This window comes from Sphaerothrix gracilis Ecp01 (genome assembly GCF_030405905.1).
Classification (GTDB): domain Bacteria; phylum Cyanobacteriota; class Cyanobacteriia; order Phormidesmidales; family Phormidesmidaceae; genus Sphaerothrix; species Sphaerothrix gracilis.
Genome location: NZ_JASATW010000012.1, coordinates 1 through 108,333 on the forward strand (window position 1 = coordinate 1; position 108,333 = coordinate 108,333).

Below are 108,333 nucleotides of genomic sequence, written 5' to 3' on the forward strand. Positions count from 1 at the left end.
CAGAGATTAATCGTATTGCGACTAATGCGGAACAATTCACTAGCCTCACTTTTCTTGAGACCATCCAACTCGATCGCCTCAATCACTTTTTGCCGGAAGTCTTCGCTGTAGGGTCGAGCCATTGTCAAGTAACCGTATCAACTTATTCCAGTCTATGTCCTAACCTGATTGGCTACAGCTATAAAACAGCAGCTACAGGTCACGATGGCGGAAAGGCTTAGCATTTTCGCCGGCGTACTCAGCCGCAATGTGGCCGTTCCCCACCACCTGATACTTGTAGGTAACTAACCCCTCTAGCCCCACCGGGCCGCGTGGCGGCATCTGCTGGGTGCTGATGCCCACCTCTGCGCCAAAGCCATAGCGGAAACCATCGGCAAAGCGAGTGGAGCAGTTGTGATAAACCCCAGCCGCATCCACCTGGGACATAAACTGGGCGGCAGTGGCTGCGTCTTCAGTGACGATGGCGTCGGTGTGGCGAGAGCCGTAGGTGTTGATGTGGGCGATCGCGGCGGCTGAAGAATCCACCACTCTAATTGCCAAAACCAGGTCGCTGTATTCCGTTGACCAGTCCGCCTCGGTCGCAGGCTTAATTAGCGGCAGCCACTGACGGGTCAGCTCATCGCCGCGCAGCTTCACCTGCAGCGCTTCTAGAGCCTGAGCTACAGCGGGTAAGAACTGCGGCGCGATCGCCTGATGCACCAGCAGCGTTTCAATCGTGTTGCAGGCAGAGGGATAGTCGGTTTTGGCATCAACGGCAATTTTCACTGCCTTTTCCACTTCGGCAGCGGCATCTACATAGAGGTGACAAACCCCATCGGCATGGCCGAGTACCGGAATGCGGGTATTTTCCTGCACGTAGCGCACGAAGGCATTAGAGCCACGCGGAATAATCAGGTCGATATAGCTGTCTAGGGCTAGCAACGCCTGGGTTTCTTCGCGGGTGGTCAGAAGCTGCACCGCTTCCGGGTTGACTCCGGCCTGTGTCAGCCCCTGGCGAATCGCTTTGACCAGTGCCTGACAGGAGCGCACTGCTTCCTTGCCGCCCTTGAGAATGACGCCGTTGCCAGACTTGATCGCCAGGGACGAAATCTGCATCACCGCGTCAGGACGGGACTCAAAAATAATGCCTAAAACGCCTAACGGACAAGTAATGCGCTTGAGAGTCAAACCGTCATCTAGCTGGCGGTGAATTTGTACCTGTCCCACCGGATCATCAAGCTGCGCTACGCTGCGCACTCCGGCGATCGCCCCTTTAAGCTTGGTTTCATCTAGCTTGAGGCGACCGTAGAGGGGTTTTGCCAGGTTATCGGCTAGGGCCGCTTCACAGTCAGCCTGGTTAGCGGCGACAATTTCAGGGGCAGCCGCTTCTAGAGCCTGAGCGATCGCCTCAATCGCTTGGTTCCGCTCAGCCGTCGCTAGCCCTGCTAGCTGCTGGGCCGCCTGACGGGTTTTCTGAGCGATCGCGGTTAGAGAAGCAGCCCGATCCGCTGAAACTTGAGATGCAGTCATAACCAAAACCCTCGGCACAGACTGTAAGTTTAGCAAAAAAGGCTCTGGGCTTTATTGCGGGGACAAACCGACCGAGCGATGATGCTGCCCGCAACTTTTTAATTTTCAGCGGCAACTTTTCCGGAACCTGCTGCGTCTCTAAGAATAAGTGAATGGTAGATGCACCCTGATTCCATAACCCCGGCCTTTGGTTGGGGTTTTTTCCTTTCTAGGGATCCTGCCATTCCCCCAGCTCTGCTTGCGTATTGATCACAACGCCTTCGCGCGTGACTTCCTGTACCGCGCTGACCTCAAACACCAGCGTAAAGCGGCGCTCTAAGCGACGAGCCAGAAAGTTTTCCAGCAGTCGAACCTGTTTGGGAGAAACGGGCTGAGCCGCGTAGACGGTGAGCCGCACTTCGGGCGGACTAACCAGCCAATTCGTGCGAGTTTCGACTAAGCGCAGTCCCTTAAACGTTTCAGTTTCTTGCAGCAATACCTGCTTGACGCCAGCTTCAAGCTGATTTTGCCGCACCAGATCAAACAGGCTAAATCCTAGGGGCAGCAGCAGCACTCCCGTAAGAGCCAGGGTCATACTGATAGGCTTACTGGCCCGGTGTACTGAGGCATATCCCGTCAGCAGAAAGGTCAGCATGCAGGCCAGGGTGATACCAATCAGGTTAGTGATATAGAGCAAAGCTGCCCCCTGACTCAAGGCCCAGTCCTGCAGGGCAAATCCCTGGGCGATGCCAATCCCGACCACGCAGACCGGGGGCATCAGCGCCACGGCGATCGCGGTGCCGGCTAAAGTGCTAGACAGCTTCGGCTCTACTTTGGCATAACCGCTGATGCCGCCAGCAGCAATGGCAATACCCATGTCAAAGATAGTAGGCCGCGATCGCCCCAGCACTTCGGATCCAAATTCAGCCAGTCCGGAAGCCAGCCCTAGCAGCCACGACAGCAAAATAGCGATCGCCGTACCCACCAGCAGCGACCTGAACGCCTCTTTAATCAAATCCCCATCGCCTTCTAAAATGCCAAAGGCAAAGGCCCGAATCGGCTGCATCAGCGGCGCAATTAGCATGGCCCCAATAATCACCGCTGCGCTGTTGGAGAGCAAGCCCAGGGTAGCAATGATGCAGGAGCCAATTATCAAAACGCCATAGTTCAGCGTTAGCTCCGCGTCATCCATCAGGCTATCGCGCAGATGCTTCAGCCCTTGGGGAGAAACCCGCCGACCAATCCCTAAATATTTGCGGCCTATTCCCTGTAGACCCTCTTTAAGTGCGGCGGCTCGTTGCTGAACCTCGTTTTTAGGAGCTTTCATAGCTGTGTCAACCCGCGCCTATGATTGGCAGTTTACTCCCAGACCTCAGCAAATGGTGAAATTTCAACAAGGCTGTAACGCAGCCAGCAGCGCCACAATTTCATCGATCGCCTGCCGTAAAACCCGGCCCGGCTGGTCTACGTTATTGAGCAAAATGCTGAGTACCAGAGGCTCATAGCTAGGCGGATCTAAGTAGCCTGAAAGAGCGGCGTTGCGGCTAATCGACCCCGTTTTACCCTGGAGTCGTCCCGCTGCAGCTGTTCCCTGCAGGCGGTTGCGCAGCGTGCCGTTTACCCCTGCCGTCGCCAGAGAATTGCGGTAAGTCTCAGCTTCGTTGCTGCGGTTCATGACCTGCAGCACCTGCACCAGAGCTGTCGGCGTCGTCAGATTGTGCCGTGACAGGCCCGATCCATCGGCTAAAACATAGGCTGTAGGATCCACCCCCAGCGGCTCTAAAACCGCCTGAAGCGCTGCGATGCCCAACTCTGTAGCCTCATCTCCCTGGCTGGCCCGCATTCCCAACGTTTTTAGCAGCGCTTCCGCATAGAGATTGTTGCTGCTGCGGTTGGTGGGAATTAGCAGCTCGCGCAGCGGCGCGGATTCGACAAAGGCCAGCTCTGGCAGTGAATTGGGGGTCGGCGTTGAAATAGCAGAGGTGCGAGCCACGCTAATCTGCTCGGCCGCTAGCGCAGCTTGCAGGCGATCGAGAAAATACTGGCTGGGGTTGGGAACGGCGATCGCGGCTGTATCGGCTGCTGAACCGGCTACAAGCTGGCCGCGTACCTGCAGTACGGGCTGTCCCAAATCCCGTCCGACCTCGGTGTACTCTGGCTGTCCTGCTGCCACCGTGACAGAGTTGTTTTCAATTTGCCACTGGGCTGCCAGCGGTGGATCGTCCCAGACCACTTGCAAAGGCTGGCCGATCGCCTGCGGGACTAGGCTCAAGCCAAGGGCATTGCGATTGACGATTAAGCTGTTGACCGGCGCACCATAGCCGGCCTGCACATCCTCCCACTCCCAGTTGGGATTCGTCGCCTGCCCTGGGAAGTAGCTGTCATCGGCCACCAGACTGGCTACCCGCTGCACTCCCTGCTGTCGGAGCTGCCGGGCCAGTTCTGCCAGTTGGGTATCGCTGAGGCTGGGGTCGCCCCGTCCAAACACCCGCAGCGTGGTTAAGCCGAGGTCGTTGGTAGAACCGTATATGGAGGTGCGAATACGAAAGTCCGGCCCTAAAAACTGCAGCGTCGCCGCCGTGGTGAACAGCTTGACGTTGGAAGCCGGAACAAAGTAGCGATCGCTGTCCCGCTCATAAACCAGCTCACCCGTCTCCGTTTCTACTCGTACCCCCAGCCGAGCCGGACGCAGGGCAGGCTGAGCCGCGATCGCTTCGACCCGCGCTGTCAAATCAGCTGGACAAACAGCGGCGATCGCGGGCGCACTTGGAAAAACGCTTGCCAGCAGCAATAGTCCTAGCCATCTGTATTTCCGTTCAAGGTTTGGGTGGGCACGCTTGGCTGGACCCATCCTACAGTTCACTGGTTTGGCAATGTTGAAACATGGTGTTAAAGCCTGCTTTGAGGGACATTCTCTGCTTGGCTCATGCTGCAGTTCGCTGTGGTAACAGCAGGAAACTGCATTCAGGCGATCGCCATAGCCAATCTACTGCTCTGCCTGCTCAATTTCGGCTCTAGACTCGTCCCAGTAGGCGCTATATGTCCACTCTTCGTTGCTGCCCTTATCTTCTGTTTCCCAGCGATAAATAGCCGATTTAGGATCTACCCCTACCTCAATCAGCTTGGCCCCCATGTAATATTCCATCTGCTTCAGCGTCCGCTGTTTCAGAAACTCAGACTGCGCCTTGGGAATACTGCGCGACATATGAGCTTGTGTATGCTTTGCCATAACCGTTCAGTCTTAAATGATTTCAGCATAAAAGATTGAAATGTCTTTATACAAGGCATTTCAACCATTTTTAACGCTCACGAACTAGAGCGGCATTGCGCCTAGATAGCTACAGCCCTATACCGGGGTTTTCTCGCTCGGCTGACTGTCGGGCAGGCCAATTTCACTGCAAACTTCGTAAAAGCTGGTCGTGGGTGGCTGCTCAAACAGGTGAGCAATCCGGTTGAGGGCATCTTTGTAGGCTTCGTTTTGGTGAGCGTCCATATCGCCAACATTTTCCCACAGGATGATGGCAATACCGCGATCGCTGTCAGGCTCTTGCAGCAGGTAAGCGCCTTTAAAGCCCTGCTGGTAGGTGGAAACCGCTTTTTCATAGAGCTGCCGCGCCTCAGCAAAGGTACCGGGCTTAAACTCACCAATAGCAACGTAAGCCTGCTTATGTTTGAGAAAGTCTGAAAATTCTGACATCTGTAATTTCACTCATCTACTTGGGTTACTAGTCTGCCGTAGGAAGTGGATCTTGTGAGCGATCCCCAAGGGTGTCTTAAGATACTGAAAACTATTGATGCAGAATTATTGAGAGACATTGCAGAGCAGCACCGCCCGTAAAGCTTTATGAGCACTTGAAGTCTGCTGACGCAATCCAGTAGTCGCAAGACCGAAGTGATCCTCCCAGACCTCAGCAGCCTATTCGGTATGGACTTATCAATGCGGTCAAGCCTTGAAACGCAGCTTCAGGCAACTGTTGAAGCGGCACTCAGCCAGTCGCAAGTTCCTGGTGCCGCGATCGCCATTTGGCTGGACGGTCAGTCCTGCCTAGAAGCAGGCATTGGCTATGGGGACAAACGGCAGCAGGTACCACTCCCCGTAGACGCCAGCTTCTATATCTACAGCATCACTAAAGTCCTCATCGCAACCGCATCGCTTTATCTGGCCGATCAAAAACGGTTAGAACTAGATGCCTCGGTACAAAGCTATTTAGCCAATTTTTCACTAGACCGCACCATTACGCTTCACCATCTGCTAAGTCACACCAGCGGTCTGCCCGACTATGGCGGCACCGCTGCTTACAAGGAGGCAGTTAAGGCTAATCCCCGCCGGCCCTGGTCACTATCCACCTTTTTTGAGTTGGCTCAGGCCCAAGGACTCCAGTTCGCACCGGGAACAGACTGGGCCTACTCCAATATTGGCTACCTGCTCCTCAAGCAAGTGCTAGAGCAGGTGACAGATTTAACCCTAGGACAGCTTTTAGATCAGGTCATTTTTAGGCCACTATCTCTAGCAAAAACCTTTGTCCCCGAGACTCTAGAGCAAGTTGGTGAACTGACACCGGGATATACCGCTTGCTGGAGCCAAGATGAACTGCAAAATATGACTCAGGTTTATCACCCATCTTGGGTAGCTCACAGCGTTGTCATTTCAACAGCGCCTGAATTAGCCAAAATCATCGACGCTTTACTCTCAGGTCAAATCATCAGCCCATCTTTGGTTGAGCAGATGTCTCAGCCCGTTCATACTTTGGGGAAATATCCGCTGTTTACAAGTTTAGGCTACGGGCTAGGGCTTTTTATTGATGACGCCTCTCCCTACGGAATTGTCAGAGGCCACACGGGGGAAGGCCCCGGCTATTCCGTCGCGGCTTTTCACTTGCAAAAGTTGGCGAATGTCAGGGCCACTCTAGTAGTTTTAGCCAACCGGGACAAACCTGATTTTGGCCTGTCTTTGATATATCGCATCGCTCAGACGATCGCTGCAAACAGCTAACCAGCTAGTCCTTCAGCAGGCGATCGCCCCACTGACTCAACTGCCGACCGAGCCAGCGTTTTGCTTGCTTCCAACCTAATGCCAGCTTTTGCCCCTGGCTAGCGATCGCCTCTGGCCAGGTGGATTCTAGCTGAATCTGACGCATCCGCCTTCCTGGGAACGGAGGCTGAGCTTTGGGTAAGGTCAGCACGAGCTGATTGCCCCGCATTTCGCTGCGGACGCGATCGCGGTCAATCTGACAGGGTAAAGAAATGACCTGCTGCATTTGACCATAGCCAAGCATCTGGCTGTAGCGATCGCTTTGCTGCTGGTGCTGACAGGCCGACAAAATCACTCGCTCTGAATCAACCTGAACGCCAATATCGTAAGCGCTAAGACCGGGAAGCCAGGCCGTGAGGATGAGCGCCGCATCAGTCTCAGTCAGCTCCAGGTTCCAGTCGGGCAGAGTGCTGAAACCGTTGTGAAAGAGTCCGGTATCAAAAAATAAATCATCAATTTGCCGCTGCCAGGGATCTATCATCCAGGGGGACGGCCAAGGCGTTATTCGCATAAATACCTCCAACCTCAGCGATCTAATCTTTTACTTTGATTATGCCGCTGAGATATAGGCTAGGGCAGTCGAGATCTCCTCTCGTTTGTGGCGAGATCTCCGATAGGTTAGGCAGGCACGACCACCTGCTTCAGGCCAGCTAGCGCAAAAGCGCTGTGAATCGCCTGCAGAGCCTTGATACCCTCTGCCTGAGCCACCACGCAGCTAATTTTTATTTCTGAAGTGGCAATCATCTGGATATTGATGTTCTCGTCGGCTAGGGCACGAAACATCTTGGCCGCTACGCCTGGCTGATAGACCATTCCCGACCCGACAACGCTGACCTTAGCGATCGCCGTATCCAAAACTACTTCCCCGCAGCCTGAGTCAGACAGGGTTTTCTCTAGCAGCACCTTAGCTGCCTGAGCATCTGCCTGACTTACGGTAAAAGCAATATCGCGGGTGTTTTGTCCGGCTACCGGGCGGCAGCGCTGGGACTGGATAATCATATCGACGCTGATGCCGTTATCCGCCAAAGACTGAAAGATTTTAGCGGCCATGCCGGGGCGATCGGGGACTTGGCGAATGGCGAGACGGGCCTGATGCTGATCGAGAGCAGCTCCCCGCACCGCAGGTGAAGCTGCCTGAATTGGAGCAGTTTGATCGAGGCGAGCAGGGGAACAGTTGAGGCCAAAGCTTTTGCAAAGGGCCGCAATGGCGCGATCGCAGTCCGCTAGCACCACGGTACAGCTTACCTTCACTTCAGAGGTGGAAATCATCTGGATGTTTACGCCTGCTGCCGCCAGGGTTGAGAACATCTGCGCCGCCACGCCAGGACGACCAATCATGCCCGCGCCCACGATGCTCACCTTCGCCATCTGCCGATCGACAATCACCTCGGCTTCATCCGTAGCGGTAGGGCGGTTGCGCAGCGCCGGGGCGATCGCCTCGGCGACGGCCTCCGCCCGGCTGAGATTGTCGCGGGTGACAGTAAAGGCAATATCGTTGGTATTGCCATCGTGGATAGACTGAATGATTAAGTCTACGTTGAGCGCTTGCTGGCCCAGTTCGCCAAACAGCCGCGCCGCAATCCCAGGACAGTCCGGTACCCGCAGCAGCCCCACCTTGGCCTGATCGGTGTCAAACTCAATGGCATCCACCGGATGGGCTAGCTCTAGTCCCTGGAGCGATCGCCCCTGCAGCAGCGGCGACTGCACCGCCGTTCCCGGTTCCTCACTCCAGCTAGAGCGCACCACCATCGGGACGCCATAGTTACGGGCAATCTCCACGGCGCGGGGATGAAGTACCTTCGCTCCCAGGCTGGCTAGCTCCAGCATTTCGTCGCAGGTAATCTCGCTCATGAGCTGGGCTTCTGGTACTAAGCGCGGATCGGTGGTTAAAATGCCGGGAACATCGGTATAGATTTCGCAGCGATCGGCCTTGAGCGCCGCCGCCAGCGCCACCGCCGAGGTATCAGATCCCCCTCGCCCCAACGTGGTAATTTCTAAATCTGGCGTATCACTGATGCCCTGGAACCCAGCCACCACAACTACTTCGCGCTCAGCTAGGTGGCGATCGATTCGGTCAGTCTTGATATTGAGGATGCGGGCGCGGCTGTGTTCGGCCTCAGTGACAATGCCCACCTGAGCGCCCGTCAGGGAGGTAGCGGGTTGTCCTAGCTCGTGCAGAGCCATGCTCAACAGGGCAATAGATACCTGCTCCCCGGTAGAAAGCAGCATGTCCATTTCTCGGCGGCTAGGCTGGGCGGTAATGTCGCTGGCCAGCTTTACTAAACCGTCTGTGGTCTTACCCATCGCGGAGACGACCACCACCACCGTGTTGCCTGCCTGAGCCGTCTGCATTACCCGCCGAGCCACCGCCTGAATCCGCTCAACGGTGCCGACCGAAGTTCCCCCGTATTTCTGGACGATTAACGCCATCCCGCTTACCTAACCTTGTGAATCACCCACTTTAGATTGCTAGACTCTTAACTTAGCAGAGGTTAGGAAAGAGAGGGAAATTCCTCTGGCCCCTCGGCGCCCTGTCCAGCAGCAGGTACCTAAGCCATCTCACTCTGTTCTAGTAAGCCTCGAAGCTTGTACTTGCGGGCATGAACTTGGAGTAGATGGGCGCGGTCGCGTGCTCAGTCAGCCTTCTCAGCTCGCAACCCGGTTTACATAACAATCCACTAGCTCAACTAAATCGGGCTGGATGTCTACCATCGCCTGCACTAAATCCTGAGTTTGCAGAGGATTGAGCTGATCAAGGAGCTGGGCTAAAGTAGGCTTGATTTCAACTCGCTCGGCCTGATGCAGACAAACCAAAGCTGTTGCCACAATATGTTTACACCAGCCGCCCCAGTCGTAAGGACAGCTACAGTGGGCTGCGCGGCCAGGCTCTAGAACAACCTGATAAGGCTCATACTGGCTACCCTGCACCGCAGCATATATCGTTGCCCCTCTTTGAGTCACCTCACTAACAGAGCCTGATGCGTAAAGATCTTCGCCGCGCTCAAAAGACTGAGCAGAAGCATTGTCTAGGATAAGAGCCTCAGTGATTTCAAGAAGAGACATGGTTGATGCAGTATCGTTTGCCTATTTTTGTCGCTCATTAGGCAGCAGGCAGCGCGATCGCCTGTTTCTTTTTAGCTTTCTTGGGTCTTGAAACGCGATCGCTCTCACTAAAAAGCAAGAGCGATCGCGTTTATAGCTGATAATTTAGAAGCTTGATAGACACTGGGGGGAAGTGTGTTCTACCCTTCTTCAAGACGATTTTCAGTGAACATCTAAGCTTTAGCGAGTGGGAGCAGCGGACGCTAAATTTTGCACAGAACGGTGTAGATCTTCTAAGAGAGAAGAAACCTGCTGGCACTTGACGGCTAAAGGATTTAGCGTTGTTTGAATCTGGTTTAACTCTTCAGAAGTCAGATAGCCATTTTGAGGACAAGAGAGCGGAATGGGAATGCGCAACTGATGCAGCCGGGCAACGCCTATCAGCCGATCGGTAATTTCTAAAGGCAGCACAATAATCAAAGCTAGATCCTCCAATGCATTAATTCTTAAGATGTGATTGACATCTAAAAAGTTTCAGCAATGTTATTGAAGCAGTTGCGCCTATAGTTATCATCCTCCCTAAGGGGAAGAAAACCAATTTCGAAATGTTGTATTAACTACCTCTGACTTTAAAATTAAGTGATAGACAGTTCGCCAACATTGACTGAAATCACGCAAATATCTCGTTTTCAGTTCGACAGCAGTAACATCCAATCAAAGTTTCAATTGGTATCATTGATTACTTTGAAGCGGACGATCGCCCTTGGTACTGAACTGACAACCAGGTAAGATTGCCGGTGCCTTAGTCTGTACGTAGCAGCCTCGGTAAATGCACAGCCGAGCCAGAGAAGGTTTCCATTCCCGGAATAGCTACCTGCGTCACCTCAATTTTTAACTGAATGCGAGGCCCCCAAGCCTGCTGCCGCACCCAGCAGCAACTACCCTGGCACTGAATAACCAAAAAGTCAGGCAGATCCTGGGGTTGACCCTTTAGTCTGACGAATTTTCCGGGACCTAGCGTAAGTGCAGGCATAACGCAATCCTCCTGAGAGAGCGCAACAGCCACCACGCCAATAGTACCAATGAACTAAACAATAGTTTAGTTATCAGCAGCACTTATTCACAATTAAATTACAGGCGCAGAACCGCCATAAAGGCCGACTGAGGCACATCTACAGTGCCAATAGACTTCAGGCGTTTTTTACCTTCTTTCTGCTTCTGCAATAGCTTCTTCTTACGGGAAATATCACCGCCGTAGCATTTCGCTAGCACGTCCTTACGCAGGGCGGGAATACTCTCACTGGCAACTACGCGGCTACCAATTGAAGCCTGTAGCGGAATCTTAAACTGGTGACGTGGAATCAGCTCCTTCAGCTTTTCCACCAGGGCACGACCGACATAGTAAGCCTTGTCCCGGTGCACAATCGTGGCTAACGAATCTACCGGATCACCGTTGATCAATACATCCAAGCGCACCAGGGGATTTTCCCGATAGCCCACTATCTGATACTCCATGCTGGCATAGCCACGCGATCGCGACTTCATCTGATCAAAAAAGTCCGAAACCACTTCCGCCAGCGGGAGCTCATAGACCAGGGTTGTCCGCCCTTGAGTAAGATACTGCATATCTTTGAAATCCCCCCGACGAGTTTGAGCCAGCTCCATCAGCGGCCCCACAAACTCCTCTGGCGTAATCATCTCCACCTTGACGTAAGGCTCCTCAATCTTTTCACGCTCCTGCGGCGGCGGCAACACGCTGGGATTGTCAATCTCGACCATTTCGCCGTCTATCTTGGTCACGCGGTAAATTACCGAAGGCGCTGTGGTGATTAAATCCAGACCGTATTCGCGCTCTAGCCGCTCCTGCACAATTTCCATATGCAGCAGTCCCAAAAAGCCGCAGCGAAAGCCGAAGCCCATAGCGCTAGAAGTTTCCGGCTCGTACTGCAAGGCGGCATCATTCAGCCGCAGTTTTTCTAGCGCCTCCCGCAGATCTTCAAACTGATCAGAATCGGTGGGAAACAGGCCGCAAAAGACCATTGGCTTGGCCTCAACGTAGCCGGGCAGAGCTTTTTTAGCCGGCGCCTTGACCAGGGTAATCGTATCGCCGACGCGGGCATCCTCAACCGCCTTGATCGCAGCTGAAAAATATCCTACCTCGCCTGCGTGCAAACTCTCGACTGGCTTCTGGGTGGGAGAAAGCACGCCTAGCTCGTCAATTTCATATTCTTTGCCAGAGGCCATCAGCCGCACGCGATCGCCCTGCCGCACCGTACCGTCCATCACCCGAAAATAGACAATTACGCCCCGGTAGGGATCGTAATAGCTGTCGAAAATCAAGGCCCGCAGCGGCTGCTCCAGCGTATCCTGTGGTGGCGGTACCAGATAGACAATTGATTCTAAAATCTCTTCAATCCCGACCCCTTCTTTAGCAGAAGCCAAAATGGCAGCGCTGCAGTCGAGGCCCACCACTTCTTCAATTTCCTGCTTGATCCGCTCAGGGTCAGCCCCCGGCAGATCAATTTTGTTGAGTACTGGAATAATTTCCAAGTCGTTTTCTAGAGCTAGATAAACGTTGGCTAGCGTTTGTGCTTCTACGCCCTGAGACGCATCTACTACTAAGAGAGCCCCTTCACAGGCCGCCAGCGATCGCGAAACTTCATAAGAAAAGTCAACGTGCCCTGGCGTATCGATCAGGTTTAAGACGTACTCGTTACCGTCGCGGGCCGTATAGCTCATCCGAGCCGCCTGCAGCTTAATGGTGATGCCGCGCTCCCGCTCCAAGTCCATCGTGTCTAGAAACTGCGCTTTCATATCGCGATCGCTGACTGTGCCAGTCTTGTGCAGCAGACAGTCGGCCAGCGTTGACTTACCGTGGTCGATATGAGCAATGATGGAAAAGTTGCGGATACGAGAAATCGGTACGTCAGTCATGTATTAAGACGTCATTCAACTGAAGTTGCTTAAACTATTGTAATGCTTTGTCTCAGGGCTGCTACAGAGAGTTGCTAAAATGATGGCGCTAAGTTTTATGACTCAGCAAGCTCCGTAGCTTGTAGTGCAGTTTAGCGGTCAAAATTGCTCTAAGCTAATTAGGCAATATTGGCTGTTGTGAATTTCACAGCCTTTCATAACTTAGCCAGTCTGCTTCGCCAGCTCTAGAGTATGGCCGTTGTTTGCTGTTGACTGGTTTACTTGAAAAAATATCTCCAGCCAAAAGGAGAGTAGCTGCTTAATGACCGAACACAATGCCGGGGATGTTTCTGCTCAAGCTTCCCAAGCCGACAAAGTTGAAATCGCCGTTCAGCTAGATGCCGAACTGCTTGATCAGATCAATCATCTGACCAGCAATCCCAGTAAGGTGATTGAAGTCGCTGTTCGTCAGTGGCTTAGGGGAGGAGCGCGGCGCGATGATGATCTAGCCCGAACTTTGCCCCGTACGCCGCCCGTACCCCCTCGAGGCGAATGGAACGACTAAAATTGAGGTAGCTTTGATAGTGTTTGCGGGTATTACTTCTTCACAAAATCTCTTAGCTTCAGGAAGTCTTCGTTTAGCCATGAAGAGATGATTAGTAGCTTGGTTAGAAAACAGGGCACTTTAAAGCTGGGCGTAGGTCAAACCGCCTAAGCCAATTGCTGATGGCTGAGCTGCTTATTTAGGGTGTGCAACTATCGTTAGATATGCTGGCTATTCATCATCAGCTCGGTTAGCTAACCCTCCGAACTGCCTGGTTTATGTCTGTTAACTCAACGTCTTCCAAACCTCAGTCATTCTCGCTCATAGATTTGGATACCTCACCCAGGACGACCTCTTTAGTGATGGTTCACGATGCTGCGGGGACTTTGCTTTCGTTTCAGTGGCCTGCAGCAGTCCGCTACGGCTTTAATCCTCTACTGGCAATTGGTAAACCGTTAGCCGCTATCTTTGATTCGGCCCCGCTCAGGGTGTATCAGGGAGCTCTGAACCTAGTATTTGAGCAGCAAAGTGTTCAGCGGGTTTCAGTACCGTTGCGGCTAGGGCAGTACATCCTCCTATTCGACTTTTGCTTAAGCCCAATTGCAGCCCCCACCGCCCTGCCTCAGCAAACTGTCAGCGTGGGCACCCTGGTTTCTCAAAACACGCTGGCCTCTCAAGATACAGACATCACAGCCTTTTCTTCCACCTGTTCCGCCGCTGAGAACTACTATGCTCAGCTCAATCGGATTGCCTGGAATATTCGTCGCACCCTCGATTTAGAGACAATTTGGCAGCAAACGGTGGACGGCTTGGGCGCAATGCTGACAATTGACAACGGCCTAATCTGCTCTTTTCAGGAAGACTATGCCGAAGTCAAGGTAGAAGCTGAATATGCTAAAGAGGGATCTCCTTACTGGCTCAATCAAACCTTTCAGCTAGAACAAGTCCCCTATTTGGGCAAGGTGTTTAAGTGCCTGCATCCTGTTTTAGAGGAGTCAGATTTTTGGCTGCCCGGTCAGGGGCAAACCCAGGGAATTGTCCTAGCGATCGCCACCTGCTATCAGGATCAGCCCAACGGCCTGATTGCCCTGTTTCGCCAGCAGCCGCACCAGTGGACCGCTTTAGAAGTCGAGTCGATCAGTGAACTAGCAGATCAGGTAGGAACCGCGATCGCCCACGCTACCCTGTTTCAGGAAAGCCATACCTTAGCCGTAGAGCTACAGCGGGCCAACAAACATCTATTAGAAAAGCATCATGAACTGGAAGAAGCCCGCAGCCAAGCGGAAGAAGCCCGCGAGCAGGCCGAAGAAATTTCTCGCCTCAAAAGCGAGTTTTTAGCCAATACTTCCCACGAGCTGCGTACGCCCCTCAACGGCATGATTGGCTTTCTCAAACTTGTCCTCGACGGCATGGCAGATGACCCGGCTGAACAGGAAGAGTTTGTTAAAGAGGCTCACAACTCGGCCCTGCACTTGCTGAATCTAATTAACGATGTCCTAGATATTGCCAAGATTGAAGCAGGCAAGATGCAGCTTGATATGGGGCCTGTCAACCTCAAAGAGCTGTTCCAGAACGTCGATAATTTTACCCGTCACCTAGCTGAACAGAAGGGACTGCACTACGAAATTCTGATGCCGGAGACGCGCGACGAGATCGTACTCAACGGCAACTATCAGCGATTGCTGCAGGTCATGCTCAACGTTGTTGGCAATGCGGTCAAGTTCACGCACGAAGGATATATTCGCATCAGTGCCGAAGTCAAACGCCAGAAAGTTAGTTTTCAGAATCAAGAGTGGCCAGGCACCGTCAAAATTAGCGTAGCTGATACAGGCATTGGCGTTTCCCTAGAGAAGCAAGACCGGCTATTTCAGACCTTTAGTCAGGTTGATGGAGAGCGCACCCGCCAGTATGGCGGTACCGGCTTGGGGGTGGCCATTTCGCAGAAGCTGGTGGAAGCGATGGGCGGTGTTGTCCAGTTCATTAGCATGGGAGAGGGTCTTGGCTCGACTGTCACCTTCACGGCTCTACTGTACCAGGAACCCGTTGTGGTTTCACCGGAGCCTGTGACGCCTATTCAGTAAGAGCGACAGGACTCGGTTTTTCAGCAAATGCACCAAAACCTGCAGCTAGGCTGCCACTTCTTCTAGCTGCGCTAAGATACGCTCTCTAAATTCCATATCGCTATTGGCCAGTCCTAGCAGCTGCCAGTACTCTTGCTGAGTGAGTCCAGCCTGCGTCACCAGCGAAAAGGCTTCAGCCTGAATCTCTTGCTGAATTTGCAGTGATTCAGAGGCTGTTTCGGCGCTTTGCAGCTCACTCTCCCGTTGATCAATCAGTTCGACAACCTGTAAATAGGCTTGAACAAACTGATTGACTTTTTCAGAAGAAATATTGTTGACCGTCAAGTTAGGGACTGATACAGCAGAGGTAACTGAGTTTGCTGTATCTGCTGGCGGAGTATCGGCAGCCCAAACTTTTGGTGCTGGCAGCAGTAGCAGGGCTAGACTCAGCACGAGCAGTAAAAATCGCTGAACTAAGGGACGAAGACGCGCTAATAAAACCATGCTGCTTTCTTTCTCAATTTCAAGTTTTGACTGCAAGTTCTGACTGTAAGATAACGCTGCGATGAATATATCTGAAGTCAGACCTGAAAAATAACTTTCCCTAATTTCAACGGCCTGTTTGATTAGATTTGCTGACAAGCTACTAAAAATGCTAGATAACGGCGCAATTAATCGGAAAGATAGCGCTACAATGTCTCAGGAGCGACATCAAGTCACTTCGTGCTATTATGCACAGAGCAGCCTTTGAACTCAATAGATAAAGCTTCAACTCGTTCTATCTGAGAGCTGCTTGCTTCAATAAAGACAGTCTTTGAAAAATTCAGTTATGACTAATACAACCAACCAAGCGGTTGTTCACCCAATGGTGAAGTTTCAGAAAAAAGTAAAATCTTTAGTGGACTCTAGCGTCGTACAGACGTCAGATCGAATCTGGAAAATTGCCTTCCTGTTTGGCGATGACTGGCCTCATTGGAAGCATGAACTCGAAGAATTTGAGTTTTCAATGCAGGATCCAATTGGTGATTTGCTGGCCGTGGAATCTTGGGAAGAAGAGACTTAATCGCATAGCGTCTTCTACACCTCGGCCTTGCTTTGAGGCTAGTCATTATCTCATTATCGGATAACGATGAATATTTAGATAGCGATTAGCCTTATTTAGACTCAAATAACCAGCGGTTTTAGGCGTTGCTGAATCAAGGAATGAATCCGATGTTGGCCGGTCGTGAGCGAGATGCTCACACTCCTCGCCTTTATTGTCAGACAGGTTAGTGCGAGCATCTTGCTCGCGCTTGAATTCATAGCCAAAATCAGCAATACCTAGTTTTATTGCCACTTGCAATCTCTACTCGTTTGCCAATCGCTGAAGCCAACAATTTGCTAAAAGAGAGCGAATTTTTCAGGCTACGAAGACTGCTTGAGTTTGTCTAAATCAGGTTTGACCTTGATGCGAATGGCGATCGCCGTAATATTGTCGTGCCCGTTTTGCTCGTTAGCCAAATCGATAAGATGCCCTAACCCAACCTCTAAATCGGTTTGCTTAGTCAGCAAAGGTTCAATATGGGATGAAACATGCGTATCTAAAAGTTCGTTATCGCTCAGTCCGTCTGAACAGAGCAGCAACAGGGTGTCTTCACTAAACTCCAGAAAGTCAATGCTGGGACGAATATTATGGCTGTCTCTAGGGCCAAGCGCCTGAGTTAGCTGATAGGCGTCAGGACGGGCATAGGCGATCGCTGGCTCGACGCCCCGCTGCATTTCTCGCTGACCGACTTCGTGGTCACAGGTCACCTGCTGCAGTCCTAAACGGCGGCTGTAGCGATAGAGGCGGCTGTCACCGACATGAGCGACCACGGCCTGAGTTCCCTGCAGCAATAGCAGTACTAAGGTCGTCCCCATGCGACCGCTGCCAGAACGCTCATCAGCCTGATTCGTATTGTAAATAACGTCGTTGGTCTGGGCGATCGCCTGACTAATCTCTTTTTCAGTCGGCAAAGTATCTTGCCAATGTTGCTCAAAATAGGACTGCAGCGTTTCAACTGCCAGGGCGCTAGCCACTTCACCGCTTTCGTGACCGCCCATACCATCGCACAGAATATATAGGCCTTTGGCCTGTAGTCGGCGCTCTTGAGGAGTCGCCAGCCTTTGAGACTGAGACTGAATGCAGAAAGTATCTTCATTGTGCTCCCGCTGCTGCCCGACGTGGGTTAGTCCAGCATCTTCCAGTTCTACCAGCATCATAGGCAGAACCATCGTGGGGGAATCGTTCGTTAAGCTTTCTGCTTCTAAACCAAGCGTTTCTTCTAAATCTAAATCTGTTTCTAGTAGGGGGGATAAAGCGGAGATGCTGGCAGCCTCAGCCCCAACTGCCTCATCACCGGATGGCATAGCCGACGCAGCCGCTTCTAAATCTGGGCTTAGATTAGCTGCGGTCGCCTCGTTAGACTGCAGCACGCCGTCAGCGATCGCCACCAAACGCGCTTGCAAAGTTTCAATGGTTTCAAGCTGGCCTGACCCTAGATCGCTGGCCAAAGTCACCAAGTCACTTAGGGCATCTGGAACCTGCTGCAGCATAATCTGCCATAGCAATCCCAAATCTCTCAGCGTGTACCGCATCTCAGCCGACTGGAAGTAAAGCCGCTGCAGGCATAAAACCTGATCTTCATCAATGCGCAGGTTTTCAATATTAAGCAGACTGGGCTGTCCCTGATGCGGTTCTAACACCTGCCACAGCTCCGCCATCTCATAGCACCAGTGAACCTGCTGCAGCGGTTCAGAAGCTTCAGTGCGCCAGTAGTCAAACAGCTTGGGAAGATGGCCTCTGTGCTCAACAATTAGGACAGAATAATCTTGGGTTTGCCAAGCACTGTGTAGCTCTGGTATAGCCGGGAAAAAGCTGCTTTGCAGCAGCAGGTAAGGCTGGGCTGAGGCAGGGAGCGCTGCGGATAGTACTGTGTCTACGGCCTCAGCTTCATCTGTTTCCTCCACCAGTTCTACAAGTTGTTCTTCTGTCTCTGCTAAAGGTCTTGGCTCAGCCGGATGCGCATCAATCACTTCAGCCTCTAGCTCTAAATGGCTAAAAGTTGTGGGGGATAAAGGCTGCTGTACTTGATATCGCTGTTTGCTGTCTAAGTAGGATTTTGTCAGTTCAGGCGGCAGCGTGGGTGTCGGTAAGGATAAAATTGGCTCTAGGGTTTGAGCAGCAGAATCACTGGCTTTACCCATAGGTTCAATCGCCTCTGCAGTCAGGCTATCGGGGGTTGGGCCTTCGGCGAACGAACTTGCCGCCTCTGCCTGGGATAAAGTTGCTGTCTCTAGGGTCGAGTTGAGGCTTGCACCCACTTCATCAGCATGATTGGGCTTTGGCTCGCCAGCGCTAGGCTGCGGGGCATCGGTACTAGCGGGTGGTAACGGTTCGATGGCGGCTGTTAGTGCAGGCGGCTCAGCACATTCTGCAGCATTGTTTCCTGCCTGGGCAGCAGAGAGAGTCACTATTGCCAATAGCAGCGTCAGCGGACTGCCGCAGTTTTGACAAAATTTGTTGCTATAGGGATTCTCAAACTGACAGTAGGAACAGATGAGCATAGTCAAGAGGCTCTGTAAACCTCACATAGTCACTTCAAAACGGTGCAGAACGACAAAAGCAAGACTCTGAAGAAACCTAAAAGCTTCTTCCTAGCCCATCTGGCTTGAACAGGCCGTAGCAGCTACTTACTTTCAAGCGCAATTGTTTTTAACATCTCACGCAATGAGGAAAGGTCTCATTATAGAGGGCTTTCACTCTAGGCTCCAACTACAAGGCAGCAGGAATTAATTTTCCTACCTTACCCTACCCTAGGTTCTGCCGGTATCTCAGGACATTTCGAGAGAATTTTAACAAGGCAAAAGAATAAGAGACCGCGATTAAAGCTCAAGCAAATGTTTGAGTTGGTTCAGCTCCTGGGCAGTCAGATCGCGCCACTCACCTGGAACCAAGGAGCCTAAGCACAAATGGGCGATCGCAACTCGCACCAGCCTTAGTGTTGGATAGCCAACAGCGGCTGTCATCCTCCTGACCTGGCGATTGCGGCCTTCCCTCAGCATGATTTCTAACCAGGCAGTAGGCACTGTTTTCCGAAATCGCACTGGCGGATTGCGCGGCGGCAGGTCAGGTGAAGAGGGCAGACACGTTACCTGAGCTGGCTTAGTTCGATATTGCTGTACGGTCACTCCTTGGCGAAGCTGATTGAGCGCGCTTTCGTCAGGAACTCGCTCTACCTGCACCCAGTAGGTACGCGGATGAGCATAGCGGGGATTGATCAGGCGATGCTGCAATAGGCCGTGGTTAGTCAACAACAGCAAACCTTCGCTATCGCGATCCAAACGACCTACCGGATAGACCTCTGGTATGTCAATAAAGTCCTTTAGAGTTTGGCGCTGGGCTGAGCGATCGCTAAACTGCGTCAAAACCCCATAGGGTTTATAGAATAGTAAGTACCGATAAGCCATGACGGAGCGGGACTAATTTCAGCTTGATGAGCAGCCAGTTGCTTAACATTGCGCAATCTATCGGCTCAAGTATTGCAAAAATGTTTAGAAACGGTTCAGTCAGGAAACTGCCTTTTATCCTGAAATATAACTATAAGGAATTGTCGCGGGAATTCACATGGACAACGCACCGAAGTATCGATTTGTTTGCACGCTGACCTTCGGGGACATTTACGGGCAGATTATTGTCTGGCTAATTGTCTTGTTTGTCAGCCTAGCAGCCGCATTGGCGCTGATGGGTGCTAGCCGTCCCATCTATGCTCTAGCCACCGTCGGCTTGATTCTGGTTCTTTCTCTGCCTTTCCTGCTGTTTGCTTTTGTGACAACGCTGCTCAATCACATTGAGTTTTCAGCCGTTGATCCCCAGTCAGAAGCAGCCGCTAGGTTTGGTAATCCAACTACTGACCAAAGACCGGCCCAAGCTGCCAGCTAATTTTTGCGCCTAGCTATAACTTCTGCACCTGTAGTCCAGCTAACAGGTGCAGAGAAGACAAATTATGTTTGCTTGCCATCCAAAAACTGACTGACACAGTCGGCCTTAGGTAACCCCCAAAAGTGGCTGTGATGATTGAGTCAAACAGGCTTAGCTGAATCCAGCCGCAAATAGTAATACACCACTAATTACAGCCAAAATTAGCAACACTTTTCCGGCATTCCAACTGCCTTTCCAGGAATAGTTCTTATCTTCCGGCATATCTCATACCTCACGCTGGCGGTTCAATCTCTTATCACCTTAAATGTAGGCCGCACCGTCGTCATGGTCAGAGCGATAGATATTTTTGCCCTGCTGCCCTAAGAAGACATCACCGAAGTTTTAGGACGAGCAAAAATCATGCGTCCGGCTGAAGTTTGCAAAGCGCCAGTGACAACCACGGAAAGCTCATCGCCGATATAATCTTTGCCTTCCTCAACCACAACCATAGTGCCATCGTTAAGATAGCCTACGCCCTGGGTTGGCTCCTTGCCTTCTTTTAGAATTTTGATATCAATATCGTCACCCGGCAGGTAGCTCGGTCGAATCGCCTGAGCTAGATCGTTAATGTTAAGGACAGGCACCTGCTGCAGGCTAGCGACTTTATTAAGGTTGTAGTCGTTTGTCAGCAGCGTGGCGTTGAGTTCCTGAGTCAGCTTGACTAGCTTGGCATCGACTGTAGCAATGTCGTCATAGTCGGCCTGGTTAATCAGCACGCGATTGGGATAGGCATCCCGTACGCGGTTGAGGATATCGAGTCCCCGGCGACCTCTAACCCGCTTCTGCTCGTTGGAGGCATCCGCCACCTGCTGCAGTTCTTGCAGAACAAACTGGGGAATGAGGATTTGACCTTCCAAGAAGCCTGTTTCTAAGATATTCTCAATCCGACCATCAATGATGCAGCTAGTGTCTAGGATCTTAGTGGAGGAGGGCTTGAGAGTACCTTCAGCAACCAAGACTGATTCAAAGCTGCTGGGATTAATCAGACGCAGGAGCGTCCGCCCGTGGGTATCGGCTAAGTTTATGCCGGAAACAGCAAATACAATGCTACCCAGCACCGCTGTCAAAGGCTTGATGAAGCCAAACTCGCTGGGAATAGGCAGTAAAAACAGAGGAGCCAGCATCAGGTTAGCGATCAGCAGACCAATGACCAAGCCCACCGCTCGGCTCAGCAAAATGTCAGGGGGCATCTCTCGCACCTGCCGCTCAATGCGTCGGTAGCTGGTCTGAAAAACCAAGCCGACAGCCCCCCCAATCAGAGCACCAAAACCGCCGGTGACAGAGCTTAAGCCCTCTATGCTGGTGACCTGCTGCAGTACGTTCGCTGGCAGCAAATCGACGCCATAAAAGCCAATACCTGCGCCTGCTAGGATAAAGGAAAAAACAATAATGGCGTCAAGCATAGGAATTAAACCGGGGGGCTAACAGTTCAACTGAGCGCTGAGAAACTGGCTCTCTATTTATTAGCATCTATATTGCGCTGATCAGAGTCAACCCAAAGTATACAGCCGTCCTTGAAACATCACAGGTTGAGGCCCAATAGCTGCATCAAAGGAGACTCTGTATTGCATAGCCTCATTATAGTCGGGCGGCTGACGATCGCCGCATTTATACCTAGCCAATCATGCCGTTAACTCGGCGATCGCGTCTATTTGCGCTGGCGTCTCCACTCCGCCGCTTTCATAAGTTCTGTGAATATAACCGTGCCCACTACAACCGCATCTCCTCGCCAATCCTTAGCCACGGCTGCCTACATTCATATTCCCTTCTGTCGGCGGCGCTGCTATTACTGCGACTTTCCGATTTCAGTTTTAGGCGATCGCCGTCGCGGTGAAACTTCAGGCACCCTGCAGCAGTATCTAGCCGCCCTGCATCAGGAAATTGCCGCCACGCGTCCCTACGGCCCACCCCTGGAGACGGTTTTCTTCGGTGGGGGAACTCCCTCCCTGCTGTCAGTTGACCAGCTTCAGCAGCTATTGGCGCACCTAGAGCAGCGCTTTGGCTTAGCCCCCAATGCTGAAATCTCAATGGAAATGGATCCGGGAACCTTTGACTTAGCCCATATGCAAGGCTATCAGGCGGCTGGGGTGAACCGCGTCAGCCTGGGAGTGCAGGCGTTTCAATCCGAAATCTTACAGGCCTGTGGTCGCACCCACACGGCTACAGACATTGGCCAGGCAGTAGACATTTTGCATCGGGGCGGCATTCAGAACTACAGCCTAGATCTAATTTCCGGTCTGCCCCATCAGACGCTGAGCCACTGGCAGGATTCTCTAACCCAGGCGATCGCCCTGCAGCCCCAGCATATTTCGGTCTATGATCTAACGATCGAGCCAGGGACGGCTTTTGACAAATGGTACCAGGCTGGCTCCGCTCCCCTGCCGACTGACGAGCGCACCACAGAAATGTATCGTCTTGCCCAGCGAACCCTTACCCAGGCTGGCTTTGAGCATTATGAAATTTCTAACTACGCTCAACCGGGCTATCTGTGCCGCCACAATCAGGTCTATTGGCAGAATCGGGCTTATTATGGCTTCGGCATGGGGGCGACGAGCTACCTGCAAAAACAGCGCTTTAGCCGTCCTCGCAAGCTGCGCCAGTACTATCAGTGGGTCAGCACCTATCAGCAAACAGGGCAGATAGACTGTCCGCCCACTCCCCCTGCAGAGCAACTGCTCGATCAGCTCATGGTGGAACTACGGCTAGCTGCAGGCATCGACCTGATCGCGTTAGCGCAGCAGTTTGGCTTAGACATCGTAGAGCGCATCCAAAAGCGGCTGCAGCCCTACGTGCAGCAGGGCTGGGTTGAAATAACGGCAGAAGCGGCCTCTTCTCGTTTGCGCCTCAGCGATCCAGAAGGATTTCTTTTTTCCAACGTGGTGCTTGCGGCCCTGTTTGCCGAATTTGACTAGCTCAGCACCCAGGTTACAATCTGCGGGAAGCGAATTAGCAACAGCAGCCCCATTAGCTGAATCAAGATAAAGGGAATAACCCCTTTGTAGATATCGGTGGTTTTGACCTCCGGTGGGGAAACGCCGCGCAGGTAAAACAGGGAGAAGCCAAAGGGCGGCGTCAGAAAAGAGGTTTGTAAATTGACGCCCAGCATGACCCCAAACCAAACCAGGTTGTAGCCGTAGCTCAGCGCAATCGGGGCCATCAGCGGCACGATGATAAAAACAATCTCAAAGTAATCTAGGAAAAATCCCAGGACAAACACCAGCACATTGACAAAAATCAGGAAGCTGACCACGCCCCCAGGCAGGTTGAGCAAGATATCTTCTACCAGGCGATCGCCCCCCAAACCGCGAAACACTAAGCTGAAAATGGTGGCTCCTAGCAGCAGCACAATCACCATCGTCGTCAGCTCAACGGTAGACTCTAGGGCTTTAATCAGCGTCCGCAGCGTCAGCCGTCGGTTCAGCGCCGCCAAAACCAAGGCACCGGCTACGCCCATTGCGCCCGCCTCAGTCGGCGTGGCAACCCCCGCAAAGATACTGCCCAGCACTACCAGAATCAAAAACAGCGGTGGCAGCATGACTAGAAACACCCGCCTTGCCAAGGCGGCCTTAGAAATATCCAGCATTTCCGCAGGCAGAGCCGGGGCAGCTTTGGGCCTAAAAGTCGCGATCGCAGCCGTATAAATCAGGTACATAGTCGCCAGAGACAGTCCGGGCACCAGCGAACCTAAAAACAAATCGCCCACTGATACCCCTAGCTGATCGCCCAGCACAATCAGCACCACGCTGGGCGGAATCACCTGTCCCAATGTGCCAGAGGCAGCAATCACGCCTGTCGCCAAGGCCGGACTATAGCCGTAACGCAGCATAATCGGCAGGGAGATCATCCCCATTGCGACCACGGTTGCCCCCACTACGCCGGTAGCAGCCGCCAGCAGCGTTCCAACTAAGATAACGCCAATCGCTAGCCCCCCCCGCAGCCGCCCAAACAGCAGGCCAAAGGTTTCAAGCAGATCCTCGGCTAACCCCGATCGCTGGAGCAAAGTCCCCATCAAAATAAAGTAGGGAATAGCTAGCAGGACATAGTTGCCCATGATGCCGAAGATCCGCTGGGGCAAAGCCGTAAACAAAATCCAGTCAAACTGCCCCAGGAAGGCGCTCAATATGGCAAACAGAAGTCCGGTTCCGCCCAGGGCAAAGGCAACCGGATAGCCTGTAAAAATGAGGACTAGTGCCCCCAAAAACATCAGCAAGCCTAAAGTCTCACTCATGAATTGGCCTCCTGATGGTTCGGTTCATAGCCGCTGATAATAGCTGCCTGCTTAATTACCTCGGCAATTCCCTGCAGCGTTAGCAGCAGAAAAGCCACAATAATCATTGTTTTGATGGGATAGCGAGGTAAACCGCTTGGATCAGAAGACTGCTCCCAAATCTGCCAGGAGTTGATGACAGAGGGCAGAGAGTATCCCAGCACCAGCAAGCTCATGGGAATCAGCAGCAGCAGTCCTCCTAGCAAATCCACCCAGGCTTTGCCTTTGCGGGAAAGCCGACCATAAAAAATATCGACACGCACGTGGGCACCCCGCTTGAGGACATAGGCAGCCCCCAGCAAAAAAATGAGGCTAAACAAATACCATTGCACTTCAATATAAAGATTGGAGCTAAGATTGACGCCGATATAGCGTCCCAGGTAGCGAGTGATGGCGTTGTAGGCTCCCATCACAACCATCACCAGGGTTAGCAGCAGCGTCAATCGCCCGATCCATTCGCTCAGCTGATCAATCCATGCGGCAATTTTCAGCAGAAATCTCATGCCTCCTCCGATGACGCTCTGTCGATTCAGATACTCAGCTTACTTGCTCAAGGTGTCATTTTGGGCGAAACGGCGAGGTTCACCACGCACAGCTTTTTGAGCCAAAGTCAGTCTTGTTGTTTAAAGCTTTGATGGAATTTTCTAGATTTCACCGTAATTAGCGATCGCCTAGCTGTAGGGTCTGCTGGAATCTTTTATCTGGGGAAGGAATGAATCACTTTGCGGTTTTGATTCGCCTGCTGCGCGATCGCGCCACTGTTTTAGAAGAAATTCGGCAAGACATCAAGCTAGAGCGCAAAATTGTCTCTTTACTCATTTCTAGCGCTGTATTTCTGGCCGTTTATGGCGCAATTATTGGAGCCTCTAGTAGCTGGCTGCAAATGCTGTCTTCAGCCATTAAGCTGCCAGCGTTATATCTAATTACTTTAGTTATTTGCTTGCCGACGCTGTACTTCTTTGACATTCTGTTCGGCTCTGCGCTCAACTTTCGCCAGTACATGGCTATGGTGCTGACAGCGGTTTCTGTGATCAGCGTTCTTCTATTTAGCTTTGCCCCAGTTTCACTCTTCTTTTTAATTTCAATTCAGGACTACGCCTTCTTTCTATTGCTGAACGTGGCGATTATGGGCCTAACAGGCATAGTAGGGATCAAGCTGTTCTACGACGGTATGCGTAGTCTAGCGGGGGTTCAAGCGGCTGAAGATCAGTTGCGCAATCGCCTGCTAAAAGGCTGGCTGATCCTCTATGCCCTGGTGGGAAGCCAGCTAGGATGGACATTAAGACCTTTTTTCGGAGCGCCTAACGAACCGTTTCAGCTCTTTCGACCTGAAATTGACGGCAACTTCTACGGTCAGGTCTTTCGGATGATTTTTCAGCTCTTTGGCATTTAATTTCTCAGTAGCTAAAAAATTCAGTCATCTCACAACCATTCACATTCTCAATACTTCGCGAATGCAGCCCAATCTTTCAGCGCTGAAAATCACTGAGCGGGAGCTAGATACGCTCACGGGCTTAGATATTGGTGAGTTTACGATGGGGCAGGCTTATCGGCCCTCGGCGCTGCGTCAGTCTAATATCCTCTCGCTGTTGCTAAATCAGCTTCTCACCTTCGGCGTCATCATCATTTTTTGCCTGCCGCTCAGTCTGATTGTGGCGCGCAATCAGGGACTGGGGGAAGATCTCAGCAGCGCCGCTCGGTTTGTGCCTGTGGCCTTGGGGGTAGCCGTGGCGATCGCCTGCGGCTGGAATTTTTACCGCTGGTGGCAGGGCCGCTATTTAAAGGGATTAGCCTGTTTGCTAGATGAAATCGATCGCTACCACGAAACCCTAACGGCTGTTAGCATTCTAGACGAACTGAGCCAGGCCAATCCCGCTCAGCCCAAGGTAGAAAATCGGGGTGCTGTTTTGGAGGCTCTGCAGCTCACGCGCAGCAGCCTAATTTGTGCCCTGATGACAGAGCGGATCCTCCGCAAGCATCAGCGCTTCATGGCCCGTCGCCAGGAGCTATTTGCCAATATTGAACAGAACTTAGCTTCTTTGCAGGCTCTCCAGATGAATCAGGCCGCTAATGAATATGGCGATCTGCTCAACGAGGCTTTGCAAATTGGCACAACTGTTCATCAAGAAATTCAAAAATTAAACTCGGTTTCTGCCTAAAGTGCGATCGCTCTGAGCCAAGCAGATTATGCTAGCTCTTAGCAGCACAACAAGCTGGTTGCATCTGCCATCGGGGAAGCTTTCTCATTTTTATTCATGCAAAAGAAAAAGCTACGCAATTCACTCCTATTTCCCCTTCACGATAGCCCATGTCCTCGAAGTTCGTTTTAATGATCTACCCGGTCGGATTTCAAGGCAAAATCTGGCAAACCGTCCTGCGATCGCAAAATATTGCCGTCATTTGGGAATCTGCCGATGTTGGCCTGATCAAAAGCCTGCAGCAGCTTCAGCAAGATGAATCCGCCCTGCCCGACTTAATTCTGATTGATACTCGGCTGCAGTCACTAAAACCCTATGCTATTTGCCGCTGGTGTCAAAAACATTGCCCAGCGCTCAAAATTGTCTTGGTCAACGGCTCTCAGCATGAGATTTTGGCTTCAGAACGGCAGTGGGCTATCTGCCAAGGGGCAGCCGATCTAATGCCCCGTTTCCCTATTCGTAACCTGATTAGCTACACGGCGACCCGCGCAGGCCAGGTTTTAAACCTGTTAGAGCTACCGCCGCTCAATCATAGCGCCTTGGTCACAGCGCTCCTAAAACTGCGGGCTAACTCTCACGGCAAGGCAGTTGTGGCCTTCCCAGGACCAAAATTAGCCTCTCTTCCCCTCAAAATCGCCTCTCAAAAACAAAATTAGCGGCGCGCTGACGGCTGCAGCTATAGGGCCGAGCCTCTACTTGACACGACCGCGAAAGCGAACAAAACCATAAGAGCTAGACGCAGGCGCGGGAGTACCTGATTCAGCGTAGGGCAGCGTACCCAGTTCAACCACAACCGCACCGTTCAAATTGGTGTTGCTGCTGTTGCCATCACCGTCACAGTCTAGACCGGGGAAAGTTCCGGCTGGATCAATGCCGGGAGAAAAATAATAGCCGCGATCGCCATCAGACAGGTTAGTGATGGAGGCCGTCGTAGTTCCTTGGCTGAGGACAATGCCGCGATCGCCAGTTGAAAGTCCACCGGGATCCTGGGCCGGATTGCTATTAAAAGCAGTGGCGACAAAAGCGGTATTGGCAGGCACGTAGTCACAGAGCAGCACGTTTTGAGCGTCAGCTCCCCCATTCGATAGAAAATAAATGGTGTACTCGATCTCATCACCAGGCACCACTAAGCCGCCATCAATACCCCCTACCAGGTAATTTTCGACTGGAGTCGGCCAGGGATTACTAGCATCATCGTTTACATCGCTGCTGTCGTTAATATAGTCGTCTAGGGCATCGCCGCTGAGGGTCACAGCGCTGCCGTTAATAGCGGTAATGCGCTTAACCAAAACAACATTCGGGGTGCCATTGTTGCTGACGCCGACGCTAGCGGTGCGACTGGTAGCTGGGTCTGTGTCTCGCGTGGGTAAAAAGCTTGAGCAGCGACCACTAGCCTCACTGCTGGTTGTCAATTCCCAACAGGTGCTGGTATTGCCGTCTTGTCCATTGGGCGTAAGGCTGATGGATTGTCCGTCCGCTGCGCCAGCTAGATCTCCCTGATAAGTATCTGCCCACAGGTTGAGCCCAGCCGGAGGCGGCTGATTGACGGCGCTGCCTGAGCCATAGGCAATATAGTCAACAATGCGTGTTTGATCATCGTAGAGCCAAACGTCATCGCCAGTGTTATTGAGCTTAGCAGGCTGACCCAGCCAAGTTTGAAAAGCGGCGTCAGGCGCTTGATGAGCGGCGGTATTATCGCCAATCCAGACGATGGCATACTCGCCCGCGGCTAGCGTTGTGCCTGCAGGAAAAACGTAGGCCGGATCAACCGAACTGCCAGTAATAGAGCCAGTCCCATCAGTGTCATTGGCGGCTGAGTTGCCATCAATGAGCTGCCAGTTACTCAGGTCAACGGTTGCATTAGAAGCGTTGTAGAGTTCAATGAATTCATCGTTGGTAGCAGCGCTGACGCCTGTCTCGTTGTAAAGCACTTCATTGATAATAATTTGTCCGGCTGAGGGGGATAGTTCGTAGTTAGCCGCGATCGCAATGGGGTAGTCTTCTACTTCACCATTATTCACGTCACCATTGCTGGTGCTGACGGTAACGCCCGTAGCCGACTCCACGATTTCTTGAATACTGCCTAAACGGAAACGGGCATAGGTATCACCGGGGACAACGTCGGCTGGAATCGTAAAGGTGACGTCGAACGTTCTGGGCGCGCCCGTTGTATCTAAAGTGAGACTGCTGGAGGTCAGGGTTATCAGATCGGACGGAACCGTGACGGTAGCCGATCGCTCACCAGGATCATCAAAATCACCATCCTGGTTGAAGTCAATGTAGCCCACTAGATAAGCATTGAGCAGCGGCACGTTGTTCCTAACGGTGACCGATACGGTGTAGGTCTGACCGGGTGTAGCCGTCAAAGCGGGGAAGCTACTGACGCCATCTTCATCATCAAGGCCAGTAGGGCCACCGCTGAGCAGCGTACCGAGTATGTCAACGTCGGTAGTCTCCGCATCGTCAGCGCTAGCACTGACATCTTGCAGGCTGCCATCATCACCGTCTATATGAGTCCCCAAGCTCAGATGCAGGAGTCCCAAAGGATCTTGGATGACTATATGAGTAGGGCCGTCATCGCTTTCGGTAGTCCGGTAATTGCCTGTACTCGTACCCGTACCCGTATCAGGCGCGTCACCGTAGTCATAAAGCGGCACAGCCACAGAGACGGGATAGTCTTCAACTTCTCCATCACTGGCATTACCCAAAGCCCGCTCATCAATCCCTAGGTTGAGTACATCAAGGGCACCTGTCTTATCGGTCAAAGTGTCGCTAGTCAAACGAAAGCGAGCGTGGGTATCGCCGAGAAAGGTGCTGAGCGGCAGATTCAAAAGATTGAGAAAATTGATAATGCTGTCCATATCCCAGGTCAAATTGACGCTGTCCTGACCGGGATTGACCGTAGCGGCCTGATGCTCATCTGCTTCAAATTTGCCGTTCTGGTTGAAGTCTATCCAGGCGTGGAGAGTTGCGGCGCTGCCGGTAGTATTAGTCACTGGGACAGTGAGGCTATAGTTTCGGCCCAATGAAATCGACGTCAGAGACGGATCTACCAGAGGCACATTGGGTAAAACAAAGAAAGCATCTTCATCGTCATTGCCGTCGTCATCGTCTCCGGCTGAGGCAGCGCTAGTGAGCTGAGTATTGGCCTCACCATCGGGCGCAGTGATTCCCAAATACAACCCCGGAGCACCGGCTAAATCGTGACTGGCATCGCCATACGAACTGGGCGCATCCCCATAATCGGCAGGTTCTGTGTTGCCGCTATTGGTGCCTGCAGCAACTGTAATTTTGTAGTCTTCAATTTCTCCGTTATTGACTTCTCCCGTATTGGTGCTGGCAGTGGCCCCGGTAGCTGATTCCACAATTTCTTGAATACTGCCGAGGCGAAAACGGGCATAGGTATCACCTGGGACGATGCCCGCTGGCGTTGTAAACGTGACGTTAACAGTTCTCAGCTCGCTGGCAGGATTAGACAGCGATCGCAGCGGCGGAACCGTGACCGTGGCCGATCTTTCCCCCGCATCATCAAAATCACCGTCTTGGTTGAAGTCAATGTAGCCAACCAGATAGGCATTGAGCAGCGGAATGTTGTTGCGAACTGTTACTGGGACAGTGTATGTCTGACTTGGGGTTGCGGTCAGGGCAGGCAAACTGCTGATATCAACGCCATCTTCGTCATCAAGCCCCGTATTGCCGCTGCTAATTAAGGTATTCAGCACATCGACGCTCGTACCGTCGAGATCGTCAGCATCGGCATTGCTGTTTTGCAAACTGCCATCATCACCGTCTACGTGGCTGCCCAAGCTCAGGTTTAGACCGATTGTATCCACAACCACATGGCTGGGGCCGCCGTCGCTTTCAGTTGTTTGATAGTCACCGGGTTGAGTACCGCTATTGGCATCAGGTGCATCTCCGTAGTCATAGAGCGGCACGGCGATCGCCACAGGATAGTCTTCTACCTCGCCATCACTGGCGTTGTCAAAGGCCCGTTCATCAATGCCCAGGTTGAGCGGATCAAGCAGACCTGTATTATCGGTTAAAGTATCGCTGGTTATACGAAAGCGAGCGTGGGTATCACCCAGGATAGCTGTCAGCGGTACAGTCCAGTCCAAGCCGACGCTAGTGGCATTATTGCTGACGACGCTAGACTGATATTCTGCCGCCTCAAACTTGCCATCTTGGTCAAAGTCAATCCAGGCATGTAAGGTTGCGCTGCCGCCCGTGGTGTTTGTGACAGGAACCGTTAGCTTATAGTTTCTGCCGATGGAAAGACTCGTGAGATTAGGGTCTACGAAAGGTACGTTGGGCAAAGCGACAAAGGCGTCTTCATCATCATTGCCATCATCGTCATCGCCCGCTGAAGGAGAGCTGGTTAGCTGACTGCCTGCCTCGCCATCGGGCGCAACGCTGCCCAAGTAGAGACTAGGAGACGTCACTAAATTGTGGCTGGCGTCGCGATAAGAAGCGGGAGCATCCCCATAGTCTGCAGAGTTAGTAGATGCGATCGCCGTTATTGTCTGGCTCGTACTGGCTTCACGCTCACCGTTGATCGGATCGTCTGTGCCCGTTGCTGTCGGATCTACAGTTCTAACTTCATTAGCATTCGTACCATCATCACTGTCAGGCTGATTTTGGGTACTGCCGCTGGTATCTGCCGGGGTGTCTCCCATTGCCACCGTCACCAAATCGCCGTCATTCAAGCTGGAATTTAGCGTTACGGGAACTCGAATGGTCAGCTCTGCCCCTGCTGGGATCACGCCGTTATTGACTGCCGCATTGCTGCCTAGCAGCGTGTCTGTCGTAGTACCACCACTTGGCACCGTAATATTATCAGCCGACAGATCAACCACAGAGGTGCCTGTTCCGTCTGGATCATACTGAACGATTTGAATATCACCCGCCAACGTTCCTCCGGTGATTGAGGCCGGAGCCTCTGGCAGGAAAAACAGGGTCTCATCATTGCCCACATTGGTTAAGACAAAGCTGAAATAAACCGTATCACCGGGGTTGGCCTGTCCGTCATCAGCCATGCCACCCGCCGTAACCGTAACGCCTGCCACCTCAGCCACGGTCACTTTAACGGTGTTGGACTGGATTTGAATTTCGCTGCTGTTGAGCGGATTGACAAAGCTACCCGTGGCCTGATTCTCAATAATGCTGCCTGCGGGTGGGCTGGCCGCCTGAGCAGTTAGCCAAAGAGAACTGCCAGCTAGCAGGCCAGTGAGCAGCAAGCTACGTAAAGCCATTAGCGGTGCCGACTGGGAGGAGAAAGGCTGAGACATGGGGGTTTGTCTAGGCAAAAACTGCATAAAAAATCGGCTCACGGAGATGACTTCTCGTAAGCTCAAAACTATTGATTAACCTGAGTGATAAAACCGAAGCCGCAGAAACTGTTAGTTTTTTTCGACTCTGGTAGCCTCTAGCAACGTCGTTTAGCTGAAAAGCTTGACCGGATTTAAGGCGATCGCAAATCCTGACGCTGTTGGCATTATTCCCGCTAACTTTGAACCGAATACTGGTAGATTTGCCTAAGTTTTAAGCCTGAAATTTAAGTCTTGTCGGGGTCAATGCCTAATTCCCGCAGCTTTGCGGCTAGCTGATCTGCCCGTTGCCGCTCTTGTTCTGCCCGCTGACCTTCCTGCTCTACCTTTTCAGAACTCCACAGCAGTAAGTTGCCCGCTTCATCCCACCACCGCAGCCAGTGAGCCACTATTCCTAGCCGCTCGCCCTGCCAAATCCCCAGCCACAGCCTTAAGCCTGGAATCCAGTAGCGCCCTTCTGAGCTAGTAGGTTGCACTACGTATTGAGGCTTAGACTCTGCTTCAGATAGCTGACGCACTCAGGATTATCCGGTAGGACAAAGTCGTTAGGCAGCTTTTCCCACTCAATAGTTGGCGGCGATTGCGTCGAAGATGAAGTTTGTGCAGTCATGGCTTGCGGTATGGGCGCAGGAGCAAAATAGCCCCAAGACGGTGATGGTGTGCGATCGCCGCTCAGCTTAATTCTAGCCTGAGGGCTAATACTGTTCTCCAACGCAGCGGCGGACTGACTAATTGACTCGCGTGGTAAAGCGGAAGAAGCCGTAGGAATCGTTGGGCGTTCCAACACCGGTAGAGGCGGGTAAGGTAGTCAGGCTGGGATTACCAGTGCCATTCGCGCCCGTGATGTCAATGACCAGAGTGCCATCGGTATTACTGCCGCTGATAGAGCAGGTAGCAGGAACCGTATCATTAGCAGCAATTAGCTCAGCCCGATCGCCCGCGTCATTTGCCGCCGTCAGATCTAGCACAGCACTGGTACCAAGCTGGAGCTGAATATCTGCGCCGCTGCCATAGGCATTTGGCTGGAAAGCTTGATTGGGCTGGATGCGATCGCAGATTCTAACGTCATCTGCGTTATTGCCGCCTGCGTTCAGGAAGTAGATGGTGTACTCAATTTCGTCACCGGGTTTAACCAGTCCGGCATTGAATTCACCTAGCAAGTAGCTATTAGGCCAACCCGCCTCATTGTCATCAGCTTGATTCGCCGAAACCGTATCGTCAATAAACTGATTAAGCGGCGTACCGTCATTGGGATTTTGGGTGCGATCGCCATTGATAGCCGTAATTCGTTTGACCAGTAAAACGTTTGGAGCACTGACAACTGGAGCCGTAACCGTTAAAGGCGTTGGGTCTTCAAAAGCTGGAGAAGCAGGGTAATCCGAGGCGATGGCTGCGGGATAGGTCGCTGGCAGATTGGTTAGAAACGCCTGATTAAAATATTGTCCTGGCGTCAGCGTTGTGCTCAATCTAACTTCAGCCGTGATTGTGAGGATTTCCCCGCCTGGCGAAGCCTGAGTTTGCCCAGGCACAGTTAATCCATTAATTTGCAGTGTCTGATCGTCGTTGCTCAAGGCAGCCGAGCCTGAACCATTTGAGACGGTGAAATTGCCAGTGAATTGACTATTAACAGGACTCCCCCCTGTTACTGTTCTCAAATCGTCTTCAAAGGTGACGCTATTTAGATTGCTGACATTACCTGTCGCAATTGTATAAACATACTGCACTAAGCTGCCTGCCGGAGCCTCTGTAATCGGATTACCGTCTAGGTCTTGAACTTCTTTATTGATAGCAGAGCTAAAAAGACAGCTTGCCCCGTCATGGTTGCCACCCGAAGGAGCAGTCGTCACCAAGGTCGCTTTGCCATAGTCAGAACTATTTGGATCGCTCTCAACCTGATAAAGGCTATCGGTAGCGTTGCTGCGGTAATAGAGCGTACCAAAAGAATCAACAAACTGCGAGCCAGTATTATGGGTAAATCCGGTTGGATTAGGTGCTGTACTGGTTATGGTGGGCGGAAAGTTGGCTACGTTGAGAATGGCGAGTCTATTATTGCTTTCGTTAATGCCATAGATGTACTCACCGCTCAGGCTGGCTGGGTCAGTCGGATCAACCGCAAAGTCCGTAAAGCTGAGACCCGAAACTGTTTGCTGTGAATTGATAATTGTGGGCGGAGATGTGGTCAAATCGATAGTGGCAAATTTATTACCGGCTCCGATTACATAAGTTCCATTTGACAGAATCGTCGCCGCATAAAAACTACCTGAGAGCGTACCGCCTACAGGTTTGCCTAGGGAGTGCAAAACACCATCGGTACCAATTTTGAGAATGTTGCCTTGGCTGTAAGGGCCGTCAGTTGCCTGCGAGCTTTGAACATAGGCATAAAGATAGTTGTCTAACGGGTTGTAGGCGAGAGCATTGTATTGAAAATTATTGGGATATCCGTTGGTCTCGGTAGAGCCGGAGCCGATTTGCTCAAAGGTATAGGTTGCTCCAGAGCGATTAACCCGGTAGAGTTTTTGATCGGTTTGCCCCCCAGGGCCAATCGTGATGTAGAAAGTCGAGTCGCAGGTAAACGCGGAACCTAGAGGTCGGTTGCCGCCATCAATTAGGTCGTCGTTATCGGCAATAATAGCGACTGTTGTTGTTCTAGCAGATTCAGCGAAAGTATAAGTATCAATATACTTTTTGTCTCCAAATCCGCCGCCTGTGAAGTCACCCCAAGTATGACGTCCGGCTGCCGTATTGGAAGCTGCTCCATCTGGCAAGTTAGAGGAACCGTTTGCACCGGGAAGCTGAGTCACATCATCCCAATACACCTGTGTCGGCGCGGAGGTGGTCGCCGTATTCATTCTGAAGATAGTTAAACCGTTGTTGGTGCCACCACCACTGGTTTCTGCATCACCTGCTACGAAGTGATACTCCCCAATACGCACCTCTAGCTGAGCGTTATAGGTTTCTGGTGATAGAACATCTCCATTCGCATCTTTTCCGTCCCACTCTACGGAGTTGCTGCCAGGCGTAGTGGTCCCCAACAATAAGCGATCGCCAGTGCCATATACGCCATCTCGGTTCGTGTCTATTATGATGGCATAGTTGCCAGCGACATCAGTTGTGAACTCAAAAAATCCTTTGTCTTGAACGCCTGCCGTATCGCCTGGAGAAATAGAATAGTCAACCCCTTGATCATCGACAAAGCGAAAGTTACTGAGTCCTGGTGGAACATCTGCTGGCAAAACTTGGCCGGCAGGATATGACAAATAAATTGGATATTGGCGGGTAATAGAATTACCGGCTACGGGGGTGCTGTAGCCTGAGTTGGGTGCATCAACACCAATGGCATTTGCAATAATTTCGTAGCGCTGAGGAGCAAACTGATTGAGATCTAGCATCCAGACATATTCTGTTCCGCTCCGTCCACCCGGCACTCTGATAAATAGATCCGCATCTGTTGCCCCAGAGGGATCAAACGTGCTGCCACCATTAAACGCCCAACTCGTGGCCCAAACCCGCCCCTGGGCTTCAGTCGGGTCGGGATTGGTGCTGCTGTCAGGAGTAACGGTAATGTCGTAGCGCTTGAAGACATTGTTTGAACCCGTGTTATCTCGGCTTTCGTTGTATAGCCGTACCTCATAAACACCTGTTCCTGTTGCAGTCGTATCATAACGAACGGGATTAGTTAAAGGATTTTCAAAATTGTCGCTGCAAGATACGTTAGAGGAGCTTAAGGAGCTATTTAATACCTGATTTCCGGACGGATCATAAACTTGAATTCGCAGAGCTTCGCTATCGTCATTACCGCATAGCGAAACGTTAATGACCTCACCTGAGTTGAGAATATTGACATAAATAGGTCGCTCAGAGGGGGCCGTGATGAAGCTATTTGCAGCATCGTATTCAAACAGCCACTGGTTTAGCCCCATTTGGTAGGAACCTTCAGCTTGGGCCGGACTCTGCCAAAGTCCTAAACCTAAAGTTGTCAGCGATGTCAGAGCTGAACAGGCTAAAAAGCTATTAAGTTGCTTACCTCGGTTTAATAGCAAAGCTTTTAGGGATTTTTTAGGTAATAGCGTCATCACGATTCTTCTCGAAGAAAAACTGAGTTAAATAGGTGGTAAGAATAAAACCCTGAGTCATACTTTTAAACGAAGCCTAATGTATTGGAGAATTTGTTGGACTTATTGACGCAGCAGCAGAAGTATCGCTAAGCGTCAGAATTTTGGTATTTCTGGCAGGTTCAGAGGTACCGTATTCGGGATGACTGGCGATCGCACTCACGGTATCTCCCGACTGCAAACTGGTTAGCACCACCTCAAAGTGCCCAGCTTCATCAGCCTGCACTTCAGCTAATGGCTGATTCAGCGGTCCGTACTGACTACTTGTTTCCAGCACCCGGTACAGCGTGATTTGGGCCTTGGGATCCGCTTGTCCCGCGATCGCTACCTGCCCGTTCATTAGAAAAAATTCGCGGCTCAAAAAACGCGGTGCGTCAATCGCGTCATTGGCCGTATCTAAGCGGCGGTTACGCGAATTTCGGGGCGGATTGGGGCCATCGCCGCGCTGAAAGTGGGTTTCTCCCGCTTGGCGGCGAGCGGTCAGGTCAATGCTGAGGCCATTGATTGCCTCAAAGCGGTTATTGAGAATCTGGTTGCGATCGCTCTCTGGATAAGCGGCAACGACGACCCCCGGCCCGTTTTGCTCACGCACCAGGTTGTCAATCACCTGATGCTCATTACCCATCAGGTAAACGGCAGCTTGTTCTAGACCCTGGCCGTTGCCTATGAGCTGATTCGCCGCGATTGTCACCGCGCCGCTAGTTTTAAACAGAAAAATGCCGCTGCCGTAGCTGCGTTCAATTTCGTTTTGGCGAATCTGCGTCCCTGCGACCTCACCCTCTAGCCGAATCGCATCCGGCATTCCCAAAGAACCGTTATCCGTGAATCGATTTTCAGTAATCTCCAGCCCGCTCGCCCGCACCGAGGTGATCACGCCGCTGCCGCTATGCCCCCCAATCCAGTTTTGCCGCACCCTCGTTTCTACACCGTGAAATACATATACGCCAAAGGCTGAAGCGGTTTCAGGCCGTTCTCCAGTAGGCGGCAGCCCCAGCCAGTTTTGCTCAACCACAACGCCGCGCGGCGGGAGGTTCTCGTCATAGAAAGGTGCCGCATCGTTGGGTGGCTGATGCTCCTGAATATTCGGCGGCGGTAGCCGATGAGTAATCAGAATATCGGCGGGCAAAACTGCCTCGTTGCCCCAATTCTGGGTCGTAAACCCGTAGAGGCTCAGGCCGCGAATTGTGACGTTGTCGGCCACGACCGTCAATCCGCGAAACACGCCTGCGTCTGCAGCCGCCGTAATTGCCACGACAGGTGCAGGGGCGATCGCCTCAGATGTCTCAGTTTCGTAGCCTGGTTGGGTAGTGCCGTCAATTAGCAAACCCGGTCGAGCAATTTCCGGTAGCAGTGCGGCCAGCTCAATTGTTTGAGCAGCCGTCAGATTGAAGGCAATTACGGGGCGATCGCTGGCAGCTAGCCTAGCCACTTGGGCCTGCTCTGTAGCGGTGAGCTGGTCTAGGGCTAGGGTGCCATTACTCAGGGCGATCGCCTCCCGCAGCGTCATCTCCCCATCGGCTGCAATCGGGCCATCGGCAGCACTGTTAACGGTGACGCGCAGGACAGGTGGTTCAGCGGCGCTAGGCTCAGCGGCGATCGCCAGCGGTGTCGAGAGGCTAGTGGCTAATCCGGCGAAAAATAGGGCTTTTAGCAATTGGGGCTGTAGGGATTTCATGATCTCACTCCTTTAAGGGATGGGGGCCAGTGCGCCCTAAATCTCTTCGTCACTCGCTTCAGTCTCTACAACCGGCTGAACATCGGGTCGGGAACCAAAACCGTCAAACAGGTTGTTGAGCTTGGCGGTGATGCCGATGTAAGGGCCGCTGGCTGAGCGATCGCTGCCGGAAAAGTCACGGTCATAGGCACCGCCAAAACTGTAGCCGCCGTAGAGCCGCAGATCGGGCGTGACGTAATGGCCTAGCTCTAAAGCCCCGCCAAATTCGCTATAGCTGCCCGTGGTCAGCCAGCGGGCTTCTCCGGTTAGATCCCAGGCATAGCCGAAACGGTAGGTAGCGCGCATTTGGGCCAGATGCACCGTGTTGGTCGAGCTAAATTCATCGACAATCACATCGCCCACCGCGCCACCAATGCTGGTGGAGCTGCTACGGAAAGCATATTTGCCATACAGTTCCCACTGCCAGTTGGGGGCATAAATGGCCTCGGCAGAGAGCAGATGTTCCTCAGAATTGATGTCAGAGCCAAACAGGACGTTAGTGGGCAGGCTGGAGGGATTGATCCGGTGTTCGTAGCGCAGCAGGGCATTGAAGCGATCGTCGTTGGGGTCGCGGTAGGCCAGTCCTAGCTTGAGGGTGCTAGAGCCATCGAGTCCCTCTAGTCCCTGGTTGGCGGCGCTGGCCCATTCATAGTTGAACAGAGCGGTGACGGCGGGCGTGAGGCGGCCCAGAGCTGAAGCGGTAAATACCGTATTGGAGCCTTGGGAAGAGGTGCGGTGCTCCAAGCGAGCATTCGCCTGATAGTCGGGATTGTCGGTGTAGGCGAGGCCGATGCTGAAGCTGTCGCCGCTGGTGAGCTGTAGGGCAGAAGCGCCTGAACCAACCGCAAAAGGCTGAGCAAAGGTAGCTCCGGCAGCGGTGGAGCCATAGAGATTATTAAAGACGTGCTCATAGCCCAAGTCTAAACGCAGCCCTGGCGCAAGGGTGAAGCCCTGATCAAAGCCGATGGCACCGCCAATTTGCTGGCCCTCAATCACCGAGAAGCGACCGTGAATTGTGGTGTCTTCCCCTAGAGCATATTCACCAGAGAGGTCAACGGTGGTAATTGAGTCGCGGTAGTTGAGGCCACCATCGCCAAAAAAGACCTGATTTACCCCCAGGGAGATTCCTGGCATCAGCTGCCAGTTCATGCCAAACAGGGTGCGATTGGGGTAGAGCGGATCGGTGTCAGAGGAAAGATTCAGCTCGTTTTGGGCATAGACGGTGGCATTGTTGCCAATATTGGTGGAAAGGCGGGTTCTGATTTGGTCAGAAGTAGCGGTGAGGCGATCGATCGCGGCTCGGTCTGTGCGATCGCGGTGAATCCAGTCCAGGTCAAAGGTGCTATCGCCTAGCCGCTGGGATAGACCTACCGAGTAGGTGGTGAGCGAGTTATCAACCCGGCTACCGGGTAGAGGCGAGCTGCCGGGGCTGAGCAAATCTGTCAGCGTCAGCAGCGGGCGCGGCGCAATACCTTCGTTATTTTCCTGATCAAACTGCACCCGCAGCGAGGTGTCCGCCGAAATGCGGGCATTGAGCTGGGCGCCGTAGCGGGTTTGACCGGGCGTAAAGCTGGTAGTGGCCTGATTGCTAAAACCTGGATCAGTGTGACGGTAGTAGGCGCGGCCCTGTAGCCAGTCGGTGAGCTGTCCGTCTAGCTCAACTCGGTAGGCAGACCCGCTGACCGGGCTAGATAGGTCAAAGTCACTGGAAGAGTAGGCGTATTCAGCAATTAGCCGCCCGGTTTCCCCCAGGGAGATCTGGGCATCTGCGCCAATCAGCTCGAACTCGCGGTTGCCTTGGTCTTCCCGCAGATAGCTCGCTCCCAGCCAGCTTTCCTGATTAAGGGTGCGATCGAGGTTGTACTGCAGCCGCCCACCGATGATGTTTGTATCTTCGCCCTGGCTTTCATACTGATAGGTCGCCACAATGCGGCGCACAAGCACCTGGCCGAAGTCACCAACAGCGGTGCGTAGAATCGCATCGCGGAAAAGGATGGTGCCGCGATCGTAGTCAATTTCGTAATCACTGCCGCGAAAGACCTGCTGCCGCTCGATCACAGTACCAGGGCGATCGAGTTCTTCTAGCTCGATAAAGACGCTTTCGCTGCCCGGCACAATCAGGCGGCGAGATAAAAAGTAGTTGCCGCTGGTGCCGTCTGGGGCGACAGTGTCTCGCTGAAAGCCTTCAACATTGTTGCCGTAGAAGCCAGTAACCGCTAAATCGCCTAAGTTGTAATTCAGTTTGAAGCCGTGAAGCTGGCGATTAGTAGCCGTGAAAAGCTGAGAAGCGGTGGAAAACTCTTCCGTATTGAAGTCGCCCCACATCACATAGTCAGTGCCTGCTCCTGGAACCGGAGATGTTCGCTCCAGCCGCAGGTAGAGATTATCGATAGAGGGCGCTACGACATCGCGCTGAGAGTCATCGCCATAGACCGGGTACTTGTTATCACAGGAGCTATCCTGGCGGAAAAGGGAAACATTGCCTGCGCAGTCTTCGTTCAGGGGGCGATCGCTGTTGTAAGCGCCGGTAAATAGCCACTCTCCCACGCTGCCTGTGGCAAACACGGCTGCATCTACATCTAGCGCATAGCGGTTGTCTCCGTCTGCGGGCAAAAAGTCGCGGTAGCTGCTGTAGAAATCAGTGCCGCGAGCGCCAAAGCGGAGGTCTACCACACCGCTGATCAGAGTTGGACGCTGCTGGGTCACAAACTGCACCTGGCCAAACGCGGTCAGACCATTGCTGGTCGCTCGTAGCTGTACCAAATGCGCTTCTAAGGAAGACTGGAGTTCTGCTGTGAAGTAGCCATTTTGCGCCTGTACCTGAAAACCGGGCGTATCAGGAGCATAATCAGCCCCGACAAATTCACCATCACTGGTCGTTAGGGTGACCGTCGCATCCCAGCTGGAGCGGTTGCCGTTTTCATCGAGCAGTTCACCTTGTATTGTGACCGTTGAACGTCCATCAGCCGCTACTTCCCCCTCACGGGTACCTACAGTCAGCTCAGTTGGAGTGCCCCGTACCTGCACCGCAACGGCAGCTAAAGCAGTTTCGTCGCCCTGGGCATTGACCGTAATCTGGTTATCACCCGCCTTGAGGGAAACCCCATACCAGGTTTCAGTCACTAGCCCTGACTCAGCATTAGTTTCGGTTCGGCCAATCAGTTCTGGGTTTACCACCGCATCATTCACCCGTAGCTGCACCGCCGCGCCGCTGGGATACTGCAAAATTACGGTTGCTGCGGGCACATCCAAAACGCTGCCGACCGTTGGCGTCAGGATCTGGACCTGCTCTGCATTCACCATCGACGTGGGAATAGACTCGACCGCAGAAGACGACTCGGCTGGCTCAGAGGTTTCAGCCGTGGCAGGCTGAGCTAAATCTGTTGCACTGCTCTGGGCTAAAACGGGGGATTCATTGGCAAATTGGACAGTCGTGGGAGCCGCTTCAACCGCGATCGCCGTCTGCGGTCTAGGAGCAACAGTTGTATTAGCACTTACCTGCGGCTGGCCGAGCCGAGCACCGCTAAACTGAATTCCTGCTTCGCCGCCGAGGGCTGTAGAAATGCTGCTGCCGGGTGAAGCGACTTCCGTTGTGGTGGGAACAGGCTGCTGATTGTTCTGCTGGGACTGCGGCTGCGGCAGTTCGTTGGGGGCATCAGCGAAAGCAGGCTGAAGTGAGGTAAACATGCCGACCCCGCCTGTCACCGTCGCCATCAGGCCAGCCCCTAGCCGTGTGTGTGTGTGTTGCAGGCGTGACATTTATTGAGCCTCCTGTTGAGCAGCGGGTGTAACCGCAAAATTCATTCGCACCATGCCGCCCGGAGCTAGATTGACTAGGCGTGACTCGCTATTGCGCTCCCTGACATACAGGTTGGGCGCGAGGGTGTAGCCAGGCAGGCTGGTGATATCGAGGGTGCCGGAGCGCCGCCCTGGCAGCATGTTGGCAACGGAGAACAGGCCGTCTGCATCGGTGACAATGCGGTTGCCATCGTCAAGAAAAACCACGGCATTGGGAACGCCAGGTTCTCCTGGCTGCTGCTCACCATCGAAGTTTTTGTCCACAAATACGCGGCCAATCAGGGTGCCGCAGTCTGAAAGAATGCCAGCTTCTAGGCGCATGAGATGGCTGACGGGGCCATCTTGCAGCTCGAAGTCGTTGTCTGTACGCTCTGCAGCGGCGATCGCTGAGTTGCGGCCATCACCGCGCCGGGCATCCGGCGTTATTTGTAAGGCGTAGACAATATTGAGAACGCTATTGACGGGAATTTGCGTCGGCGTTGAGAAGATGACGGTGCGACCATCAGCACTAGGAACAGCGTCAATCGGTACAATTTGGCCGTTGATCTCACCGCGTACTGATTCAGATAAGAACTGAAAGCCAAAGGGCAGTTGGTCAGAAGCGCTAACCGCATCTAGCGGGACTTCTGACAGGTTGCGCAGGGAAAGGCGATAAACCGCCGTATCGCCTGGCTGAGCCGCAGCTCGATCGGCTGTTTTGGTAATTTCAAGCTGATTGTTTTTGCACAGCATCATCTCCAGGGCCAGAGAGAAGAGGTTTAGGCCCTGAGTCTCAGCGTTGAGGACTTCCACAACGGTGTCGGTAACCTGAATACCGCCGGTTACCGATAGCGGCTGACCGTCTAAAGCGGTGGCCCGATAGCGAACAATGCTGTTGTTGACGCCACCCGTGCTGCTGAGAATCTCCAGCAGTACGCGCCGCTCTGGCAGTTCAGAACTATCAGAGGGGCTAACCACAAGAATGTATTGCGCCCCAATGCTGGTTTGCTGGAGGCCAGCATTGACGGGACTGGCTAGATTAGCGGTGGGATCAAAGAGAAAGTTGTATTGCCCTGCATCGATGTTTGTTAAAGGAAATGGATTGATGTTATCGACGTTGGGCGCTTTTCCCCCTGAAATACCGTTGTTTTCTATATCGGGAAACTCTGTCGGGGTGAGAGCGAGCAAGTTGCCCAGTTCAATTCCTGAAACATCAGGTTCGTAGAGAGCTACGGAGAAGCCGCCATAGTTGGATAAAGGACTGCCATCACATCCCAAAATTTGACCAAGCGGGTCTACTAAAGCCGTAGAGCTAGAAACCGTTCCGCCGGAGACGCCCGTGAATGCATGTCCGCTGGCTGGATCGCGGTAGCTGTAGGCAGCTTGGTTTTGAATCGGTTTAGGAGCTGAACTGTTCTGGGCTAAACCCGCAGTAGATCCGTGGCATAAGCTGCCGATCGTGACCATAGCCGCTAAGCCTTTCAGCCAAAAAAATTTATGTCGCTTGGAGTCGTATTTGGGGCGTTTCATAGATAGTTTGGGTTCTCCGCAGATTCCCTTAGGCCAGAAAGTCAATGGGCACAAAAATCCCCTGGGGCTGCCGTTTTAGAAGCTGAGTCAGCCCAAGATTAGAAGTGATTAAAAGTAGCTAAAAGCTTGTTAATTAAGGCTGGGGCAGATGCGGAAAGTACGGCTGAAAGTGTTAGGTAGCAGCAGCGGTGTTGTAGAGAGCCAGGTTGAGTAAATCTGTTGGCCCAACCTGGCTTAGATCGCTTTAGTCAACCGTAACTTCGTAGGTCACCTTCACTGTCTCAGCCGCTGCCAGAGTGTCCGTAAAGTCCCACTTAACATGGGTATAGGTTTCAGCCGGAGCAGGCTGCAGCTCTACAGTGCCATCCGGTAAGGTCACTTCAATCATGGGTTCGGCGACAAAGGTTTGGCCGTTATCAATGCTGTAGGTCAGTTCAGCGCCGTTGTTGCCGATGGCAGAGTCTAAAACGTAGGTCGTTTGCGCCGGAACGGGCTGAGTGATGACTAAATTGGCCGCCTCTGCATCACCTGAGTTAGCACCATCCACGCTGTAGCGCAGAACATCACCCGGTTGTACCTTGACTCGACCTTCTAGCTGCTCCCAGCTAACTTTTTCCTGACCGCTTGCATCTAGCTCAAGTATTTGCTTTTCAGCGCTGAGAGTTAGCTGAACTTCGGGGCGACGAATCGCCTCTACGATCGCGTCTGTCACTTCTGCAATTTGAGCGCGAACCGGCTCGCTGCTGATGAAGGGGATGATACCGGCAACCGCAAGCGCACTGAGACCTACAATCCAACGTTTCATAGTCATGTTTTTCCGAATTAAATCAACAAGTACTGAGCAAAGTTATGGACAAATTTGGGTGAAACAGTTGGGGTGAGAAATCACCCCGTTTCTGCGTTTGGACTTAGTTCAGACGGCGCTGAAAGGTGAAGTTACCCGATTGTTGGGGATTCACAATTCCTGAAACCGTATCTATATACTTAGTGATGTCAGTCGTCTGAGTTGTCCCTGACTGGTCAGCCGCAGCAGTAGAGCCGCTGGCTCCGCTAAAGAAGCTAATACCACCGCCTCTAGAGTCATTAGCCGTGTTGGTGACGTTGCTGGTATCAATGACACCGTTGGCGTCTTGGTCAAGCGCCCAGTTGTTGCCATTAGGGTCGGTACCATTCTCGGTAATGACGATGTTGTCAGCCGTCAGAATGACGTTGCCGCTGCCAGACTGCTGCTCCGAGATATTGGTGTAGGTGATGCGGTATTCAATGATGTTGCCGGGCTGAGGCGATCGCGCTACGTCTGCCACCCCTGGATTTGGATCAACTGCGGCGAGCGGTCCTGCACCATCTGGATCCACCGCAGGGGTGGAGTCAAAGTTACCTTGACCGGCACCTACAGCCGGACCATCACCTTGCAGAATGCGAGAGAGCTTCACTAGCTGCAGGAAGCCGGTATAGACGCGATCGATAGTGGTGTTAGTAGAAGAACCACCTGCGTTAGTCAGAGTCGCGGTTACAGGTACAGGGAAACCACGCTCAATATCGGTAGAAAGAGGTGTAGCCGCTGGTAGGTCAACCTCAACACCGTAGTCAACTTCCTGACCGGCTGGGACGTTGGCAATAGTGACGGTGGCATAGCCTGCATCGGTCGGTGCTTTGCCAGTGTCGTCAAGGAAGACAGTGCCGTTCCACGTGTAGGTTTCCGTGCTACCTGTAGGGCCAACAATGGTAACTTGAGTACCGTTAGGTAAGTCCGTTGCTGTTGCCGGTGGTGTCGGCGCTAGGGTAACGCTGCCGGGGTCAGTACCGTTGTTTTGAACGGAGTTGCTGAAGTTGACCGGGCTGGGATTATAGGTACTGCCGGGTATAGAGCTAGCCGAGGGAACAAAAGCAGACTTGTTGGTAAAGTCGTCATTGTTGCTGGTGGGGCCAATAGCGGCAGGCTCGTCTAGAGGGCCATTGATGAGGCTGGCTTGAACCGGATCGTTGATTTGCAAAGTGATCGCTTCACCGCCGTCGCCGCTACCTGTGTTGTTTCTGCCTGTATCTTCGCCGGTAGCGGTGAGATCGGCAGCATCGTCGATGTAGCCATCGCTGGGCGGATCAAAATCGGTAGGTTCAACTCCGTCTTGACCATCCTTGAGGTTGCTGGGCTGCTGGTCACCAGATTCATCTGCCACAACCTTAGTTGGATCAACCGGATTTGCAGGATTAGCAACTTCAGAGTAACCAAAGATCTGAGCGAGGTTAGCCACATTGTCGCCGCTGCTTACACCACTGGTCACAACGGTAAAGCGGAAGGGTTGAACGGTTGTGCCCGGCGCAATTGAAGCGGCCTGTCTGACAAAACCAATACGGGTGATATTGGCTGTTGCGCTAGTACCTGCTAAAGCGGCTGTTGAAGTGGAATACCATCTGGCTTCACGCGCTGAGGTAGAAGTGGCTTCAGCGGTGTAGACAACTTGCCAGCCCGTAGGTGCAGCGGGTGTTCCAGTCAGCTCTGTGCCTGCCGGTAATGCATCGGAAACTAACACATAGTTTGCGGTCGTCCCATTTACGGTCAAAGGTAGGGAGTAGAGCGGACCGGGTGAAACTGAGCTACCTAGAGGAGCCGTATCTTGAACTTCAAAAGACAGCTCGTAGGTAATCTGGTCGTCAGTGATGTTGCTTGGATCGCCAGGAATCTGCTCAGAGATTGCCTTCTCTAACTTCACCAGCGGTACCGTGAGAGACGCGTTACCGACTTCAATTTGCTGAACATCGCTAGCTTCACGGACACCGTTGGCCGGAGCACCATCGACTTCACCCGTAGTGCCGTTAGCCAGATCGACCGTGTAAACATCACCCCCGTCAGTGTTGAAAGGCTGGTTTTGACCATTACCCGGCGTATTACCGAGCTGTACCGTGATGACGTCAGCCGGATTGGCATTAGAATCAACCGTGACCGGAACACGCACCTGCACAGTTCCACCGGGAGGGATGGCACCTGTATCTAACGAACCACCCGTGATAGCCGCGAAGCCTGCTCCCTGGTCAACTTCTACCGCACCGCTAATTACACCGGGGCCAGTAATATCGGCGCTATTAGGAATACGAAAACGGGTCGTATCGTTACCGACGTTGGTGAGAACGTAGGTGTAATAAAGGGTGTCGCCTCTATCAACAGTGCCGTCGTTGACGTCGTCAACGCCTGCAGACTGCACTGTAATACCAGCAATCTCAGCTACCTCGACTGTTACCGTATTGGAGGTTGTAGTTAAGGTTGATCCTGGATTGTTGGGGTCATTGTAAGTAGCGGTTGCTGTGTTGCTGATAGCAGTTCCGGCAGCGGTTCCATCCGCAAATGCCGTGCTTACCATCTGCAGCGTACCGCCCACAATTAAGGCAGCAGCAATTAATGGGCGATATTTTTTCCAGCGAGTTTTAGTCATGTTTTGACTCTCTTTGTGTGTCTTGAAAGCAATAAGCGAAAGAAAGAGAAAAACGGTCTCTTTTTGTCAGGAAGCAAGCTTTGACTAAAAATTCAAACTCAAGGCATATCGCCTTAAAAACTGCTTCTGAAAGGATTAGAGCCATCTACAGAAAACTATTCAACAGAAATCTGACTAAAACAGAAGCTTTTTTCTGGGGATTATTACTGAAATTTTGATCTAAGCAATAATCTCTTTTCGCTCTGATGCAGACTCATTTCCTACGGGCCTATTGTTGCCTTCAAGATTGAAAAATATCTCGTAGATTATGCGTAATCCATATCGCTTTTGGCGGAAATAGATAGTCAAAAACGAATTGAATAATATTGGCTTAAGTTCGGAATAATTACGGAGTTAGATATTTGAATTCCTGGGAGACTAGGCTGTAATTTTAGTCGTTTTGTTTGATCAAACTGTCCCATCTATCAGCCATTTGTCTTAAGTAAGTTCAGCTTCATAGCTGAATCAGATTAGGGGGTGTAAGCTGCGTCAATATAGAAGAGTTAATTTCAAATGATGGAGAAGCCAAGTGTGTTGAGCATTTCGAGCACTACAGCAGCTAGCTTCACTCCTAAAAATTGCTGACAAATCTCTCTCAGTGCTTACAGAAGCACTTGACAAGATCTACATACGTCATTGCTGAAAGTCTCCGAACTTCTACGGCAGTTAATCTACGGTGATTTTTGAGGAGAGCAGGCTGATCTATCAGACAAAACCTTCCTACTAACAGACAAATCGCGCGATAAATTTTGGCGATCGCGCCGCAACTTCAGAAAATCTGGTTAAATAGCTGGCGATCGCGGCGCGAAATCGGGTACCGATATTGTTCAACCTGCTGACATCAGCGAGCAAGGCTTTGTCTGACAGGCACAAGAATTAAGTGGTTGTACTGTTGTTTGAGAACTGAAACCTGCTGCTAATTCTGCGGCTGCGTAGCATAATCGGAGGCATAGCTGTCTTGATTGAGATCCGAGCATGATGTCTGTTTTTCGTTCAGTTGAGTTTTGGGCCTGGCTAGTCTTGGTCACGACTATCCTCGGCATTGGCGCAACCGCCATGATTAATGCCTACGCCCGTCCTAAAATTGGGACAATTTCATTTCCAGAGGCGATCGCTCAGCCTTCGACACCGCTAAATTCTGAGGCGATCGCCTGGTTTGAGCAGGGCTGCAATGTCCACAACACCGGCAGCTACCGCGAATCAAGCGATTTGTTTAGCCAGGTGATTCAGCAAGAGCCTACCTGTGCTGAAGCCTTTCACAATCGCGGCTTAGCTCAGGCCAACCTGGGCAACTACAACTTAGCGGTCAGCGATTTACTTAAAGCCAGCCACCTATACGATCGCCAAGCCACCAAAGCAGGGGTCGATCGCATTAAGCAAGATCTTGAAGTCTTAGCTCAGCGGTAAACACGGTGGCAAAACAGCGATTAGATACGCTTTTAGTAGATTTGGGCTTTTGTGACTCGCGGCAACAGGCACAGCGCTGCATTCGAGCAGGCGAGGTTAAGATCAACCAGCAAATTATCGATAAGCCAGGAACTCAGGTCAATCCTGCCGCCGAGATCCAGCTTAAGCAAAAGTCTCCTTATGTTTCCAGGGGAGGAGAAAAGCTAGTCAAAGCGCTAGACGAGTTTGACATTCAGGTGAGCGATCGCATTTGTTTAGACGGCGGCATTTCCACAGGCGGATTTACGGACTGCTTACTACAGGCTGGCGCTAAAAAGGTATACGGCATCGATGTGGGGTACGGTCAGGTGGCCTGGGAGCTGCGTCAAGATCCGCGCGTAGTCCTGCGTGAACGCACTAATATTCGCTATCTGACTCCTGATGAGCTTTATCAAGCAGAAACGCTTTATCCAGATTTAGGCGTTATGGATGTTTCGTTCATCTCTTTAGTCAAGGTGCTGCCTGCTTTTTGGCAGCTACTCCAGCCCCCTAGAGAAGCCGTTTTGCTAGTTAAACCGCAGTTCGAGGTCGGTCGCGAGAAAATTGGCAAAAAAGGTGTTGTGCGAGATGCCAAAGATCATGCGGCGGCAATGTGGCAGGTAATGGAGTCATCCAGGCAATTGGGCTGGCGCGATCGCGGTTTAACCTGGTCGCCGCTGGTTGGCCCGGCGGGCAATATTGAATACTTACTTTGGCTTAGTCAGGTTGGGGAACTATCAGCAACTAGCTTGACCTTTGAGCAAACTTTGGCGATCGCCCAGCAGGCCCGACAGGCCGTTGATGCCTAAACCTGACCGCCGGCTCTACAAATCTGTTAGCTCTACGCTTTCAAGCGCTGTAGCATCATCGTAAACTTTGGTTTCAGACAGCTTACCTAATAGCAAATCGGGCTATTATTGAGTTGAAGCTAAATAGCTTCCCTGGCAGATTAAACAGCCGATGTTCGCTTTAGTAAAGAGGTAAAAAAGCTGTTAAATACAGATCTGTCTCGTTCAAAACCAACAGCATCCAGTTTGAAAACTGATACTTCTCCGCGTTAGATAAAAGGGAGCCATGCGATTGATTCCTTCATAGAAATTGAAGCTTTCAGTCAGAGCAACTCCAGATAAGATCAAGCATCAGGTAGAAGTCACTCAGGTCGCATTGGGTGCTGTTGTTGTTTTAAATATTTTTAGGGTAAAGTATGCGAGACAGTTGAGGCAGTCGGCTATGGCAATTATTGCCCTTAAAGCTTGGTACTTAGAGCAGTATGAGCCTGCTCGCGAATTGGAAAAGCGTCCCCACGATTTGCGGTTGAGTAAAAATAGCTTACTGAAGTCGGCTTTGCGAGCCGACTTTCTTGACGATGCAGACGAAGTTAAAGAATCAGCCTGGTTCCAGCGCTACCTAGAAGGCGATCGGGTCGAGTTTTATGTTGAAGGCAGCGGCACCTACGGCATTTCCAATATTGACCTGATCAGCCACGAAATTTATTTCACCAAGCAGGACACGCTGGCAAACCTCGATCCTACTGTCTTTTTGTGCTACCAGACGGAATATCCCAAGTCCAGCGACCTGCTGCGGGAGGTGCTACAGGCAACGCTGGAAAAGCTTAACCGGCGATCGCGGATTGAAATTGGCCTAGAAGAGTCCCATCGCCTCAGCGAAGGCCCGATTCGGCTGAATAGCACCCTGATGCGCAAAATTCGCCGCAGCCTGCTTTTCATTGCCGATGGCACACCCATTACTCAGTTAGAGACGACGCCAACTCAGGTAATTCCCAGTCCTAAAGTCTGCGTTGAGATGGGCTATGCGCTACAGTGCAAGCGCACAGAGCAGATTTTACTGGCTCAAATGGAACGCGATGACCTAGCCGGACAGTTTCCCTTTGATCTGCCGGGTCGCAATCGTCTTGTATTTGAGAGTAAATCAGCTCTCAACAAAAGCCTGCCAGAGCTGCTAGAGACACAGCTACAGCGCTTCAACCTATTCAGCTAATCGGCTTCACGATGCAGCAATCGGCTACCTCGATCGAGATCGGTGACTACAGTATTCCACCCGGCAAAAAACAGCAGCTTGACCTACCCGTAGCCCGTCTGCCAACCCAGACCCAGCTCAGCCTCCCCGTGACTGTGATCAACGGCAGCCAGCCGGGGCCACGACTTTGGCTTAGCGCCGCGATCCACGGAGATGAGCTGAACGGGGTCGAGATTATTCGGCAGGTACTCACCCAAGTACAGCCCAAGCAGCTACGAGGCAGCCTAATCGCAGTGCCTATCGTCAATGTTTTCGGCTTTATTGAGCAGTCGCGCTACCTGCCCGATCGCCGCGATCTTAATCGCTCTTTTCCAGGTTCACCCAGGGGCTCTTTAGCTTCTCGGCTGGCCCACCTATTTATGCGGGAGGTAGTCAGCCGCTGCACCCACGGCATTGACTTGCATACGGCGTCTCACCACCGCAGCAACTGGCCCCAGATCCGGGCCAATCTAGCCGACTCAGAAACTTATCGCTGCGCAATGGCCTTCAATGCGCCGCTAATGATTCAGTCTTCAATGCGCGATGGCTCTTTGCGGCAGGCAGCAGCCCAGCAGGGCATCCCCGTGCTGCTTTATGAAGCAGGTGAAGCCCTACGATTTGATGCCGAAGCGATTGAGATTGGGGTAGAAGGCGTTTTGCGCGTGATGAACGCCTTAGAAATGTTCACTGCCGAGCGGCTATCTGCTGAGAGTCAGTCCATCGAAGTGAAATCCAGCCAGTGGGCTAGAGCTTCCCGCAGCGGCATCTTACACATGCAGGTGGCGCTGGGCGAGGTGGTGCAAAAGCGGCAGCTACTGGGGGTAATTCTAGATGCTTTTGGCAACAGAAGCGCTAAGGTTCAGTCTCCCTATGAGGGAATTGTGATTGGCTGTACCCGCAACCCGTTAGTTAATCAGGGAGATGCTATTTTGCACGTGGCGAAGCTGCCTGAAGCGGGCAAGACCGATGTTGAGACATAGTTAAGTAGGCAGACTCATTATTTGTAGGACAGACTCGCAGCAGCAGAACCCAGGCGGGCATTGGGATTCGGGCCGCAACTGCAACCTGCATTGACTCATGTTTGACTGCGCTTACCCACTTAGACAGGAGTTTCAGACAGCCTGCTGTCCAAGCTATCCAACTGAGTAACTGGAATTTCAATATAAAACTGAGTTCCTTCTTCCGCAGAAGAGGCACAGTTCAAATAGCCCCGATGCTTTTCAACCACAATTTGATGGCTGATGGAAAGGCCAAGACCTGTGCCTTTGCCAATCGGCTTAGTGGTGAAGAAAGGATCAAAAATTTCTTGTTTCAGCGTCTCTGGAATGCCCGGCCCGTTATCGCTAATGTAAATTGCGATTCTGTTAGTCTCTAGAGCCTGGGTGCGAATTTCAATATAAGGCCCCTGCTCTGGCTGTCCATCATGGCCTAAAGGCGTATCAGCCCAGCGCCCAGAGGCGATCGCTTCTTCAAGCGCATCAATGGCATTGCTGAGAATATTCATGAAAACCTGATTGAGCTGGCCGGGATAGCACTCTACAATTGGCAACTCCCCATAGTCTCGAACGACCGTAATACCCATTCTTTCTGCCGTTGGCTTGAGACGATGCTGCAGAATGATAACCGTGCTGTCGATGCCCTCATGAATATCAACAGACTTGACGACTGACTCATCTAAGCGGGAGAAGTTTCGCAGTGACAGAACAATTTGACGAATGCGACTGGTCCCCACTTTCAGCGACTGCAGAATCTTATCAATATCCTCAGTCAAAAAGGGAAGATCAATTTCTTCAGTTTTAGCGGCAATCTCGGCAGCGGGTGTGGGGTATTGCTGGCAATAAAGGTCGAGTAGCTCTAGTATGTCTTGAACATACTGCTCTAGATGATTGACGTTCCCGTAGATAAAGTTAACGGGGTTGTTAATTTCGTGGGCCAGCCCGGCAATGAGCTGACCCAAACTAGACATTTTTTCAGTTTGGACTAGCTGAGCCTGTGTCTGCTTTAGTTCTTGAATAGCAGCCTGCAAAGCGCAGGTTTGGGCCTGAGCTTCGGCAGCGTTTTTCTTGGCTTCCTGATAAAGGGCTGACTGGCGAATTGCCACGCCAAGCTGCTCAGCTAGGTACTTGATCAATTCAATTTCGGTTTCTTGCCAGTCGCGGGAACTGCGACACTGATGGACAATCAGCAGCCCCCACAGAGTCTCTTGGGTGTGGATAGGCGCTACCAAATTGGCCTGAACCTGAAAGCGATTTAAAAACTCAACATGGCAAGCTTCCAGATCAGAATTATGAATGTCCCGCAGCGCTGAAACCCGGCCTTGCAGATATTGCTCCGCGAATGTTTCTGAAAAGTAGCGCTCAGGCTCTGCTAGAGCTAACACAGAGCGCCAAGGATTGGCTACAGCTTCCACCAAAATCCTTCCCTGCCAGTTTTGACCAAGCTGATAAACCAAAACGCGATCGCTGCCCAAGGTTTCTCGAATCGATTGAACAGCCGTTTGCAGAATAGTTTCTAGCTTCAGGGAGCGGCGAATTTGACCTACAAGGCGATTTTGCAATTCTTCGCGCTGGGCCAGTCGCCGATACCGGGTTTCCGACTGCTTTAAAAGATCTTCAGCTCGTTTGCGATCGGTGATGTCTTCGATGGTGCCTAGCAGACCAATGACTTTACCAGCGGCGTCATGCAGCGGCAGCTTATTAACTTCACGCCAGGTTAGCTTGTTATCAGCCTGTAGCTGAGACTGCTTGATCTTGAGCATTGGCGTATTCGATTCCATCACCTGGCGATCGCATTCTACATACCAGCTCTTTTGCTCTTCAGTCCAGGGTAAGTCATCGTCCGTCAGTCCAATGGCGGCTTCTGGGCTGGCCAAACCCGCCATTTCTGCCCACTTGCGGTTGCAGCCCAAATACACCGAGTTGCGATCTTTCCAGAAAATATAGTGGGGAATGTTGTCTAGCACTAGCTGTAACAGCTCAGCGCTGTGGCGAATCCGAACGGCTTGTTTGAGATCGGTCGCTGACAGGCGTTTAGGGGATGAAGTGGTTTCCCGCATGACCTGAGGGCTGAGCCTTTCTAAGTTAGGCATTTCGATGCCAACCAGCGCTTCGGCAGATGACAGCTTCTCTAAGACAGAGGCTGTCTGATAGTGGGTAACATCCCGGCCATGACTGAAAATTTGAGCGACTTCACCAGCCTCGTCCAGGATAGGCGTATAGATCACGTCGTACAGTTTAGCGCCAGCCGCGACTGGGAAAGTATGAATGACTCTTAGGGACTGTTTGGTTTGCTGTACCTGGGTCACTTCTGCCTGAATTTGCCAAAGCACGTCTCGATCCACAGCCGCTGCGTTCTGACTCAGCGCACCGGGAGACTGGCCTTTGATGAGCTGAAGTGGCAAACCTAGCACTAGGGTAGCCGCTGGATTGGCGTTCAAATAGTGACCTGCCGCATCGTATTGACAGATTAGATCAGAAGTCGTTTCTGCCAATAGTGCTAGCGGGCTAAGTTCGGTATGAGGCTCATTCAAGCGGTGCAGGCTTGTCATGAACAAGATGGCAATATCGACAGTTCTTAATAGTATGCCCGATTCGCTTCCAAGTCATGCGGCCAATCCCAGTAAATACGGAAAGACAAGAATTAAGCAGCCTCAATATCGGGCAAATTTTAGCTGAATAATAAATCTAATTTTAGAGGCTCAAAGTCAGGAAATTCTAGCCCTTCAAAGACAAACTCTGCCAAGTTATCCTGACAGAGTCTGTGTAGTTATTGGTGCCGTAGCTTAGAGCGACGCCTAAGGAGTAAGCTTAATCGCTCATAGCCTCTAGCACTTCATCTTCAATCACAGGCGGTACTAGAGCAACCGCCGCGATCGCGTCTTCCCCGTCTAAACGCTGCACCCGTACCCCGGTCGCCATCCGAGACTGAATCGAGATAGCGTCTACGGTTTGACGAATGATGATGCCACGACTGGTCACAATCAGCATTTCGTCCTCTTCGTTGACAATTCGCAGAGCCACTAAGTGATCCTGCTTTTTGCGAAACTTGATAGCCCGCAAGCCCATGCCAGCCCGGTTCTGTAGCCGAAAATTTGAGACGGGTACCCGCTTGCCTAATCCACCCCCTGTCACCACCAAAACCCAAGGCCCAGCCTGACTAGCTGAATCTAGCTCTAAGTCTTCGGAATCTTCGTCAGTTTCAGATTCCCCTGCCTGTACCACGTCAGCAATCACCTGAGCAGGCAAAATGTCCATGCTGATAGGTTCGTCATCGTCCTTGAGAGACATGGCCCGTACACCCCGCGTAGGCCGACCGAGGGGGCGAAGCTGATTGTGATCGGCCTGGAAGTGAATTGTCATCCCCTGACGCGAACCAATCAAAATACTGTCAGTCTCTTTAGCCAATCGAACCCAGCGGAGCTGATCCCCTTCCTCTAGCGAAACGGCAATTAGGCCATTGGCCCGAATGTTACTGAAGGCTGACAGGACGGTTTTTTTGACATAGCCCCCCTGGGTTAGCATGACGATGTAATCATCATCGGTAAATTCGGAGACTGCCAGCACCGAGGTAATCTTTTCGTCACGAGGAATTGGCAGCATCTGCACGACAGGAATACCACGAGCCGTACGCGATCCCACCGGAATTTGATAGGCCGGGACGGAATAGGCTACGCCGCGATCGCTAAAGAACAGCACATTGTCATGAGTACAACAGGTAATGAAGTGCTCGATGACGTCATCCTCTTTCATCCGCGTACCTGACTTGCCCCGCGTGGCTCGGCTTTGGGCTTCAAAGGTATCTACGAGCATCCGCTTGATATAGCCCTGCTCGGTCAGCAGCACTAACACCTGCTCATTGGCAATCAGGGAGATGTCGGTCAGCTCACCTTCAGCCTGTTCAATGACGGTACGGCGCGGATTGGCGTGAGTTTCGCGCAGCTGGCCTAGCTCAGTTTCAATAATTTCCAGAATTCGCTCTCGCCGAGCCAGAATATCCTGCAGGTCGGTGATTTTTTCGAGTAGGGCTTCGTGCTCTTGCTGAATTTTTTCGGCCTCTAGCGCTGTCAGGCGGCGCAGCTGCATCTGCAAAATCGCGTCGGCCTGACTGTTGGAGAGTCCGTAGGAATCCATCAGCTCCTGTTTGGCAATCGGCGCATCTGCCGCGTGGCGAATCAGGCTAATGATGGCGTCTAGATTTTCCAACGCGATTAGGTAGCCCTGCAGAATGTGATCGCGCTCCTGAGCTTTACGCAGTTCAAACTGAGTGCGACGGGTAATAGTTTCGATGCGGAAATCTAAAAAGACCTCCAGCATCTGCTTCAGTCCCAATAGCTGCGGCTCGCCGTTGACCAACGCCAGCATGTTGACGCCGAAGTTATTTTGCAGCGGCGTCTGCTTATAGAGGTTATTGAGAACAACGCGGGGATAGGCGTCACGCTTCAGCTCAATCACGATGCGCATACCGTCGCGATCGCTCTCATCGCGAATATCGGAAATGCCGTCGATCCGGCGATCGTTCACCATATCGGCAATTCTTTCAATCAGAGCTGCCTTGTTAGTCTGGTAAGGCAGTTCCGTAACGATGATGGCTTCGCGATCGGGGCGACCTTGCTGCTCTAGGGTCTCAATGGTGGCAACGCCGCGCATGGTAACGGAGCCGCGCCCGGTGGTGTAGGCTTCGTAAATACCGTTAGTACCCAGAATTTGGCCGCCTGTGGGAAAGTCTGGCCCCGGCACGTAGCTCATGAGCTGAGCGTTACTGAGATCTGGCTGATGAATCAGCGCGATAACGCCGTCGATTAGCTCTCCCAAGTTGTGGGGCGGAATGTTGGTGGCCATCCCCACTGCGATGCCGGAGGAGCCGTTTAGCAGGAGCTGCGGGATGCGGGCTGGCAGCACGATTGGCTCTTGCTGGGAACCGTCAAAGTTATCGATAAAATCGACGGTTTCGGACTCGATATCCTGGAGCAGAGAGTTGCTGGTGAGAGACTGCAGGCGACATTCGGTGTAACGCATAGCCGCTGGCGGATCATTGTCCACCGAACCGAAGTTGCCGTGGCCGTTGATCAGCGGCGATCGCATCGAAAAGTTCTGGGCCATGCGCACCAAAGCGTCATAAACCGCCGTGTCACCGTGGGGATGATACTTACCAAGCACTTCCCCCACCACGCGGGCGCATTTACGAAAGGGGCGATCTGCCGTTAGCCCCAGCTCGTGCATAGCATATAAAATCCGGCGATGCACCGGCTTAAGACCGTCCCTAGCATCTGGTAAAGCTCGGCCTACAATGACGCTCATGGCGTACTCTAAGTAAGACCGAGACATCTCATTGCGCAGATCTGTAGGGACGATCCGCTCTTGAGGGGTGCTCATACAGTAAAAAACTCCAAAATCTCAAGCATTCAGCAGATAAACGTTGATTTCTAGCGATAAGGCAGTTTAGCGGCTGAATATTTGCAAATATTTCGTTGCTGCGTATAATATTCTATCACATTTATCTGTCTCACGACGGGGGGTTAGGCGAGTGAGCTAGGCTAAAAACAGCACAGGTAAATACCTAATTTGCCACAGCCTCAACCCTTTGTTATGAAAGCTTTTTCCGTTATTTACTCAGACCAGTTTCTCAACCACGACACGGGCCGCTATCATCCCGAAAATGCGGGTCGGCTGTCAGCGGTGACAGCTAGGCTCAAGCAGGCAAGCTGGTCTGAGCAGCTAGACTGGCGTTCCCCTAGTCAGCGCGATGATGTCTTGACCTGGGTGGAACAGATCCACAATCCGCGCTACGTAGCGGCCCTCAGACAGCTCTGCAGCGAGGGGGGCGGACAAATTGACGGGGATACCGTAGCCTCACCCCAAAGCTACGAAATTGCGCTGTTAGCGGTGAGTGCCTGGCTAGACGGGGTTGATCAGGTTTTGGCGACGGAACGGCCTGCTTTCGCTCTGACCCGCCCACCAGGACACCATGCCGTCCGCGATCGCGGTATGGGGTTTTGCCTATTTTCCAACGCGGCGATCGCCGCAAATTATGCCCTATCGCAACCGGTGGCGCAGCGAGTCGCCATTTTGGACTGGGATGTGCACCACGGCAACGGCACTCAGGCCATTGTTGAGTCTAATGCCCATATCTTCTACTGTTCGCTGCACCAGTCTCCCTGCTATCCAGGCACCGGACGCGCCAGCGAAACCGGGTTGCACGACAATGTTTTGAACTTGCCGATGGCCGCAGGCAGCACCCTGCAGAACTATCAGCCTATGTTCGAGCAGCAAATAGTCCCGCGCCTACAGGCATTCCAGCCTGATTTGCTGATTGTCAGCGCCGGATATGATGCCAACCACGCTGATCCCCTGGCGGGAATAGCTCTACGCCCCTCGGATTACAAAATTTTCACCCAATATTGCCTGGCCATCACGCCCCACATTCTGTTCGGCCTAGAAGGAGGCTATGACTATGACGCCCTCAGCGAGTCAGTTCTGATGACGGTGGAGCCTTGTTTATCTCAGAATCCGGCCTTGGCGGCTGGCTGAGGTTAAACAATCTGTCAGCGTGCCGAGGCTTGTTGGCTGTACATAGCCCGCAGCACCAAAGCCGGATCTACCCAGCTACCGCGATACTTTAGCCCCCAGTGGAGGTGTGGGCCTGTGGTGCGCCCGGTCATGCCGACGCGACCAATGCGGGCACCTGAGCCGATTTGCTGCCCTTCAACAATGCGAACGCCACCGTCGCGGTCAAGTAGAGTGCGCTGGCCGCTCTCCGTAGTGACGTAGCCATGCATGTGGCAGTAAACGTGAGTCCATTCCCCTGACTCAACGATGACAGAAGTGCCACAGGCGCTATCATCTGAGACTTCGACCACTCGTCCGGCCCACCAGTTGCGGATATAGCTGCCGGAGGGAGCGGCCATGTCTAGGCCGTAGTGAAACTGGCTGGCACCACCGTAGGGAGAATTCCGATAGCCAAAAGGAGAGGTATAGGCTTGAAAATTTTCTACCGGGAAAGACGCAGAGGCCCAGGCATACTGCTGCGTCGCTGCCCGTCCTGGCTCAAGGGCATCAGCTTTTTGAGGGCGGGGATTATTTTCTGCCACGCCCCACAGCAGTAGACCAGAAACCAGCAAGGCTCCAGTGTAGCGAGCGGTCTGCGATCGCAGACTATTTTTCATCTGCTGGAGATGAGCGCGACGAGCAGAAATATGGGGAAGGTGTGAGGTAAAACGCTTCATAAGGTAACCAAGAGCTGAAGTCAAAATTGGCTATCGCTGAGCGGGGCAGCTATCTACCCTGAGGGGGCAACTAACAAGCTTTAGCTTGATAGCTTAGCCCAATATGGGACATGGCGAAAAGCTGACAAAAAAATTAACGTTTCAGCCTGACACAGGAACCGATCAGGGGCAATAACTGTCTCACTGTGAGGCCGATTATCAGAGCTTGCTTTAGGCGTCCTTGACCAAGATAGAGCCGGATTCTTGCTTGACCTCGTAGGTTGTCAAAGCCTGAGGGGCAGGGCCGCTAGCAACGGTTCCATCTGGCTGAAACTGAGAATTATGGCAAGGACAGACAAAAAGATTTTGATCAGACTGCCACTCTACGGTACAGCCCGCATGGGTACAGGTAGGATTGACCGCAATTAGGTCGTCGGCTGAAGCCGCCTCTGGATTAGAAATGACCAGGACGGGACCGACTGCCGCTGTCTCATTTAGAAGCTGGCCGCTCTGGGTCAACTCTTCTACCGTGCCCACGGCTTCAAACTCTGCGGTTGCAGCCGCCGAGCTATCGGCTGTGTCTGAGCTGTCACTCGCTGGGGGAGCCGTTGAATCGGCGGTTTGACTATTACAGGCTGCTAAAACTACGGGCAGAGAGGCTGCCAGCGTACCCACACTCATCCAAGAGACAAATTCGCGCCGCTTCATGGGACTCCTTAGAAAACCAAAGCAATATGCCCGGACTCAAGCACATCTCAGCCCAGAGTAGCATGACACTCAGGTTTGAGCTGTGGCAATTTCAGCGGCGCTGCATGAGGGCTAGATGTTCTTCGCCCTGACGGGCTGGGACCGAGTTTTTAACGGGCGAGAGAGTGCTCACTGTAAAGTGCGGACTGAAGCGATCGCGAATTTCTGCTGCGCTGGTGCCATAGGGCGGGCCGCCGCCGCGGCTGTGGGTGAAGAAAACCGCCAAAAACTGCCCTTGAGGTGGCAAAAGCTGGTAGACCAGTTCGACATACTGCGATCGCAAACTGGGATCAATGGCGCAGAAACAGGTGTGCTCTACCACATAATCAAACTGGTGAGCAAACTCCGGGACTAAGTCAAAAATATCGCGCTGGATAAAATGGGCCGTCAGTTGGCGCTGCTCAGCACTAGCCCTAGCCGCCGCGATCGCTGAAGGCGCATAGTCCACTCCCCACACCTCAAACCCGTTTTCAGCAAAAAACAAGGCATCATGGCCCCGACCGCAGCCAAGGAAAATTGCTCGACCGGGTGGTGGCATCACCTGCCGGAACCAGGCAACAAACGCGGGAGAGGGCTGGCCCAAGTCCCAGCGGGGCGACCCGGCCTGATACCGCTGCTCCCAAAATGCTGGTCTCAAACTATCAGCCGCCTCAGAGCTATCAGAACTAGAAATTGGATTGGTCATAGATTTTAGGCAGATGACGCCAGTTTTAAGGGCAGTTCTTGCAGGATCTTAAATCGAACGTGGTTGATTGCCAGATCCCCCAGCCTGACCTCTGGTTCGCCCGCTGCCTGCAGCCGTTCAAAGGAAACTTCCTTGCTCATTTCGACGTGGTACCAGGGCAGCCCCATAAAAAAGCGGGTAGGATAGGGCCCCCCTTCGATGATGTCGTCTACGTTAGACTCCATCGGCAGCCAGCCGATTCCTGGGGCGTAGAACTCAATCCAAACGTGATTAAAATCTGGCTCTAGCAGCACCCCTAGGCGATCGGCCTGGGGCGGACATTTGTAGCGCCCCACGGTGCGACAGGCGATACCGTTCAGACGACACAGGGCCAGCAGCAGTCCTACGTATTCGCCACAGGAACCCACGCCGCGCTCTAGCACCACATCAGGCGTATCGATGCGGGGACGAATGCCATAGGATAGGCGATCGTAAACGTAGTTGCGAATGCGCAATACCTGACGCAGCAGGTTGGTTTCAGTGCCCACGGCTTCTCTAGCGGCGGCCTGAATAATTGGCTTGTCCATCGCCAGTTCGTCATCATCAATCAGGTAGCGCTGGCGAAACTCGGTTGACAGGGGCTGGCTCTTCTCTACCTGACGCGGTGTCAGCTGATATTTGATGCCACCCACTTCAATCAGCGCTTTCCAGCCGAAGAGATGACTTTCGTGGGGATGTAGGCGGTCAAACTTAAAGACGGCGATCTGCTGACCGTTTTCCTGCTCTAGGGTAAAGGGCAGGCCAATCGGTTCTACATGCCGCAAAACCTGGCGATCGGTCGTGGCAGGCAGCGCCATACGCCACTCTAGCTGGTCAAGCTGCAGCTCATCGAGGGGAGCAATTTCCTCGACATAGCTCATCTCTAAGAGATAGCGATTGGACAGGGTGCAGTGCTTATCGGCATTATGACAAAACTGCAGGGCGTGAATAAAAGTGCGATCGCGAAAAGTGAGCTGATGGGGATTTTCTGAGTTGGGATCGTCGCGAATGTAAGGTTCTTCAAAGGTGTAGGCAACCCACAGCCTGCCAGCCTGCGGATCTGTCTTCGGCAAAACGGCAATACCTGTCGGAGAGGCAAACGGCGTCAGCAGACTGGTGATAATGTCTCCCGTAGCCCGATCTAAGCAGTAGACCGTCTGCTCAGTTTGATCGCACAGCCATAAATACTCGCCTGAAACCGCAATATTCTCAATGCCAATGCCTGGCGCGGGCAATTTGGTGATCTGCTGCCCGGTCTCTCGGCTCAAGACGAAGATATAACCAGCCTTTTGGCAGCTTGCGTAGAGCGTGGTGCCCCAGATGGCTACGCCATCAATTGGATAGGGTAGGGTGGTAAATAGCTGCGGCTCTGGCTGCTCTAGCGGGCAGCTTAGTAATTCGTGGCCCCGGCTAATCCATAGCGTTCCATCCCAAACAGCCAATCCGGTGGCGTCTAAAAAAGGTTCTGTGCTGCGAGCATTGAGGATAGTGGCATTGCTGGTCGCTGGATCAATGCGGAGGAGATACCCTCTCAGGGCATCGATCGCCAGCAGACTGTTGTGCCAAACCGTGATGCCGTGTAGGGCATAGGCTCCTACAGGGCGAATTAAATTTTGAGCGGCTTCGGCTCGAACAAGCGCAGATTTCAGTTCGTCTACAGGGGGGCTATAAAAATCAGACATTATAGGTTAGCAGGTAGGATAGAGCAGTCGATAAGACCCGGAAGCAGCGGTCAAGATTGGCCCTTAATTTTCCCGTTATTATCTCTTCAACTTATTTAACATAAGACTCTCTCGCTAAAATCTTTCAATGCTTACAGAACTCTTTCCTTTTGACCTGCAGCAAATCAATACAGCAACAATCGCGGGAGCGACATTATGGGCATTAGCGCTGTACTTAGCTTTCTCGCCCGTAGCCGAATGGGTGACGGAACAGCTCAATCGCTGGTTTAATTTTGCTGAGCGATCGCTCTATACCTCCCAGCAAGAGTTTGAGCGGACGCGGAAAGGACGAGAATCTCAAAATGCCTTCTATGCATCGATCTTTAGCATTGTGCCGTTTATTTTAGTCGGTATCTTAGCGGAAATTGGGATTGAGTTAAGTTTAGGGCGGAGCTGGGCCATTAGCGTTGGCATGATTGCCTGCATTGGCAGCGGCGTGTACGAGCTAGGCCGCCGCGATGGTTCTGCCTGAGGGCTTGAGAGAACAAGTTAGGCGTGACGCCGTTCAAGATTTGAGACGCCTAGGGCTAGCGGTAGAATCTCCCCTGCCTCCTTGATCAGGGAAGTGGCAGCAGCCAGGAGAGCTTGCGAGCAGTTAAAGCCTCGTCGAGTGCGCCAGCTCTGCGAATTTTGAGCTAGCAGGCTAAAAGTTTATGTCTCAGTAGATCCGAGGGAAGTTTTCTTAGAGAATAGGGAATGACCCCACGACAAAATTCAGGAATGGACATTAAAGACGGTTTCGTAGGCACAGTGGGTAACACGCCCCTGATTCGACTTCACAGCTTCAGTGAAGAGACAGGCTGTGAGATTTTGGGCAAAGCAGAATTTCTGAATCCAGGCGGGTCAGTCAAAGATCGCGCAGCGCTTTACATCATTGAGGAGGCTGAGAAAAAGGGACTGCTGCAGCCAGGGGGAACCGTCGTTGAAGGGACTGCAGGTAATACGGGAATTGGGCTAACTCATATCTGCAATGCGAAAGGCTATCGCTGCCTGATTGTGATTCCAGACACCCAGTCCCAGGAAAAGATGGATCTGCTGCGTACGCTTGGCGCTGAGGTACGACCCATTCCGGCAGTGCCCTACCGCGATCCCAATAACTACGTCAAAGTGTCAGGGCGGCTAGCCGACGAAATGGAAAACGCGATTTGGGCCAACCAGTTTGATAATTTAGCCAATCGCCAAGCTCACTATGAAACCACTGGGCCTGAAATTTGGCGGCAAACTGACGGTAAAGTAGACGCCTGGGTCGCTGCTACGGGCACCGGAGGGACTTATGCCGGTACGGCTATGGCCTTAAAAGAGAAAAATGCCGATATTCGCTGCGTCGTAGCCGATCCGATGGGCAGCGGCCTCTACAGCTATATAAAAACGGGTGAAATTGACACCGCAGGCAGCTCAATTACGGAAGGCATCGGCAACAGCCGCATCACTGCCAACATGGAGGGCGTTCCTATCGATGATGCGATTCAAATTGATGACCCTGAAGCACTGCGGGTTGTCTATCAGCTGCTCTATCAGGACGGATTGTTTATGGGGGGATCGGTTGGAATCAACGTGGGCGCGGCTATAGCCTTGGCTAAGGAGATGGGGCCGGGCCATACGATTGTCACGGTTCTTTGCGATGGCGGCTCTCGCTACCAGTCGCGGCTATTCAATCGCCAGTGGCTAGAGTCTAAAGATCTGTGGTCAGACGACCTCTTGCCCGGATAGGAAAGCCGTAGCGACCAGCGGCAGCCTGACAGTGAAGGTAGTGCCCTGGTGCAGGTGACTCTCAAACGAAATTTGACCGCCGTGGAGATCGAGGCACTGCTTGACAATAGACAATCCTAACCCTGTCCCGGCAATGTTGCCGACGTTCTGAGCGCGGTGAAAAGCTTCAAACAGCTGTGGCTGATCTTCTAGCGGAATGCCGATGCCGCGATCGCAGATTTCAACCTGTACCCAGTTTGCCTGTACCGCCAAAATAAAATCGATGGGACTCCCTGGTTCAGAATATTTGGCGGCATTTGAAAGCAAGTTGCAAAAAATCCGGCGCAGCAGTTCCGGATCAGCTTTGATTTCAGCTTCAAAGTTCTCGGCGGCGATCGCTGGCGGTTGGCATACCTGAAAAAGCAGCTCATGCTCAGGCATACTGGGCTGTAGCTCCGCGATCAACCCCTGACAAAATTCTACGAGCCGCAGGGGACTAGGCTGAAATGCCAGCCGCCCCGTCTCAGCCCGGTTCATGAGCAAAACATCGTCTAGCAGCCGCGTCACATGTTTGATGTAGGTCTGAATTGTTTTTAAGTGCTGCTGTTTACGCTCATCTGAGAGCTTGTTGGCAAAGTCCTGCAGAATGCCAGCAGACGAGGCAATCACCGCTAGGGGGGTGCGAAACTCGTGGGAGGTCGTAGAAATGAAGCGAGATTTGAGCTGATTTAGCTCTTTTTCCTGGGCCAAAGCCCGCCGAACTTCTGCTTCTGCTCGCTTCTGCTGGGTGATGTCTAGGGTGATGCCGTCACCGATGATATCGCCGTTATCGAGCTGGAAAAAGCGAATGTTCTCCTTGGCCCAGCGAATTTCTCCAGAGGTATGAACCACCCGGTACGCATAGTCAAAAGGCTGTAGGGCTTTGGCTGAGGCGATGAGTTGCCGCTCGAACTCAGAACGATCAGCCGGATGAACAGAAGCTAAAAGGCGATCGCGATCATATTGAATTTTTTCTGGATCAATGCCCGAAAGCTCTTTTTCTCCCTGACTCATAAAAGAGAGCGTAATGCGGCCATCGGCATGAAACACTTCCCGAAAGATATTGCCGGGAATATTGTCGGCAATAGAAGCAAGCTGCTGCTGGCTCTCTTGCAGCGCCTGCTCAGCTCGCTTGCGATCGCTAATATCTTCAATTACAGCGACCACGCAGGTGACAGCATTGCTTTCATTGCGCATGACTGAAAGCGTCTTTTGCGTCCAGAGAGTCTGCCCGTCACGGCGCAGATACCGTTTTTCGGTCGAGAAAGAGGTTATTTCACCCTCAAAGATCCGCTGCACCAAGGACTGATCCTTAGTGAGGTCATCGGGATGAATAAAATTCTGCCAGGGCTGGCCTAAGAGGTCTGTCTCGCTGTAGCCCAGCAGTTGACAAAAAGTTTGATTGACCTGTATGTATCGGCCTGACAGATCGGTTTGACTAATCCCAACAGCCGCTTGCTCAAAAATGGCCCGAAATCTCTCTTCGCTCTCTCTCAGGGCAGCTTCTGCAGCTTTGCGATCGCTAATATCTTCAATAATGCCGATATTGTATTGAGGTCGTCCCTCTTGATCTCGCATCAGCGAGACGGTGAGATTGATCCACTGCAGCGCCCCTCCTTTGCGAAGATACTGCTTCTCTAGTGAAAAGGACTTAATTTCTCCGGCTAGCAGTGAAGCCATGAGCCGATCGTCCTGCGGTAAATGTTCTGACGGGGTTAGATGGCGATATTTTTTCTGATAGAGTTCGTCTGGGCTATAACCCACAAGATCACAAAAGCGCTGATTTGCCTGCAGAAATCGCCCTGACATATCGGCCTGCGCAATGCCGACAGCCGCCTGCTCGAATATTGTCCGAAATCGTTGCTCACTCTCTCGTAGCTCTTGAGTGCGCTGGGCAACTCGATGTTCTAGCTCTTGGTTGAGTAGCCGCAGCTCTTTCAGGGCTTGCTGCCGCTCCATCTCTGCCAAATAGCGATCGGTTACATCTCGGATGATCACCAGAACTTCGTCGTCGGCTTTCAGCGGTACAATTCGAGCCTCCTGACGCCGAGAATTCTGTTGGATCCTCAGACTATATTCGTAAACCTGGATTTCCCGAGTTTGTAGTGCTTGCTCAGTCAGAAAGAGTCGATGACGGGCAAGTTTTGGCGGTAGGGCCTCCCAAACAGTATTGCCAGTCATCACTGGAATCATGGGTGATTCTGTGGCTGACTTAACATCTAGATAGGTACCATCTGATTTCATGCGAATAATCAGATCCGGCAGCGCTTCTAAAGTGCTGCGATGGAGTTCTTCTAGCCGCCGTAGAGATTCTTCGGCCTGTTTGCGATCGCTGATATCGGCGCTCACGCCCAGCACCCTGGGTTTGCCCTGACAGTCATCTAAACGCGACAGGGTCGTTAGCATCCACTTTGACCCCGTAGCTGTCCTAATCGGGCCTTCCCAGGTTACAGGCTGTCCATGTTCCAGACAGGCACGATAGCGCGATCGCATAATCTCAGCCGTTTCCGGGGCCCAAAGTTCTTCTAGCCGTCGCCCAATCCAGTCCAAAGTTGAAATGCCTAAGATTGACTGCACCGCTTCATTGGCGCTGACAATCCAGTATTCATCGTCTTCCAAGCGTTCAGCGACCCAGATTACCTCTGTCACCGAATCAAAGATATTGCGCAAAAAGGCTTCGCGCTGGCGTAGCTGCCCTTCGGCTCGTTCAGCCCGTTTGAGCTGAGAAATATCGCGCACGGTTATGATGGCGGCTGAAATCTGACCGTCAGCCTCAAAGTAGGGAGAATAGGTAATACTGATGAACTCAGGGTGAATACCGACCGTAACCCATTCCTCATCGTGAATTGTCTCCCCGGCAAGACAGCGATTGAGACGGGACTTCACAGAGCAGTTAAAGTACTCAGCACCTAAAACCTCGCTAGCGCTACAGCCTTTGAGGGTTTTGACTGACTGCTTTTGCCATTCTAAATAGGCTCGGTTCGCCGTTTGATAAATGCCGTTGCGATCGATGATGCAAATGCGAGCGGGTGAGTCAAAAACGATTTGCGCGTATTGTCGCAGCGAGGTTGGATCAGGTAGATCCCCGGCTGCCTGGATTGGCTGTAATTCACTAGCCCCAGATAGCTGATGAGCTTGAGGCGGTACGGCCAGAGAAAGTGACTGTTGTAGATGCTCGGCTAGCTTAGCAGTGTCTAAAAGGCGCAGCAGGCCAGTCTCGCTCATGATTCCTAGCGGTCGCTGGCAGGTATCCACAATCGGTAGATATTGGTTTTGCCGTAGCAGCGTAATCAGTCGTTTCCCGTCATTTAACTGCTGGGGCGTTAGGGTTATCAGCGGAGAAGTCATCCACTGGCACACAGTTGTTTGGCTAAAAATAGCCTCAGCATTGGCACAGCAAATTAAGTTTTGTCCAGTGAATAAACCGATAAGGCGCTCATTCTCGACGACTAGCAAACAGGCGGTGCCATCACCTTGAGTTGAAATGGCCTGGGCTGGCGTCATCAGCGCGATCGCTTCAGCAACCGTTGCTTCAGGCGATACCCGCGCAGGCATTGTCAAAATATCTGCATATTCAGGCTCTAAATGAGGTAGAGAATCCATAAAAATGGATGGCTGAGCAAATGAATAGTCGAGAACACATGGCTATCACTGTTCAAGGTTCCCATCTGCTGAGGGGATCGTAGATTTTCATTTTGTCACAGACCTCAGCTAAATGTTGACACTATTAGCCATCAGCCAGCCAATTGGCCAATGCGATTAGCCGGTCGGCTGATTTTGCCGCTCATTCCAGCGCTGATCCAACCAGGCTAGTACTGCGCCCATTGCTTCAGCGAGGGTACTAATTAGGCGATAGCAGACAACACTGCTGAGAACAATTGCGGGCGAGAGAGTATCAGAAAGTATTGCGATCGCAGTTGCTTCAAATACGCCTACGCCACCGGGGGCACCCGGCACCACCAAGCCCAGCAGCCAAGCCCAGCTAAAACCGCTGATAATCAACGGTATTTCGCTCCCCGTCAGAGGCCGAAATGCCAGCACAACGCTGACAAAACCCAGCCCCCTGAGAATGACAAAGCCCAGTTCTCCCAGCAGCGATTTCCACGGATACTGCCTGAGCCGGGCCGTTAAGGGTTCAGAGGTTTCTGCTTTAGCCTGACCTAAAAAGCGCAGAATCGGATTCAAAAAGCGCGGATGCACGGCAATGAGGACGGCAAATAAGATACCTAGCTGCAGTAGCAGTTGCTGATTGCCAAACAGGGCCAAAATCAGGGCGGCTGCCACCATCAAGATGGGTTCTAACAGCACGCCGATGATGGCGGTTCCTAACATAGCCCCCTTAGACTGTAAGGCTTTGACCCGGCTGTAAAAATGCCAAACATTGCCGGGTAGATACTTGGCAATGTTTGTTTTGAGATAGGTCTGTATTGCCCAAATATTTGAAACCGGACAGCCGCAGACCTGGGCCACCCAGCCCCAAACCCAGCCCGACCAGATATGAGCAGCCAGGGTAATTCCCAAAGCCATGACTAAGCAGGCGCGATCGGCTAGACTGAGGCGAATTGCCAGCACTTCTTGCCAGTTCTCCAACAGGGTCTGCCCAATCAGCAGCAGCGCTATGCCCAAGACCAACCAGCGCACATAGGGCTTGAATCGAGCCAGAATAGACTTGAGAGCAGCAGGCATAGGATTACGGCAGGGGCGAGATGGGGGCGGTTAGGTCAGAGCGGCTAGCGTAGTCTTTGCCAGTCGGCTGGTAGCTGGCCACAACTCGACCAAAGCTGAGCAACTGGGCCTGATAGAGGCAACTTACCGGATCGCGAGGATCACTGATGGAGTCTATACCAATGCCGTTGCGTCCTTGGTCTTTGCCAGAGCTGTGCACGTAGCGATCGCCCCCTAGGTAGAGAGCCACGTGGGTAATCCGCTCAGAAGTGCCGAAGAAAATGAGATCTCCTGGCTGGCGCTCTGGCGGAGAAACTGGCTGGGTAAAAGCAGCCTGCTGGTAGGCGTCTCGGGGAAGCCAGATCCCGGCGGCGGCAAAGGCCGTCTGCATCAGGCCGGAACAGTCGTAGTTGGGGCCGACGGTGCCGCCCCAAAGATACTCATTCGGCTGCTGCATTGCCGCTTCGGTGAAGACTATTATCTGCGGCAGGCGGGCCTGAATCGCTGAGGTCGATAGCACAGGTGCCCGGTAAGGTTGCGCAGCGGGCTGTAGAGCCGCCCAGTCTGACAACCTGACCCAGCCCGGATAGTCGTCTTCAACTAGGCGTACGGCGATCGCGTCAGCTTCAGTCCCCAATAGTCGCAAGTGGCGACCGCTGGCGGCCTGAGTTACCAAGCTGTTGCTCGTGGGTGCTTTATAGAGATTGAGAGGGGATTGGCAAACGTACTCTTGTAGCGGATGAGCGATCGCCGCTCTGATATCAGCGGGGACAATCATAAGCGCATCAAGCCTATCCTGTTTGACTGATTAATTAGCTCTGTAATGTCCTGTAATCATATCAGTCTGCCGCTGAACCGCAAGAGCTAGGATGGCTACGGCCATTGTCACTTGCTCTCAGAGCGACCTCTCAGTTGCTTAACTTTAGAAATACCTGGGTCACGGCAGCCGACAATAGATTTAACCCAGGTAATCCATTTAGCTAATATCCTATGACTTCTACTCTTTCTGCCTCAACCCCTGCCGTTAATAATGCCCATCGCGCAGCGATCGCTCCGCTAGAAGTGCCCCAGCGGCTCCTATTTGGCCCCGGCCCTTCTAATGCCGATCCTACCGTCGTCGCCGCGATGAACCACCAGCCGATTGGGCACTTAGATCCGGCCTATCTGCACATGATGGATGAAGTGCAGTCCCTACTGCGCTACGCCTGGCAGACCAGTAACCCCATCACCTTTCCCATTGCCGGCACGGGTTCGGCGGCGATGGAGGCGACCCTAGCTAATGCGGTTGAGCCAGGGGATAAAGTGCTAGTAGGCGTTAAAGGCTACTTTGGTCATCGCCTAGTGGATATGGCCGGACGCTATCAGGCTGAAGTGTGTACCTTACACAAGCCTTGGGGTCAGGTGTTTAGCCTCAGTGAGCTGCGCCGCGCAATGGAAACCCATCGGCCCCAGATTCTAGCGCTCGTCCATGCAGAAACCTCTACAGGGGCACGGCAGCCTTTAGAAGGCGTGGGCGATCTCTGCCGCGAGTTTGACTGCCTGCTGCTGCTAGATACCGTCACCAGTCTAGGCGGCGTCCCAATTTTTCTAGACGAGTGGGGCGTGGACTTGGCCTATAGCTGCAGCCAAAAGGGGCTGAGCTGTCCGCCAGGAATTTCGCCTTTTACGATGAGTCCCCGCGCTGTTGAAAAGCTGCAGCAACGCTCTGATAAAGTGCCTAACTGGTATTTAGATGCCTCGCTATTGGCGAAATACTGGGGCAGCGATCGCACCTATCACCACACCGCACCCGTCAACCTCACCTTTGCCCTACGAGAAGCCTTACGCCTGCTAGCCGAAGAAGGACTAGAGGCCCGCTGGCAGCGCCATCAGCAAACGGCAGAAAAACTATGGGCGGGCCTCGCTGAGCTGGGCCTAGACTGTCATGTTGAAGCAGCCTATCGACTGCCCACGCTAACAACGGTTCAGGTTCCTGCCGGCGTAGACGCTAAAGCGGTCACGCGCCAACTGCTAACGGAACACAACATTGAGATTGGCGGCGGCTTAGGAGAACTGGCAGGTAAGGTTTGGCGCTTGGGTCTGATGGGCCACAATAGCCAGCCAGAGAGGGTAGATACTTTGCTGACTGCCCTCAAGCAGGTTTTAGCCTAGGCAGCAAATTGGGGGGACGTTGTGACATGAGCCAGCGTCCCTCCAGGCGAGGACTGTTGCTGCTAAGCCTGTTTTTGCGTGACATAGTTGAGTACTTCGCGAATCACGCCGCTTTTACCACGACAGCTAACCAGCAGTACGTCGCCAGTCAAAGCCCCGGATTCCTTAAGGCTCTGAATATTATTGGTGAGTTTGTGGCTCATATATCCGGTGATGACCACAATCAAGTCACAAGATTGTACTTTGGCCTTAACTTTGTTGCGGCCCGCGCTGATATTGCTGAAGGGTGGAATTTCAACCCACTGCTTCAGGCCATGCTGAGCCGATAGAGTTTCAATCACGCCGCGCCGAGTCGCTCCGTGCCCGCCTAAGAGAGCTAGCGAAAGCGCAGACAGGTCAACAGTCTGCGCTATTTCTGAAAGGCTGCTATCGTCAGTGAGCTCGTCTGCTTCAGGATCTTCTCCGGTCTGAGCAATGTAGTCTAGCAGCTCGGTAATCTGCTGCTCCTGCTCCCAAACCTTAAGCTGAAAGTCATCCCGTTCTTTCAGCAGTTGCAAATTGCGCTTTTTGACCTGCTGGATTTCCTGATCAATAGCAGACTGCAAGCCGTCTTGATTTTCGGCATGGAGTTCTTCAATCTGTTCTGCCTGCTCCCAGACTTTGAGCTGCAAATCGTCGCGCTCTTCGCTCAGCTTATAATTGCGATTTTTGAGCAGCTGAATCTCGCTATCAACGATGCGCTGCAGATTATCGCGTTCGGCCAGGATCTGCTGGTTCTGCTGCGTCAGCCGTTGTGATTCTGAATTGGCTACCTGGAAACGACTTTGCCACGAGGCTGCAGTAGCCTGCAGATTGCGCTGTTCCAGCGTTAGCTGCTGCATCTCCTGTTTTAGCCGCTGATTTTCTTGACTGACTGACTGTAGCGCCTGTAGCTGTTGCGCTAGCGTCTTATTGCCCGTCTCTAAAGCTTGGTTCTGTCGCTGCAGATTTTCGAGCCGAATTTGCAGGGTTTCTATGCGCTGACGTAGCTCTCGATTGATCCGGCGGTCTTGCCCGGAAATGCCGTCAACAAAAAGCTGAATCTGCCGCTGCAGACCATTGAGACTACGCTCAAACCATCGAGAAACACTGGATACCATAAGGGTTTACTCCAACAGCTTTGGCTGAATTAGAGCAGGCGCTAGCTCACGAGCGATCGCTGTCGATATTCAGACCTTGATTACCGGAACTGTACTGCTAGCTGGATAAGCGCTATGCAATCAGGCAAAATACCAATTTTTGCGATCTTAGCAATGTCAAGCTGCAAATGAGGTATCTTGCGAAGCAAGTTGGCTCTGATGGGGGCGTGGCGACTGGCAGTGCAGGCAGAGCGATCCCTTGAAAATAGTGTGTTGTCCTGGAATGGGGTTAAATGGATCAGTCCCTGTTACAAATTGTGATTTTCTGTGTCAGAGCCTTCTAAGCCTGCCCGTTCTTTAGCGGGAATTGCCGGCATCGTGGCGATCGCCACCCTGGTCAGCAAGATTTTTGGCCTACTGCGACAGCAGGGCATTGCGGCTGCTTTTGCCGTCGGCCCCGTTGCCGATGCCTATAGCTTTGCCTACGTGATTCCGGGCTTTTTGCTGGTGCTGCTAGGGGGCATCAACGGCCCGTTTCATAGCGCTATTGTCAGCGTCGTAGCCAAGCGCAAGAAAGAAGAGATTGCGCCGCTGGTAGAAACCATCACAACGCTGATTGGCGTGGCACTGCTAGTAGTTACGATTTTGATTGTTCTTTTTGCCGGACCGCTGATTGACCTGCTGGCGCGGGGACTGAGTGAAACGGCAGTAGGGCTAGAAGCTAGGGCGATCGCGGTGCAGCAGCTGCGGATCATGGCCCCGATGGCCTTCTTCGCCGGACTGATTGGCATTGGCTTTGGCACCCTCAACGCCGCCGATCAGTATTGGTTACCGTCTATCAGCCCGCTATTTTCCAGCCTGACCGTTCTAATTGGCCTGGGAATTTTAGCCCTGTCTCTGGGCAGCGAAATCACCGCGCCGCAGTACGCCATGCTAGGGGGAGCAGTGCTGGCCGTGGGGACTCTGGCGGGGGCAGTGCTGCAGTGGCTAGTACAGGTACCGGCGCTATGGCGATCGGGGCTAGGGACTCTGAGGCTACGCTTCAATATTCAAGAACCCGGCGTCCGGGACGTGCTGAAAATTTTGGGGCCAGCAACGTTCTCTTCTGGCATGATGCAGATTAATGTCTATACCGATCTGTTTTTTGCCTCTTACCTTCCCCAGACAGCGGCAGCTCTGGGCTATGCCAACCTGCTGGTGCAGACCCCATTAGGCATCATTTCCAATGTCATCCTGGTGCCGTTCTTACCGATCTTTTCCCGCTTAGCGGCTCCAGAAAACTGGCCGGAACTCAAGGGACGTATTCGCCAAGGACTTCTGTTTACGGCTCTGACCATGCTGCCCCTGAGCGCTTTGATGATTACTCTGGCGCTGCCCATTGTGCGGGTGGTTTATGAGCGGGGCGCTTTTGATCAAGAAGCTTCTCAAGTCGTGACTTCGCTGCTGGTGGCTTATGGCATTGGCATGTTTGTATATCTAGGCCGCGACGTGCTGGTGCGAGTTTTCTATGCGCTGGGAGATGGCGAAACGCCGTTTCGCATCAGTATTTTTAACATTTTTCTGAATGCGCTGCTGGACTACCTTTTAATTACCTGGTTGGGCGCACCGGGGCTAGTGCTGGCAACGGTTGGGGTCAATATTGTTTCTATGGTGCTGATGCTGATTTTGCTCGATCGCCGCCTCAATGGTCTGCCCTGGCTGGACTGGGCCCGCCCCGTCTTGGGACTATTCTTATGCAGCGCGATCGCCGGGGTAATTTGCTGGGGGGTTCGCTATGGTTTAGAAACATGGTTGGGTACTGAGGGGATTTTGATTCAGCTTTTACAGCTTGCGATCGCCAGTTGTTTGGGATTAGGCAGCTTTTTGCTAGGAGCTACTCTGCTGCAGATTCCGGAAGCCGCCATGCTCGCGAACCGTCTCAAGCAGCGATTTCTGGCCCGGTAATAGATTTGATGAACAATACGCTGCAATCAGAGGTGAGAAGATGCCATTACAAGTCCAATTCAGTCCGTAGCTGCATTCGGGCCAAATCTTAAAGGCTTTTTTCTTAACGTCCGTTTACCGTGATGACGACCGTTCTCGTAATTGACGACCAGATTACAGCAAGAGAAGTCACTACCGATATATTGACCGCAGTTGGATTCAAAGTTATCACTGCAGCTAGCGGACAAGACGGTATTCAACTGGCCCAAAGCCTGCTTCCTGACTTGATTCTGTGCGATATTGCCATGCCCCAAATGACGGGCTATGAAGTGCTACGGGCAATTCGGCAGCATCCGACGACGGCAATGACGCCTTTCATTTTCTTATCGGCTCAAACCGCCAAAGCCGATCAGCGTCGCGGCATGGAACTGGGCGCGGATGACTATTTAACCAAGCCCTTTACGCCCGATGAGCTGATTCAGGCGCTCAAGGCCCGCTTAGAGAAGCAGGTAGCTCTGCGAACTTTTTCAAAGCAGGCGCTAGATTCTTTACGCAGCAGCCTATCAACCACCCTGCCCCACGAACTGCGCACGCCGCTACATGGCATCACCGGATTCACCCAGCTTTTAAAGATGCCAGCGATCGCTCAAAATCCAGCCGAGGTAGTTGAAATTGCCGACTGTATTCTCACTTCAGCCGCCCGCCTAGAAAATCTGATTGAAAAGTTCTTGCTTTACGGCAGGCTCAGCCATCTAATCGGCAACTCGCCAGACTTGCTCATGCTGCAGATGCAGCCCTGTATGCCGGCTAACCTGATAGTCCTACACGCTCAGCAGCAGGCTGAAAAAGCTGGTCGTTTAGCTGATTTAGAGCTGAATATGCAGTCCCAAGATGAGCTGATGTGCAGCCCGCTTAGCCTCAGCAAAATTGTGGATGAGCTGAGCGAAAACGCCTTTAAGTTTTCAGGTTCTGGCGATCGCGTACAAATTAGCTGTGAAAATACGCCAGACTGGCTGTTACTCACATTCAAAAATCAGGGGCGAGGCATGACCAGCGAGCAGATTAACAACGTCCATGCCTACTGCCAGTTTGACCGCGACTATTACGAGCAGCAGGGATTAGGGCTGGGACTGGCGATCGCCCAAAGGCTGGCTGAACTACAGAACGGCAGTCTGAAAATTGAGAGTCATCCCGGTCAGGACATTACCGTAACCGTGAAGCTGCCGCTTTCGCCAACTGCGATCGCTGAATCAGAGACACCATTTGAGGCGTAATGTCGGTAATCGCCTGAACCTCACTAAAGGCTTTTGCCTGATTGCCAACTACTAGCAGGGGGACTGGATTGAGCGTATGTCGCTTAGTCCCAAGATCTTCAAGATTACCGTGATCGCTGCTGAGAACCAGGGTGACGTTTGCTGGCAGCGTTTCAACTAAACCGGCCAAAAAAGTATCTACCCGCTGCAGCACCTGTAGCGCCTGCTGCCAGTCTTGCCCGTGCCCTGCAAAGTCAGTCAGGTAGCACTCAAACAGCGTGACCTGATGTTGTCCCCCCAGCAGGGCTAACCTGCGTCCGGCCTCCTGCGGCGAGATGGCCGGGGCCGTAATCCCGCGCTGCAGTGCCAAGTCGCCGGTAATATCCCAGAAGATAGCCTCGCCCCGTTCATACGCCGGCTGTAACCGAAACGGCACCTTGGCTGTCAGACTCAGCAGCGTACCCACCGAATAGCGCAGCCGTCGCTGGGCGATCGCCTCAAAATAAGCAGTCGAATACAAGTTGGCATGAGCCACCTTGCCGCCCAAGGCTTGAACTTGCTTGAACAGACCGCTCGCTGCAATTAGCGATCGCAGCGAGCCGCCCGGAAAGGCTGATAGATGCCGCCCCAAGAACTGAGACGCATTGCATCCGGTATAGAGCGCTGTTTGCCCGGTCGCACTTTGCGGCAGGCCCGGAATGCCCAGACAGGCATCAATAGGTTTTAGCAGCAGATTTGATTGCTCCACCTGAGCATCGGCAACGAGCTGACAACCCAGCAGTGCTGTCAGAAAAGGCATAACAGCTTTTGCCGCGAACGGATTACCGGGTTGCCGCTCGCCCAAACCCACGCCGTCTAAAAAGCAAAAGATAAATTGAGGTGCTTCCAGGCTCATAGATTGTTGAACGGAGCGACATCGCAGCACTCCACAAATTTTCGGCCTTGCAGCTCAGGTCAACTCAGCTAGGATCAATCCCCAGCGCCCGCAGTTGCTCAGCGAGTCGCTCAGCTCGCTGTCTTTCCTGCTCGGCCTGCTGCTGGGCTTGCTCAGCCTGCTGCTGGGCTTGCTCAACCTGCTGCTGGACTTGCTCAGCCTGCTGCTGGGCCTGCTCGGCTCGCTCGCTAGGGGTTGCAATCCAGCGCCCAGCCGTGTCATACCATCTGAGCCAGTGACCTTCTGCCCCCTGATAGCGCCCCTGCCAAATGCCTAAGCCTAGCTCTACTTCTTCAAACCAAAGGCGCTGATCGGGCAGGTCAATTTCCCGATAGCGGGTGGGGAGCAGGCTAAAGGCTCGAAGCTGATTGGTGTAGCGGTCAAAAATAACGTAATAGGGAATACGCAAAATGCGCTCATAGACTTCCCACTTAGTTGGTGGCTGGCTAACTTCTCGTAGAGTTTGGCCCAAGTCTTCTGCTTCTGTTCCCGGTGAGAGCAGTTCCAAAACTAAAAAGGGTGCAACCCCTTCTTGCCAGATGACATAGCTCCAACGCAACTCCTCCTGACGAGCGGCGGCGGCTACCCCCAAGCAGACGAACCAGTCTGGACGCTTGTGCCAAAGAGGATGACGACTTTCGTAGTAAAGATTGATGTCAGTACCGATGAAGACCTGATCGAGAGGGTAGCTAGCGGGCTGAAAAGTTTCCCGTAATAGCTGCGGTTGAAAAGCATGAAATTCGTCTGGCAATCCCGGCTCCTCTGGATCTTCGCTGGGAAGATCGTACATGGTCGGCAGGGTTTCCTGAGGCGGACGGGGAGAATGAGCCGGATGCATACATCGCCCAAATTCAATGCCCCTATCTTAGCGTGACCCACAGAGAGGAAGAACAAGCAGATCAACAGGTCTTATCTAGGGAATTCACAAGGGTTTGAGGATGATTTTGGCAGCGTCGCAGTAGACCAAATCAGATGCGCTATGGTTTGCAGGTAACGCCAATATCGCTCTTAATCTTTGCGGTCTTCCTGTGAATTTCTATGTTTCAAGCAACACGTCGCCGTTTAGCGCTGTGGTATACCACGGTAACGGCTATCCTGCTGCTGCTGTTTGCCAGCGGCTTCTATCTCTACGTGCGCACAACGCTGGTGGAGCGGGTAGACGATACCCTCAATCACGTGATTGAGGTGGTGCGGCGATCGCTGGTCATTGAGCTCAGTGAAGACAGCGGGCGGGTACTCACCTCTATTGGCGTAGTTGAGCCACCGCTACGGGTAAACGTAGAGGCGACTTTTCGAGATAGCCATCAGCCCGCCGAGGACGATCGGATTGATTTGGAGTGGTTTAGCCCCACCGGAGAGCTGCTGTGGTCTACTTTCTCAGAGCCGCCCCGCCTACCGCTGCACGTCAATCCTCAAGGCGAAACAGTGCGGCTAACGAAGGAGTATCTGCTGCGGCAGATCACCCAGCGGGTGCAATCAGGCAGTCAGATTTTAGGCTATCTGCGGGTGAGCCATCCCTGGTTTGAAGTCACAAAGCCGACCCGCCAGCTCATCTTAGATCTAGGACTCGGCATCAGCCTGATGGTGGGAGCCGTAGCGGCAATTGGCTGGTTTCTGTCGGGTCTAGCGATCGCTCCGGTGAAAGAGTCCTATCAGCAGCTCAAGCAGTTTACGGCAGATGCCTCCCATGAGCTGCGCAATCCGATTGCCGTGATTCAGACCAACGTACAGGTAGCGCTGGCCGATCCAGAGCCGGATCTGCAGTTTCAGCAGGGGCAGCTTCAGGTGATTGAGCGGCTGACACGGCGGCTAGGCCGACTGGTGGACGACCTGCTGTTCCTCACCCGCCAAGAAAGCGGCCTAGCGCCGCTGCGGCGAGAAACAGTTCAGCTCGATCAGCTTTTGGCTGAAGTCATTGAAGAACAGCAGGCGATCGCGTTAGACAAATCAGTTCAGCTAGTCTACCGGCTACCAGAGAGCGTCACCGCATCCAGCCAGCTAGCGGTTGAAGCCGCAGATTTGAGCCTACAGGGCGATCGCGATCAGCTCATTCGGCTCTTTACAAATCTCGTCGGCAATGCCCTGCAGCATACCCTAGCAGACGGAACGATTACGCTGGAGCTGCTGCCGCTTCGGCACAATGGTCAGCCCAAACTGCAGGTCAGGGTGCAGGACACTGGCGAAGGCATTTCACCCCACGCCTTGCCCCACGTCTTCGATCGCTTTTACCGGGCCGATCGAGCTAGAGGCCGTCAGCGTCATTCGGGTTCGGGGCTAGGACTGGCGATCGCCAAGCTGATTGTAGACAACCATTATGGTCAGATCCAGCTTGCAAGCCAGCTTGGAGCAGGCACAACCGTCACCGTTACTCTGCCCAGAACTAGCGCCAAGGACTAAGCCAAGCCTGCAATAGACCCCGCTTAGACCCGTTCTCTATCAAGACAGACCTCGGCAGGCGGCCCCGCAGGATGGATCGCACAGCAGAGAAAGTTGCCGCCATAAACCTGACCGTGATAGTTAACACAGCCCCGGCAAACTTGGGGACGGCGATCGCGCTTAGCCCGGAAATTAGGCTCCAACGACCAGGTAAGATTTAGCAAAGCGCCAACGACTAGCCCCTCTGATTCGGTGCCACGAATAGTTAGCTCTAGCAGCCCGGAAGCGTAAGGCTGGCGAATATCAAGCTGTAGCAGAGTAGCCAGTCCTTCCCAGCAGACAATACGACGACCACAAACTGTGTAGTAACTATCTTCAGCCACCTGACTATAATCCAGGCTAGGCGGGCTGTTGGGATGTTGGCTAAGATGCTCAATAATCGAGACTAGCCAAGGGTTTTGCCGCAGCCGCTGTTCAACTTTGGGGTGCAGGGACAAAGCCATGACGCCAACTCCATTACTAGCTTCACCATAGCGTAGCGGCCCAAAATCTTTCTGCTTAAAATTACCCCGTCTGCAAAACTGCTATCCCCCCCAAACCAGCAGACTGGCTGCAACCTTTTCAAAAACCTCTCTAAAAATGATTCAAAAGCAACAGTTCTGAAACAAATTTTGTCGTTAGATTTTAAGGGTACGGCTAGAAATGGTGTTTTTGCTACTGATAGAGTCTCACCGTGCTATCGCTAAGGGTTGTGTTTCAGTGGGTTTAGGCCCCCTTACAGTGCTACGCTAGGTAAAAATCGGCAATTCAGTATTTAGATTCAAATATCTAAGCACTGTTGAGTCAAGTCTGCGATGGATAGGGCCAAATTGCCGCTACTATCGCATTCAGTTAGATCTAAAGATTGACGAATCAGAAATGTACAATCAAAGCGTAGTCGGCAGCAGCGCCAATAGCATAGCTGGGAATAGAATATTCATCTACGAGGTAGAAGGGCTTCATCAGAACTCTGAAACCGACAAGATGAACTATGAGATTCGTAATAGCGGCACTATTTCATTCAAGGTGCCCTATAGCCGCATGAATCAAGAGATGCAGCGAATCACGCGGATGGGTGGCAAAATTGTCAGCATTCGTCCCTTAGACGGCGATTCTATGAACGGCAAGGCATCATCTACAGCCGAGTCCAAATCTGCGGCAGCAGGAGAATCTAAACAGTCTATGACTCAAGCTAAGCCTAAAGCCAAAAAAGATATTCCCGTTAATATCTACAAACCTAAAAATCCCTATGTGGGTAAATGCCTTTCTAACGATGAGCTTGTAGGCGAAGGAGGTATTGGTACCGTTCGTCACCTGAAGTTCGATCTATCCGAAGGTGATCTGCACTACTTAGAAGGGCAGAGCATTGGCATTATTCCCGATGGGGAAGATGAAAATGGCAAGCCCCACAAGCTGCGCCTCTACTCAATTGCCTCAACCCAGCACGGAGATGACCTAGACGACAAAACTGTTTCTCTCTGCGTGCGGCAGCTAGTTTATCAGCACCCGGAAACTGACGAAACGGTTTACGGCGTCTGTTCTAGCTTCCTTTGCGACATGGAGCCAGGGCAAAAAGTACAGATTACGGGGCCAGTGGGTAAGGAAATGCTCCTGCCTGACGATCCCGATGTCAACGTCATCATGATGGCAACAGGAACAGGAATTGCGCCTTTCCGAGCCTATCTATGGCGTATGTTCAAGGAAGAGGAGCGCCAAATCAACGACTATGAGTTCAAGGGTAAAGCCTGGCTCATTTTCGGTATTCCGAAAACGCCTAATATTCTTTATAAGGAAGAACTAGAGGATTTACAGTCCAAGTATCCTGACCAGTTCCGCCTCACCTACGCCATTAGCCGGGAGCAGCAAAATGCTGAGGGCGGCAGAATGTATATTCAGCACCGCGTGGCTGAACATGCTGAAGAGCTGTGGAAGATGATTCAGCAGCCCAACACCCACACCTATATTTGTGGTCTGAAGGGCATGGAAGACGGCATCGATGCCGCTCTAGGCGCTGAGGCGGCGAAGGAAGGCATTGACTGGAGCGATTACCAGCGTCAGATGAAGAAGGCCCATCGCTGGCACGTTGAAACCTACTAGGTTTATTGACTAGTCGGGAGGTAATGCCTACCCGACTCTAGGCAGCAACGCTCAATTGATACCAACCAGACCAGGAGGCCATGTCTCCTGGTTTTTGGTTGTCAGCTTTAAACCCCTACAATTGTTGGCATAGAGACAAAAAGCATAGGGAATCACTTTGGCATTTCAGATCGGTCTATTAGGATTGGGGACGGTCGGTACCGGCACCGCCGAGATTTTGCTGAACATAGCGGGGCGGCATCCCCTTTTGCAAGAGATGGCGATCGCGCGTATTGGAGTGCGATCGCCAGATAAGCCACGTGCGATCGCCATCAGCCCAGATCTGCTCACTACCGATCTAGAAGCGATCGCTGCCGATCCCCAAATTGACATCATCGTCGAGCTAATTGGCGGCCTAGAACCGGCGAGGTCACTCATCCTACAGGCGATCGCCCACGGTAAGCACGTTGTAACTGCCAATAAAGCCGTGATTTCCCGCTACGGCGACGAAATTTTTACAGCTGCCAACAAAGCAGGCGTCTATGTGCTGCTAGAGGCTGCCGTGGGCGGCGGCATTCCGGTGATTCAGCCGCTGAAGCAGGCATTAGGAGTCAACCGCATCAGTGCCGTCACAGGCATTATCAACGGCACCACCAACTACATCCTCACCCGAATGCAGCGAGAGGGCGGCGATTTTGAGCCAATTCTGGCGGATGCCCAGCGCTTAGGCTACGCGGAAGCAGATCCCACCGCGGATGTAGATGGCTTAGACGCAGCCGACAAAATTGCGATCTTGGCTTCCTTGGCGTTTGGCGGACGGATTGAGCGCTCCGAGGTTCACTGTGAAGGGATTCGCCAAGTCAGTGCGGCTGACATTAACTATGCCAAGACCCTAGGTTTTGTGATTAAGCTGCTGGCGATCGCCCGGCGTCAGGCCACTACCGATTCCGATCAGCCTGATCAGCTGCAGGTGCGGGTGCATCCGACTCTGGTGCCGACCGACCATCCCCTAGCGAGCGTCAACGATGTGTTTAACGCCATTCTGGTAGAAGGGGAGCCGCTAGGTCAGGTCATGTTTCAGGGACCGGGGGCAGGCCAAGGAGCTACCGCTAGCGCCGTCGTGTCAGACATCTTGAATATCGTGGCGACGCTAAAAATTGGCGGTACGGCGAAGCAGCCAGAGGAACTCAATCCCCTCCTAGCCTGTAGCCACCAGCACTACTGCACTATTAGCCCCTTAGCAGACTTAATCAGCCGCTTTTACGTGCGAGTAATTGCCAATGACCAGCCGGGCGTGATTGGCAAGCTGGGTACCTGCTTTGGCTGGCATGATGTCAGCATTGAGTCAGTGGTACAGATTAGCCGCCAGAAAGAACTGGCTGAGATTGTGGTGGTAACGCACGAAGTTCAAGAGGGCAACCTACAGCGGGCCTTAGAAGAAATTCGTACCTTTAAGGAAATTTTGGACGTTCCTAGCCTGCTGCGGGTTTTGTAAACTGAGCGATGCCGTTCATTGTCGGAGCCGAGCTTTGGAACTGGTGGCAAACAGCGCGTCAGCAAGCGTCCCAAAACGCGATCGATCCCGCCGAAGCTGACTGGCTTTTACGAGCGGTGACGGGGCTAGATGCCCTGGCGCTGCGGCTGGCTACCTTTAAAGAAAAATCTCAGGTTAACTGCGATCGCTCCCTAGCAGAACTCAAGTATCTCTGGCAGCAACGCGTAGGCGATCGCGTTCCAGTCCAGTACTTAGTCGGTCAGGTATGCTGGCGGGACTTGACGCTGCGGGTAACGCCAGATGTGCTCATTCCCCGTCCGGAGACTGAGCTGATAGTTGAAATTGCTGCCGAGTTAGTTGCTCAAAGTCCTATGGCCGCGCAGCTTCGCAGTGGCCTCTGGATTGATCTGGGTACAGGCAGCGGGGCGATCGCTTTGGGGCTAGCGACTCTATTTCCCCAGGCTGAGATTATTGCTACCGATGTCAGTGCCAAAGCGGTGGCGATCGCCCAGGAAAATGCGGCCAGAAACAGTTTGGGCGATCGCATCCAGTTTTTGCAGGGAGCCTGGCTAGAACCGGCAAAGAAGCTTAAAGGCCAGATTGCAGGACTGATCTCTAACCCACCGTATATCCCCTCCGACACCGTCTTAGCCCTAGAGCCTGAAGTCACGCGCCACGAACCCCACCTGGCTTTAGATGGCGGCAAAGATGGCCTAGACTGCATTCGCCACTTAGCAACGGTCGCGCCTTCCTACCTGCAGTTGGGTGGTTTATGGCTGGTCGAAATCATGCAGGGACAGGGACAGGCCGTATCAGAAATTCTGTTGGCAACAAACAGCTATGAGCAAATCCAGCTTCATTACGATTTAGCGGGCCGCGATCGCTTTGTCAGCGCTACCTGCAGGCTTTTGCCTCATCCTAGTTAAAGGAGCTATCTTCTCTAACCTGATCGCTGATATAAATTTCAACCCTTTCTTTGCCTTTACCGCCAGTTTTTCGCTTTAGCCTCACTTCGCCGACTTCGCTAGTTTTTCTAATGTGGGTACCGCCACACGGAACTTGGGCAAACCCATCTACTTTCCAGTATCGTTGTTCAGCTTTTTCATCGCTAAAAGCGCTAATAACAGCTTGATCAGATTTAACGAGCTGATTGGCATCGGCTTGGATTTGGGGGAGTATTTCCGCCAGACTGTGAGGCCATAAAAACTCTATTCTCGCTTTGCGTTCAGAAATGTGAGCTCCTATTTTTTCAATACCAGGAAGCGTGCTATAAATCAGTTCCAGCACGACTTCTGCGGCAAAGTGTAGACGCATCAGCCTATAGCGTCGTGGCCAGTCAATGCTCATTCTGACAGAATCGCCAGGCTTCAAGTGATGACTATTTCCCAGAGTATAAACAATTGTCTTTTCTTGCTTGGTTGCTCGTAGAACTTGATAGCCCCCGATTGCACCAAAATCGCTCTCCTGACCTCCCGAAAATGCGTAGAAGATAGTCTCTTTAACCGTTATGTCAGGCCCTTCAACCTTCGTAACTTTAGTAGATAAATCTGTGAGATAGGGATTTTCCCAGAAAACCTTGTGGGTCATCAACTGCACCAAAATATTGACTTGTGTAGTGGTTTTCTAGAGCGTAACGAGCAGGAAAACTATTTGTCTTGAACAAAATTGCTTTGTCAAGATTAGCAAAAGCGATTACTTAACAAATTAAAATCCCTGAGTTCTTCGCGAGAACTCAGGAATCTGACGCCAGATTATGCCTTGATTCAGCAATACCTAAACGATTGGTGGATGAGGCAGTAGACAATTAAACACCTGCCCTGCCTTGGCATAAATGAGATATCAGAGACTAGTGGGCTGACACGCCTCAAATGGTGCAAATGATCAATAGGCTAAAACCCTTGGATTCGGTGCGTTACGCTGCGCTTTTCTACTATGCCCTTCGGGCTATACAGCACCCTACTTCATTCTTCATTTTAGCTGTGTCGCGCCACTAGAACCGTCGGTGGAGAGCACGACTATCTATTCGTGACTGGCTTCGCTGTTGGCTAAACGTTCTAGGGAAATGCGAGCCGCTGCCGATACTTGGGGATGGGGATCGCGCTCTAGAAACTTGAGGGCGGGTTCAGTTTTTTCACTGGGCAAGTTTGCTAGGGCTTCGGCTAGGCGCTGTCGTACTAGCCAGTCCTCAGATTGAGCAAACCTGAGAATATCCTCGACGGCGCTGGTGTCTTTGATTTCGCCTAAAGCCGCGATCGCTGCCTGCTGCATGACGACTTCGTCGCTGTTGAGCGCTTCGATTAAAATGTCGTGGGCGCGGGGGTCTTTCAGGTTGCCTAGAGAGACTGCCGCACTAAAGCGCACCAGCCAGTCTGTTTCTTCGTAGAAAGCATGGGACAAAGCTTCAAAAGCACGGGGATCTTCTAAGTAGCCCAGTGCACCAGCAGCATCAGCCCGGATACCATAGTCCGGATCGCTCTCTAAAATATTGACCAGTACGTCATAGGTTTTCTCGTCAGGCTTCACTCCCAGGGCAAACACCGCCATCGATCGCACCTGCAAGTTCTTTTCGTTCTCAACAACTTTCCTAATTAAGGGAGCTGCGTCAGTGGCCGAGACGCGGCGCAGTGCTGCCAGCGCCAGCATCCGATCCTTAGAATTGTCGCTCTCTAACTGAGTGGAAAGTTCTTCGAGATTCGGTGCGTTCATAGCAGCCCCCGTTACAAATATTTACACTAGGCTCATTATAGGAGCCCAGTGTGTTCAAAGAGGTCTTCACTCAGGTAGGGATTTACTCACCTAAGTTGTGTATTCCGCATTGATGCGCACATAGTCGTAGCTGAGGTCGCAGCCCCAGGCAGTTCCTTTCCCGGGTCCGTTACCAATGCTGATTTGAATGTTGACCGTATTATCCGGCGTTAGATATTCCCCTGCAGCCACCTGCTTCAGATAGGCATTGGCAGCCTGCCGGTCGAAGGGCTGGGGCTGTCCCTGCTCCATCAGCAGCAGATCGCCCAGCATCACCTTTAGCTCCTCCTGCTCAAAAGGCACCCCGGCTCGCCCTGCGGCTCCGGCAATCCGCCCCCAGTTGGGATCGCGGCCAAAAATAGCTGATTTGACTAAAGAAGATCCGGCCACTGTCCGGGCCACAAGCTGGGCGGCAGCATCATTAACCGCTCCGGCAACGCTGACTTCCACCAGGCAGGTAGCTCCTTCTCCATCGCGGGCGATCGCCTTGGCTAAGTAAATACAAACCTCCGTCAGCATGGCCTCTATCTTTTTCGCTTCTGGCCCCATTTCAGTGATGGCGGGGGTGCGAGACTGGCCGTTGGCTAAGGCGATGAGTGAGTCATTGGTGCTGGTATCGCCATCTACGGTGATTTGGTTAAAGCTGCGATCGGCGGCACGCTTCAGCATGTCCTGCCAAAGCTGATGGGAAACGCTAGCATCACAGGTGATAAAGGACAGCATCGTCGCCATATTGGGATGAATCATGCCAGAGCCTTTAGCAATGCCGCCAATCCGTACCGGGCGATCGCCGAGGCGGGTTTCTAAAGCAATTGACTTAGGCACTAGGTCAGTGGTCAAAATCGCTTTGGCAGCCGTCTCAGCTCCGGCCACAGAGGCGGCATCGACCAGTTCCGGCATCGCCCGCTTTAGCGGCTCCATTTTGATCCGCTGGCCGATGACCCCTGTAGAAGCAATCAAAATGGAACTGGCTGGCACCGCCAGCGCCGCCGCCAAAGCCTCAGCACTTTCGATCGCATCCTGCCAGCCCTGGGTACCCGTACAGGCGTTGGCCTGACCCGCATTGCAGAGAATAGCGCGAGCGACAGCTTTTTCCTCTAGGCGCTCACGGCAGTAGTCTACGCAGGCAGCTCTTACCTGGCTGGTGGTGAACACACCCGCCGCGATCGCATCGGTATCTGAGACAATTAGCGCCAAGTCCAAAGCACCCGACGGCTTTAGCCCCGCTTTAATCCCTGCAGCACGAAAGCCCTTAGGCGCGGCGATTCCCCCTGAAACCTGCTGCCAGTCTGCCATAACGTCCTCTTCTCACTACTGCATGAGAGGGGATTATAGCAGGCTTTCCGATGGCTGAATTCTGCAGGTGAAGGCTTCATGACTCTTAACTATGAGGATTCGGCTCCGGCTTAGCGGCTGAATTTCTGTCATTCTCACCTCATTTCTTTTATTCTCAGGTCACTTGCGGGCGATTTTTGACGCAGCTTGTTGACGACACAACTCCTCTCGCTCTCCTCAAGTTGCTTTATAGTTGAAAAACTGACTATGACTAATTTGATTGCCGGAGGCCAGTTTGAGTTTTTCTGCAGAAGATTTTGCCAAGGCTTTAGAGCAGCACGACTATCAGTTTCAGAAAGGTAGCGTGGTGCGTGGCACGGTCTTTAGCCATACAGACCAAGGGGCCTACGTAGATATTGGCGGCAAGGCAGCGGCGTTCCTACCGCTAAAAGAAGCCTCACTGAAAAAGATTACGCCGGCTGAGCTGCCGGAAATTCTGCCTCTAGAGGAAGCCGGCCAGTTTTTGATCATTCGGGATCAAAATGCCGACGGTCAGGTAATTCTGTCAATTCGTGAGATGCAGCTCAAGCAGCTTTGGCAGCGCCTCAGCGAAATGCAGGAAGCCAATGAGACTTTGCAAGTTACTGTCAACGGAACCAACAAAGGCGGCGTTCTAGCTGATGTGGACGGTCTGCGGGGCTTTATTCCGCGATCGCATTTAGCGGTACGAATCGACGATTTAGAAAGCCTGGTAGGACAAACCCTGACGGTGGCTTTTCTAGATGTCTCGCCCGAAGCGAATAAGCTGGTGCTGTCGGAGCGCATCGCCGCCCGCTCGGCCAGAATGAGCCGCCTCGAACTCGGTCAGCTCATTGAAGGCACAGTCGCCAATATCAAGCCCTTCGGCGTCTTTATTGAATTTGACGGCGTCACGGGGCTGCTGCACGTTAATCAGGTCAGCAAAAACTACGTCGATTCGCTGCCTAATTTGTTTCAGGTCGGGCAGGCCATTAAAGCCGTTGTGGTCAACGTAGACGAAACTAACCGCCGTATTTCGCTTTCAACCAAGGTGCTGGAAAAGTTTCCGGGTGAAATGCTGCAAAAGCAGGATGAGCTGATGGCAGATGCGGAAAATCGCCTACAGTCAATCAGTAAGGTTCTGGCCGAGGCCGATATTTAAGCTATGGGTACCGTTTGGGAACTCGATTTTTATTCACGCCCCATCGTGGACGAGCGCGGTAAAAAGCTTTGGGAAGTGCTGATTGTAGAAGGCGCTCAGGGCGTCAATTCGCCTCATAAAGACCTGTTTCAGTACAGCAAGTTTCTATCCAACACCGAAGTCAATTCCATTCAGCTTCAGGCCGCCATTGAGGAAGCGATCGCGCAGGCCCCTGCCCCCCCCAGCCGGATCCGCTTCTTTCGCTATGCGATGCAGGCCATGATTGAGCGGGCCTGCAATGCGCTCAATATCGCGGCCAAGCCCAGCCGTCGTACCCTAGCCCTGCAGCAGCTTTTAGAGCAGCGTCAGGCAGCGGTTTATCCGCAGGAACCGGGCTATCAGCCCTCCACTAACCCCGTCGTCAGTGCTCCGCCTCCTGCGCCTAAAGCCCTACCTGACGCCCTGGTAGGTCAGCAGTGGGCCTTTGTTACCCTAACGGCGCAAGACTTTGCCGATATGCCTGAGTGGGAAATTGACTTTGGCGAAGCCTTTCCGTTGGAGATGGTTGGCGTCTCCCCGGATCAGCGCATTCCCGGCGTGATTATTTTTTCACCCAGGGCGCTGCCCCTGGCTGGCTGGATGTCGGGCCTAGAGCTTGCCTACCTCAACGCTAGCCCCGCCCCTCAGCCCGCTCAGCTTCTGCTCGAAACCGGCACCACCGAGAGCTGGATTCTAGCCAATCTCAATACGCCTAAGGCCCAAACCGAAGCCCAAAACTTCGAGCAGGCTAAGCAGGCCGCCAACCAGGTTCACTTTGTAGCAGTGCAGTCTTCGCCAGAAGCTGAATCCTTTGCTGGCTTCTGGCTGCTGCAGGAGCGGCTGTTTGGCTAGTGGCTATGCGCTCTTCTCCAACGTCAAGACAGTTCTTTTGGCGGCGCGTAGGCACCTACGCTCTGATGAGCGCGATCGCGCTGATTATGCTGCTGCCGCTGCTGTGGCTGATCAGCACCGCCTTCAAGTCTCCCACTGAAAATATTTTTCAGTTTCCGCCCCAGTTCATTCCCCGCCAGCCCACCTTGCAGAACTTCGTGGCAGTTTGGCAGGCTAACCCCTTTGGCCGCTACTTTTTTAACAGCACCCTGGTAGCGGGGCTGACGGTGGTGCTCAATTTGCTGTTCTGTGCCCTAGCCGCCTATCCCTTAGCCCGTCTGTCTTTTCGCGGGCGAGAGGTCATTTTTTCTATCATCGTGTCCACCATCATGATTCCGTTTCAGATCGTGATGATTCCGCTGTACGTTTTGACGGTGCAGCTTGGGCTACGGAATACCTATCTGGGCATTATCTTTCCGTCCTTGGCGTCGGCCTTTGGTATTTTTTTGCTGCGGCAGGCATTTCAGGGAGTACCTAAGGAGCTAGAGGAAGCTGCCCGCATGGATGGCTGCGGCGAGCTGGGTATCTGGTGGAACGTGATGATTCCGGCAGTGCGCCCGGCCCTGGTAACCCTGGCTATCTTCGTGCTGATTGGCTCCTGGAGCGACTTTCTCTGGCCGCTGATCGTCCTCGATCGCCCTGAAATGTATACCCTGCCGCTAGGCGTAGCTAAGCTGGCGGGAGGGCTTTCTGGAGATGACTGGCGACAAATTGCCGCTGGCTCGGTCATTTCCGTCGCGCCGATCATTCTAGTGTTCGTGGCTCTGCAGCGCTACATCGTGCCCACCAACTCCGGCAGCGGCCTCAAAGGGTAAAGAGGGTGAAGTTAAGGCAATGGTCATGCCTATCAGGTTTTGATTTTTCAATTGGGGCATCGGTAGCGGCGCGACACAGCTAAAATTGGAGCTTTAATTGGAGCTTTTGCAGGTTGGCGTTGAGCATAGCGCAACCCAACATCGGCAGGGCTTCTGTTGAGTTTTCCGTTATTAGCCAACCTCCATTCTCATGCCGGTCATTCTAGTAGCGTAGGCACCGCCCGCTATCCGAAAAGTTGCAGCTTGGATGACATACTCAGGAGCGAGAGAGACGCTGCACCGCCTTGCCGCCCAAACGGCGATCGGTATCGGCCAACAAAGCCGGAATTTTATCAGCGTGAGGACTTTGAGCTAAACACTGGCTCAAATCAACCGTTTCTAAGCTGTCCGCCTTGCCGCCTGGAAACCAGTGCCCGCCATTGCCCAGCAGATTGTAGCGGGCCTGACCGTACTCTTCCATGTCAAAGGCTTCTAACAGATTGCGCAGCCACAAAATTACGGGAATGTTGATATTTTTTGGCGTATTTTCCGGCGTAGGTAGCCCTACCTTCCAGGTGCGCAGCCACTCGGCCCCCAAGCGGGCGATCGCCGCCTGCTCCAAACGCTGCAGAATGGGCGGCAAAATCTCTGCGGCCTGCTCTAACAGCGGCAGTGCCTTTAAATGTTCATCAAAATCACTGGGTCGGGCTGCGCCTAGACTGAGCGTATGGACTTGGGGATGGCTGAGACAAAACAGGTCGTTGAACACCATTGGGCTCAGGGGCGCACACAGATCTACCAGTCGCTGCGAGGGACTATAGAGATGGCCGCCCTTATCCGAAGGGCTAATAATAAACACCCCCATGTCGTGGCGCTGAGCGGCAGCGATCGCAGGCCAGTTGTCCTGAAAAATGTAGTACCAGTGCAGATTGACATAGTCAAACTGTCCGGTTTCAATCGTTTCTTGAATCAGCCAGGTAGGGCCGTGAGTAGAAAAGCCGATAGAGCGCACCTTTCCCTGACGCTGAAGCTGACGGGCTACCTCTAAACAGCCTCCCGGACGGATACTCTGCTCTAATACTTCCGGCGTATTGATGCCGTGTAATCCCAGCAAGTCCACATACTCTAGTCGCAGATTCTGCAAGCACTGTTCAACCGTCTGCCGGAACTCCTCGGCATCTGGCTGGGGCGAAACTTTTGTTTGCACAATGATTTCGCTGCGAGGAAACTGGGGCAAGACTCTGCCAAGCTGAACTTCAGAGGTGCCATAGCCGCGAGCGGTTTCAATGTGGTTAATCCCCAGCTCAACCGCTCGTCGAATCGTCGCCTCTAAATTCTGCTGGTTCTTATGGGGAATTTGCTCCTGAGGCACGTCTTGCCAAGAGTGTTGATAGCGCATTCCCCCGCAGGAAAATACGGGCATTTGCAGCTCTGTGCGACCGAAGCGACGATATTGCATGAACGGCGAAATACAGAAAATCACTGATCACTGTTCTAGCACCTTACGAGCCTCGTAGTCTGGTCATCCGAACTATCAGTTTCTATACTCTTAGAGAATTCTTTAGCTTCACGCCGCCGCTTGGTAACACGGGCTATCTCAGTGAGATTGCTGCATTTTCCTGGGGAAAGCCATAGGTTTTGTATCGAAAAATACAAATTATGCCAACCCCTATTCATAGGATGATTCAGATGATCACAGCGTCTGGCGCAGCTTGCTGTCAGAACAAGTGGAGAGGCGAAGTCAAAGCGCTGGCTGAGTGATTGGGTTGATTGAGTTGAGTGACGGTATTGAGATATCTCGGCTGAGGCTTATCTCTGCGATCGCTGAGCCATCTGGTGCCCTACCTGGGCCACTAACCCCATCTGTGAGAATAACGATACCTAGCGGCAAGGAGTAATTCATGGCTACTGCAGAAGATATCTTGAAAAAGATTCAAGATGAAGGCATTCAATTAATTGATCTGAAATTTATTGATTTACCGGGTGTCTGGCAGCACCTGACCGTCCATGAGAGTCAGATTGACGCCAGCAGCTTTACCGACGGGGTGGCTTTTGACGGCTCCAGCATTCGCGGTTGGAAAGCTATCAACGAGTCCGACATGATGATGGTGCCCGATCCAAACACGGCTTGGATCGACCCCTTCATGAAGGAGCCGACCCTGAGCATGGTCTGCACCATCAAAGAGCCTCGTACGGGTGAACTGTATGAGCGCTGCCCCCGCGCGATCGCCACCAAAGCCGTTGACTATCTCAGTTCTACCGGCATCGGTGACACTGCTTTCTTCGGCCCCGAAGCTGAATTCTTCATCTTCGATGACGTTCGCTTCGACCAAAACGAGCATTCTGCCTACTACTACGTGGACAGCGTTGAGGGCCGCTGGAACACGGGTAAGGTTGAAGAAGGCGGTAATCTGGGCTACAAGCCTCGTTACAAGGAAGGCTACTTCCCCGTAGCGCCGACCGATACCTCCCAAGACATGCGGACTGAAATGCTGCTGTCAATGGGGTCTCTGGGCGTACCAATCGAGAAGCACCACCATGAAGTGGCCACTGGCGGTCAGTGCGAACTGGGTATCCGCTTCGGTGAGCTGGTTCAGGCCGCAGACTGGCTGATGATCTACAAGTACTGCATCAAGAACGTCGCCAAGAAGTACGGCAAGACCGTCACCTTCATGCCCAAGCCTTTGTTTAACGACAACGGTTCTGGGATGCACACCCACCAGTCCATCTGGAACAACGGCGAACCCACCTTCGCCGGTGACAAGTACGCCGGGCTGAGCCAAACGGCTCTCTGGTACATTGGCGGCATCCTCAAGCACGCCCCGGCGCTGCTAGCTTTTACTAACCCCACCACTAACTCCTATAAGCGCCTAGTACCGGGCTTTGAGGCTCCGGTGAACCTGGCTTACTCTCAGGGCAACCGTTCGGCCTCTGTGCGGATTCCCCTCTCTGGCGACAGCCCCAAGGCTAAGCGCCTAGAGTTCCGCTGCCCCGATGCCACCTCGAATCCTTACCTGGCCTTTGCAGCGATGCTTTGCGCCGGTATCGACGGTATCAAGAATCAGATTGATCCCGGTGATCCTCTGGATGTAGACATCTACGACCTCAGCCCGGAAGAACTGGCTAAGATTCCGTCTACGCCCGGCTCTCTGCTGGATGCGCTCAAGGCCCTCGAAGCCGACAACGAGTTTCTCACCGTCGGCGGCGTCTTCACTGAAGACTTCATCAACAACTGGATTGAGTACAAGCTTGATAACGAGGTCAACCCCATGCGGCTCCGGCCTCATCCCTACGAGCTAGCGCTCTACTATGACTGCTAAGGTCTAAAACTACAGGCGATCGCCTCAACTCCCTGCCTTGACTAAGGTGGGGAGTTTTGAGTTTATATGAAGATTAAATGAAACACACTAAGGCATTTGAAGAAGCCACCCTTAGCCTCCCCTAAGAAGCTATAAACTCTGATACAGCGTAGACGTACTAAGTTACTGGGAGACAGCTCTTTTGTCACAAGCGATTCCGATTTTTTTCATCAGGGCCGCCGATATTGCCACGCATCACGCCGAGAGCCAGCAATGGCTAGAAATGTCTGACTTCAAGGCGAAATCTGGGACTTTCTGCATCACCCCGGATCAGCAGGGCGGTATTGGCAAAATTTTAGTCGGGAAGCCCGACACTCTGGATACTTGGACACTAGGCAGCTTGGCCCAGAGCCTCCCGGCACAGACATATTACTTAGCCGATGAATTCTCAGCAGAGGAAGCGACTCAGCTTTGCCTGGGCTGGCAGCTAGGCCAGTATCAGTTCAATCAGTATAAGCAGGCAGCTCCAGAAGCCGTGGCTGAACTGCAGTTTCCCCCCAACGCCGATCAGGACTATGTGAGGGCGGCAGTTGCGGCCACCTTTCTTGTTCGAGATTTGATCAACACCCCCGTCAACGATATGGGGCCAGCCCATCTAGAGGACTGCGCCGGGATTCTAGCGGAAACCTACGGGGCCAAGCTGACGGTCGTGACCGGGCAGGCACTCCTAGAGCAAAACTATCCTTTGGTTCATGCGGTGGGGCGGGCCAGCGATCGCCCGCCACGCCTAATTGAGCTGCGCTGGGGAGAAGCTGGAGCCACGAAAGTCACCCTGGTCGGCAAAGGGGTTTGTTTTGACACGGGCGGCCTCAATATCAAGCCTGGGGCCAGCATGAAAATGATGAAAAAAGATATGGGCGGTGCGGCCCATGTCTTGGGACTGGCAAAACTAATTATGCAGCTGAAGCTGCCGGTACAGCTCCGGGTGCTGGTCGCCGCCGTGGAAAACAGCATTTCTGATAACGCTATGCGGCCGCTGGACGTAATTCCATCGCGCAAGGGCATCACGGTCGAGGTGGGCAATACGGATGCGGAAGGTCGCCTGATTCTGGCAGACGCTCTATGGGAAGCCTGTAGCGAGTCGCCGGATTTGCTAATCGACTGCGCCACCCTGACCGGCGCGGCGCGGGTGGCCTTGGGAACAGAACTGCCTGCCTTTTTCTGCAGCCAGACTGAGCTAGCAGCAGCCTTGCTCGAGATCGGCCAGCAAGTAGATGACCCGCTGTGGCAGCTCCCCCTGCATCAACCCTACCGCGCTCTGCTGGAAAGCAAGGTGGCGGACATTTCCAATATCTCCAATGGTTCCTATGGCGGCGCGATCACGGCGGCTCTCTTTCTACAGGAGTTCGTCACCCCGCAAACCCCTTGGATTCACGTTGATCTAATGGCCTGGAACCTACGCAGCCTGCCAGGACGACCGGAAGGAGGCGAGGCGATGGGACTGCGATCGCTGTTTGAACTGATTCGCCAGCAGGTTGTTAGCTAGCCCAAAGCAGGAGCGCTATAGCGTCTTGTAACTGCGAGCTGAGCTTTGCTGATTCGCTCAGCCGTAGTTCGTCGAGCAGCAGCACCTCAATCGGAGAAAGGGAGGTATGGGCGGGAATCAGCGGCTTTGCGGCTGGCGGCGGCGATATGAGTACCTCCGAGCGATCGCCTGCCGACGGTTTAACCGTGGCTTTGGCCGATTGCCAAGGATCAGGCAGGGACGTATAGGCGGTGGAATAGCGGTTGGACATGGGCAGAGCCTCCCAGCGTAGCGGCAGATAGGCGCGCGTGGCGATCGCGCCTGTCTCTGCTTTGATCCTAGCCATCAGACCTACTATCGACTGTAAAGAAATTTTCTGAGCCCATCGCTTAATGCCAGCGATTGAGCCGCGATCGCTGCGGTTAGCAGCTTGCTGTCTCTAACCCGGTCATACCTGAGAACAGCGCGATAAGCTGAATAACAGTCCTGCCTCTCAGGGGGCGATCGCGTTTTTGATAGCTAGCAATGCAAACCTCAGAAAAGCCACTCAAGCTGAAAACTGACCTAGCCTCCAATATTCAGGGATTTGATGCGCAAGAGCCGCCCAGCCCAGAGCTAATTGACGCTTGCGTTCACTGTGGCTTTTGCCTGACCACCTGCCCCAGCTACCGGGTCATTGGCAAAGAAAATGATTCGCCACGGGGCCGCATCTACCTGATGGACGCGATTAACAAAGGAGAAGCTCCGCTCTCTTCTGCTTCAGTGCAGCACTTTGACTCCTGCCTGGGCTGTCTGGCCTGTACCACTGCTTGCCCTTCTGGCGTCCAATACGACAAGCTCATCGCCGCTACTCGGCCTCAAATTCGCCGCAACCATAGGCGCGGACTTTGGCAAAGTGCCCTGCGAAACCTGATTTTCTCACTTTTTCCCTATCCAGATCGGATTCGACTGTTATTGACACCGCTAGCCCTTTACCAGCGTTTAGGCATCTCCAAGCTGCTGCAAAGCAGCGGCCTACTCCGGCAGCTATCCCCCAACTTAGCCGCTATGGAAACGCTCTTGCCGCCGGTGACGCCGAGCTGCTTCCAAGACAATCTACCGGAGCAGCTCCCGGCTCAGGAAGAAAAGCGCTATCGGGTCGGCATGATTTTGGGCTGCGTGCAGCGGGTTTTCTTCTCCGGCGTCAATGAAGCGACGGCGCGGGTGCTAACGGCCAACGGCTGCGAAGTAATGATTCCGAGAAGCCAAGGCTGCTGCTCAGCTCTACCAGAGCACCAAGGGGAGGAAGCTCAAGCTGAAGCCTTAGCCCGACAAATGATTGATAGTTTTGAGGATACAGACGTTGACTACATCATCATCAATGCGGCAGGCTGCGGTCACACCCTAAAGGAATACGGCTATATTCTGCGCCACGATCCGCAGTACCGAGAGAAAGCCGCCGCTTTTTCAGCCAAGGTGCGCGACGTGCAGGAGTTCCTAGCCGAGGTAGGGCTAACAGCCAAACTACACCCGCTGCAGGATGAGCCACTGACATTGGTTTACCAGGATGCCTGTCACCTACTCCACGGCCAAAAAATTAGCCTGCAGCCGCGCCAACTGCTTTTACAAATTCCAGGAGTGCAGCTAATAGAACCGCTTGACGCGGCTCTTTGCTGTGGTAGCGCTGGGGTATACAACATGCTGCAGCCACAGGTAGCCGCAGAACTGGGACAAATGAAGGTAAGAAACTTGCTAAACACTCAGGCCAGCCTAATTGCCTCAGCTAACCCAGGCTGCTCTCTGCAAATTCAAAAACATATGCCGGCTCAGGGCAGATCCGTACCGCTGAAGCACCCCATTGAGCTGCTAGATATGTCAATTCGTGGCGAAAAGCTACCTCCGCACGCATAGCATCATTCAGACCAGCGAAAGATGTTAAGTCTTGTTAAGAGAATTAAATTCAAGTTAGGTTCTGTTGAGGCGTATTTTTTGAAACAGTTCGCCCTGGGTAGCCATATTAAAGTATGAGCAGCTTAAGGTATTAAGTTTTGCTTAGTTTCTGTCTATTTGGTTGTATTTTATGCGTAAGGCCGAGTTTGAGCTTTTTCAGTTGATGGTGGATGCCGGAGCAGTGCCAGGTCGAGACTTCGCCTTTGATGAAGAAAACCAGGCTTACTGGCTCAGCGATCGCTGCTACGAGCTGCTGCTCAACAACTACCCCGGCCACGACTGGGAACAGGCATTTGATGATGTTGAATCAGGTTCAGCAGGCCAGGCGATCGCCCTACTCAACCAGCATTTAGGCGTTGACTTTGTAGAGCGCATTACTCGCTATATCTGCGATCGCCTTAAGTTTTTACCCAATGATCAGGCTGCCTGGTACCTGCAGCAGGTTGTTTATGGCGTTGAGCAGCGCACGGGCATTCCTCTGTACGATTGCCTCAAGGAGTCGCTAGATCTCTCAGCGCAGGCCCGGACTGAGTGGCTACTGCGGGAGCAAGAACAGCTAACCCCTTGTAGCGAATGGATGGCCGACCTGATTTTGGCAGCAGGTGGTAGCCTACAAGACTTTGAGCTAGTTCAGGGAGAAGAAGCTTTGCTCAGCGAGCGCGGTATTCGTCTACTGGCAGCGGTCTGGATGGGGGACTGCGATCTCTACGCTGAAATTGCCCGTCAGCACCAGCCACCCAGCGATGAACAGCCGGAGTAAGTTAGTCAAAAAGCTGAGCGATCGCGCCAATATTTTCCAGTACACCGTCTGGTTGAACCTCCGATCTAGCCACTAGATCCGATCGGTACTTGCCGGTTTTAACTAAAAATCCCTGCATTCCCATTGCCTGTCCACCGGCCACGTCATCGTGGACGTCATCGCCGATTACCGCTACCTCGGCTGCAGGCAAACCCAGTTCATCTAAGGCTAGGCTGTAAAAGGATGAAGAAGGTTTCCCCACGATCAATGCCTGCTTATCCGTGGAATATTCTAGCCCTGTCACAAATGCGCCAATATCAATGTGCAGTCCGCCTTCCCACTGCCAGTATTTCGCCTTGTGCAGCGCGATTAAGCTAGCTCCCTGCATCATCAGCCGAAAGGCCCGGTTTAGCTCGTGGTAGTTCCAGGCATTTCCCATATCCCCCAGAACGATTACATCTGCCGCGCTCTCCGAAGTCGTAAATTCAGCAAAGTCCTGCTTCACTTCCGGGCTTAGCAGCAAATAGCATTTGGGATTACCCAGCTTACGCAGGTGCAGCACAGCCGAATAGGGAGCACTAATAGTTTCGCTGGGTTTGATTCGTAAGCCCAGAGAGTTGAGGCTACTGCACAGAGCCTCTACCGACTCAGTCGTATTGTTGGTGATAAAGCGAAACGGAATCTGCCGCTCCCGCAAAAACTCGATCGCCTCAGTCGCGCCCGGCAAAATGCGGTTGCCGACATAGAAAACTCCATTCAGGTCGAGCAGTAATCCTTTGATAGCCGACAAGTTTTGGGTAGACATGCTCAATGTCCTCCGAGTAGTAGATCTGAGCTGTAGATCTGGAGGGTAGTTGATCTAGTCTGATAGAAGGTGGCGCAAAAGCTACAATCACTCAAGATAAGTTTATCTGAATCCTGAATTGAGAAAAATCTATGAAGTGGCGTGTAATTCTTGAACCCGATATAGAGACAGGTGACTGGGCGGTTTGGTGTCCAGAATTACCTGGATGTGCTTCGGCAGGAGAAACAGAACAAGAAGCTCTCGAAAATATCCAAGAAGCTATAGAACTTTATCTGCAAGTTGATCCAATCCAGCTTGCCCCAAATGCAATTGCGCGCGAGGTAACTGTTTAAGCCAAACCTCTCAAATTTTCTCTTAACTTAACTGCTTTGCCCATAGCGCTTTCTTGGCTAATCTAAACCAATTCTAGGGCAAGCTCTATGCCTAAATTGCCCTGTGGATAGTTCTTCAGTTATCCGTGTCAAAACATGTCCAAGCGTATTCGCCGCATGAAAGCTAGGGAAGTAGAGAAAATTCTGAGTCAACATGGATTTGAACTCATTTCTCAAAAAGGAAGCCATCGTAAATGGAGAAACTCTAGTTCCGGATTGCAAGTTATCGTGCCTGAACATCGCGGCAAAGATCTACCAATTGGCACTCTACGCAGCATTCTAAAAGGGGCAGAAATTCCCCAGCAAGATTGGCAAGCATAAACAAACCGCTTGTACAGTTTTATGGAAGAAAAACATTGGTACGACGGCGAGGAAAAATTTCAAGCAACTTCGCTGAATCTAACAGCGAACGAACCCGGACTCCGCTTTGGTGCAACAGTTTTCACAACGCTGCGAGTCTATGACGGTTCTTTAGACCATCGGCTGACTCAGTGGCAGGCTCACTGCGATCGCCTGCGCCATTCCATTCAGCAATTCAGCTGGCAAGAGCCGGACTGGGGACAAATCCGTCAAGGAGCAGAAACGCTCAAAGATATTTACCCCGTTTTGCGCATTACTATTTTCCCCGACGGGAAAGAGTGGATTACGGGGCGAGAATTACCGCCGAATTTGCAGACCAGCCAGCAAAAAGGCGTAACGGCTTGGGTCGCAGAGGCGAGCTACCAGCGATCGCTACCCCATCACAAAACTGGCAACTACTTAGCCTGCTGGCTGGCCCTGCAAGCCGCTCGGCAGCAGGGGGCCGTTGAGGCAATTTTGGTCAACGTCCAAGATGAATGGCTAGAAACTAGCACCGGCAATCTTTGGGGCTGGCGTGATGACTGCTGGTGGACGCCGCCGCTGTCTGCCGGAATTTTGCCGGGTACGGTGCGATCGCGCCTGATCCAGCACCTCCAAGCTCAGCAGACTAGAATACAGGAAGTTCCCTGGACACCGAAGCTAAGACAAGGCTTTGAGGCGATCGCCTACAGCAACAGCGCAGTCGAAGTCATCCCCCTACGCACAATTTTAATGAGAGAGACTAGACTGGAATACAACCCTTATCATGCGGCTCTGGCAGACCTGCGATCGCTGTTTGCTTGAGAGCCAAAGGTCGTAAATTCTGAATTTGGGTTAACATTAGTTAATATCTAAGCCATTAAACAAAAGAGTACTCGCAGCAAACTATAGAAAGAGTCCTCGCCGACAACGATTTAGGAGGCAAAACCCCGGTGAATAAACGGTGGAGAAATGCAGGGCTATACGCGCTTTTGATTGTGGTTGTCATTGCCCTGGCAACAGCGGTTTTTGACAATGGCGCTCGGCAAGAGACCCAATCATGGCGCTACAGCCGGTTTATTGATGCGATCGAGAGTAATCGTATCGAGCGGGTCAGCATTAGCGCTGACCGCACACGGGCGCAATTTACCGCCCCCGACGGTAGCGGTAGAGTTACCGTCAATCTGCCCAATGATCCAGAGCTAATCAGCACTTTAGAAGAGAACAGCGTTGATATCGTTGTGCTGCCTCAGAGTGACGATAGCGTTTGGGTCCGGGTATTCAGCACACTGCTCATTCCGGTACTGCTGCTGGTAGTACTGTTTTTTGTGCTGCGTCGCGCTCAGAGCGGCCCTGGCAGCCAGGCTATGAACTTTGGCAAGTCAAAGGCGCGGGTGCAGATGGAGCCTCAGACCCAAGTGACCTTTGGTGATGTAGCTGGAATTGAGCAGGCCAAGCTGGAACTGACTGAGGTTGTTGACTTTCTTAAGAATGCCGATCGCTTCACGGCAGTGGGAGCCAAAATTCCCAAGGGCGTTCTTCTAGTTGGCCCGCCGGGAACGGGTAAAACCCTGCTGGCTAAAGCTGTAGCAGGCGAAGCCGGTGTACCTTTCTTCTCAATCTCAGGTTCTGAGTTTGTAGAGATGTTTGTAGGTGTGGGGGCTTCTCGCGTCCGCGACCTGTTTGAGCAAGCTAAGTCCAATGCGCCTTGTATCGTCTTCATTGACGAGATTGACGCCGTAGGTCGTCAACGGGGTGCTGGTCTAGGCGGTGGTAACGATGAGCGGGAACAAACCTTAAACCAGCTTCTCACTGAGATGGATGGTTTTGAGGGCAATACCGGCATTATCATTATTGCGGCGACTAACCGTCCTGATGTACTGGATGCAGCGCTCCTGCGGCCAGGCCGATTTGACCGTCAGGTAGTCGTAGATCGCCCGGACTATGCCGGTCGCTTAGAGATTCTCAAGGTTCACGCTCGCGGCAAGACCTTTGCTAAAGACGTTGACCTCGACAAGATCGCCCGCCGCACGCCTGGCTTTACCGGCGCAGACTTGTCTAACCTGCTTAATGAAGCAGCCATTCTCGCGGCTCGCCGCAATCTAACGGAAATCTCAATGGACGAAGTCAACGACGCCATCGATCGCGTCTTGGCTGGCCCAGAGAAGAAAGACCGGGTGATGAGCGAAAAGCGCAAGCAGCTCGTGGCTTATCATGAAGCGGGCCATGCTCTCGTAGGGGCGCTGATGCCTGACTACGATCCGGTACAGAAAATCAGCATTATTCCGCGCGGACGGGCCGGGGGCCTCACCTGGTTCACCCCCAGCGAAGATCGAATGGAGTCGGGTCTGTACTCTCGTTCCTATCTGCAAAATCAGATGGCAGTTGCTTTAGGCGGTCGTCTAGCAGAAGAGATTATCTTCGGTGATGAGGAAGTGACCACAGGCGCTTCCAATGACCTACAGCAGGTGGCACGGGTAGCCCGTCAAATGGTGACTCGCTTCGGTATGAGCGATCGCCTTGGCCCGGTAGCGCTCGGTCGTCAACAGGGAAATATGTTCTTGGGTCGTGACATCAATTCAGAGCGTGATTTTTCTGAGCAGACAGCCGCCGCCATTGATGCGGAAGTACGTCAGCTTGTCGATCAGGCTTATGCCCGCGCCAAGCAAGTACTGATTGACAACCGCTCTATTCTTGATCGGCTAGCCGACATGTTAGTGGAGAAAGAGACAGTAGATGCAGAGGAGTTGCAGTCTCTGCTAGCTGAAAGCGACGTGCGTATGGCTGCGATCGCCTAGCGATTTACCCACTTCCAGCAACTTCCTGATTAAAACGCTCAGGTTTCTGTGGAGAAGCCTGAGCGTTTTACATTTGACTCATACTGCCTAGGTGATTTAGCTAAGACTGACTCCACACCTGCAACAGCAATAGAAATTACGCAGTCCAAACTTCGTCAAGCGCGTAAATCCTAAGAGAATAAAACCAAAGCAAAACTTACTTTTTTGGAACAACTCCTAGAAACTTATCAATTAGCGTCATCTATTGCGCTAATTCGAGATTTTTTGCAGCGTATCAGAGACATGCCCTGGAAACAGATTAATACCCACGGCAGATTTGATTAGGTAAGCCATTAAAAACACACTGGCACTAATTAAAAGATTTAGGCTCAGCAATAAGATAATAGCCGCCAACCAGTTGCTCGCCCGAGTCAAACGACTAGATAGGCGACGCCGCCGAGGCCGTTGCCGTCGGTCCTTACCGACGAGCAGCACCACATAAAACTTTGAGAACAAAACATCAATAGTAAAACGCAAATCAACTAGCTTGGGGGCGGGCTTAGGAATCGCTCTGTTGATGATGCGTTTAAATTCATACCTCTGCGCTTCATCGAGGCTATCTAGTACTTTAGGATTAATCTGATGGAGATAGTAATCAGCCGTTCTTTGGATATATGCAATCTGCTGCGTTTCAGCATCTGATGCGGGTGACAGTTGGCTCATAATAATTTGTCCTAATCGTTAATAGTGAATAGAAATTGGTAGAACAAACTCCCTGCACCCATTGACAGCCAGCATAGCCCTCCTAAGCCTATGATTCGAGTTTTGCGGCTCCAAGCCTGCTCATCGAGTCGATCGCTGCTTGCTGCTAAGAGCTGAATTAGCCAGGCTGTAAAAATCCAAAGGCTGAGTAAAATGCTGGCCCAAAGTTTAGCGTGTCTCCAGGGAATATCACTGGGCCAAATATCAGGCCAAGGACGCGCTAAGATACAAAAAATAAAAAGCCCTGTTGTCCAAGTTTGAGCGATCGCAGTAGCGCCTCTACCTGAGTTACTGATATAAATCAACAGGATCAGCGTCAGGAACCAAAGTGGCTTTGAAACTTGAAAAGCGCTGAGTAGCCAGCCCTCGATTCCAAACCCAAGAGCCAAGATACAAAGGGTTAAGAAAATTCGCCATCCTGCTTTGTTAGAACTTATCAACATAAAACAGTATTAACAGCCAGTCCTTTAAAAAATAGGATCGTGTTCGTAATCGATGCACCGATCGTCTTGCCATATGCGGCCGCTTTCTTCACAGCTCGCTTTATCTCGCTTGAAAGGAATGCCAACTGGTGCCACTTCTGATGACTTTTTGAAGAGTGATAGGCTATTGGAACTTAAATACAGCAGCCCCAACAGGGCCAATATGCCAGAAACGCTGACTAAAAGAATCAGCAGCATATTGCCAGGCGTCCAAAACTGCCGAACAGTATTTTCTTTGGCTAGGCGTTCGGAAGAGCGCTTTTCCTTTCCGGCCACGAAAACTAAATAGAATCGCTGCCAAAAGAAAGGAATTGATAGGCGAATATCGACAGGGTGCTGCTGCCAGCTTCGAGGCTCTAACGCTTGCTGAATGGCTTCTATCTGGGCTTCGCTAAAGCTCGATAGGATATGGGGCGGTAGCCGATTGGCAAACTGATTGAACACTACCTTTTTTTTATGAGAACGATCTATCGCAGACATAGACTCCACTAAGCTTTTGTAAGAATGCTTGAGACGAATAGGTAAGTAAATATGCGGCTATGGGTAGATGCCTAACGTTCTGGGTAATTTCGAGTAAAGGCGCTAAACGGATTAGAGAATTTACTGACTGATAGGGGTCGCGTTATTTGAGTTCACCCTATCTCAGTCATCTCATCTACCCGCTTTCTCAAAGTTCCCGCTGTATGTTGCTAACAACTAGATAAATTTACTGATTTTAAGCCTCCGCAGAAAAGAGAAAGTGATGGTAGCGGGTATCTACTGAACTTTCCTCATAAACGGTCAATCACAGCTCGGCTCTAGAAAGAATAGTCATAGTGCCTACCCACCAGCTCGGACTTGACTAACCCTAGAGCTGAGACTGTTTCACGTGATTTATCTGATACTAGAGGTACGGCAGCCATCCAAACCATCAGCTTATGTCACTCGTTACCGTTCGCTCAGAAGGACTTTACTGTGAGCCGGGAAATTTTTACATAGATCCTTGGAGAGCCGTAGAAACGGCCCTGGTCACACATGCTCACTCTGACCATGCCCATGCTGGATCAAACCACTACATCGCCACTCAAGTTTCGGCAGGGGTGTTGAAGAAGCGACTGGGGGATCAGATCAACCTACAGGGGGTGCAGTATGGTGAAAAGTTGAAGCTAGGGGATACTTGGATTTCGTTTCATTCAGCAGGGCACGTATTAGGATCGGCTCAAATTCGGATTGAGTACAAAGGTGAGGTTTGGGTGATTTCGGGAGACTACAAGCGCAATGCCGATCCCACAACCGCGCCATTTGAGGTGGTTCCCTGCAGTACGTTTATTACAGAAGCGACCTTCGGTTTACCCATTTATAACTGGCAAACTGGGCCGGAAACAGCGCGACAAATTTACGACTGGTGGCAGGCCGATAGCGATCGCGCCTCAATTTTGTTTTGCTATGCCTTTGGCAAAGCCCAGCGAGTGCTAGCAGAGCTGACTCAGTTTACCGATCGCCCGGTGTACGTGCATGGTGCGATCGCGGCTCTCAATGACATTTACCGGCAGCAAGGCGTACACATGCTAGAGACAATTCCCACCTCAGACATACCCCGTGACTACTCCTATACAGGCGATTTAGTCCTAGCGCCTCCTTCCGGTCATCGCTCCGCCTGGATGAAACGCTTCAAGCATCCTCAAACAGCGTTTGCCTCTGGCTGGATGGCAGTGCGAGGTGCTCGACGGCGGCGGGGCTACGAGCGTGGATTTGTGCTGTCTGATCATGCGGACTGGCGAGGATTAATTGACACTGTTTTGCAGACCGGGGCGCAGACTGTCTACGTAACCCACGGCCAGAACGAGGTGCTGGCCCGCTACCTGCGCGAAGTACATCAGCTCAACGCTATGCCGCTGCAAACGCTGTTTGAAGGAGAAGGGGATATCTAGATTTCTTAGAATAGAGAGGCAGGCCCAGGCAGTCGCTGGAGGAAATGATGAAAAGCGCGATCGCAGTTAAAGTTCTCCGGCAGGGGCATCTATGGATAGCTGTGATGGTTTTGGCTGTTGTTAGCGCTCCGCTCCAGGCTGAAGCGCAGTCCCTAGAGCCGATCAGGGCAGCCGCAAGCAGCATTCCCCCCCAGGTAATCAATGGTTTATTTGCGCCGACTAGCGCAGAACGCTTCTTTGAAGCAGGACGTGAACAGCTAGAGACAGAGACTGATCGCTTGCTGCTTGGTCCACCGTCATCAGAACCCTTGCTGACGGTCGACCAAGCAGCGCTGTCGCCAACGGAGCCGCCCACAGCGGCAGAGGATCAGCGCTAACGAAGGTGTGCTAACTATCGTTTTGCTGGGCACAGGCTCACCGATCTGATTCGATGCGCGATGCCGTCACTGTAGACGCGTAGGCCAACCTGCAGCGCTGTTGCTACTGGCGCAAAATTTGGCTGCATCGTGACCGACTTACGGAATAAAGATAGGAGCGCTGGAGGACAGTTCTAAGCTTCTGGCGATCGCGGCTGAAGCAGCTTCCTCATCTGTGGCTTCTTCAACAATCGGCTCCAGCAAGATACCCTGTCCGTCTTTGAGCACGAAAGAGCGCAAGTCCTTCAGGTCTTCAGGCGCAAGTTCAGGTGAGGCGATCGCCACCTGCCACTGTTCCATATCTAGCTGCAGCCAGTCTCCAGGCGTCACCTCCATTGGCTCTCCCCCCATGTGGGAAATCATAACGACCTGCTGGGGCATGTGATTGGCTGACGGATGGGGTTCAATCCGAATGCCGTAAAAGATAGTGCGCTCATCATCACTGATGCGGTTAAAGCGATCGCGCCCAGTTAGATTCTCATGCAGCCAGGGATGCTGCCGGCGATACTCTCGTAGCTGCCAGCTAAACTGGCTTTCAGCCGGATCCAATTGCCCTCCATAGCGACTGACGTTGCATATGTCATGACCATCTTCCATGAAGGCCATAGCAAAGGCTTTGAGTTTAGAGACATCCAGCGTTGCTAAAAAACGAGGCAAATTAGGTTCGTTGAGATCCTCAAGCGGTGGCACTTCACAGACCTCGTCAGAATCTCCTAAACAGTGCTGACAAATTTCCGCTACGGCAGCGAGGTCATAATTGGTTTCAATCATGGCTATACGCAGCGCCTGAGCAAAGTCTCTGAGTTGATCAAAGTCCTTAAAGCCCAGCTTCTTTAATCGAGAAAACGTGTCTGGCTGATCGTACATCTCCGGCTCAATTTCCCAGTCTAGGAAGCTGACTTCTTCGGAAACCACTTTGACGCCATAGCGATCGTCCGTATTGCGGAAAAAGCCCCAAGGGGTACCTACCAAAGCATTGAGAAAGTCCATAGGTAGCCCTGGGCAAAAACCATGGACCCAAATCTGGGTAGCCGGGTTGTTGTAAGCCTTATGCAGCACCTGCGGCATCGTCTTGCCCAGATTCCAGTTAATCGGTTCGTTGAGATCCACCTGGTTACCCCGCCGCACCGTATCGTGGTTGCCACAGCCCGTAATCCAGTGATCGCCCTGAAAGATGACCTCGCAGACACGCCGCCATTTACGATCCCAAAACCCCTGCAGCGTCGGCGTATTGTGGGCAAAAATCAGCGGCCCCCACTGGTAAGACTCTGGCTTCAGCTCAATCAGCTCTCGATAGGTGGAAATTTCTTCCCATCCTGGCTGTGGCCAAGGCCGACCGTCCTCAAAAATTGTCACCATCAGCCGCCGACAGCCATTGATTTCCTGCACCACATCGCTCATGGCCAGCAGATAGGTGTCGTCTTGCTCCACAATGCCGGTTAGAGGATTGAAAAAGCGAAAATCCTGTCCGCCGTCTACCCGGATGCCGTCGGCTCCTGTGTTAAGTTTGCGGCGCTGCATCTCTAGAAGAATGGCCCGTACCTGAGGTAGCTGGTGATTCAGGTCTTGGCCATACATGTTTGGCCCTTTGAAGAACTGCTGGGTGAGCAACTCTAGAGACTGGTTGTCAGCATGACCGTAAACCAGGTCGTAGATAATTTTGATTGGGCCTGCCGAAAAATTATGCAGCGTGGCAATAAAGTCGATGACCTCATCCGGACGCAGGCTACCCAGGACGGCTGGATTCGTGGCGGCAGAGCCTAGAATTGGCACGTCATAGCCCCAGTTTTGGGTATCTGGCTTGCGCAGGGTTACCTGTAGTTCGGTTTCTGCCTCTTCCGCCTCAGTCTCTTCGCTGGCAGACTCGCCTGGATGAATGGAGAAAAATTCGTGCTCGATATTGTCGTCTTCGCGGCGGTATTCAATTGTAGGCTCGATGGGTAAAAGCTGCACCGCATCAAAACCCGCATAGGTCTGCTCAAAGGGGGTCAGCGGGATTTGACTGGCTAGCTTTTCTGAAATTTGCCTATAAATTCGGGTCAGGCCCTCTAGACTGCCTTCTGAGGAAGCCGTTTTGACATGAATTTGCAGAATATTGATGGGGTCAGGTACCCGGGGAATAGGGGCATCTGGCACCGAGGGCGGCGCAGAGGTACGGCGCAAATAAGCCATGTCGGTGCGGCTGCGCTGCAGCCGCCGCATGTTGTAAAACTCTGCGGGGGCAAATACGCCATAAGGCAAAGAATAAGCTAGCGGATCGCGAATGATGTGGACTCGATTTTCCGCGTCCACGTAGCGCAGCCAGTAAAAAGAGCCGGCGCGATCGCGGGTGCCCGATCGCATTCCGGCCACCACCGCCCAGATAAACTCTCCCTGCTTCATCACCGGAATGCGATCGCGCCGAAAGCGCACCGCCTGTTCCGGTACTCTAAAATCAATCGGTTCGATCGGCGTAAAAATTTCTAGATCTAGCTGACTTTCAGACTGGATGACGTCGCTGACCAGTTCAGGTGTCCAGAAGCCTAACTCTGCCAAACCATCCCGCCGATAGTGTGCTCCTAACCGACGGGCTAGCTTCTGCCCTTTAGAAAAATAGGTTTCGTTGGATGCTGCAATATCAGCAGCCCAGCGTAAGAGAGTTTTGGTTTCGTCTTCAACGAGGTGAACCTTTTGACGTGTTTTGAGCACCGTAATCCTTCTGAAACAGCCAGTAATATTTGTTTAAGATTTAACTCTTTTACTCGATCGTAACGACTCATCAGTGGCAAATTCTGAGTTTGCCCTTATCTTATAGTTTCTAGTCTAGACAGGCGATCGCTGCTGCGGGAATCTTCATGGTGATGTCACCCTGACGTGAAGGTTTAAATAGACCCAAAAATTTCTCAAAAAATTGGGATGGAACTTAAGCCCCACCCCAAATTCAAGTGATATTTGAGCGGTGCTAGAAGGACATTTCTGCTTCTTGCACTTTCTCGACCTGCTTCTTCTTCAGGACTAGCATAATCTGTGAGAGCGTCACAGCCGCTAGGAAAGCAACTAGACCCTTGATGCGATTGGGGCTTTGCAGGACAATTTCAGTCTCTACCTGACCAAAGCCACCCATGTTGGGATTAGTTGTTAGCGCCTGACCCGCTGTTACTTCGTCGCCTTCGGCCACTAGCAGCTCAGGGCCAACCGGAATCTGCGTGGTGATAGCTTCTCCATCTGCAGGCTGAACAGTGACTGCATAGCCACCCTCAGCACCCGCTTCTACCTGAGTGATTGTGCCCGCTTTAGCGGCGTTGTAGACGGTGTTGTTGCTGGCCTGACCGTTGGGATAAACCTGACCGCGACCGCGATTACCGCCAACGTGAACAGAATACTTACCAAAGTTGATGCCTTTGTCAGTAGCCGGATCGGGAGAGAGGACGGGAAAAACAATTTCCTGATACTGCTCGCCCGGCAGCGGCCCCACAATGACCCAGTTGGGGTGTTCGTCGCTGTAGGGCAGGAAGTAGGTGTTGCCGACTTCTTCTTTGAGCTCCTCGGAAATGCGATCGGGCGGAGCAATCTGGAATCCATCTGGTAGCATCAGCACCGCCCCGACGTTAAGACCGCCTTTGCTACCGTCTCCCAATACCTGCTGCGTATCTAAGTCATAGGGAATCTCAACCACTGCTTTGAAAACGCTGTCAGGCAGCACGGCCTGAGGCACTTCAACATAGGTTGGTTTCTCAGCCAGGTGACAGTTAGCGCAAACAATCTTGCCGGTGGCTTCACGCGGGCTTTCGTAGTTTTGCTGTGCCCAAAAAGGATAGGCAGCGGCTGATTGAGGAAACGCGAAGCTACCCGTAAGTAGAACAGCGATGGCCGCGATCGCAATCAGGCTGCCTCTAAGAAGTGAAAATTGAGTCTTCATTAGTAGAGTGTATACAAATCGAACAGGTCAGTTGACGTAGAGCGAACAAAAGGGAACTCAGCCCGCTGCGCTCAAATTAAGCCCACCAAGGATTATCGCCTGTACGGAAATCAGTTTCGGTCCACGGCGAAAGGACAACTTTGTCATCTTCGGTGACATCAGCGTGAGCCAAAGCTAAAGACAAGGGGGCAGGGCCGCGTACAACTTTACCAGTGGCATCGTACTGAGAACCGTGGCAAGGACAGATAAATTTGTTCTCGCTGGCATTCCAGGGAACAACACAGCCTAGATGAGTGCAGATAGAGTTGATGCCGTAGTCCTCTAGGGATCCTGATTCTGTGACAACCAGATAGGTAGGATCACCTTTAAGCCCCTGGGCCAGCGTCCGCGATCCGGCTCCGTGCTCTTCTAGGAACTCACTGACAATCACGTCATTACCGAGCGCATCCTTCGCTGTTACACCACCGCCAGCAGCCCCACTCGAAGGCGGAATAAAGTATTTCACGACGGGATATAAAGCGCCTAAAGCGGTGCCGGTAACGGCGCCAAACGTTAGGAGATTCATAAATTGGCGGCGTCCCAGATTGGGGACATCCGGAGTTCCAGAAGCTTGAGTCATGATTTAGGAAACAAGTAAACGTTCAGAACAAAAATGTAAGTATCAAAACCCCAGGCCCGCAATGTATTCACTCAAGCAGCCAGCCGCTGCAACTGCTCACGAATACATCTGCCTGTTGCCAGCACTACCTCACAGGTATACTCTGCTGATTATGAGCGTCTGTGAAATAAGTTTGCATATTTTCTACAGGTATTATTACATTTTGCTGCTCTCGCAAACGTTCCATTCTCTAGAGTCTTGCCAAGTTTTTTGATCGACCATTCATTTTTCTACCAATGAAGGCTTTAAAACGCTTTACAATCAGGAGACTTCTGGGCGCTTGATAGCTGATAGTACCTGTCTATCAGCGTTCTCTAAACATCAGCCCGCATCAGTCCTGCACTTTTTGTTAATTAGTGTAAACATTGCAGTCCCTATAGGCAGTTTGCCTGCGGCCTAGCTTTGGCTAATAATCTGGCAGACTCTAGAGTACTTATGAGGGCTATGGGCTGAAATCAACTATGACCGGACAGGATCTACAGGAGCTGTTGCTAGACAAGTGGG

87 protein-coding genes and 1 pseudogene are annotated in these 108,333 nt (G+C 52.5%); 36 read left to right on the forward strand and 52 right to left on the reverse strand.

From position 1 onward, the window contains the following. From QJQ48_RS14690 to QJQ48_RS14715, 6 genes are all read right to left on the reverse strand, one after another. A partial coding sequence (locus tag QJQ48_RS14690; RefSeq protein WP_346292156.1) for an IS630 transposase-related protein occupies window positions 1-122 on the reverse strand: 122 nt, incomplete at its 3' end. Between the two features lie 70 nt (window positions 123-192). Then, on the reverse strand, window positions 193-1,509 hold the full coding sequence (locus QJQ48_RS14695) for a glutamate-5-semialdehyde dehydrogenase (RefSeq protein WP_346291994.1): 1,317 nt from the start codon (window positions 1,507-1,509) through the stop codon (window positions 193-195). Between the two features lie 208 nt (window positions 1,510-1,717). Beyond that, window positions 1,718-2,815, reverse strand: a complete 1,098-nt coding sequence (locus tag QJQ48_RS14700) for a DUF389 domain-containing protein (protein WP_346291995.1) — start codon at window positions 2,813-2,815, stop codon at window positions 1,718-1,720. 63 nt (window positions 2,816-2,878) lie between these two features. Continuing rightward, entirely contained in the window at window positions 2,879-4,339 is a 1,461-nt protein-coding gene (gene dacB, locus QJQ48_RS14705) for a D-alanyl-D-alanine carboxypeptidase/D-alanyl-D-alanine endopeptidase (RefSeq protein ID WP_346291996.1), read from the reverse strand. 135 nt (window positions 4,340-4,474) lie between these two features. Beyond that, on the reverse strand, window positions 4,475-4,717 hold the full coding sequence (locus tag QJQ48_RS14710) for a hypothetical protein (protein ID WP_346291997.1): 243 nt from the start codon (window positions 4,715-4,717) through the stop codon (window positions 4,475-4,477). Between the two features lie 117 nt (window positions 4,718-4,834). After that, complete coding sequence (locus tag QJQ48_RS14715; protein WP_346291998.1) at window positions 4,835-5,185, reverse strand: putative quinol monooxygenase; 351 nt, start codon at window positions 5,183-5,185, stop codon at window positions 4,835-4,837. Window positions 5,186-5,425: 240 nt separating this feature from the next. On the opposite strand from QJQ48_RS14715, the gene QJQ48_RS14720 reads away from it, so the two are divergent. Beyond that, entirely contained in the window at window positions 5,426-6,481 is a 1,056-nt protein-coding gene (locus tag QJQ48_RS14720) for a serine hydrolase domain-containing protein (RefSeq protein WP_346291999.1), read from the forward strand. A 4-nt stretch (window positions 6,482-6,485) separates the two neighbouring features. Here the strand turns inward: QJQ48_RS14720 and QJQ48_RS14725 are convergent, their stop codons facing one another. The 6 genes from QJQ48_RS14725 to lepA all read right to left on the reverse strand — a co-directional run bounded on the left by QJQ48_RS14725 (window position 6,486) and on the right by lepA (window position 12,496). After that, window positions 6,486-7,031 carry an Hsp20/alpha crystallin family protein gene (locus tag QJQ48_RS14725; protein ID WP_346292000.1) on the reverse strand — a complete coding sequence of 182 codons (546 nt, stop codon included), beginning with the start codon at window positions 7,029-7,031 and terminating at the stop codon, window positions 6,486-6,488. 107 nt (window positions 7,032-7,138) lie between these two features. Further along, window positions 7,139-8,950, reverse strand: coding sequence for an aspartate kinase (locus QJQ48_RS14730; RefSeq protein ID WP_346292001.1), 1,812 nt, complete (start codon window positions 8,948-8,950; stop codon window positions 7,139-7,141). A 216-nt stretch (window positions 8,951-9,166) separates the two neighbouring features. Beyond that, window positions 9,167-9,583: an SWIM zinc finger family protein gene (locus QJQ48_RS14735; RefSeq protein ID WP_346292002.1), complete on the reverse strand. Its 417-nt coding sequence runs from the start codon at window positions 9,581-9,583 to the stop codon at window positions 9,167-9,169. A 219-nt stretch (window positions 9,584-9,802) separates the two neighbouring features. Then, the gene (locus QJQ48_RS14740; RefSeq protein WP_346292003.1) at window positions 9,803-10,042 is read right to left on the reverse strand and encodes a hypothetical protein; all 240 of its coding nucleotides are present in this window, start codon (window positions 10,040-10,042) and stop codon (window positions 9,803-9,805) included. 322 nt (window positions 10,043-10,364) lie between these two features. Then, window positions 10,365-10,595 (reverse strand): hypothetical protein, encoded by a 231-nt coding sequence (locus QJQ48_RS14745; RefSeq protein WP_346292004.1) that lies wholly within the window; start codon window positions 10,593-10,595, stop codon window positions 10,365-10,367. 98 nt (window positions 10,596-10,693) lie between these two features. Beyond that, window positions 10,694-12,496: a translation elongation factor 4 gene (lepA, locus tag QJQ48_RS14750; protein WP_346292005.1), complete on the reverse strand. Its 1,803-nt coding sequence runs from the start codon at window positions 12,494-12,496 to the stop codon at window positions 10,694-10,696. A 301-nt stretch (window positions 12,497-12,797) separates the two neighbouring features. Here lepA and QJQ48_RS14755 point away from each other — a divergent pair, with 301 nt between their 5' ends. Next, on the forward strand, window positions 12,798-13,040 hold the full coding sequence (locus tag QJQ48_RS14755; RefSeq protein ID WP_346292006.1) for a hypothetical protein: 243 nt from the start codon (window positions 12,798-12,800) through the stop codon (window positions 13,038-13,040). A 341-nt stretch (window positions 13,041-13,381) separates the two neighbouring features. Further along, the gene (locus tag QJQ48_RS14760; protein WP_346292007.1) at window positions 13,382-15,100 is read left to right on the forward strand and encodes a sensor histidine kinase; all 1,719 of its coding nucleotides are present in this window, start codon (window positions 13,382-13,384) and stop codon (window positions 15,098-15,100) included. Window positions 15,101-15,145: 45 nt separating this feature from the next. On the opposite strand, the gene QJQ48_RS14765 is transcribed toward QJQ48_RS14760, so the two are convergent. Next, window positions 15,146-15,583, reverse strand: coding sequence for a DUF4168 domain-containing protein (locus QJQ48_RS14765; RefSeq protein ID WP_346292008.1), 438 nt, complete (start codon window positions 15,581-15,583; stop codon window positions 15,146-15,148). Between the two features lie 325 nt (window positions 15,584-15,908). On the opposite strand from QJQ48_RS14765, the gene QJQ48_RS14770 reads away from it, so the two are divergent. Beyond that, window positions 15,909-16,142: a DUF4327 family protein gene (locus QJQ48_RS14770; protein ID WP_346292009.1), complete on the forward strand. Its 234-nt coding sequence runs from the start codon at window positions 15,909-15,911 to the stop codon at window positions 16,140-16,142. A 45-nt stretch (window positions 16,143-16,187) separates the two neighbouring features. Here the strand turns inward: QJQ48_RS14770 and QJQ48_RS14775 are convergent, their stop codons facing one another. From QJQ48_RS14775 to QJQ48_RS14785, 3 genes are all read right to left on the reverse strand, one after another. Beyond that, window positions 16,188-16,415: a hypothetical protein gene (locus tag QJQ48_RS14775; RefSeq protein WP_346292010.1), complete on the reverse strand. Its 228-nt coding sequence runs from the start codon at window positions 16,413-16,415 to the stop codon at window positions 16,188-16,190. Between the two features lie 68 nt (window positions 16,416-16,483). Continuing rightward, a complete protein-coding gene (locus QJQ48_RS14780) occupies window positions 16,484-18,664 on the reverse strand; it encodes a serine/threonine phosphatase (RefSeq protein WP_346292011.1) in 2,181 nt (726 codons plus the stop codon). A 318-nt stretch (window positions 18,665-18,982) separates the two neighbouring features. Beyond that, on the reverse strand, window positions 18,983-19,567 hold the full coding sequence (locus tag QJQ48_RS14785) for a pseudouridine synthase (RefSeq protein WP_346292012.1): 585 nt from the start codon (window positions 19,565-19,567) through the stop codon (window positions 18,983-18,985). Window positions 19,568-19,724: 157 nt separating this feature from the next. Between QJQ48_RS14785 and QJQ48_RS14790 the strand changes: the two genes are divergently transcribed. After that, window positions 19,725-20,039: a hypothetical protein gene (locus QJQ48_RS14790; RefSeq protein ID WP_346292013.1), complete on the forward strand. Its 315-nt coding sequence runs from the start codon at window positions 19,725-19,727 to the stop codon at window positions 20,037-20,039. A 359-nt stretch (window positions 20,040-20,398) separates the two neighbouring features. Here the strand turns inward: QJQ48_RS14790 and QJQ48_RS14795 are convergent, their stop codons facing one another. Further along, on the reverse strand, window positions 20,399-21,481 hold the full coding sequence (locus QJQ48_RS14795) for a PIN/TRAM domain-containing protein (RefSeq protein ID WP_346292014.1): 1,083 nt from the start codon (window positions 21,479-21,481) through the stop codon (window positions 20,399-20,401). A gap of 300 nt (window positions 21,482-21,781) precedes the next feature. Here QJQ48_RS14795 and hemW point away from each other — a divergent pair, with 300 nt between their 5' ends. After that, a complete protein-coding gene (gene hemW / locus QJQ48_RS14800; protein ID WP_346292015.1) occupies window positions 21,782-22,990 on the forward strand; it encodes a radical SAM family heme chaperone HemW in 1,209 nt (402 codons plus the stop codon). On the opposite strand, the gene QJQ48_RS14805 is transcribed toward hemW, so the two are convergent. Continuing rightward, a complete protein-coding gene (locus QJQ48_RS14805) occupies window positions 22,987-24,306 on the reverse strand; it encodes a TRAP transporter large permease (RefSeq protein WP_346292016.1) in 1,320 nt (439 codons plus the stop codon). The two genes, hemW and QJQ48_RS14805, sit on opposite strands and share 4 nt — an antisense overlap. Beyond that, window positions 24,303-24,848 carry a TRAP transporter small permease subunit gene (locus tag QJQ48_RS14810; protein ID WP_346292017.1) on the reverse strand — a complete coding sequence of 182 codons (546 nt, stop codon included), beginning with the start codon at window positions 24,846-24,848 and terminating at the stop codon, window positions 24,303-24,305. The genes QJQ48_RS14805 and QJQ48_RS14810 overlap by 4 nt, the downstream gene beginning before the upstream one ends. A 209-nt stretch (window positions 24,849-25,057) precedes the next feature. On the opposite strand from QJQ48_RS14810, the gene QJQ48_RS14815 reads away from it, so the two are divergent. From QJQ48_RS14815 to QJQ48_RS14825, 3 genes are all read left to right on the forward strand, one after another. Continuing rightward, a complete protein-coding gene (locus QJQ48_RS14815; protein ID WP_346292018.1) occupies window positions 25,058-25,738 on the forward strand; it encodes an actin-binding WH2 domain-containing protein in 681 nt (226 codons plus the stop codon). After that, on the forward strand, window positions 25,728-26,504 hold the full coding sequence (locus QJQ48_RS14820) for a hypothetical protein (RefSeq protein ID WP_346292019.1): 777 nt from the start codon (window positions 25,728-25,730) through the stop codon (window positions 26,502-26,504). Before QJQ48_RS14815 ends, QJQ48_RS14820 begins: the two co-directional genes overlap by 11 nt. Window positions 26,505-26,653: 149 nt before the next feature. After that, window positions 26,654-27,199, forward strand: a complete 546-nt coding sequence (locus QJQ48_RS14825; protein ID WP_346292020.1) for a response regulator — start codon at window positions 26,654-26,656, stop codon at window positions 27,197-27,199. Window positions 27,200-27,235: 36 nt separating this feature from the next. Here the strand turns inward: QJQ48_RS14825 and QJQ48_RS14830 are convergent, their stop codons facing one another. The 9 genes and pseudogenes from QJQ48_RS14830 to QJQ48_RS14870 all read right to left on the reverse strand — a co-directional run bounded on the left by QJQ48_RS14830 (window position 27,236) and on the right by QJQ48_RS14870 (window position 46,428). Next, window positions 27,236-31,828, reverse strand: a complete 4,593-nt coding sequence (locus tag QJQ48_RS14830; protein ID WP_346292021.1) for a GEVED domain-containing protein — start codon at window positions 31,826-31,828, stop codon at window positions 27,236-27,238. Window positions 31,829-32,094: 266 nt separating this feature from the next. Beyond that, window positions 32,095-32,331 (reverse strand): annotated as a pseudogene (locus QJQ48_RS14835) (hypothetical protein); the annotation flags it as partial. Window positions 32,332-32,342: 11 nt separating this feature from the next. Then, window positions 32,343-32,579: a hypothetical protein gene (locus QJQ48_RS14840; RefSeq protein ID WP_346292022.1), complete on the reverse strand. Its 237-nt coding sequence runs from the start codon at window positions 32,577-32,579 to the stop codon at window positions 32,343-32,345. 16 nt (window positions 32,580-32,595) lie between these two features. Continuing rightward, window positions 32,596-35,940 carry a DUF6923 family protein gene (locus tag QJQ48_RS14845; RefSeq protein ID WP_346292023.1) on the reverse strand — a complete coding sequence of 1,115 codons (3,345 nt, stop codon included), beginning with the start codon at window positions 35,938-35,940 and terminating at the stop codon, window positions 32,596-32,598. Between the two features lie 76 nt (window positions 35,941-36,016). Further along, complete coding sequence (locus QJQ48_RS14850; RefSeq protein ID WP_346292024.1) at window positions 36,017-37,654, reverse strand: right-handed parallel beta-helix repeat-containing protein; 1,638 nt, start codon at window positions 37,652-37,654, stop codon at window positions 36,017-36,019. Between the two features lie 36 nt (window positions 37,655-37,690). Next, complete coding sequence (locus QJQ48_RS14855; RefSeq protein WP_346292025.1) at window positions 37,691-41,452, reverse strand: TonB-dependent receptor; 3,762 nt, start codon at window positions 41,450-41,452, stop codon at window positions 37,691-37,693. After that, window positions 41,453-43,000 carry a hypothetical protein gene (locus tag QJQ48_RS14860; RefSeq protein ID WP_346292026.1) on the reverse strand — a complete coding sequence of 516 codons (1,548 nt, stop codon included), beginning with the start codon at window positions 42,998-43,000 and terminating at the stop codon, window positions 41,453-41,455. A gap of 244 nt (window positions 43,001-43,244) precedes the next feature. Continuing rightward, on the reverse strand, window positions 43,245-43,805 hold the full coding sequence (locus QJQ48_RS14865; RefSeq protein ID WP_346292027.1) for a hypothetical protein: 561 nt from the start codon (window positions 43,803-43,805) through the stop codon (window positions 43,245-43,247). 103 nt (window positions 43,806-43,908) lie between these two features. Continuing rightward, the gene (locus QJQ48_RS14870; protein WP_346292028.1) at window positions 43,909-46,428 is read right to left on the reverse strand and encodes a DUF7925 domain-containing protein; all 2,520 of its coding nucleotides are present in this window, start codon (window positions 46,426-46,428) and stop codon (window positions 43,909-43,911) included. A gap of 1,014 nt (window positions 46,429-47,442) precedes the next feature. On the opposite strand from QJQ48_RS14870, the gene QJQ48_RS14875 reads away from it, so the two are divergent. The 4 genes from QJQ48_RS14875 (at window position 47,443) to QJQ48_RS14890 (ending at window position 50,888) form a co-directional block, all read left to right on the forward strand. Then, complete coding sequence (locus tag QJQ48_RS14875) at window positions 47,443-47,874, forward strand: tetratricopeptide repeat protein (RefSeq protein WP_346292029.1); 432 nt, start codon at window positions 47,443-47,445, stop codon at window positions 47,872-47,874. 5 nt (window positions 47,875-47,879) lie between these two features. Then, complete coding sequence (locus QJQ48_RS14880; protein WP_346292030.1) at window positions 47,880-48,701, forward strand: TlyA family RNA methyltransferase; 822 nt, start codon at window positions 47,880-47,882, stop codon at window positions 48,699-48,701. Window positions 48,702-49,122: 421 nt separating this feature from the next. Continuing rightward, complete coding sequence (locus tag QJQ48_RS14885; protein ID WP_346292031.1) at window positions 49,123-49,890, forward strand: hypothetical protein; 768 nt, start codon at window positions 49,123-49,125, stop codon at window positions 49,888-49,890. Between the two features lie 11 nt (window positions 49,891-49,901). Beyond that, entirely contained in the window at window positions 49,902-50,888 is a 987-nt protein-coding gene (locus tag QJQ48_RS14890; RefSeq protein ID WP_346292032.1) for a succinylglutamate desuccinylase/aspartoacylase family protein, read from the forward strand. Window positions 50,889-51,007: 119 nt separating this feature from the next. Here QJQ48_RS14890 and QJQ48_RS14895 read toward each other — a convergent pair whose 3' ends face one another. After that, window positions 51,008-53,455: a PAS domain-containing sensor histidine kinase gene (locus QJQ48_RS14895; protein ID WP_346292033.1), complete on the reverse strand. Its 2,448-nt coding sequence runs from the start codon at window positions 53,453-53,455 to the stop codon at window positions 51,008-51,010. Window positions 53,456-53,714: 259 nt separating this feature from the next. Then, complete coding sequence (gene gyrA / locus QJQ48_RS14900; protein ID WP_346292034.1) at window positions 53,715-56,279, reverse strand: DNA gyrase subunit A; 2,565 nt, start codon at window positions 56,277-56,279, stop codon at window positions 53,715-53,717. A gap of 213 nt (window positions 56,280-56,492) precedes the next feature. On the opposite strand from gyrA, the gene QJQ48_RS14905 reads away from it, so the two are divergent. Next, complete coding sequence (locus tag QJQ48_RS14905; protein WP_346292035.1) at window positions 56,493-57,434, forward strand: histone deacetylase family protein; 942 nt, start codon at window positions 56,493-56,495, stop codon at window positions 57,432-57,434. 14 nt (window positions 57,435-57,448) lie between these two features. Here QJQ48_RS14905 and QJQ48_RS14910 read toward each other — a convergent pair whose 3' ends face one another. The 4 genes from QJQ48_RS14910 to QJQ48_RS14925 all read right to left on the reverse strand — a co-directional run bounded on the left by QJQ48_RS14910 (window position 57,449) and on the right by QJQ48_RS14925 (window position 61,240). After that, window positions 57,449-58,129, reverse strand: coding sequence for a M23 family metallopeptidase (locus QJQ48_RS14910; RefSeq protein ID WP_346292036.1), 681 nt, complete (start codon window positions 58,127-58,129; stop codon window positions 57,449-57,451). A gap of 210 nt (window positions 58,130-58,339) precedes the next feature. Continuing rightward, window positions 58,340-58,816 carry a QcrA and Rieske domain-containing protein gene (locus QJQ48_RS14915; protein WP_346292037.1) on the reverse strand — a complete coding sequence of 159 codons (477 nt, stop codon included), beginning with the start codon at window positions 58,814-58,816 and terminating at the stop codon, window positions 58,340-58,342. 91 nt (window positions 58,817-58,907) lie between these two features. Then, window positions 58,908-59,540, reverse strand: coding sequence for a methyltransferase domain-containing protein (locus QJQ48_RS14920; protein ID WP_346292038.1), 633 nt, complete (start codon window positions 59,538-59,540; stop codon window positions 58,908-58,910). Window positions 59,541-59,545: 5 nt separating this feature from the next. Further along, window positions 59,546-61,240 carry a transglutaminase domain-containing protein gene (locus QJQ48_RS14925; protein ID WP_346292039.1) on the reverse strand — a complete coding sequence of 565 codons (1,695 nt, stop codon included), beginning with the start codon at window positions 61,238-61,240 and terminating at the stop codon, window positions 59,546-59,548. A gap of 127 nt (window positions 61,241-61,367) precedes the next feature. Between QJQ48_RS14925 and QJQ48_RS14930 the strand changes: the two genes are divergently transcribed. Then, the gene (locus QJQ48_RS14930) at window positions 61,368-61,751 is read left to right on the forward strand and encodes a hypothetical protein (RefSeq protein WP_346292040.1); all 384 of its coding nucleotides are present in this window, start codon (window positions 61,368-61,370) and stop codon (window positions 61,749-61,751) included. 248 nt (window positions 61,752-61,999) lie between these two features. Continuing rightward, the gene (locus QJQ48_RS14935; protein WP_346292157.1) at window positions 62,000-62,989 is read left to right on the forward strand and encodes a cysteine synthase A; all 990 of its coding nucleotides are present in this window, start codon (window positions 62,000-62,002) and stop codon (window positions 62,987-62,989) included. On the opposite strand, the gene QJQ48_RS14940 is transcribed toward QJQ48_RS14935, so the two are convergent. From QJQ48_RS14940 to QJQ48_RS14950, 3 genes are all read right to left on the reverse strand, one after another. Next, window positions 62,966-66,610 (reverse strand): PAS domain S-box protein, encoded by a 3,645-nt coding sequence (locus tag QJQ48_RS14940; protein ID WP_346292041.1) that lies wholly within the window; start codon window positions 66,608-66,610, stop codon window positions 62,966-62,968. The two genes, QJQ48_RS14935 and QJQ48_RS14940, sit on opposite strands and share 24 nt — an antisense overlap. A gap of 156 nt (window positions 66,611-66,766) precedes the next feature. Next, window positions 66,767-67,693, reverse strand: coding sequence for a UPF0104 family protein (locus tag QJQ48_RS14945; RefSeq protein ID WP_346292042.1), 927 nt, complete (start codon window positions 67,691-67,693; stop codon window positions 66,767-66,769). A gap of 4 nt (window positions 67,694-67,697) precedes the next feature. Continuing rightward, window positions 67,698-68,450 carry a C40 family peptidase gene (locus QJQ48_RS14950; protein ID WP_346292043.1) on the reverse strand — a complete coding sequence of 251 codons (753 nt, stop codon included), beginning with the start codon at window positions 68,448-68,450 and terminating at the stop codon, window positions 67,698-67,700. A 212-nt stretch (window positions 68,451-68,662) separates the two neighbouring features. Between QJQ48_RS14950 and QJQ48_RS14955 the strand changes: the two genes are divergently transcribed. Further along, the gene (locus QJQ48_RS14955; protein ID WP_346292044.1) at window positions 68,663-69,823 is read left to right on the forward strand and encodes a pyridoxal-phosphate-dependent aminotransferase family protein; all 1,161 of its coding nucleotides are present in this window, start codon (window positions 68,663-68,665) and stop codon (window positions 69,821-69,823) included. A 62-nt stretch (window positions 69,824-69,885) separates the two neighbouring features. Here the strand turns inward: QJQ48_RS14955 and QJQ48_RS14960 are convergent, their stop codons facing one another. Continuing rightward, window positions 69,886-70,962 (reverse strand): hypothetical protein, encoded by a 1,077-nt coding sequence (locus QJQ48_RS14960; RefSeq protein WP_346292045.1) that lies wholly within the window; start codon window positions 70,960-70,962, stop codon window positions 69,886-69,888. Between the two features lie 306 nt (window positions 70,963-71,268). Between QJQ48_RS14960 and murJ the strand changes: the two genes are divergently transcribed. Both murJ and QJQ48_RS14970 read left to right on the forward strand, forming a co-directional pair. Further along, complete coding sequence (gene murJ / locus QJQ48_RS14965) at window positions 71,269-72,885, forward strand: murein biosynthesis integral membrane protein MurJ (protein WP_346292046.1); 1,617 nt, start codon at window positions 71,269-71,271, stop codon at window positions 72,883-72,885. A 122-nt stretch (window positions 72,886-73,007) separates the two neighbouring features. Continuing rightward, on the forward strand, window positions 73,008-74,138 hold the full coding sequence (locus QJQ48_RS14970) for a hybrid sensor histidine kinase/response regulator (RefSeq protein WP_346292047.1): 1,131 nt from the start codon (window positions 73,008-73,010) through the stop codon (window positions 74,136-74,138). On the opposite strand, the gene QJQ48_RS14975 is transcribed toward QJQ48_RS14970, so the two are convergent. Together QJQ48_RS14975 and QJQ48_RS14980 are read right to left on the reverse strand one after the other, a co-directional pair. After that, entirely contained in the window at window positions 74,068-75,012 is a 945-nt protein-coding gene (locus tag QJQ48_RS14975) for an alkaline phosphatase family protein (RefSeq protein ID WP_346292048.1), read from the reverse strand. The two genes, QJQ48_RS14970 and QJQ48_RS14975, sit on opposite strands and share 71 nt — an antisense overlap. A gap of 64 nt (window positions 75,013-75,076) precedes the next feature. After that, window positions 75,077-75,889, reverse strand: a complete 813-nt coding sequence (locus QJQ48_RS14980) for a Uma2 family endonuclease (RefSeq protein WP_346292049.1) — start codon at window positions 75,887-75,889, stop codon at window positions 75,077-75,079. A 200-nt stretch (window positions 75,890-76,089) separates the two neighbouring features. Here QJQ48_RS14980 and QJQ48_RS14985 point away from each other — a divergent pair, with 200 nt between their 5' ends. Then, on the forward strand, window positions 76,090-77,448 hold the full coding sequence (locus tag QJQ48_RS14985; protein ID WP_346292050.1) for a sensor histidine kinase: 1,359 nt from the start codon (window positions 76,090-76,092) through the stop codon (window positions 77,446-77,448). A gap of 23 nt (window positions 77,449-77,471) precedes the next feature. On the opposite strand, the gene QJQ48_RS14990 is transcribed toward QJQ48_RS14985, so the two are convergent. Continuing rightward, on the reverse strand, window positions 77,472-77,930 hold the full coding sequence (locus QJQ48_RS14990) for a hypothetical protein (RefSeq protein WP_346292051.1): 459 nt from the start codon (window positions 77,928-77,930) through the stop codon (window positions 77,472-77,474). A 415-nt stretch (window positions 77,931-78,345) separates the two neighbouring features. Here QJQ48_RS14990 and cpcD/petH point away from each other — a divergent pair, with 415 nt between their 5' ends. The 3 genes from cpcD/petH (at window position 78,346) to prmC (ending at window position 81,963) form a co-directional block, all read left to right on the forward strand. Continuing rightward, window positions 78,346-79,563 (forward strand): bifunctional rod-capping linker CpcD/ferredoxin--NADP reductase PetH, encoded by a 1,218-nt coding sequence (gene cpcD/petH, locus QJQ48_RS14995; protein WP_346292052.1) that lies wholly within the window; start codon window positions 78,346-78,348, stop codon window positions 79,561-79,563. A gap of 157 nt (window positions 79,564-79,720) precedes the next feature. Next, on the forward strand, window positions 79,721-81,037 hold the full coding sequence (locus QJQ48_RS15000) for a homoserine dehydrogenase (RefSeq protein WP_346292053.1): 1,317 nt from the start codon (window positions 79,721-79,723) through the stop codon (window positions 81,035-81,037). Between the two features lie 8 nt (window positions 81,038-81,045). After that, window positions 81,046-81,963, forward strand: coding sequence for a peptide chain release factor N(5)-glutamine methyltransferase (gene prmC, locus QJQ48_RS15005; RefSeq protein ID WP_346292054.1), 918 nt, complete (start codon window positions 81,046-81,048; stop codon window positions 81,961-81,963). On the opposite strand, the gene QJQ48_RS15010 is transcribed toward prmC, so the two are convergent. The 3 genes from QJQ48_RS15010 to argJ form a co-directional block, all read right to left on the reverse strand. Further along, a complete protein-coding gene (locus tag QJQ48_RS15010; RefSeq protein ID WP_346292055.1) occupies window positions 81,956-82,624 on the reverse strand; it encodes an alanyl-tRNA editing protein in 669 nt (222 codons plus the stop codon). The genes prmC and QJQ48_RS15010 overlap by 8 nt on opposite strands. A gap of 432 nt (window positions 82,625-83,056) precedes the next feature. Next, window positions 83,057-83,743, reverse strand: a complete 687-nt coding sequence (locus QJQ48_RS15015; protein ID WP_346292056.1) for a HEAT repeat domain-containing protein — start codon at window positions 83,741-83,743, stop codon at window positions 83,057-83,059. Between the two features lie 90 nt (window positions 83,744-83,833). After that, complete coding sequence (gene argJ, locus QJQ48_RS15020) at window positions 83,834-85,078, reverse strand: bifunctional ornithine acetyltransferase/N-acetylglutamate synthase (RefSeq protein WP_346292057.1); 1,245 nt, start codon at window positions 85,076-85,078, stop codon at window positions 83,834-83,836. 274 nt (window positions 85,079-85,352) lie between these two features. Here argJ and QJQ48_RS15025 point away from each other — a divergent pair, with 274 nt between their 5' ends. The 3 genes from QJQ48_RS15025 to QJQ48_RS15035 are packed head-to-tail and all read left to right on the forward strand — an operon-like array spanning window position 85,353 to window position 87,961. After that, window positions 85,353-86,237 carry a S1 RNA-binding domain-containing protein gene (locus QJQ48_RS15025; protein ID WP_346292058.1) on the forward strand — a complete coding sequence of 295 codons (885 nt, stop codon included), beginning with the start codon at window positions 85,353-85,355 and terminating at the stop codon, window positions 86,235-86,237. A 3-nt stretch (window positions 86,238-86,240) separates the two neighbouring features. Then, a complete protein-coding gene (locus QJQ48_RS15030) occupies window positions 86,241-87,107 on the forward strand; it encodes a Tab2/Atab2 family RNA-binding protein (protein ID WP_346292059.1) in 867 nt (288 codons plus the stop codon). A 5-nt stretch (window positions 87,108-87,112) separates the two neighbouring features. Then, window positions 87,113-87,961 carry a carbohydrate ABC transporter permease gene (locus QJQ48_RS15035; RefSeq protein ID WP_346292060.1) on the forward strand — a complete coding sequence of 283 codons (849 nt, stop codon included), beginning with the start codon at window positions 87,113-87,115 and terminating at the stop codon, window positions 87,959-87,961. 256 nt (window positions 87,962-88,217) lie between these two features. Here QJQ48_RS15035 and QJQ48_RS15040 read toward each other — a convergent pair whose 3' ends face one another. Continuing rightward, window positions 88,218-89,399, reverse strand: coding sequence for an aldo/keto reductase (locus QJQ48_RS15040; protein WP_346292061.1), 1,182 nt, complete (start codon window positions 89,397-89,399; stop codon window positions 88,218-88,220). Between the two features lie 442 nt (window positions 89,400-89,841). On the opposite strand from QJQ48_RS15040, the gene glnA reads away from it, so the two are divergent. Continuing rightward, window positions 89,842-91,260: a type I glutamate--ammonia ligase gene (glnA, locus tag QJQ48_RS15045; protein ID WP_346292062.1), complete on the forward strand. Its 1,419-nt coding sequence runs from the start codon at window positions 89,842-89,844 to the stop codon at window positions 91,258-91,260. Between the two features lie 181 nt (window positions 91,261-91,441). Continuing rightward, on the forward strand, window positions 91,442-92,785 hold the full coding sequence (locus QJQ48_RS15050) for a leucyl aminopeptidase family protein (protein ID WP_346292063.1): 1,344 nt from the start codon (window positions 91,442-91,444) through the stop codon (window positions 92,783-92,785). On the opposite strand, the gene QJQ48_RS15055 is transcribed toward QJQ48_RS15050, so the two are convergent. Continuing rightward, on the reverse strand, window positions 92,778-93,110 hold the full coding sequence (locus QJQ48_RS15055; protein ID WP_346292064.1) for a hypothetical protein: 333 nt from the start codon (window positions 93,108-93,110) through the stop codon (window positions 92,778-92,780). The two genes, QJQ48_RS15050 and QJQ48_RS15055, sit on opposite strands and share 8 nt — an antisense overlap. A 179-nt stretch (window positions 93,111-93,289) precedes the next feature. On the opposite strand from QJQ48_RS15055, the gene QJQ48_RS15060 reads away from it, so the two are divergent. Both QJQ48_RS15060 and QJQ48_RS15065 read left to right on the forward strand, forming a co-directional pair. Then, window positions 93,290-94,654 carry a (Fe-S)-binding protein gene (locus QJQ48_RS15060; RefSeq protein ID WP_346292065.1) on the forward strand — a complete coding sequence of 455 codons (1,365 nt, stop codon included), beginning with the start codon at window positions 93,290-93,292 and terminating at the stop codon, window positions 94,652-94,654. A 169-nt stretch (window positions 94,655-94,823) separates the two neighbouring features. Then, a complete protein-coding gene (locus tag QJQ48_RS15065) occupies window positions 94,824-95,453 on the forward strand; it encodes a hypothetical protein (RefSeq protein ID WP_346292066.1) in 630 nt (209 codons plus the stop codon). 1 nt (window position 95,454) lies between these two features. Here QJQ48_RS15065 and QJQ48_RS15070 read toward each other — a convergent pair whose 3' ends face one another. Next, a complete protein-coding gene (locus QJQ48_RS15070; RefSeq protein WP_346292067.1) occupies window positions 95,455-96,237 on the reverse strand; it encodes a TIGR01458 family HAD-type hydrolase in 783 nt (260 codons plus the stop codon). A 131-nt stretch (window positions 96,238-96,368) separates the two neighbouring features. On the opposite strand from QJQ48_RS15070, the gene QJQ48_RS15075 reads away from it, so the two are divergent. From QJQ48_RS15075 to ftsH3, 4 genes are all read left to right on the forward strand, one after another. After that, window positions 96,369-96,569, forward strand: a complete 201-nt coding sequence (locus QJQ48_RS15075; RefSeq protein WP_346292068.1) for a type II toxin-antitoxin system HicB family antitoxin — start codon at window positions 96,369-96,371, stop codon at window positions 96,567-96,569. 135 nt (window positions 96,570-96,704) lie between these two features. Continuing rightward, the gene (locus tag QJQ48_RS15080; protein ID WP_346292069.1) at window positions 96,705-96,929 is read left to right on the forward strand and encodes a type II toxin-antitoxin system HicA family toxin; all 225 of its coding nucleotides are present in this window, start codon (window positions 96,705-96,707) and stop codon (window positions 96,927-96,929) included. A gap of 21 nt (window positions 96,930-96,950) precedes the next feature. Beyond that, complete coding sequence (locus QJQ48_RS15085; RefSeq protein ID WP_346292070.1) at window positions 96,951-97,751, forward strand: aminotransferase class IV; 801 nt, start codon at window positions 96,951-96,953, stop codon at window positions 97,749-97,751. 128 nt (window positions 97,752-97,879) lie between these two features. Then, window positions 97,880-99,724, forward strand: a complete 1,845-nt coding sequence (ftsH3, locus tag QJQ48_RS15090; RefSeq protein ID WP_346292071.1) for an ATP-dependent zinc metalloprotease FtsH3 — start codon at window positions 97,880-97,882, stop codon at window positions 99,722-99,724. Between the two features lie 249 nt (window positions 99,725-99,973). Here the strand turns inward: ftsH3 and QJQ48_RS15095 are convergent, their stop codons facing one another. Together QJQ48_RS15095 and QJQ48_RS15100 are read right to left on the reverse strand one after the other, a co-directional pair. Beyond that, window positions 99,974-100,426 (reverse strand): hypothetical protein, encoded by a 453-nt coding sequence (locus QJQ48_RS15095; RefSeq protein WP_346292072.1) that lies wholly within the window; start codon window positions 100,424-100,426, stop codon window positions 99,974-99,976. A gap of 506 nt (window positions 100,427-100,932) precedes the next feature. Then, entirely contained in the window at window positions 100,933-101,391 is a 459-nt protein-coding gene (locus QJQ48_RS15100) for a hypothetical protein (RefSeq protein WP_346292073.1), read from the reverse strand. A 473-nt stretch (window positions 101,392-101,864) separates the two neighbouring features. On the opposite strand from QJQ48_RS15100, the gene QJQ48_RS15105 reads away from it, so the two are divergent. Continuing rightward, the gene (locus QJQ48_RS15105; protein WP_346292074.1) at window positions 101,865-102,857 is read left to right on the forward strand and encodes a ligase-associated DNA damage response exonuclease; all 993 of its coding nucleotides are present in this window, start codon (window positions 101,865-101,867) and stop codon (window positions 102,855-102,857) included. A 47-nt stretch (window positions 102,858-102,904) separates the two neighbouring features. After that, the gene (locus tag QJQ48_RS15110; RefSeq protein ID WP_346292075.1) at window positions 102,905-103,234 is read left to right on the forward strand and encodes a hypothetical protein; all 330 of its coding nucleotides are present in this window, start codon (window positions 102,905-102,907) and stop codon (window positions 103,232-103,234) included. A gap of 138 nt (window positions 103,235-103,372) precedes the next feature. Here QJQ48_RS15110 and gghA read toward each other — a convergent pair whose 3' ends face one another. From gghA to petC, 3 genes are all read right to left on the reverse strand, one after another. Next, window positions 103,373-105,961, reverse strand: a complete 2,589-nt coding sequence (gghA, locus tag QJQ48_RS15115; RefSeq protein ID WP_346292076.1) for a glucosylglycerol hydrolase — start codon at window positions 105,959-105,961, stop codon at window positions 103,373-103,375. Window positions 105,962-106,214: 253 nt separating this feature from the next. After that, window positions 106,215-107,171: a cytochrome f gene (gene petA, locus QJQ48_RS15120; RefSeq protein ID WP_346292077.1), complete on the reverse strand. Its 957-nt coding sequence runs from the start codon at window positions 107,169-107,171 to the stop codon at window positions 106,215-106,217. A 76-nt stretch (window positions 107,172-107,247) separates the two neighbouring features. After that, a complete protein-coding gene (gene petC, locus QJQ48_RS15125; RefSeq protein ID WP_346292078.1) occupies window positions 107,248-107,790 on the reverse strand; it encodes a cytochrome b6-f complex iron-sulfur subunit in 543 nt (180 codons plus the stop codon). Between the last annotated feature and the right edge of the window lie 543 nt (window positions 107,791-108,333).

Coding starts and splice junctions, on each gene's coding strand:
- QJQ48_RS15110 (WP_346292075.1), top strand. CDS start 102,905: ATGAAAAGCGCGATCGCAGTTAAAGTTCTCCGGCAGGGGCATCTATGG.
- QJQ48_RS14895 (WP_346292033.1), bottom strand. CDS start 53,455: ATGACAAGCCTGCACCGCTTGAATGAGCCTCATACCGAACTTAGCCCG.
- QJQ48_RS14815 (WP_346292018.1), top strand. CDS start 25,058: ATGAATCACTTTGCGGTTTTGATTCGCCTGCTGCGCGATCGCGCCACT.
- petC (WP_346292078.1), bottom strand. CDS start 107,790: ATGACTCAAGCTTCTGGAACTCCGGATGTCCCCAATCTGGGACGCCGC.
- QJQ48_RS15010 (WP_346292055.1), bottom strand. CDS start 82,624: ATGACCCACAAGGTTTTCTGGGAAAATCCCTATCTCACAGATTTATCT.
- QJQ48_RS14915 (WP_346292037.1), bottom strand. CDS start 58,816: ATGAAGCGGCGCGAATTTGTCTCTTGGATGAGTGTGGGTACGCTGGCA.
- petA (WP_346292077.1), bottom strand. CDS start 107,171: ATGAAGACTCAATTTTCACTTCTTAGAGGCAGCCTGATTGCGATCGCG.
- QJQ48_RS14830 (WP_346292021.1), bottom strand. CDS start 31,828: ATGTCTCAGCCTTTCTCCTCCCAGTCGGCACCGCTAATGGCTTTACGT.
- QJQ48_RS14845 (WP_346292023.1), bottom strand. CDS start 35,940: ATGACGCTATTACCTAAAAAATCCCTAAAAGCTTTGCTATTAAACCGA.
- QJQ48_RS14795 (WP_346292014.1), bottom strand. CDS start 21,481: ATGCTTGACGCCATTATTGTTTTTTCCTTTATCCTAGCAGGCGCAGGT.
- QJQ48_RS14940 (WP_346292041.1), bottom strand. CDS start 66,610: ATGGATTCTCTACCTCATTTAGAGCCTGAATATGCAGATATTTTGACA.
- QJQ48_RS15035 (WP_346292060.1), top strand. CDS start 87,113: ATGCGCTCTTCTCCAACGTCAAGACAGTTCTTTTGGCGGCGCGTAGGC.
- QJQ48_RS14855 (WP_346292025.1), bottom strand. CDS start 41,452: ATGTCACGCCTGCAACACACACACACACGGCTAGGGGCTGGCCTGATG.
- lepA (WP_346292005.1), bottom strand. CDS start 12,496: ATGACTGACGTACCGATTTCTCGTATCCGCAACTTTTCCATCATTGCT.
- QJQ48_RS14990 (WP_346292051.1), bottom strand. CDS start 77,930: ATGGCTTTGTCCCTGCACCCCAAAGTTGAACAGCGGCTGCGGCAAAAC.
- QJQ48_RS14850 (WP_346292024.1), bottom strand. CDS start 37,654: ATGAAATCCCTACAGCCCCAATTGCTAAAAGCCCTATTTTTCGCCGGA.
- gyrA (WP_346292034.1), bottom strand. CDS start 56,279: ATGAGCACCCCTCAAGAGCGGATCGTCCCTACAGATCTGCGCAATGAG.
- QJQ48_RS15075 (WP_346292068.1), top strand. CDS start 96,369: ATGAAGTGGCGTGTAATTCTTGAACCCGATATAGAGACAGGTGACTGG.
- QJQ48_RS14975 (WP_346292048.1), bottom strand. CDS start 75,012: ATGAGCCTGGAAGCACCTCAATTTATCTTTTGCTTTTTAGACGGCGTG.
- QJQ48_RS15095 (WP_346292072.1), bottom strand. CDS start 100,426: ATGAGCCAACTGTCACCCGCATCAGATGCTGAAACGCAGCAGATTGCA.
- QJQ48_RS15040 (WP_346292061.1), bottom strand. CDS start 89,399: ATGCAATATCGTCGCTTCGGTCGCACAGAGCTGCAAATGCCCGTATTT.
- QJQ48_RS15030 (WP_346292059.1), top strand. CDS start 86,241: ATGGGTACCGTTTGGGAACTCGATTTTTATTCACGCCCCATCGTGGAC.
- QJQ48_RS15105 (WP_346292074.1), top strand. CDS start 101,865: ATGTCACTCGTTACCGTTCGCTCAGAAGGACTTTACTGTGAGCCGGGA.
- QJQ48_RS15015 (WP_346292056.1), bottom strand. CDS start 83,743: ATGAACGCACCGAATCTCGAAGAACTTTCCACTCAGTTAGAGAGCGAC.
- QJQ48_RS14935 (WP_346292157.1), top strand. CDS start 62,000: ATGGACATTAAAGACGGTTTCGTAGGCACAGTGGGTAACACGCCCCTG.
- QJQ48_RS14760 (WP_346292007.1), top strand. CDS start 13,382: ATGGTTCACGATGCTGCGGGGACTTTGCTTTCGTTTCAGTGGCCTGCA.
- QJQ48_RS14745 (WP_346292004.1), bottom strand. CDS start 10,595: ATGCCTGCACTTACGCTAGGTCCCGGAAAATTCGTCAGACTAAAGGGT.
- QJQ48_RS14980 (WP_346292049.1), bottom strand. CDS start 75,889: ATGCATCCGGCTCATTCTCCCCGTCCGCCTCAGGAAACCCTGCCGACC.
- QJQ48_RS14715 (WP_346291998.1), bottom strand. CDS start 5,185: ATGTCAGAATTTTCAGACTTTCTCAAACATAAGCAGGCTTACGTTGCT.
- QJQ48_RS14875 (WP_346292029.1), top strand. CDS start 47,443: ATGATGTCTGTTTTTCGTTCAGTTGAGTTTTGGGCCTGGCTAGTCTTG.
- QJQ48_RS14785 (WP_346292012.1), bottom strand. CDS start 19,567: ATGGCTTATCGGTACTTACTATTCTATAAACCCTATGGGGTTTTGACG.
- glnA (WP_346292062.1), top strand. CDS start 89,842: ATGGCTACTGCAGAAGATATCTTGAAAAAGATTCAAGATGAAGGCATT.
- dacB (WP_346291996.1), bottom strand. CDS start 4,339: ATGGGTCCAGCCAAGCGTGCCCACCCAAACCTTGAACGGAAATACAGA.
- QJQ48_RS15055 (WP_346292064.1), bottom strand. CDS start 93,110: ATGGCTAGGATCAAAGCAGAGACAGGCGCGATCGCCACGCGCGCCTAT.
- QJQ48_RS15070 (WP_346292067.1), bottom strand. CDS start 96,237: ATGTCTACCCAAAACTTGTCGGCTATCAAAGGATTACTGCTCGACCTG.
- QJQ48_RS14885 (WP_346292031.1), top strand. CDS start 49,123: ATGGCAATTATTGCCCTTAAAGCTTGGTACTTAGAGCAGTATGAGCCT.
- QJQ48_RS14755 (WP_346292006.1), top strand. CDS start 12,798: ATGACCGAACACAATGCCGGGGATGTTTCTGCTCAAGCTTCCCAAGCC.
- QJQ48_RS14780 (WP_346292011.1), bottom strand. CDS start 18,664: ATGCTCATCTGTTCCTACTGTCAGTTTGAGAATCCCTATAGCAACAAA.
- QJQ48_RS14765 (WP_346292008.1), bottom strand. CDS start 15,583: ATGGTTTTATTAGCGCGTCTTCGTCCCTTAGTTCAGCGATTTTTACTG.
- QJQ48_RS14890 (WP_346292032.1), top strand. CDS start 49,902: ATGCAGCAATCGGCTACCTCGATCGAGATCGGTGACTACAGTATTCCA.
- QJQ48_RS14790 (WP_346292013.1), top strand. CDS start 19,725: ATGGACAACGCACCGAAGTATCGATTTGTTTGCACGCTGACCTTCGGG.
- QJQ48_RS14925 (WP_346292039.1), bottom strand. CDS start 61,240: ATGTCTGATTTTTATAGCCCCCCTGTAGACGAACTGAAATCTGCGCTT.
- QJQ48_RS15080 (WP_346292069.1), top strand. CDS start 96,705: ATGTCCAAGCGTATTCGCCGCATGAAAGCTAGGGAAGTAGAGAAAATT.
- QJQ48_RS14735 (WP_346292002.1), bottom strand. CDS start 9,583: ATGTCTCTTCTTGAAATCACTGAGGCTCTTATCCTAGACAATGCTTCT.
- QJQ48_RS15065 (WP_346292066.1), top strand. CDS start 94,824: ATGCGTAAGGCCGAGTTTGAGCTTTTTCAGTTGATGGTGGATGCCGGA.
- QJQ48_RS14930 (WP_346292040.1), top strand. CDS start 61,368: ATGCTTACAGAACTCTTTCCTTTTGACCTGCAGCAAATCAATACAGCA.
- QJQ48_RS14970 (WP_346292047.1), top strand. CDS start 73,008: ATGACGACCGTTCTCGTAATTGACGACCAGATTACAGCAAGAGAAGTC.
- prmC (WP_346292054.1), top strand. CDS start 81,046: ATGCCGTTCATTGTCGGAGCCGAGCTTTGGAACTGGTGGCAAACAGCG.
- QJQ48_RS14710 (WP_346291997.1), bottom strand. CDS start 4,717: ATGGCAAAGCATACACAAGCTCATATGTCGCGCAGTATTCCCAAGGCG.
- QJQ48_RS14920 (WP_346292038.1), bottom strand. CDS start 59,540: ATGACCAATCCAATTTCTAGTTCTGATAGCTCTGAGGCGGCTGATAGT.
- QJQ48_RS14720 (WP_346291999.1), top strand. CDS start 5,426: ATGCGGTCAAGCCTTGAAACGCAGCTTCAGGCAACTGTTGAAGCGGCA.
- argJ (WP_346292057.1), bottom strand. CDS start 85,078: ATGGCAGACTGGCAGCAGGTTTCAGGGGGAATCGCCGCGCCTAAGGGC.
- QJQ48_RS14870 (WP_346292028.1), bottom strand. CDS start 46,428: ATGACTAAAACTCGCTGGAAAAAATATCGCCCATTAATTGCTGCTGCC.
- QJQ48_RS14860 (WP_346292026.1), bottom strand. CDS start 43,000: ATGAAACGCCCCAAATACGACTCCAAGCGACATAAATTTTTTTGGCTG.
- QJQ48_RS14770 (WP_346292009.1), top strand. CDS start 15,909: ATGACTAATACAACCAACCAAGCGGTTGTTCACCCAATGGTGAAGTTT.
- QJQ48_RS14700 (WP_346291995.1), bottom strand. CDS start 2,815: ATGAAAGCTCCTAAAAACGAGGTTCAGCAACGAGCCGCCGCACTTAAA.
- QJQ48_RS14810 (WP_346292017.1), bottom strand. CDS start 24,848: ATGAGATTTCTGCTGAAAATTGCCGCATGGATTGATCAGCTGAGCGAA.
- QJQ48_RS14910 (WP_346292036.1), bottom strand. CDS start 58,129: ATGAAGCGTTTTACCTCACACCTTCCCCATATTTCTGCTCGTCGCGCT.
- QJQ48_RS14905 (WP_346292035.1), top strand. CDS start 56,493: ATGAAAGCTTTTTCCGTTATTTACTCAGACCAGTTTCTCAACCACGAC.
- QJQ48_RS14725 (WP_346292000.1), bottom strand. CDS start 7,031: ATGCGAATAACGCCTTGGCCGTCCCCCTGGATGATAGATCCCTGGCAG.
- QJQ48_RS14865 (WP_346292027.1), bottom strand. CDS start 43,805: ATGAAACGTTGGATTGTAGGTCTCAGTGCGCTTGCGGTTGCCGGTATC.
- QJQ48_RS14960 (WP_346292045.1), bottom strand. CDS start 70,962: ATGGTATCCAGTGTTTCTCGATGGTTTGAGCGTAGTCTCAATGGTCTG.
- QJQ48_RS14695 (WP_346291994.1), bottom strand. CDS start 1,509: ATGACTGCATCTCAAGTTTCAGCGGATCGGGCTGCTTCTCTAACCGCG.
- QJQ48_RS14805 (WP_346292016.1), bottom strand. CDS start 24,306: ATGAGTGAGACTTTAGGCTTGCTGATGTTTTTGGGGGCACTAGTCCTC.
- QJQ48_RS14825 (WP_346292020.1), top strand. CDS start 26,654: ATGTCCTCGAAGTTCGTTTTAATGATCTACCCGGTCGGATTTCAAGGC.
- QJQ48_RS14950 (WP_346292043.1), bottom strand. CDS start 68,450: ATGATTGTCCCCGCTGATATCAGAGCGGCGATCGCTCATCCGCTACAA.
- QJQ48_RS14955 (WP_346292044.1), top strand. CDS start 68,663: ATGACTTCTACTCTTTCTGCCTCAACCCCTGCCGTTAATAATGCCCAT.
- QJQ48_RS15085 (WP_346292070.1), top strand. CDS start 96,951: ATGGAAGAAAAACATTGGTACGACGGCGAGGAAAAATTTCAAGCAACT.
- QJQ48_RS14730 (WP_346292001.1), bottom strand. CDS start 8,950: ATGGCGTTAATCGTCCAGAAATACGGGGGAACTTCGGTCGGCACCGTT.
- QJQ48_RS14945 (WP_346292042.1), bottom strand. CDS start 67,693: ATGCCTGCTGCTCTCAAGTCTATTCTGGCTCGATTCAAGCCCTATGTG.
- QJQ48_RS15060 (WP_346292065.1), top strand. CDS start 93,290: ATGCAAACCTCAGAAAAGCCACTCAAGCTGAAAACTGACCTAGCCTCC.
- cpcD/petH (WP_346292052.1), top strand. CDS start 78,346: ATGTACAATCAAAGCGTAGTCGGCAGCAGCGCCAATAGCATAGCTGGG.
- QJQ48_RS14985 (WP_346292050.1), top strand. CDS start 76,090: ATGTTTCAAGCAACACGTCGCCGTTTAGCGCTGTGGTATACCACGGTA.